General features: G+C 29.9%; 92 protein-coding genes and 1 tRNA gene (2 of these 93 only partly in view). 43 read left to right on the forward strand and 50 right to left on the reverse strand.

Annotation, left to right across the window (positions count from 1 at the left end; translation table 11 throughout):
• The 3 genes from P161_RS0111205 to P161_RS0111215 form a co-directional block, all read right to left on the reverse strand.
• A protein-coding gene (locus P161_RS0111205; protein WP_026777084.1) for a M28 family metallopeptidase crosses the window boundary here: on the reverse strand, positions 1-1,265 show its 5' portion. 61 nt of this gene lie to the left of the window's left edge; only the first 1,265 of its 1,326 coding nucleotides appear in the window; the start codon lies at positions 1,263-1,265; its stop codon lies beyond the left edge, outside the window.
• Positions 1,266-1,278: 13 nt separating this feature from the next.
• Complete coding sequence (locus P161_RS0111210) at positions 1,279-2,592, reverse strand: hypothetical protein (RefSeq protein ID WP_026777085.1); 1,314 nt, start codon at positions 2,590-2,592, stop codon at positions 1,279-1,281.
• A gap of 100 nt (positions 2,593-2,692) precedes the next feature.
• Positions 2,693-3,076: a DUF6249 domain-containing protein gene (locus P161_RS0111215; protein WP_026777086.1), complete on the reverse strand. Its 384-nt coding sequence runs from the start codon at positions 3,074-3,076 to the stop codon at positions 2,693-2,695.
• A 165-nt stretch (positions 3,077-3,241) separates the two neighbouring features.
• Between P161_RS0111215 and P161_RS0111220 the strand changes: the two genes are divergently transcribed.
• Entirely contained in the window at positions 3,242-3,826 is a 585-nt protein-coding gene (locus tag P161_RS0111220) for an RNA polymerase sigma factor (RefSeq protein ID WP_026777087.1), read from the forward strand.
• Positions 3,813-4,223, forward strand: a complete 411-nt coding sequence (locus P161_RS0111225; protein WP_026777088.1) for a hypothetical protein — start codon at positions 3,813-3,815, stop codon at positions 4,221-4,223. Before P161_RS0111220 ends, P161_RS0111225 begins: the two co-directional genes overlap by 14 nt.
• 2 nt (positions 4,224-4,225) lie before the next feature.
• Here P161_RS0111225 and P161_RS19735 read toward each other — a convergent pair whose 3' ends face one another.
• The gene (locus tag P161_RS19735) at positions 4,226-5,401 is read right to left on the reverse strand and encodes a nuclear transport factor 2 family protein (RefSeq protein WP_197026341.1); all 1,176 of its coding nucleotides are present in this window, start codon (positions 5,399-5,401) and stop codon (positions 4,226-4,228) included.
• A gap of 299 nt (positions 5,402-5,700) precedes the next feature.
• Between P161_RS19735 and P161_RS0111235 the strand changes: the two genes are divergently transcribed.
• From P161_RS0111235 to P161_RS0111250, 4 genes are all read left to right on the forward strand, one after another.
• The gene (locus tag P161_RS0111235) at positions 5,701-5,844 is read left to right on the forward strand and encodes a hypothetical protein (RefSeq protein WP_231494738.1); all 144 of its coding nucleotides are present in this window, start codon (positions 5,701-5,703) and stop codon (positions 5,842-5,844) included.
• Positions 5,845-6,129: 285 nt separating this feature from the next.
• On the forward strand, positions 6,130-6,723 hold the full coding sequence (locus P161_RS0111240; protein WP_231494739.1) for an ACP phosphodiesterase: 594 nt from the start codon (positions 6,130-6,132) through the stop codon (positions 6,721-6,723).
• 70 nt (positions 6,724-6,793) lie between these two features.
• Positions 6,794-8,479: a gamma-glutamyltransferase gene (gene ggt, locus P161_RS0111245; protein ID WP_026777092.1), complete on the forward strand. Its 1,686-nt coding sequence runs from the start codon at positions 6,794-6,796 to the stop codon at positions 8,477-8,479.
• Positions 8,480-8,545: 66 nt separating this feature from the next.
• Positions 8,546-8,944, forward strand: a complete 399-nt coding sequence (locus tag P161_RS0111250) for an NUDIX domain-containing protein (RefSeq protein ID WP_026777093.1) — start codon at positions 8,546-8,548, stop codon at positions 8,942-8,944.
• Between the two features lie 16 nt (positions 8,945-8,960).
• Here P161_RS0111250 and gldG read toward each other — a convergent pair whose 3' ends face one another.
• The 5 genes from gldG to P161_RS0111275 all read right to left on the reverse strand — a co-directional run bounded on the left by gldG (position 8,961) and on the right by P161_RS0111275 (position 13,349).
• Positions 8,961-10,601, reverse strand: a complete 1,641-nt coding sequence (gldG, locus tag P161_RS0111255; RefSeq protein ID WP_026777094.1) for a gliding motility-associated ABC transporter substrate-binding protein GldG — start codon at positions 10,599-10,601, stop codon at positions 8,961-8,963.
• Entirely contained in the window at positions 10,594-11,313 is a 720-nt protein-coding gene (gldF, locus tag P161_RS0111260; protein WP_026777095.1) for a gliding motility-associated ABC transporter permease subunit GldF, read from the reverse strand. Before gldF ends, gldG begins: the two co-directional genes overlap by 8 nt.
• Positions 11,314-11,634: 321 nt before the next feature.
• Positions 11,635-12,162: a GNAT family N-acetyltransferase gene (locus P161_RS0111265; RefSeq protein ID WP_026777096.1), complete on the reverse strand. Its 528-nt coding sequence runs from the start codon at positions 12,160-12,162 to the stop codon at positions 11,635-11,637.
• Positions 12,163-12,188: 26 nt separating this feature from the next.
• A complete protein-coding gene (locus P161_RS0111270) occupies positions 12,189-12,485 on the reverse strand; it encodes a putative quinol monooxygenase (protein WP_026777097.1) in 297 nt (98 codons plus the stop codon).
• 3 nt (positions 12,486-12,488) lie between these two features.
• Positions 12,489-13,349, reverse strand: a complete 861-nt coding sequence (locus P161_RS0111275) for an S-adenosyl-l-methionine hydroxide adenosyltransferase family protein (RefSeq protein ID WP_026777098.1) — start codon at positions 13,347-13,349, stop codon at positions 12,489-12,491.
• 129 nt (positions 13,350-13,478) lie between these two features.
• On the opposite strand from P161_RS0111275, the gene P161_RS0111280 reads away from it, so the two are divergent.
• The 7 genes from P161_RS0111280 (at position 13,479) to P161_RS0111310 (ending at position 18,781) form a co-directional block, all read left to right on the forward strand.
• On the forward strand, positions 13,479-14,432 hold the full coding sequence (locus tag P161_RS0111280; RefSeq protein WP_026777099.1) for a PhoH family protein: 954 nt from the start codon (positions 13,479-13,481) through the stop codon (positions 14,430-14,432).
• Positions 14,432-15,049: a hypothetical protein gene (locus tag P161_RS0111285; RefSeq protein WP_026777100.1), complete on the forward strand. Its 618-nt coding sequence runs from the start codon at positions 14,432-14,434 to the stop codon at positions 15,047-15,049. The genes P161_RS0111280 and P161_RS0111285 overlap by 1 nt, the downstream gene beginning before the upstream one ends.
• Before the next feature lie 47 nt (positions 15,050-15,096).
• A complete protein-coding gene (locus P161_RS0111290; protein WP_026777101.1) occupies positions 15,097-16,044 on the forward strand; it encodes a phosphoribosylaminoimidazolesuccinocarboxamide synthase in 948 nt (315 codons plus the stop codon).
• A complete protein-coding gene (locus P161_RS0111295; protein WP_026777102.1) occupies positions 16,045-16,608 on the forward strand; it encodes a hypothetical protein in 564 nt (187 codons plus the stop codon).
• A gap of 25 nt (positions 16,609-16,633) precedes the next feature.
• Positions 16,634-17,821 (forward strand): enoyl-ACP reductase FabV, encoded by a 1,188-nt coding sequence (gene fabV / locus P161_RS0111300; protein WP_026777103.1) that lies wholly within the window; start codon positions 16,634-16,636, stop codon positions 17,819-17,821.
• 128 nt (positions 17,822-17,949) lie between these two features.
• Positions 17,950-18,432 carry a hypothetical protein gene (locus P161_RS0111305; RefSeq protein ID WP_026777104.1) on the forward strand — a complete coding sequence of 161 codons (483 nt, stop codon included), beginning with the start codon at positions 17,950-17,952 and terminating at the stop codon, positions 18,430-18,432.
• On the forward strand, positions 18,425-18,781 hold the full coding sequence (locus P161_RS0111310; RefSeq protein ID WP_026777105.1) for a hypothetical protein: 357 nt from the start codon (positions 18,425-18,427) through the stop codon (positions 18,779-18,781). Before P161_RS0111305 ends, P161_RS0111310 begins: the two co-directional genes overlap by 8 nt.
• A 230-nt stretch (positions 18,782-19,011) precedes the next feature.
• Here P161_RS0111310 and P161_RS0111315 read toward each other — a convergent pair whose 3' ends face one another.
• The 3 genes from P161_RS0111315 to P161_RS0111325 form a co-directional block, all read right to left on the reverse strand.
• Positions 19,012-19,596, reverse strand: coding sequence for a fasciclin domain-containing protein (locus P161_RS0111315; RefSeq protein WP_026777106.1), 585 nt, complete (start codon positions 19,594-19,596; stop codon positions 19,012-19,014).
• 149 nt (positions 19,597-19,745) lie between these two features.
• Entirely contained in the window at positions 19,746-20,537 is a 792-nt protein-coding gene (locus P161_RS0111320) for a TerC family protein (RefSeq protein ID WP_026777107.1), read from the reverse strand.
• A 90-nt stretch (positions 20,538-20,627) separates the two neighbouring features.
• Entirely contained in the window at positions 20,628-21,395 is a 768-nt protein-coding gene (locus P161_RS0111325) for a sulfite exporter TauE/SafE family protein (protein WP_231494740.1), read from the reverse strand.
• A gap of 349 nt (positions 21,396-21,744) precedes the next feature.
• Between P161_RS0111325 and P161_RS0111330 the strand changes: the two genes are divergently transcribed.
• The 3 genes from P161_RS0111330 to P161_RS0111340 all read left to right on the forward strand — a co-directional run bounded on the left by P161_RS0111330 (position 21,745) and on the right by P161_RS0111340 (position 32,612).
• Complete coding sequence (locus P161_RS0111330; protein WP_026777109.1) at positions 21,745-23,511, forward strand: ABC transporter ATP-binding protein; 1,767 nt, start codon at positions 21,745-21,747, stop codon at positions 23,509-23,511.
• Between the two features lie 193 nt (positions 23,512-23,704).
• Entirely contained in the window at positions 23,705-24,481 is a 777-nt protein-coding gene (locus tag P161_RS0111335; protein ID WP_026777110.1) for a DUF6503 family protein, read from the forward strand.
• 616 nt (positions 24,482-25,097) lie between these two features.
• Positions 25,098-32,612 (forward strand): Ig-like domain-containing protein, encoded by a 7,515-nt coding sequence (locus P161_RS0111340; protein WP_026777111.1) that lies wholly within the window; start codon positions 25,098-25,100, stop codon positions 32,610-32,612.
• On the opposite strand, the gene P161_RS0111345 is transcribed toward P161_RS0111340, so the two are convergent.
• The 3 genes from P161_RS0111345 to P161_RS0111355 all read right to left on the reverse strand — a co-directional run bounded on the left by P161_RS0111345 (position 32,609) and on the right by P161_RS0111355 (position 34,156).
• The gene (locus tag P161_RS0111345; protein WP_026777112.1) at positions 32,609-33,163 is read right to left on the reverse strand and encodes an NUDIX domain-containing protein; all 555 of its coding nucleotides are present in this window, start codon (positions 33,161-33,163) and stop codon (positions 32,609-32,611) included. The two genes, P161_RS0111340 and P161_RS0111345, sit on opposite strands and share 4 nt — an antisense overlap.
• A 62-nt stretch (positions 33,164-33,225) precedes the next feature.
• A complete protein-coding gene (locus P161_RS0111350; protein ID WP_026777113.1) occupies positions 33,226-33,780 on the reverse strand; it encodes an acyl-CoA thioesterase in 555 nt (184 codons plus the stop codon).
• Positions 33,773-34,156 carry a hypothetical protein gene (locus P161_RS0111355; RefSeq protein WP_026777114.1) on the reverse strand — a complete coding sequence of 128 codons (384 nt, stop codon included), beginning with the start codon at positions 34,154-34,156 and terminating at the stop codon, positions 33,773-33,775. The genes P161_RS0111350 and P161_RS0111355 overlap by 8 nt, the downstream gene beginning before the upstream one ends.
• 228 nt (positions 34,157-34,384) lie before the next feature.
• Between P161_RS0111355 and P161_RS18405 the strand changes: the two genes are divergently transcribed.
• Entirely contained in the window at positions 34,385-35,005 is a 621-nt protein-coding gene (locus P161_RS18405; protein ID WP_081817021.1) for a T9SS type A sorting domain-containing protein, read from the forward strand.
• Positions 35,006-35,140: 135 nt separating this feature from the next.
• A complete protein-coding gene (locus P161_RS0111365) occupies positions 35,141-36,316 on the forward strand; it encodes a GlmU family protein (protein WP_026777115.1) in 1,176 nt (391 codons plus the stop codon).
• Positions 36,317-36,503: 187 nt separating this feature from the next.
• On the opposite strand, the gene P161_RS0111370 is transcribed toward P161_RS0111365, so the two are convergent.
• The 3 genes from P161_RS0111370 to P161_RS0111380 are packed head-to-tail and all read right to left on the reverse strand — an operon-like array spanning position 36,504 to position 38,348.
• Entirely contained in the window at positions 36,504-37,238 is a 735-nt protein-coding gene (locus P161_RS0111370; protein ID WP_036841423.1) for a head GIN domain-containing protein, read from the reverse strand.
• 29 nt (positions 37,239-37,267) lie between these two features.
• Positions 37,268-37,792, reverse strand: coding sequence for a hypothetical protein (locus tag P161_RS0111375; protein ID WP_026777117.1), 525 nt, complete (start codon positions 37,790-37,792; stop codon positions 37,268-37,270).
• Positions 37,782-38,348 (reverse strand): RNA polymerase sigma factor, encoded by a 567-nt coding sequence (locus P161_RS0111380; RefSeq protein WP_036841425.1) that lies wholly within the window; start codon positions 38,346-38,348, stop codon positions 37,782-37,784. The genes P161_RS0111375 and P161_RS0111380 overlap by 11 nt, the downstream gene beginning before the upstream one ends.
• 352 nt (positions 38,349-38,700) lie before the next feature.
• On the opposite strand from P161_RS0111380, the gene lon reads away from it, so the two are divergent.
• A complete protein-coding gene (lon, locus tag P161_RS0111390; protein WP_026777119.1) occupies positions 38,701-41,154 on the forward strand; it encodes an endopeptidase La in 2,454 nt (817 codons plus the stop codon).
• Between the two features lie 148 nt (positions 41,155-41,302).
• Here lon and P161_RS0111395 read toward each other — a convergent pair whose 3' ends face one another.
• The 5 genes from P161_RS0111395 to P161_RS0111415 all read right to left on the reverse strand — a co-directional run bounded on the left by P161_RS0111395 (position 41,303) and on the right by P161_RS0111415 (position 45,106).
• The gene (locus tag P161_RS0111395; protein WP_026777120.1) at positions 41,303-42,088 is read right to left on the reverse strand and encodes an SDR family oxidoreductase; all 786 of its coding nucleotides are present in this window, start codon (positions 42,086-42,088) and stop codon (positions 41,303-41,305) included.
• 82 nt (positions 42,089-42,170) lie between these two features.
• Positions 42,171-42,686: a GNAT family N-acetyltransferase gene (locus tag P161_RS0111400; protein WP_026777121.1), complete on the reverse strand. Its 516-nt coding sequence runs from the start codon at positions 42,684-42,686 to the stop codon at positions 42,171-42,173.
• Positions 42,687-42,695: 9 nt separating this feature from the next.
• Positions 42,696-43,592 (reverse strand): neutral zinc metallopeptidase, encoded by an 897-nt coding sequence (locus P161_RS0111405; protein WP_026777122.1) that lies wholly within the window; start codon positions 43,590-43,592, stop codon positions 42,696-42,698.
• A gap of 91 nt (positions 43,593-43,683) precedes the next feature.
• Positions 43,684-44,691, reverse strand: coding sequence for a transglutaminase domain-containing protein (locus tag P161_RS0111410; protein ID WP_026777123.1), 1,008 nt, complete (start codon positions 44,689-44,691; stop codon positions 43,684-43,686).
• Between the two features lie 4 nt (positions 44,692-44,695).
• A complete protein-coding gene (locus tag P161_RS0111415; RefSeq protein WP_026777124.1) occupies positions 44,696-45,106 on the reverse strand; it encodes a carboxypeptidase-like regulatory domain-containing protein in 411 nt (136 codons plus the stop codon).
• 220 nt (positions 45,107-45,326) lie between these two features.
• On the opposite strand from P161_RS0111415, the gene P161_RS0111420 reads away from it, so the two are divergent.
• Positions 45,327-46,061 carry a DUF6263 family protein gene (locus tag P161_RS0111420; RefSeq protein ID WP_026777125.1) on the forward strand — a complete coding sequence of 245 codons (735 nt, stop codon included), beginning with the start codon at positions 45,327-45,329 and terminating at the stop codon, positions 46,059-46,061.
• Between the two features lie 104 nt (positions 46,062-46,165).
• On the opposite strand, the gene P161_RS0111425 is transcribed toward P161_RS0111420, so the two are convergent.
• The 5 genes from P161_RS0111425 to P161_RS0111445 form a co-directional block, all read right to left on the reverse strand.
• On the reverse strand, positions 46,166-47,401 hold the full coding sequence (locus P161_RS0111425) for a DEAD/DEAH box helicase (RefSeq protein WP_026777126.1): 1,236 nt from the start codon (positions 47,399-47,401) through the stop codon (positions 46,166-46,168).
• 56 nt (positions 47,402-47,457) lie between these two features.
• Positions 47,458-48,264: an SDR family oxidoreductase gene (locus tag P161_RS0111430; RefSeq protein WP_026777127.1), complete on the reverse strand. Its 807-nt coding sequence runs from the start codon at positions 48,262-48,264 to the stop codon at positions 47,458-47,460.
• A 7-nt stretch (positions 48,265-48,271) separates the two neighbouring features.
• A complete protein-coding gene (locus P161_RS0111435) occupies positions 48,272-49,084 on the reverse strand; it encodes an amidohydrolase family protein (protein WP_026777128.1) in 813 nt (270 codons plus the stop codon).
• A 272-nt stretch (positions 49,085-49,356) separates the two neighbouring features.
• A complete protein-coding gene (gene htpG, locus P161_RS0111440; RefSeq protein ID WP_026777129.1) occupies positions 49,357-51,267 on the reverse strand; it encodes a molecular chaperone HtpG in 1,911 nt (636 codons plus the stop codon).
• Between the two features lie 90 nt (positions 51,268-51,357).
• A complete protein-coding gene (locus P161_RS0111445; RefSeq protein ID WP_026777130.1) occupies positions 51,358-52,506 on the reverse strand; it encodes a hypothetical protein in 1,149 nt (382 codons plus the stop codon).
• Between the two features lie 101 nt (positions 52,507-52,607).
• On the opposite strand from P161_RS0111445, the gene P161_RS0111450 reads away from it, so the two are divergent.
• Both P161_RS0111450 and P161_RS0111455 read left to right on the forward strand, forming a co-directional pair.
• Entirely contained in the window at positions 52,608-53,615 is a 1,008-nt protein-coding gene (locus P161_RS0111450) for a 3-oxoacyl-ACP synthase III family protein (protein ID WP_026777131.1), read from the forward strand.
• A gap of 525 nt (positions 53,616-54,140) precedes the next feature.
• Positions 54,141-54,962: a GLPGLI family protein gene (locus P161_RS0111455; protein ID WP_026777132.1), complete on the forward strand. Its 822-nt coding sequence runs from the start codon at positions 54,141-54,143 to the stop codon at positions 54,960-54,962.
• 47 nt (positions 54,963-55,009) lie between these two features.
• Here P161_RS0111455 and P161_RS0111460 read toward each other — a convergent pair whose 3' ends face one another.
• Positions 55,010-57,421, reverse strand: coding sequence for an outer membrane beta-barrel family protein (locus tag P161_RS0111460; RefSeq protein ID WP_026777133.1), 2,412 nt, complete (start codon positions 57,419-57,421; stop codon positions 55,010-55,012).
• Between the two features lie 166 nt (positions 57,422-57,587).
• Here P161_RS0111460 and P161_RS0111465 point away from each other — a divergent pair, with 166 nt between their 5' ends.
• Positions 57,588-57,950, forward strand: a complete 363-nt coding sequence (locus tag P161_RS0111465) for a CoA-binding protein (protein WP_026777134.1) — start codon at positions 57,588-57,590, stop codon at positions 57,948-57,950.
• Between the two features lie 5 nt (positions 57,951-57,955).
• On the opposite strand, the gene P161_RS0111470 is transcribed toward P161_RS0111465, so the two are convergent.
• The 5 genes from P161_RS0111470 to pyrR are packed head-to-tail and all read right to left on the reverse strand — an operon-like array spanning position 57,956 to position 61,029.
• Positions 57,956-58,873 (reverse strand): ribonuclease Z, encoded by a 918-nt coding sequence (locus P161_RS0111470; protein ID WP_036841429.1) that lies wholly within the window; start codon positions 58,871-58,873, stop codon positions 57,956-57,958.
• Positions 58,870-59,190, reverse strand: coding sequence for a T9SS type A sorting domain-containing protein (locus P161_RS0111475; protein WP_026777136.1), 321 nt, complete (start codon positions 59,188-59,190; stop codon positions 58,870-58,872). The genes P161_RS0111470 and P161_RS0111475 overlap by 4 nt, the downstream gene beginning before the upstream one ends.
• 13 nt (positions 59,191-59,203) lie before the next feature.
• A complete protein-coding gene (locus tag P161_RS0111480; RefSeq protein ID WP_026777137.1) occupies positions 59,204-59,536 on the reverse strand; it encodes a hypothetical protein in 333 nt (110 codons plus the stop codon).
• A 21-nt stretch (positions 59,537-59,557) separates the two neighbouring features.
• Positions 59,558-60,487: an aspartate carbamoyltransferase catalytic subunit gene (locus P161_RS0111485; protein WP_026777138.1), complete on the reverse strand. Its 930-nt coding sequence runs from the start codon at positions 60,485-60,487 to the stop codon at positions 59,558-59,560.
• A 2-nt stretch (positions 60,488-60,489) separates the two neighbouring features.
• Positions 60,490-61,029, reverse strand: coding sequence for a bifunctional pyr operon transcriptional regulator/uracil phosphoribosyltransferase PyrR (gene pyrR, locus P161_RS0111490; RefSeq protein WP_026777139.1), 540 nt, complete (start codon positions 61,027-61,029; stop codon positions 60,490-60,492).
• Between the two features lie 271 nt (positions 61,030-61,300).
• Here pyrR and P161_RS0111495 point away from each other — a divergent pair, with 271 nt between their 5' ends.
• The 3 genes from P161_RS0111495 to P161_RS19920 all read left to right on the forward strand — a co-directional run bounded on the left by P161_RS0111495 (position 61,301) and on the right by P161_RS19920 (position 65,604).
• Positions 61,301-62,671, forward strand: coding sequence for a lipopolysaccharide assembly protein LapB (locus P161_RS0111495; protein WP_026777140.1), 1,371 nt, complete (start codon positions 61,301-61,303; stop codon positions 62,669-62,671).
• Positions 62,672-62,810: 139 nt separating this feature from the next.
• A complete protein-coding gene (locus P161_RS0111500; RefSeq protein ID WP_026777141.1) occupies positions 62,811-64,094 on the forward strand; it encodes a GAF domain-containing sensor histidine kinase in 1,284 nt (427 codons plus the stop codon).
• Between the two features lie 154 nt (positions 64,095-64,248).
• Positions 64,249-65,604 carry a transposase gene (locus P161_RS19920; RefSeq protein ID WP_026775629.1) on the forward strand — a complete coding sequence of 452 codons (1,356 nt, stop codon included), beginning with the start codon at positions 64,249-64,251 and terminating at the stop codon, positions 65,602-65,604.
• 157 nt (positions 65,605-65,761) lie between these two features.
• Here P161_RS19920 and P161_RS0111510 read toward each other — a convergent pair whose 3' ends face one another.
• Complete coding sequence (locus P161_RS0111510; RefSeq protein WP_026777142.1) at positions 65,762-66,196, reverse strand: DUF6265 family protein; 435 nt, start codon at positions 66,194-66,196, stop codon at positions 65,762-65,764.
• 94 nt (positions 66,197-66,290) lie between these two features.
• Between P161_RS0111510 and prfA the strand changes: the two genes are divergently transcribed.
• On the forward strand, positions 66,291-67,367 hold the full coding sequence (gene prfA / locus P161_RS0111515; RefSeq protein ID WP_026777143.1) for a peptide chain release factor 1: 1,077 nt from the start codon (positions 66,291-66,293) through the stop codon (positions 67,365-67,367).
• An 80-nt stretch (positions 67,368-67,447) separates the two neighbouring features.
• Here prfA and P161_RS0111520 read toward each other — a convergent pair whose 3' ends face one another.
• From P161_RS0111520 to P161_RS18420, 11 genes are all read right to left on the reverse strand, one after another.
• Positions 67,448-69,094 (reverse strand): solute:sodium symporter family transporter, encoded by a 1,647-nt coding sequence (locus tag P161_RS0111520; protein ID WP_026777144.1) that lies wholly within the window; start codon positions 69,092-69,094, stop codon positions 67,448-67,450.
• Positions 69,095-69,378: 284 nt separating this feature from the next.
• On the reverse strand, positions 69,379-70,944 hold the full coding sequence (locus P161_RS18410) for a sulfatase (protein ID WP_036841892.1): 1,566 nt from the start codon (positions 70,942-70,944) through the stop codon (positions 69,379-69,381).
• Positions 70,934-74,092, reverse strand: coding sequence for a glycoside hydrolase family 2 TIM barrel-domain containing protein (locus P161_RS0111530; protein WP_026777145.1), 3,159 nt, complete (start codon positions 74,090-74,092; stop codon positions 70,934-70,936). Before P161_RS0111530 ends, P161_RS18410 begins: the two co-directional genes overlap by 11 nt.
• 15 nt (positions 74,093-74,107) lie before the next feature.
• Positions 74,108-75,034, reverse strand: coding sequence for an alpha/beta hydrolase (locus tag P161_RS0111535; protein ID WP_026777146.1), 927 nt, complete (start codon positions 75,032-75,034; stop codon positions 74,108-74,110).
• 7 nt (positions 75,035-75,041) lie between these two features.
• Entirely contained in the window at positions 75,042-76,640 is a 1,599-nt protein-coding gene (locus tag P161_RS0111540; protein ID WP_026777147.1) for a sulfatase, read from the reverse strand.
• 5 nt (positions 76,641-76,645) lie between these two features.
• Positions 76,646-78,043 carry an arylsulfatase gene (locus tag P161_RS0111545; protein WP_026777148.1) on the reverse strand — a complete coding sequence of 466 codons (1,398 nt, stop codon included), beginning with the start codon at positions 78,041-78,043 and terminating at the stop codon, positions 76,646-76,648.
• Positions 78,044-78,048: 5 nt separating this feature from the next.
• Positions 78,049-78,711, reverse strand: a complete 663-nt coding sequence (locus P161_RS0111550) for an SGNH/GDSL hydrolase family protein (RefSeq protein ID WP_026777149.1) — start codon at positions 78,709-78,711, stop codon at positions 78,049-78,051.
• The gene (locus P161_RS19115; RefSeq protein WP_051605721.1) at positions 78,712-81,009 is read right to left on the reverse strand and encodes a glycosyl hydrolase; all 2,298 of its coding nucleotides are present in this window, start codon (positions 81,007-81,009) and stop codon (positions 78,712-78,714) included.
• A 12-nt stretch (positions 81,010-81,021) separates the two neighbouring features.
• Positions 81,022-82,578 carry an arylsulfatase gene (locus P161_RS0111560; protein WP_026777150.1) on the reverse strand — a complete coding sequence of 519 codons (1,557 nt, stop codon included), beginning with the start codon at positions 82,576-82,578 and terminating at the stop codon, positions 81,022-81,024.
• Between the two features lie 18 nt (positions 82,579-82,596).
• Positions 82,597-84,012: a sulfatase-like hydrolase/transferase gene (locus P161_RS0111565; protein WP_026777151.1), complete on the reverse strand. Its 1,416-nt coding sequence runs from the start codon at positions 84,010-84,012 to the stop codon at positions 82,597-82,599.
• Positions 84,013-84,138: 126 nt separating this feature from the next.
• The gene (locus P161_RS18420; protein WP_081817022.1) at positions 84,139-85,155 is read right to left on the reverse strand and encodes a family 43 glycosylhydrolase; all 1,017 of its coding nucleotides are present in this window, start codon (positions 85,153-85,155) and stop codon (positions 84,139-84,141) included.
• Positions 85,156-85,517: 362 nt separating this feature from the next.
• Here P161_RS18420 and P161_RS0111580 point away from each other — a divergent pair, with 362 nt between their 5' ends.
• From P161_RS0111580 to P161_RS18445, 13 genes are all read left to right on the forward strand, one after another.
• Entirely contained in the window at positions 85,518-87,800 is a 2,283-nt protein-coding gene (locus tag P161_RS0111580) for a hypothetical protein (protein ID WP_051605722.1), read from the forward strand.
• Positions 87,801-87,922: 122 nt separating this feature from the next.
• On the forward strand, positions 87,923-89,329 hold the full coding sequence (locus P161_RS0111585) for an arylsulfatase (protein WP_051605723.1): 1,407 nt from the start codon (positions 87,923-87,925) through the stop codon (positions 89,327-89,329).
• 224 nt (positions 89,330-89,553) lie between these two features.
• Positions 89,554-90,546, forward strand: a complete 993-nt coding sequence (locus tag P161_RS18425; protein ID WP_081817074.1) for a sialidase family protein — start codon at positions 89,554-89,556, stop codon at positions 90,544-90,546.
• 88 nt (positions 90,547-90,634) lie between these two features.
• Entirely contained in the window at positions 90,635-91,843 is a 1,209-nt protein-coding gene (locus P161_RS18430) for a sialidase family protein (protein WP_051605725.1), read from the forward strand.
• Between the two features lie 160 nt (positions 91,844-92,003).
• Entirely contained in the window at positions 92,004-96,011 is a 4,008-nt protein-coding gene (locus tag P161_RS0111600) for an ATP-binding protein (protein WP_026777154.1), read from the forward strand.
• A 391-nt stretch (positions 96,012-96,402) separates the two neighbouring features.
• Positions 96,403-99,489, forward strand: coding sequence for a TonB-dependent receptor (locus tag P161_RS0111605; protein WP_026777155.1), 3,087 nt, complete (start codon positions 96,403-96,405; stop codon positions 99,487-99,489).
• Positions 99,490-99,612: 123 nt separating this feature from the next.
• The gene (locus P161_RS0111610) at positions 99,613-101,373 is read left to right on the forward strand and encodes a RagB/SusD family nutrient uptake outer membrane protein (protein ID WP_036841432.1); all 1,761 of its coding nucleotides are present in this window, start codon (positions 99,613-99,615) and stop codon (positions 101,371-101,373) included.
• 34 nt (positions 101,374-101,407) lie between these two features.
• A complete protein-coding gene (locus P161_RS0111615) occupies positions 101,408-104,497 on the forward strand; it encodes a SusC/RagA family TonB-linked outer membrane protein (RefSeq protein ID WP_051605727.1) in 3,090 nt (1,029 codons plus the stop codon).
• Between the two features lie 13 nt (positions 104,498-104,510).
• Positions 104,511-106,082 carry a RagB/SusD family nutrient uptake outer membrane protein gene (locus tag P161_RS18435; protein ID WP_197026342.1) on the forward strand — a complete coding sequence of 524 codons (1,572 nt, stop codon included), beginning with the start codon at positions 104,511-104,513 and terminating at the stop codon, positions 106,080-106,082.
• Between the two features lie 17 nt (positions 106,083-106,099).
• A complete protein-coding gene (locus tag P161_RS20050) occupies positions 106,100-106,171 on the forward strand; it encodes a RagB/SusD family nutrient uptake outer membrane protein (RefSeq protein ID WP_368086217.1) in 72 nt (23 codons plus the stop codon).
• A 131-nt stretch (positions 106,172-106,302) separates the two neighbouring features.
• Positions 106,303-107,115, forward strand: coding sequence for a T9SS type A sorting domain-containing protein (locus P161_RS0111625; RefSeq protein WP_026777158.1), 813 nt, complete (start codon positions 106,303-106,305; stop codon positions 107,113-107,115).
• 153 nt (positions 107,116-107,268) lie between these two features.
• The gene (locus tag P161_RS18440) at positions 107,269-108,708 is read left to right on the forward strand and encodes a sulfatase (RefSeq protein ID WP_051605728.1); all 1,440 of its coding nucleotides are present in this window, start codon (positions 107,269-107,271) and stop codon (positions 108,706-108,708) included.
• A gap of 57 nt (positions 108,709-108,765) precedes the next feature.
• Positions 108,766-110,439 (forward strand): right-handed parallel beta-helix repeat-containing protein, encoded by a 1,674-nt coding sequence (locus tag P161_RS18445; RefSeq protein WP_051605729.1) that lies wholly within the window; start codon positions 108,766-108,768, stop codon positions 110,437-110,439.
• A 184-nt stretch (positions 110,440-110,623) separates the two neighbouring features.
• Here P161_RS18445 and P161_RS0111640 read toward each other — a convergent pair.
• Positions 110,624-110,698, reverse strand: a tRNA-Pro gene (locus tag P161_RS0111640).
• A gap of 141 nt (positions 110,699-110,839) precedes the next feature.
• Here P161_RS0111640 and P161_RS0111645 point away from each other — a divergent pair.
• From P161_RS0111645 to trxB, 3 genes are all read left to right on the forward strand, one after another.
• Positions 110,840-111,937 carry a PQQ-dependent sugar dehydrogenase gene (locus P161_RS0111645; protein WP_026777159.1) on the forward strand — a complete coding sequence of 366 codons (1,098 nt, stop codon included), beginning with the start codon at positions 110,840-110,842 and terminating at the stop codon, positions 111,935-111,937.
• A gap of 1 nt (position 111,938) precedes the next feature.
• A complete protein-coding gene (locus P161_RS0111650; RefSeq protein WP_026777160.1) occupies positions 111,939-112,367 on the forward strand; it encodes a cytochrome c in 429 nt (142 codons plus the stop codon).
• Positions 112,368-112,478: 111 nt separating this feature from the next.
• Complete coding sequence (gene trxB, locus P161_RS0111655) at positions 112,479-113,426, forward strand: thioredoxin-disulfide reductase (RefSeq protein ID WP_026777161.1); 948 nt, start codon at positions 112,479-112,481, stop codon at positions 113,424-113,426.
• A gap of 61 nt (positions 113,427-113,487) precedes the next feature.
• Here trxB and P161_RS0111660 read toward each other — a convergent pair whose 3' ends face one another.
• The 3 genes from P161_RS0111660 to P161_RS0111670 form a co-directional block, all read right to left on the reverse strand.
• Positions 113,488-114,399, reverse strand: a complete 912-nt coding sequence (locus tag P161_RS0111660; protein ID WP_026777162.1) for a hypothetical protein — start codon at positions 114,397-114,399, stop codon at positions 113,488-113,490.
• Positions 114,400-114,540: 141 nt separating this feature from the next.
• Positions 114,541-114,987 (reverse strand): KTSC domain-containing protein, encoded by a 447-nt coding sequence (locus tag P161_RS0111665; protein WP_026777163.1) that lies wholly within the window; start codon positions 114,985-114,987, stop codon positions 114,541-114,543.
• A gap of 149 nt (positions 114,988-115,136) precedes the next feature.
• Positions 115,137-115,343 carry the final stretch of a M20/M25/M40 family metallo-hydrolase gene (locus P161_RS0111670; RefSeq protein ID WP_026777164.1) on the reverse strand. Its footprint extends 762 nt past the window's final position, so the window shows 207 of its 969 coding nt (coding positions 763-969); its start codon lies beyond the right edge, outside the window; its stop codon occupies positions 115,137-115,139.

Genomic DNA, 115,343 nt, shown 5'->3' on the forward strand with positions numbered 1-115,343 from the left:
GCAACTCCAAAAAAGAAATTATCAATTACAATACCCTCTAAAGTAAATTCTGTACTTTCTACATATCTTGAATTGTCCCAAGTTGGCGATGTTGTATCTCTCCAGTAAATTTTATAGCCTTTTGCACCATCAACTTTACTCCATTTTAATTTTGCAGATGGTTCAACAATTCCACCAATAGCAACTTCTTTTGGAGCTTCTGGAGCCCAAGCTAAACTAGCTAAATTTATAGCGTTTACAGCTGTTAATTTTTTAGCATAAGGAAAATTAACATGTTCAAAAGTATCACCATATTTTATATCATTTTCGGTTCTAATATCTTGATGTTGTTGGGTGTAATTTTCATGAGCTTCCATAATTCTAATTCCTGCAAACCCTAAATCGTTAAAAGGTCTATGATGTCCTCCTCGTCCAAATCTATCTAATCTATAAATCATCATTGGGTTCATTTCTGGCATATAGGTTTTTGTAGTTTTGTGCACATATCTTGCCAATTGTCTAGAGATTCCATCAACTTCACCACCATAAAAGCGTCTTGCATTTCTTTGTCTATCAGTTTCGTTTGCAGGTACAGGTTCAGAGAAAATTCTAAAGGCTCTATTATCAATTACGCCATCAACTCCAGTGATGTTTCCAATCATATCGTTATTTAAAATCCCGATAATTTCCCAATCTTTATCTTTTGCATATTTTGCCAAACCTGCACCACCAAAAAGTCCTTGTTCTTCTCCAGATAAACCTACATAAATAATACTACTTTCAAATTGGTATTTTGATAAAACTCTAGCAGCCTCAATTGTACCAGCCATTCCTGATGCATTATCGTTTGCACCTGGAGCATCTGTTGTAAAATCCATAGTATCACTTGCTCTCGAATCTATATCACCACTCATTATAATGTATTTGTTTGGGTATTTTGTGCCTTTTTGAATAGCAACAACATTTACAACATAGGCATCTTTTGGTACTCTTCTATTCCCTTCTTTAGTAACCAAATCTTTTTGATAAAATACGTTTAAACAATTGTTACAGTTGTTAGAAATATTGTCGAATTCGCCTTTTATCCATCTTCTTGCTGCACCTATTCCACGTGTTTCTGAAATAGTGTCAGAAAAAGTGTTTCTTGTGCCAAATTCCGTTAATGTTTTTACGTAGCTTTTTATGTTATCAGCAGAAACAGCATCAATAATATCGTAAATTTTTTGATCTGTTTGTGCAAACGTAATCGATGAGACTAGTAAAAATAAGAGAGTGATTTTTTTCATTTGTAATAATTATTTATTGTTTAAAATACCAAAAAGGAATGTCTATAATATATTCCTTTTCTAATTCTTTTGTTTCTTTTGATGTAATAAATCTATTAATATTAATAATATGTTTTCCTTTTGTAAATGTATCTAACGTAATAAAAGATTCAAAACCCAATTGATTATTTATTTGTGTAATGTTAAATTCAGGTTCAATTTTTGTTTCATCAATCTTAAAAATATACACTTTTTGAAAAGCTTTTAAGTAAATAGCTCTAAGACTATCTTGTTCTTTATAAGATGTTTTTGAAGAAAACAAATCGCTTCTATAGCCTCTTTTGTCTTCTAAAGGTTTTAAATTTTTATGCTGTTCAAAAATTAAATCTTCAATATTTTCTCTAAAAGGGATAAAAATATGGACGTAATTATCATTTACAATTTTAGAATGTATTGCTGCGCCTCTAATGTACTCGTTTTTTATGAGCGAATTTAAATAATTATTTTGATTTGTGTAATACGTTGATGAGTATCTATTTACAGAAACGTAATTAGATCTTACTGTTTGAAATGTTGTTAAGAAAAACGTTACAATATAAATTGGTGTTAAAATAAAAGTGAGTCTTCTGCTAAATTTATCATCTAAAATATTATAAACTAAAGGTCTGTATAAAAAAGAAAGTGTAATTACGCTAAATATCTTATAAATAGGAAAATATAAGAAAGATGTCCATTCTACTTTTTTTAAATAACCTTGTGTAATAAAATCGACAAAGACAATAAAGGCGATTAATAAAAAGAAAATACCAAAAAAACCTAGTAATGTATAACCTAAAAAATCAGGAAATAGTCCAGATTTTACAAAGAAAGCTCCTGCTAAAACTACAATTAAAATAACTGTAAAAAAGGAAATTATATAAAATAAATATAAAAATGTAAGTGCAAATAAAATGCTACAATAATTTTCTAAAGCACCAATAAATTTGTCAAAAGAACCTACTTTTTTCTTTAAATAAATTGTAAACCGCTTTTTATATTTTAAAGAATCATAATCGATTTCACCAGAAACATATCGCAAACCAATGGCACCAATCCATAATCCTCTTAAAATAACGTGTATAATTAAGTTGATAATTAGTACCCAGCAGGCTATATAAATAATTGGATATAAAAATTTACTATAGCTTTCAATAGCTATAGCTTCGTTCCATAAGTTTTTTACAAACCCTAATGAAGATACCAAACCAAAAATAGCAAAACCAGAAATTAGCAATTCTAATTGCCAGCTTTCTTGTTGTAGTTTGTCTAAAAGTTTTTTAAACTTACTATCTGTATATTCATTTTTCATGTAAAACACATATTTCGAATAAAGATAGTAACTTTATAAAACAGAAAAAAACCAGTTCATAAAAAAATGAAATGGTTTTTTAGTTTTTGGTTGATGATATTTATTCTTTATCTAAACTTTTGGTGACTTTAAAACCAATTAACAAAGAAGCTCCTGCACATAAAAAGATAGATGCTGCATATAAAGTTTCTGAACTTATATAATTAGTTGGTCTGTTTTGGTAACTGCCACTATAACCAAAATTATAGCTTAAAAGAGACCCTAATAAAATACCAACACCAATGCCCATGGCTAATAAACCTAAATTTAAGATTAAAATTTTCCAAAAAGGAGCTGCTTGTTTTTTTTGTGAAGATATAAAAATTGATGCATCTGCGCCTTTTTCTATCAATGCCATTCTTTCTTTATTTCTAGTTGAAAAATATAAATAAAATACTCCAAAAATTGCGGTTATTAAAATACTGAATACTAATGTAGGTCCCATATTAATGTTTTAGGTTTAAATGATTAATTTTATTTTGTTTGTAGCTTTGACGATTTATTGTAAGTTGAGGTTACAACAAAAACGATTTTTTTTATAAATTAATTTTTGCTAAAAAAAATCAACAAAAAGTGTAACCTATATATAACAAAAGGAGTCAAACTTAAAATGACCAACCAAACCGAACAGTTTTATATTGCAAAAGTTATCAATGGAGATACAAATGCGTTTGCATCTCTTGTTGATATGTATAAAAATATGGTGTTTAGTTTGGCTTTTAAAATGACAAAAAATAGGGAAGAAGCAGAGGAGATTAGTCAAGATGCATTTATAAAAGCCTATAAAAATTTACCTAAATTTAAAGGCGATTCAAAATTTTCTACTTGGTTGTATCGAATTGCATATCATACAAGTTTGGATGCTATCAAGAAGAATAAAAACAATAACAACACATTTGAAATTAATGAAATTACCTTTAATCAAATTAAAGCAACTGAAACTATTTTAGACGGAATTGAAAGAAAAGAACGTGCAAAAATCATGGAAATTTGTTTGCATAAATTACCAGATGAAGAACGTATTATTATTTGGATGTTTTATTATGATGAATTATCTTTAAAAGAAATTATGGAGATAACCTCTTTGTCTGAGGCGAATTTAAAAGTTAAATTACACAGAGCTAGAAAAAAATTATTGACGATTGTAAAAGAAAATGTATCACCAGAACTGATAGAAAATTATGGGAGAAAATAAACACATAAAAGAGTTAGATGCTTTTGCAAAAAAGTATGTAAAAGAAATTCCTTCACAGAAATTATCTCTAGATTTTACAACTTCTTTAATGAAGAAAATTGCTCTTGAAAATAATTCAGAAGTATTTAAAGCAAAACCGTTAATAGCTAAAAAAGGATGGATGCTAATTGCAGCCTCAATGATAGCATTAATATTTTCATCATTTTTTATAACAGAAGAAAGTGTTTTTAATCTGCCAAAAATAGAATTTGATTTTGTTGATACATTACAATTCACCAATTTATTTGAATCCTTATCAATTTCAAATATTACTCTATATGCAGTGTTGTTTTTTGGTTTGTTATTTTTTGCGCAAATTGTATTTTTAAAGAAACATTTTGATAAAAGGGTATATTAATTTCACATAAAAGTTACACTAACTATTTTGCCATTTTTAATTTCGTATACAGCAACTGCTTTAAAAGTATTGCCATTGGCAGTCACCAATTCATGATCGATTACTTTGTCTTTAAAAACAATTCTTTTTAAAATTTTACAGTGTAAATCTGGCGTGTTTTCAAAAAAAGAAGTGTAATTTTTTCTCATGTTTTCCAAACCTTCATACCTTAATGTGTTTGGAAAACGATACACTTTTACACCTTTGGCAAAAGGTTTTAAAAAAGCCTCAATATCTCTATTGTTATAACCAGCTAATTGCTCTTTTGCCAAGTATTCTGGAGAAACTTCTGCAACAATGGCTATTTTAGAACCATCATCATTTACAGCCATTCTAGAAATATTATTGATGTTTTCATCCATAAACCTAAAAAATAAACTTGGATTTTTGTCTTTCTTTGGATTAAATTTATAAATAGAATTTTCATTAGAAATTAGCAATGTTCCATTTGGCAACCAAGTAATATCTTCAGATTTTCCAAGACCAGTAATCGTTTTTATTTCTTGTGTTTTTGGATTAATAGATTTTAAAACCCAAGAACTTTTATTTTCTTTGCTGATAAAACTCATCAAATCTGAATTCGGAATTCTATGCACAGAACGTCCAACATTTTTAGTCATTGAAACGCTTGTTTTCTTTTTTATATCAGAAATAAACAGTTCTAAAGAATCATTTACAATGGAAACTGCTAACAATGTGTTTTTATCAAACCAATTAGGATATGCAACTTTTAAATCTGCAATAATTTCTTTGTCTTTTCCAGAAGTAAAATCGTATTCATAAAAACGTTGTAAACCATCAGCATCTAATCTTACAGCAGAAATAGTGTTAGAATTTGGAATTCTTTGAGGCGAGTATTCGCCACCATTTTCAGTGTTAGAAATAAAACGTTTTGAGTCATTTTGCAAATTATAAAGAACAATATCTGTAAAATTATAATGGGTTGATGCAAAAGTTATCTGTTCATCATCATAAAAAAAAGGCTGACTGTTATACCCTTGAGAATTCGAAATTTTTTTTTGATTTGTTAATTGATACGTTTCATTATGCTGCTCAATATCAAAAACATAAATTGCAGTATTTGTTTGACAAACAATAGTTGAACTCACTAAAAGAAATAATAAAAGTAGCTTTTTCATGATTAATTGATTTTCTCAAATATACTAAAAATGAAAACCTCTTAATAATTGATTAGAGAATTTATCTCCAGTTTTTAATATACTATAAATTGTGATTCAGAATTAAATATTTTTATACCTTTAGAACAATTTTATTTATGAATTTCCTAGCACATTTATATCTTTCACAAAACAACACCAATATTATGATTGGCAATTTTAACACAAATTTCTTATCTTTACTAAAATAAAAAGTTACGAGTACTTCAGAAATTCGCAACGAAATATTAGAATTTATAAAAAATGAAGATGAATCTTCATTGCAAAATTTATATAAAATTATAAAAAACTATAAGCACCAAAAACAATTAGATAAAATGATTGAAGAAGGTGAAGAAGATATAAAGGCAGGAAGAACTTTTACTATTGAAGAAGCTCAAAAAATGCTTAAAACTTGGGTTTAAAATTTCAATTGATATTTTAAATTAGTTTTCGATAAAAAAATCACAAACCATATTAATATTTCGCCCTTCTAGGGCTTAAAAAATTTTCAAAATACTTGCTATTAACATTTCATCCCTCTTGGATTTTTTAGCTCCAATAGGAGCGTAACATTAAAAGCAAAATAAAATATAAAATAAAATCAAAGCTCCATAGGAGCGAAATGTAACCGAACAAAAATTATTTTTGATTCTTAATAGTTTAAAACCACATCTTTTTAGTTGTGGTTTTTTGTTACATTTACTTCAATGAATTTCTTAGCACATTTATATCTTTCACAAAACAACACTAATATTATGATTGGCAATTTTATTGCAGATCATATTCGTGGGAATAATTACGAAGGCTTTTCAAAAGAAATTCAGCAAGGCATATTTTTACACAGAGAAATAGATACGTTTACAGACGCTCATAAAATTGTTAGGAAAAGTAAACGACGTTTGCACAAACGTTACAGACATTATGATGGAGTCATCATCGATATTTTTTACGATTATTTTTTAGCCAAAAACTGGGCAACTTATTCTGCAATTCCTTTGGATGTTTATACAAAATCTGTTTATCAATTATTTGATAAAATTTCATCAGAATTACCAGCAAAATCGCAACAATTTATAAAGTATATGATTGAGTATGATATTCTATTCAATTATCAGTATAAAGAAGGCATTGCCAAAGTTTTAAACGGAATGAATCATAGAACAAAAGGCAAGTCGCAAATGAATTTAGCCATCGAAGATTTATCACTTTTAGAAGCAGAATTACAAGAAGATTTTACAAGTTTCTTTCAAGATTTGTTAGATTTTACAAATCAGAAATTGAAAGTTTTAACGCCTTTATAACCTTATAAATACAGTTACTAGTGTTTACTAATTGAAACCTTATCAAAATAAATTCAAACAAAAATTATTTATGAAAATATATAAAATCCTTTTTCTGCTTACTTTTTTATCAATCTTAAATGCCTGTAAAAAAGAAAAAACAGTTGGTTTAATTACAGAAAAGGCAATGGTAGTTTCTGCAAGGGTTGAAGCCTCTAAAATTGGTTCGGCTATTTTACAAAAAGGAGGAAATGCTTATGATGCAATGGTTGCCACACATTTTGCGTTGGCAGTTGTATATCCTGTAGCTGGCAATATTGCTGGTGGAGGTTTTATGGTATACAGAGATAAAGATGGCACAAAAGGTGCTTTAGATTTTAGAGAAAAAGCACCAATTACTGCTCATAAGGACATGTATTTAGATTCGCTTGGAAACGTAATTAAAAATAAAAGTGTTTTAGGTGCTTTTGCAGTTGGTATTCCTGGTTCTGTTGCAGGTGTTTTTGAAGTGCATCAAAAATTCGGAACTTTACCAATTAAAGAGTTGATTCAGCCAGCAATTGATTTGGCTAGAAATGGAATTGTAGTCACCGAAAAGCAAGCTAATGATTTAAACAATGCTACAGAAAGGTTTAAAATCGTAAACAATTATAAAACTGTTTTCGAAAATAATTGGAAAGCAGGAGATGTTTTAAAGCAAGAAGAATTAGCACAAACTTTAGAGCGTATTCGTGATTTTGGAAAAGACGGATTTTATAAAGGCAAAACAGCAGATTTATTAGTGAATTACGTGTCAGAATTAGGAGGCATCATAACACACGAAGATTTAGAAAAATACGAGGCTGTTTGGCGTAAACCAATCGAATTTTCTTACAAAGATTACAACATAACTTCTATGACTTTGCCTGCAAGTGGTGGTATTTGTTTGGCGCAAATTTTAAAATCGATAGAGCCTTTTGATTTGTCAAAAATTGATCATAATTCAACAGAATATATTCAATTAATTGCAGAAGCTTCCAAAAGGAGTTATGCAGATAGAGCTCATTATTTGGGTGATATTGATTTTGTAAACGTACCCATTGATAGTTTAACAGATGCAAATTATATAAACAAGAGAATGCGTTCTTTTTCTTGGGACAAAGCAACACCTTCATCTGAAGTTTCTCATGGAAAAATTCTGGGGTATGAAAGTGACGAAACCACACATTATTCTATTGTAGATCAATTTGGCAATGCAGTTGCAGTCACAACAACTTTAAATACAGGGTATGGATCTAAAGTAGTTGTAAAAGGCGCAGGTTTTATTTTAAATAACGAAATGGACGATTTTTCTAGCAAAGCTGGTGTGCCAAATGTGTATGGTTTAGTAGGTTCTGAAGCCAATGCAATTGCATCAGAAAAAAGAATGCTAAGTTCTATGACACCAACTATTGTAGAGGAAGGTGGCAAGTTAAAAATGGTTGTGGGAACTCCTGGAGGTTCAACAATTATCACTTCTGTTTTGCAAAATATTTTAAATGTTGTAGAATATGATATGGGAATGCAAGAATCTGTGAATCAGCCACGTTTTCATCATCAATGGTTGCCAGATGTAATTAGAATGGAACCTAATGGTTTTGATGAAGTTTCTAAAAATAAATTAGAATCTTTAGGCTACAAAATCCTCGAAAGAAATTCTTTAATTATTGGTAGAGTAGATGCTATTTTAGTCTTGCCAAATGGAAAATTAGAAGCTGGTGCAGACAAAAGAGGAGATGATGCAGCTGTTGGTTTTTAATGATTTTGTTGATGAAATTTAGCAATACAAAAAAGAGTATTTGTAATTTATTAAAAGAACTACAGAATGAAAGAGGTTGATAAAATAGCATTTATCAAGATAAAAAACGGACAAATTTTAAGCACAAAGTCTAAAGGAAAATCGAAATATTATATTCCTGGTGGAAAAAGGGAATTTGGAGAAATTGACGAGCAAACGCTTGTGAGAGAAATATTGGAAGAATTGAGTGTAAAAATAAAGACAAATACAATAGAATATGTTGGAACTTTTAAAGCACAATCAGATGGAGCAAAAGAAGGTGTTTTAGTTAAAATGACTTGCTACAAAGCAGAATATGTAGGTATTTTAAAGGCTTCAAGTGAAATTGAGGAAATTAAGTGGCTCAATTATAAGGATTTGGAAATCGTATCTGAAGTTGATAAAATAATATTCGGATTTTTAAAAGAAAATGGGGAATTGAATTAAAAAACTCAAAACAACATTAACTATATTTCTTTTTTCTGAGATAATTAAAAACAAATCCAAAACTAAACAATAAAATTAGTGGAAATACAACATTTAAAAACTGCCAAAAAGTACGTTCTCTAAACGCTTTTTGTTTGTCTAGAATGTTGATTTTTAAAGTCTTGTTTCTTAACTCCATTAAGCCAGCATCGTCTAACAAATAATCTACAGCATTTAAAAGAAAATCTTTATTGCCAAACTGTTCGTTTGTCCATTTGTCAAAAGCTAAATCTGTAGGTTGTCCTTTTAAAATTTGATTTTTACCAACATCACCATCAGCAATTACAATCATTTTATTTTTGGTTGCATTTCCCTTATAAATGGCAGTTTCAAAAGGTTTTATTCGATTTTTATAACCAGAATTAAAATCACCCTCTAACAAAACAGCAAATAATTGATTTCCTGAAATATAGTTTTTCTCTTCAGGTTCCTCAGCAATAGATTGTAGTTCGATAATTGTCGGAGTTCCTACTTTTTGAGACAAAGGAGAACTGATTAATAAAGGTGTTTTTTTAATGTTGTTTGTAAGTGTATCAATCTGATTTGCAAACTGTAATCTTACTTGACTTACATTTTTAGTAATAGCATGATTTGGATTTCCAGAAACCAAAGGATGATAAAACCAATCTAAATTTTGAAACTGTGTTTGATTGCCAATGGTACCTGTTGCCAAAGGAATTTTTGCGGAATATAAATCCTTGATTAATGTTGTGTTGATTCTAATTCCGTAAGAAAATAACAAATCTGTCAAGTTTAAATCTCTTGGATAAGCCAACATTTTTCCTGTGGATAATAAACTGTCTTGATCTGCTTGCACATTGTCTAACATCCACAAAGTTTTACCTCCATTTGTTATGAATTGGTCGAGTGTAAATTTTTCTTCGGATGTGAATTTTTCAGTGGGTTTTGCAATAATTGCCAAATCGAAATTGGTAATATCTTGCAATGTTTGTTGTGGGTTTGTTGCAACAGAATCCAGCGTGAATTTTGCTAATTTATGTTTTTTAGCAACTTCACTTAAAAAACTATATTGATAAATATCTTGCAATTCGCCATTTCCAGTAATAATAGCAACAGATTTTTGTTGTTTTTGAGTGATGGAATTTATGGCGTTACTAAAACTATATTCTAAGTTTTCAATGGCTTTTTGTAGTTGCTCTTCTTGACTTGCAACAATGGCATTTGGCAATAATGAAACGTTGATTGTTTTTTCTTCAAACACAATTTCTGCCCAAGGAAAAATAATAGCTTCCGATAATTTACCATTTTCTTCTACTGTTAATTGACTTGGCATCATACCTCTTTTAATCAATTCTTCACGTTGATTATCTGGGTTTTCAAAATGTATTTTAATGTTGGAGTTTTCTGCAGCAAGTTCCTCTAAATATTGTTGCGTTTCAATTTGCAATCTTTTAAATTCTGATGGAAAATCGCCCTCCAAATAAACCGTAATAAAAAGTGGTTTTTTTAAGGTTGATAAAATCGATTTTGTGGTTTTAGAAAGAGTGTATCTTTTATCCGCAGTTAAATCGAAACGTTTGTAAAAAGATTGATTTATAATATTCAAAACGAATAACCCAATCAATAATAAACCAATATTTCTGATGTTTTTATTCATTTTCTAAACGTGTTTTAGTCATGAATAAAAAGAAAAAAGTAACACTTAAAAAATAAATAATATCTCTTGTGTCAATAACACCTCTAGATATACTTTTAAAATGTTCGTTAATACCTAATTGTTGAATGGTGAAACTGCTATCGCCAAAAGAAGTTGCAATAGCATCAAATCCATAGAATAAGAAAAACGTTATAAAAACGGCTAAAATAAAAGCAACAATTTGGTTTTTTGATAAAGTTGAGGTAAATAAACCAACAGATGTATAGGTTGAAGCTAAAAAAAGTAAACCAATATAAGAACCAATTGTGCTGCCAAAATCTATATTACCAACAGGATTACCTAATTGATACACTGAATACACGTAAATAAAAGTCGGAATTATGGCAACACAAACCAATAGGAGTGAAGCCCAGAATTTGCCTAAAACAATTTGCCAATCAGAAATTGGTTTTGTTTTTAAAAGCTCAATGGTTCCTGTGTTGAATTCATCAGCAAAACTTTTCATGGTAATTGCAGGAATCAAAAAAAGAAAAACCCAAGGAGCTAGATAAAAAAACGGAGTAACATCAGCAAAACCAGCGTTTAAAATATTAAAATCGTCATCAAAAATAAATAAGAACAATCCATTAATCAGCAAGAAAACTCCAATTACTAAATACGCAATTGGACTTGCAAAAAACGAGTTGAATTCTTTTTTTAAGATTGCTTTCAATTTATGTGTAATTGTTTAACTGTTGAAGTGTTTAATTGTTATCAAAATATTATTTGTTGATTTTTCACTTCGACAAGCTCAGTGTGACATTTTTGATTTTCAATGTTTTTAGTTATTGTATAAATCTTTCTAATTTTTATCAAAATAAAACTAAAACCCAATTCAGCAAACGAAAGTCAGTCTGAGCTTGTCGAAGACTTTCTCATAAAATTAATAATTTTCCGAAGTTTATTTTGAAATTATTATTAGTTTATCAATAGTTTAAAGCCTAAAAAATTTATTTTTCCTAACTCCTAACTCCTAACTCCTAACTCCTAACTCCTAACTCCTTAATATATAACTAATATTATTTTCAAAACCTTCGTCTTCTCTTTCAGGATCAAAAACAAAGTTAAGTTTTTCTAATAACGCAATTGAAGCTGTATTATTTTTGTGCGTAAAAGCTTCTATCGTTTTTAATTCAAGATTTTGAAAACCATAATTTAAAACTGGTTCAAAAGCTTCGCTCATATAACCTCTTTCTTGATAATCAGGATTTATTTCATACCCAATTTCTGCATAATCGTCTTCATCTTCAAAATTACGCAAGCCTATTGTACCCATTAATTCGTTGGTACCTTTTGATGCGATAACCCAAAAAATACCTTTACCATGTTCTGCTAAAGTTGAAATTCTATCAATAAAAGCTCTAGCTTCAGAAAGGTTTCTTGGTACTTTTCTATCAATATATTCATTTACTTCTTTATTGGTTCTTAAACCAAAAATAGCTTTTGCATCGTCTAAAGTTAATGCTCTTAAGGTTAATCGTTCTGTTTCTAAAACAGGGAAGGGTGTAAAATTGTAATCCATTTATCGTATTTAATTTTGCTTACTGCTTATGTTAAACTTACTTTTTTGTCAACACTCCAAGCTTGTGGTTTGTCATTAAAATAAGTTTTGGTTTGTTTCCAAGTTTCTATAAATAATTTAGAGTTTCTGTAGTTTTCTAAATCACTTTCTTGTTCCCAATAAGAATAGGTGAAAAATATTTCAGGGTTATTTTTATCTTGATATAATTCTAATAATTTATTTCCATCAGCATTGCGAATTAATTGTTTTTTTCCTTCAAACATTTTTTGAAATGCTGCAATATGTTTTGAGTGAAAACTCATTTTTACGATTCTAACAAACATAGTTTAATTTAAAGAAGTATATTCTGGTTTCGATTCCATAAAAAACTCAACAATTACAGGATCTCTATATTCCATTCCTAATAATGTAGATGCACCACCAACAGTTTTTAAATTGCTTCTATATACAGCAATTTCTAAAAAACCAGCAGAATTAAAAATAGCTAGTTTACTACCATCAAATTGCAACGTATCTGTGGAATTGTTTCCTGTAATTTCGTTGTATTTATTATATATTTTTGTAAAAGTATAACGTGAAGCATTTATTTTATAAGTGCGTCCTTTGCCAATATCGTTAAACATTTTTTTGCTGATGTTGGTTATTACGTTTCCATAATTATCAATGTATAAAACACCGCCAATTAATTGATTTTTAGCTTGATTTACTTTTGGCTGAATTTCAATAAGCTTTTTATATTCTTTTATTTCTTTGCCTATCACTGTTAAATTTCCACCACGTGCAATAAAACACGCAACTTTTACAAAAACATCTAATACAGGAAAACTACTTTCTACTCTGTCATGAATATTAATTTCAACAATTTTTGTTGGTTGAATTTCTGAAGCAATCATAGAGATTAAGCCATTATCTGGACATACAAAAAAATGATCATCTAAAGAGATTGCAATGTGTTTATTATCTGAACTTAATTCTGAATCTACACCTACAATGTGGATCGTTCCTTTTGGAAAACTTTTGTAAGAATTTTTTAAAATATAAGCAGTTTCAGTAATGTTAAAAGGTGATATTTCATGTGTAATATCTACAATTTTAGCATCCGCTAATTCAGAATAAATTGCTCCTTTTACAGCTCCAACAAAATGGTCTTTAGTCCCGAAATCTGATGTTAAAGTGATAAAAGACATTAATTTTTTGGCTGTTAATTAGTTGTGTAAAAGTTGTTGATTATTTTAAGCAAATCTAATCATTTTAGAAATTTTTATGCCTATTTTTATTTTAATAATTCAAACTAATATTTTAATAAACCTAATAATTTGAACGAACGCATTATAGAATTAACGGAAATAAACCCAAAAGATTTCTTTGGCACACAAAACAGTACAATAGAGCAATTAAAAAGATATTTTCCAAAAATAAAAATTGTTGCTCGCGGATCTAAATTAAAAATTTATGGAGAAGCAGCTCTTTTAGATGAATTTGTAATCCGTTTTGAACGTTTGGTAAAGTATTTTGATCGTTATAATAAATTAGATGAAAATAGTATTGAACGTATTTTAACATCTAATGGAAATGAAGAAAAATCCATATCCAAAAAAAATGCAAAAGATATTTTGGTACATGGTGTGAATGGAAAAATGATCAAGCCACAAACTGAAAATCAGCGTAAAATGGTAACAGAAATGGCTAAGAATGATATGCTTTTTGCTGTTGGGCCTGCAGGAACTGGTAAAACATATACAGCAGTGGCTTTAGCTGTAAAAGCATTAAAAGAAAAAGAAGTTAGGCGAATTATTTTAACAAGGCCAGCAGTAGAATCTGGTGAAAATTTAGGTTTTTTACCTGGCGATTTAAAGGAAAAATTAGATCCTTATATGCAACCTTTATATGATGCTTTAAGAGATATGATTCCTCATGAAAGGTTAGAATCTCACTTAGAAAAAGGGATCATACAAATTGCACCTTTGGCATTTATGAGAGGTAGAACTTTAGACAATGCTTTTGTAATTTTAGATGAAGCTCAAAATACAACTCATAATCAAATGAAAATGTTTTTGACAAGAATGGGGATGCATGCAAAATTTATTATTACTGGTGATCCTGGTCAAATAGATTTACCAAGAAAACAAGTTTCTGGTTTAAAGGAATCTTTGTTAGCGTTAAAAGATATTAGCGGAATTGCGCAAGTTTATTTAGATGATAAAGATGTAGTTAGACACAGATTGGTGAGAAAAATAATTACAGCGTATAAACGTATAGAAACAGTATAATGAAAATTAAACAGAAAAAATTAGACTTACAAGACGTTTTTTATATTGGGTATTTATACCTAATTATTTTAGGAATTGTAAGTGATGCCATTTTTTATGGAATTTTTGGAGTTTCTTATTTAAATTATACCACAATTTTAGATGCATTAATATCGCCAATTAGTTTGCTAATTAATAACTGGAAAATATCGCTATTTTTAGGATTGATGTTTTTTATAATGTATTTATATTTTACAAGATGGATGTTTAAAGTATACGCTTTTTTTAGAGTAAAAAAATGGTATCAAAAAATGTATAATATCGAAAAATGGGATAAGAAATATGAAGAGTTAGCTAAGAAAAAAACTATCATTCCAGGTATGATGTTTATCTTTTTCTTATTATTTATATCCATGAGAACAGGAATGGGAATTGGTATGAAACAAAAATATAATAGTAAAGAAATTATACCTAATTATACCTTAGTTTTTAAAGATAATTCAAAGTTAGATGTTAGGAAAGTAGGACAAAACTCTGCTTATTTTTTCTATTTTATTCCTGGTGAAAAAGTAATTACAGCAACACCCATTGCAGATAATTTAAAGCAGATAAAAGTGCTTGAAAAAGAAAAGAAATAAATTTGGATAGTTTATTTTTGCACTCACAACAACACAACCATAAAATAATGAATACAATTAACGAAACAAATTTTAAGTTTCCTAATCAGAAATCTGTTTACAAAGGAAAAGTAAGAGAAGTTTACAATATAAATGATGACCTTTTGGTAATGATTGCAACAGACAGATTATCTGCTTTTGATGTTGTTTTGCCAAGACAAATTCCGTTTAAAGGACAAATTTTGAATCAGATTGCCACAAAAATGATGAATGATACAGCTGATATTGTTCCCAATTGGTTAATTGCAAATCCTGATGAAAATGTGGCTGTTGGTCAGTTATGTGAACCTTTTAAAGTAGAAATGGTAATTCGTGGTTATGTTTCAGGGCATGCTGCTCGTGAATATAAATTAGGAAAAAGAGTTTTATGTGGTGTTGAAATGCCTGAAGGTTTAAAGGAAAATGATAAATTTCCCAATCCAATAATTACACCATCTACTAAAGCAGCAAATGGTGAGCATGATGAAGATATATCTAGAGAAGCAATTTTATCACAAGGAATTGTAAGTAAAGAGGATTATTTAATTTTAGAAGATTATACCAGAAAACTGTTTCAAAGAGGTACAGAAATCGCTGCACAAAGAGGTTTAATTTTGGTAGATACAAAATACGAATTTGGTAAAACGAAAGAAGGTAAAATTGTATTGATTGATGAAATTCACACGCCAGATTCTTCTCGTTATTTTTATGCTGATGGTTACCAAGAAAGACAAGATAAAGGAGAGCATCAAAAACAATTATCAAAAGAATTTGTACGTCAATGGTTAATTGAAAACGGATTTCAAGGAAAAGAAAATCAGCAAATACCAACAATGAACGATGAGAAAATCATTGAAATTTCTAACAGGTATATAGAGTTGTACGAACAAATTACTGGAGAAACTTTTGTAAAAGCATCCACAGAAAATGTGTTAGAAAGAATTGAAAAGAATGTAATTAATTTCTTAAATGGATAAATGAATTCTAAAAAACAGGCTAAAAAAGAAAAGAAAAAAGCAAGAAAAAAAAATAAGCTCTTTTATAAGATATTTTTTATCTTAGGTTTGTTTGCTTTTGCTATTCAAGTCTATTTTTATAGAAAAACTATAATAGATATATATTATTTGTTATCAATAATTTTACTTTTTGGAATATTAGTAGCTTTTTTAGATCGAAAAAAATATGACTACACTTTCGGATTAGAAGGTTGGTTAGATTATGTTTTTTTATTTATGCAAAACCTCGCTTCTTGGGGTGGTTTATTAGGACTGTTTTTTTTGAGTTTAAATTTTTATTTTCCAAAATCATCAATTAGTAAAAATAATTTCAAAATTATAGATACTTTCACAATGACAGGAAGTAAATATAGAAGAAGTGAAAGAAAACCTGTTTTTGTTATAAATTATCTAAATGAAAAAAAAGAATTAGTATACCCACATAAATACCTAAATGATATAAATGAGTTTAAAACAGTTACAATTGAAACTCAAATAGGATTATTTGGTTTTGATATAATATCTAATAGAGTTTTAAATAAATAATTTTTAAAAAATAAAACAAACAACAATGATCATAGAACCAAGAACAAGAGGCTTTATTTGTTTAACATCACATCCTATAGGTTGTGAGCAAAATGTTATCAACCAAATAGAGTATGTAAAATCTAAAGGAAAAATTGAAGGTGCAAAAAAAGTATTAGTTTTAGGAGCATCAACAGGTTTTGGCTTGGCATCAAGAATTACAAGTGCTTTTGGCTCTGATGCTGCAACCATTGGTGTTTTTTTCGATAAAGCACCAACAGAAGGAAGACCAGGTTCTCCAGGTTATTACAATACAGCAGCTTTTGAAAAGCAGGCTCATGCAGCAGGCTTATATGCAAAAAGTATCAATGGAGATGCTTTTTCAAACGAAATAAAACAAGAGGTTGTAAATCTAATTAAAGAAGATTTAGGACAAATTGATTTGGTAATTTACAGTTTAGCATCACCTGTTAGAACACATCCAGAAACAGGAAAACGTTACAAATCAGTTTTAAAACCTATTGGCGAAGTTTTTACTAATAAAACTGTCGATTTCCATACAGGAGTTGTGTCAGAAATATCTATAAATCCTGCTGAAGGAGATGATATAGAAAATACAGTTACAGTAATGGGAGGTGAAGATTGGAAAATGTGGATAGACGCTTTACAAGCCGAAAATTTACTTGCAGAAGGAGCAACAACAGTTGCCTATTCTTACATTGGGCCAGATGTTACAAAACCTGTGTACAGAAATGGAACAATTGGCGCAGCAAAAGATCATTTAGAAGCAACTGCTTTTAAAATTACAGACGATTTAAAATCAATTGGAGGAAAAGCCTATGTTTCCGTTAATAAAGCTTTGGTAACACAAGCTAGTTCTGCAATTCCTGTAATTCCATTATATATTTCATTACTTTTTAAAGTGATGAAAGAGAAGGAAATTCACGAAGGTTGTATTGAGCAAATTCAACGATTGTATAGTCAACGTTTGTTTGGTGGCGATTTAGCTTTGGATGATAAAGGAAGAATTAGAGTTGATGACTGGGAAATGTATGATGATGTGCAAGCAGAAGTTGCTGAACTTTGGAAAAAAGCTACCACAGAAAATTTACCAGAAATAGGAGATTTAGAAGGCTATAGTGATGAGTTTTTTAACCTATTTGGGTTTAAAGTTCCTGGCGTAGATTATGATGCTGATGTAAATGAGGTTGTTAAAATACCTAGCGAAAAATAAGTTTCAATTTTCCTGCAAGGTTTCCAAAACCTTGTAGGTATTTTTAATATCAATACATAATTTATATTAAAACCTACAAGGTTAAAAAAGAGACCTTGCAGGTTTTTAATTTTTTTGAATATAAAAATTTGAAAGCATCAACAATTAAACAGCTTAAAGACGAATTAACTCATAAAACTGCCAATGAGTTAAAAGAATTATGCTTACAATTGGCAAGATTTAAAGTTGAAAATAAAGAGTTACTCACTTATTTGTTGTTTGAAGCACATGATGAAGAGCAATATGTAATTAATATTAAACTTTATATAGATGCTGAATTTGATGATATTGATACCAAAAATGGGTATTATGTTAGGAAAAAAATCAGAAAAATTTTAACTTCTTGCAAAAAGTTTATTCGTTTTTCTAAGAAAAAAGAAACGGAAGCTGAAATATTATTACATTTTTCAAAAAAGCTAAAAAATTACAATCCTTATTTTAAAAGGAGTAATCGTTTGCAAAATATATTTGCAACACAAATAAAAATGGCAAAAAATGCTATTGATAAATTGCATGAAGATTTGCAATACGATTATCAATTAGAACTTGATACAATTTTAGACAATGACTAAAGAAAGACCTGTAATAAAGAAGATTATCAAAGAAAATATGTCAGATTTTGAATTGTTTCAGAACACAACAATTCGTCCGATTATTAAAATGCAACATGAATTATTGTTAGCTTTTTTAAATAGTTATTTGAAAAAAAGAAAAATAGATTTTTCAAGTATTTCCGAAGAAAAAAAGAAGCTAAAAATTAAATCTATTTTAGAAAAAGATATTCAATTTAGAAATATGGTTTTAGGGAGTATTCTTGGACATTTTTCTGTAGATGAATATAAAGAATATTACACAAACGCTTCTGAAATGAATAGAAGAATTATAAAGATTACCATTCAGAGATATCAAGATAGTTTTTAAAATATAAGAAACCACTACAGTTAAGTAGTGGTTTCCAATCAATCAACCAAAAAACTTCTTTTCATTGTTTTCGTATGTACTACGAAAAAAACTTTAGAGAAGTAAACTATTTATTTTACAATAACTAACTTCATTACAAAGATAATTATTATTTGTTTAATATTATGTTAAAATAAGTAAACACTAAATAAGATTAATTTATTGATTACATAATATTTATTTATGCTTTTTTATTCTGGCATTACAACTGTGTCAATAGCATGTATAATTCCATTTGAAGCTTCAACATCTGTCATTACAACTGTAGATGTATTTCCTTTAGCATCTGTTAAAATTACTTTTCCATCCATTAATGATGCTGTCAACATTTCACCTTGAACAGTTTTTACTTCAAACTTTCCATTGTTATCGTTAATTGCTCCTATAACAGCTTCTGCATTAAATTTTCCAGAAACAACGTGATAAGTTAATATCGATGTCAACGTTTCTTTGTTTTCTGGTTTTAATAAACTTTCAACAGTTCCTTCTGGTAATTTACCAAATGCATCATTTACTGGTGCAAAGACTGTAAAAGGACCTTCGCTACTTAAAGTACCAACTAAATCAGCTGCTTTTACTGCTGCTACTAATGTTGTAAAGTTATCGTTTGAAACTGCAACATCTACGATAGTACCCACTGTTTCAATTTCTTCCTCATCTTGAGATTCCATTTCAGTTTCAACTTCTGCTTCTTTTTTCTCTTTAGAGTCTACACAACTATAAGTAGTTATTAATGATACCATCAATAATAATGTAATAAATTTTTTAATTTTCATTTCGATTAGTTTTTAAATTCTCTACAAAGTTAAATGAGTTTTAAGGATAATTTGTTTAATAAAATGTTAAAAAAAATAAACATCTATATCTATATCAAAAAAAAACCACTTTTTCAAAAAAAGTGGTTTATCATTTAAAGGTAAAATTTTTATTTTTTTGCTAATAATTTTTTCTGATATTTTCCTTGTACAACATCCGTAATTATTAAAATAACAATTACAAAGTAGAATGTAGTTTTGCTCATTGGTACAATCTCATTTCCGAATATTTTAATGTGTGCTAAATGGCCACCTTCCGTAATTAACATAATACCCACTATAAAAAGAATAAACAATCCTAACACTTCATACATTCTGTTTTTTGCTAAAAATGATGATACTCTATCTGCTAAAAACAACATCAATAAACCACTAACAATAATAGCAATGGCCATAATTATAAAAGCGGTTGTAGCGTTTTCAATTTCACTTGTTAAACCAATAGCTGCTAAAATGGAATCGAAAGAAAAAACTAAATTCATAATTATAATGCTTACTATAGCTGCATTTGCTGTCTTTTTACTTCTTGTGTCTACCATTTCTGAATTCTCTAAATCAGGCGTTCCAATCATGTGCCAAATTTCTTTAATGGCTGTGTAAATTATAAATCCACCACCTAAAAGTACAATAATGCTATGCCCATTAAACGCAAATTTTAAAACATTTTCAATTTCACCCGTTAAAAAGGAAAAAGGTTCTTTAAAATAATCGATAATAGAAACTAATAAGAATAACAAAATGATTCTTAAAACAATAGCAACTAAAATACCAACTTTACGAACTCTTTTTTGCTCAATTTCTGGTGCTTTTTTAGACTCTAATGATATGTACAGTAAGTTATCGAAACCAAGAACGGCTTGTAATAACACTAACATTAATAAGGTAAAAATATTTTCTAACATATTTTATTTTTTTGGTTGATAGGTTCAAAGATATTTTTTCATTCTTTAGTAAACAATTTTTATTGCTCTAAATTTAAACTCATTTCAGTTTTACAAAAGAACTTTCCATAAAATGCGAATACTTACAAAAGCAATTAAAATAGCAGTTGCTTTTTTTAGTTGAATAGGAGTTAAAAATTTATGACTAATTCTACTTCCTATTTGTCCGCCAATTAATACGCTAATTAATAAAGTTGATGTTAAGCTCCAATCTATTATAAAATCAGGATTTGAATATTGACCAATAAGGCCTGCTATAGAATTTACTAAAATAAAAAAACTGGCAGTTGCAGCAATTTTTTTAGGAGTATCCCAATTAGCAAGATGTAAAAGAGGTGCTAAAAAAATGCCTCCACCAATTCCAACCATTCCAGAAATAAAGCCAATGATGCCTCCATAACTTGCGTTTTTTATAGGATTGATATTGATGTTTTTTTCATCCGAAGAAATAATACGTTTGGAAAGCCACATAGTGATTGCAGCAAATAAAAGGGTAAAACCTAAAAGAATAAAGAAAAATTGCTGACTTATTTTTAAATAGCCGCCTAAAAAAGCCAAAGGAATACTTAAGAATACTAAAGGGATTATTTTTTTAAAATCAATTTCTTTTTGTTGGTAAAACAGCAGAACATTTCCTGTAACCACAACAATATTACAAAGTAAAGAAGTTGCTCTTATTTGTGTAAAAGCAATTCCTGTTAGCGCTAAAATGGCTAAATAACTTGAGCCACCTCCAAAACCAACAGAAGAATATAAAATGGCAACTGTAAAAAAAAGAATGATAATGTGCCAGTTTTGTAATAATATATCTAAAATCAAGAAAATAGAATTATAATTTTTTTTAAGTTTTGAGTCTTTTGATTAAGTTCTGAATTCAAAATGTTTAAACTAAGAGATAAAAATATGCTATTTAATTTAATTTGCTGATTATATAAACTAATCTTTTCAATCCCTTATTTTTTGATTGTTTTTACTGTCTTGTATTTGCTCGCTTAAAATCAACTAGACATTAAAAAAACCTTTTCATATCTTAAACGGATTTAAAATGAATTGGATATTTAAAACCTGACAGGTCTTTTACATTTGATTACTTTTGTTAATATGTCACACTTCTTTTCATTGGCATGTATATTGACATTACCATATATACAAAACACAAACAATTTAAATGCAACATCTAAAAGAATCAACATCAAATAAATCAAAACCAAAAGTAACTTTAAAACAGGCTTTTAAGACCATTATTTGGCCAAGAAGAGGTATTGTTTTTGTTGGGTTAATTTTAATAATCATAAGAAGTTTGGCTGGTTTTGTACTTCCATTACAAAGTAAAGTTTTGTTAGACGAAGTTGTGCCAAATAACGATATTAATCAATTATATACGTTAATATTAATTGTAATTGGTGCAATTTTGGTGCAAGCAATCACATCATTTTTATTGACAAAAGTATTGAGTATTCAAGCACAATATTTAATATCAGAATTAAGAGCGCAAGTGCAAAAGAAAGTGTTGTCTTTACCCATCAGTTTTTTTGATAGCACAAAATCTGGAGCATTAGTTTCTAGAATTATGAGCGATGTTGAAGGTGTAAGAAACTTAATTGGTACAGGTTTAGTACAATTAATTGGAGGTTCGTTCACAGCAATTTTAACGCTGGTTATTTTATTAAGAATGAATGTCTGGATGACACTTTTCACCTTTGTTCCTTTATCAATCTTTGGTTTAATTGCTTTAAAATCATTTAAATATATAAGACCAATTTTTAGAGCAAGAGGAAAAATAAATGCAGAAGTTAAAGGACGTTTAACAGAAACTTTAGGTGGAATTAGAGTTATAAAAGCTTTTAATGCAGAAGAGCAAGAAACTAAAATATTTGAAGAAGGTGTAGAAAATATTTATCAGAATGTAAAAAAGAGCATGACTGCAACTGCAATAATGACGAGTTCATCAACATTTCTGATTGGGTTGGCAACAACTGGAGTTATGGGAATTGGTGGTTATTATATGATGCAAGGCACCTTAACTTTCGGAGATTTTATTCAATTTACATTTCTATTAGCTTTTATGGTGGCTCCAATTGTGCAAATGAGCAATATTGGAAGTCAACTTACAGAAGCTTTAGCTGGTTTGGACAGAACAGAAGAGTTAATGAATATGACTGCTGAAGAAGATAATGAAAACAGAACAATAGAGTTAGATAAGATCGATGGAGAAATTATTTTTGATGATGTTTCATTTGCATACGAAGAAAATAAAGAAGTTTTACACAACATTAATTTTCAAGTTCCTGCAGGTTCTGTAACAGCTTTGGTTGGGAGTTCTGGTTCTGGGAAATCTACAATAGCAGGGTTGTCAGCCACTTTTTTGAATCCGAAATCGGGTACAATTACCATTGACAATCAAGATATGTCTAAAGTAAAACTGTCTAGTTATCGTAAATATTTAGGTGTGGTTTTACAAGATGAGTTTTTGTTCGAAGGCACAATTAGAGCAAATATTATGTTCCCAAGACCAAATGCTACAGAAGAAGAATTACAAAATGCAGTAAACGCTTCTTATGTAAACGAATTTACAGACAGATTTGACAAAGGTTTAGATACGTTAATTGGTGAAAGAGGCGTAAAATTATCTGGAGGACAAAGACAACGTTTGGCAATTGCAAGAGCAATTTTGGCAGATCCAAAAATTATTATTTTAGATGAAGCAACTTCTAGTTTAGATACCGAAAGTGAATCATTAATTCAAAAAAGTTTATCAGAATTGGTAAAAGATAGAACTACAATTGTAATTGCTCACAGGTTAAGTACCATTAAAAAAGCAGATCAAATTTTGGTAATTGAAGCTGGTAAAATTGCAGAAAGAGGAACGCATGATGAGCTAATCGAAGCAAAAGGCAGGTATTTTGATTTGTATACCTATCAATCTAAAATCTAAAAATAAATATTTTTTTTGGGCGTTTTAACGGGCTTTCAGCACTCGCTTTTTTTCTGAAAAAGAAAAAAGAGCTCAAACAAATGCTTCAATCCCTAACGCAATCACTCAATATAAATATTCACATTTTATTTTTGTAATATTTATAGACTAAAACCGACTTTGTCATCAAATAAAAATCAAATTAAACCAAAAAATGAAAAAATTCATCTTATTAGTAATTACAATTACCATAGTTTCTTGTAAAAACGATCCTAAAAAAAAATCTTCTAACAAAGAAGAAGTTAAAGACACCAAAGAAGTAAAAAAAGAAAATTTTCCAAAAGAATTAGGAAAAGTTTTTCAAGCTCATGGAGGTATAAATGCTTGGAGAAAAGCACAAGTTTTATCTTTTAATAAAGGAGAAGAAGTACACACAACAGATTTAAAATCAAGAAAAATAGTCGTAAATCACCCAAAATATTCTTTAGGTTTCGATGGCAAAGTAATTTGGTTAAGTGAAGACGAAAAAGGAGTTTTTAAAGGAAATCCTGAGTTTTATTACAACTTGTATTTCTACTTTTATGCAATGCCTTTTGTATTGGCAGATGATGGAATTATTTACGAAAAAGTAAACGCAATTTCTTTTGAAGGAACAGATTTTCCTGGTTACAAAATATCTTACCAAGCCAATGTTGGGACTTCTCCTGATGATAATTATATTGTGTATTACAATCCAAAAAGTTATCAAATGGAATGGTTGGCCTACACTGTTACTTTTAACTCAAAAGAGCCAAGTGAAAACTACAATCTAATTAAATACAACAAGTGGGAAAACGTAAACGGATTAGTTTTACCAAAAGAAATTACTTGGTATAAAAAAGACGATGCTGGAAACCCAACTGAACCTGCAAGACCTGCAACCGAATTTACGTTGCCATTAATTAGTCAAGCAAAATTAGCAGATTCTTTTTATGAAAAGCCTAGTGAATAAGTTGACAGTTTTCAGTTGCAGTAAAACAGTTAGTTTGTTTGTGGTAAAATAAGTTGGTAGTTTTTTGCAGTAAATCAGTCCAGAAGTTTCTATTTATAATTGAAAATTTCACATGTCTCCTTGAGCGCAGTCGAAAGGTTTTTTAACTTTACAAATTTGTATTAAATTCTCTATTCTATCCAGTTTGATAAATACTCAAAAATTTTATTATATACAGAAACATAATATTCATGAAACCTTGAAAGCAATACGTTTTCAAGGTTTTTTGTGTCTTTTAAAATTGATAAATCAAAGAGTTTAATAGCATCAACTTCTTCAACTTGAATTTTTAATGTTGAAACATCAACTTTTAATTCTGCAATAAAAACATGATGATGTTCATTATCTTGAATTCCGTTTTACCATTTTCTTTTCCGATTTTCAGTTTTTTTTATTTTGCTTTTTAAATCAAAATTAATTAATTTTTATTTTTTTTAAAATTGTAGATGAGGATAAATTAACTAATAAAACCTTTGTTTAAGATAACAAGGCTGTAAAATTGCAGTAATTAATTTGTCGCATATTTACAGTTTTATCCTTTTTAGTTATCTTATTTTTGGTTTTAAAATTTACAATTATGAAAAAAATAATTACATTTCTAATTTTATTTTTGTCTATTCTTTGTTTAAACGCTCAAAATTGGCAATCTGTTGGTGATTTAAATACAGGTATAATACCACCTTTTTCCTCTTATGCTAACCCAAATTTAGTAATTGATAAAACAGGAACAAACTATGTTGTTTACAATGAGTTTGGTAAGACTATTATTAAAAAATTTAATGGAGAGTTTTGGGAGAATGTAGATGGTTTTAATAATAATGGATCTAGACCTAAAATAGCAACTGATAACGATGGTAATTTATATGTTTCCTATTTTTTAAATGGACAGATAAATGTAGAAAAATTTGACGGCACAAATTGGTACAATCTAAATTTTTCAAACACTAATACTAATTCTCAATATGATTTTGAGGTTACCAAATATGGTGTGCCTTATTTATTGACAGGTTTAAATGTTTACAGATATTATAATAATGTTTGGACTTTGGTGGGGCGTCCAATCTATAATAGGGATAGCCAGCCTTTAGGAATAGATGTTGATATGAAACTTATTTCATATGCTGAAACTTCAACTGGTATTTTGGTAGTAACAGTTGAAAACGAAAAAATTCTCTATAGGACTGTAGGAGATTCTTTTGATAACTCAATTTTTAATGCTTTTAGGTATCAAGAATTTGACTTTGGTTTAGAAGGTTCTAAAAGGAAACCAACATTAGTTACCATTAATTCACAATCAAGTTATATAGCTTTTGAGCACACACCTTCGGAGGTTGGTTTTGGTCATTTAAGATATGTTTATGTAGGTAAAACTGCTGATAATAAAATAATTGAGAATAATTTTTCGTCTAAAGGAAGAACTTCAAACTTTGACTTAATAATTGATGAAAGTAATGATTTGTATTTTTGTATGTCTAGAGCATTCCTCTCACCTATAATTTTTAAGTCCAATCTTCAAAAGACAAAATTTGAGGTATTTTCTGGTATACCAAATAGTGAACCCGAGGATGCTATCGACCTTTTTCCTAAGATTAGATTAAATCCACAGAATGAACTTTATTTATTATTTTCTGATAAATCAAAAGAAGGTAGGTTGTCAATACTTAAAAATGAAGAAAATATCAAACCAACGATAATTGATTTTTTTCCAAAGAATAATCAAAAAGAGGTATTGCTGCCTCAAGCTCTGCAATTAAAATTTAATGAAACTGTACTTAAGAATTCTGGAAACATAACAATAACTGATACCGAAAATAACTCTGTTTTTGAAACTATAAACGTAAATTCAAATAATGTGAGTGTTACCAATGGTATTGTTACTATTAAATCTTCACAAAATTTCGAATTTAATAAAACTTATTCTGTAACGATAGATGAAAATACTTTTAAGGATGCACAAGGGTTAAGTTACGATGGAATCTCAAACTTATCAATGTGGAATTTTTCAACTATAGTGGTATCTCCTTCTGGAAATTCAACAGATTTAAAACTATGGCTTAAAGCAGATAAAGGTTTAAGCCTGTCAAACGAAAACACAGTTATTAGTTGGCAAGATCAATCTTTTAATAATTTTTTTGCAGAGGCTTTGGTGCCACCGCTAAAAATGGAAAATTCTATCAATAATAATCCTACAGTTAAGTTTAATGGAGAATCTTCCGTATTGAAAATAGGAGCAAGTGTATTAGGAACAAAAACATATTCTGATGTTTGGGTTTATGCTTTAGTTAAAAATGATAATAAAGATGAATCTAATACATTATTTAGTGAAATGATGGAAGAAAATGAACAGTTTTCTTCCAAACTGCCTCATAGTGATGGTAAAGTTTATTTCGATTTTGCCAAACCTGCGTTAGGAGGTATTTTTTCTAATGATACATTGATAAAATTGAACCAGCCTACCTTGTGGACATTGTCTACAAGTACTTCTAAAGATACACCTTCTGGTTTTAGAAGAGAGATTTCTAAAAATGGAGAACGCATAGCTAATGATGATATTAATATTTCTTCTAACTTTAAGACCGGAAGTAATGGAAATTTTTATCTAGGAGCTCAAAATGAGGTGGATTTTACTACTAATTATTTTGGGGGAGAAATTGCAGAACTAATAATATATGGTGTAAAACCAACTGCGATTGAACAACAAAAAATTCAAAGCTACTTGGCCATAAAGTATGGATTAACATTAGATGCTAAAGATAATTCTTCAAAATATATTGAAGGTAACTATTTGGACAGTGAAGGTAATTTGATTTGGAACTCTGAAGAAAACAGTCAATTTCATAATGATATAACAGTTATTGCTAAAGATGATGCATCAGAATTATATCAACATAAATCTAAAAGTATAAACAAAGATGCTGTATTAACTATAGAAAGCACAACAGATATAGAACAAGATAAAAGTAGTTTAGCTATTGGCAGTAATGGTCTTGATTTAGTTTTAACTAGAGAAAACTCTATAAAAGGCTATAAGACTTCTGATAGAATTTGGAAATTTCAAAAAAAGGGTATAGTAAATGAAATTAATTTGAGTTTTAATATTTTAGATAATTCTGGTTTGTTAAATGATTATGAGTTGATCATTAATAGTAATGAACCTATATTTTCTTTATCAAATCAAACAGCTATTTTAGCTTCTAGTATTTCAGAAACTGAAATATCATTTACAAACGTAATGTTGCCAAATAGTGGTTATTTTGTGATAAGAGAATATCAAAATCCTCCAAATATTTTAGAGCTATTACCTAGTAATAACAAAATAGAAGTTTCTTTAGAAAAAAATTTAGAAATTTTATTTAGTAAAAACGTGTTTAAAAATAATGGGAATATAACTATTTATAATTCAGAGGATGATAGCGTTTTTGAAGAGATAAATGTAAACTCTAATAATATTACAATAGAAGGAAATAAGGTTGTAATCAACCCAGTTTTAAATTTTGAATATAGTAAGACTTATTATTTACTTTTAGATGAAGGCGTTTTTATAGATAGTAATAACGAGAACTTTCAAGGTGTTTTAGAATCTGATTTTTGGAGTTTTAGCAGTAAAATTTTTGCACCATCTGGTAATAACAATGGCTTGCTACTTTGGTTAAAGGCAAATGATGGTATAGATAAGAATTCTAATAACGAAGTTTTAAGTTGGTCAGACAAATCTGTAAATAAAAGCAAAGCAACACCAGTTGGCCTTCCAAAAATCATAGAGAATGATGTTAACTTTAATCCGTCATTGGTCATAAACACTAATAATGCAGTAGAAATTTTGGAGGGTATTTTTAAAACAAATAATTATTCAGATATTTGGATTTACACTGTTGCGAATCCAAAAACGATTAAAGCAGCGACTTTATTTAATGAAAATCTTTTAGAAAATGAAAACTTATTTTTAGAATTTCCTACAAGCGAAGGTAGTATAAACTTTAATTATGGTAGCGATTCTAGTATTGCTAGTAACAGTGGTTCTGTACCTATAAATGAGCCTTCTATATGGACAATTTCTTCTACAACAAATACAAACACACCAAGTAAATTTAGAAAAAGTATTTCTAGAAATGGGTTTTATATAGCTTTTAGTAATAATGATAATTCTACTAATTTTAAAACAGGAAATAATAATGATTTTTCTATTGGTTTTAAGAGGGAAGAGGATGTTTTAGAACAATTTTTTGATGGAACTCTATCAGAATTAATTATTTATACACAAAAGCCTTCTGCTCAAGAACAACAAAAAATAGAAACCTATTTAGCCATTAAATATGGTATTACATTGCAAATTCTAGATTCTAATAATAGTATTGTTGAGGGTAATTATGTAAATAGTGATAATGAAGTTATTTGGGATTATGAGTTAAATAAAGAATATCACAATGATATATTAGCCGTTACTAAAGACACTGTTTCTAATTTTAACCAATTTAAATCCAAAAGTATAAATACAAGCGCAATTTTAACGTTAGAAACTTATTCTAAAATAAAAAATGATAAAAGTGCTGTGGTGATAGGTAATAATAATAAGCCAGTATTTTTTTCTTCTAATAATTCTAAATTAAGTTACAAAACTTTAGATAGAATATGGAAAACACAAACGATTGGAAGTGTAGGAGATGTAGAGCTAAGTTTTAATATACCAAATAATTCTGGAGTTTTAAGTGATTATAAACTTTTGGTTAATAAAGAAAATACAAATTTTGCTATAGATTTAGTTAGTTATGAAGCAGTAGATATATCTGATAATAAAGTCTCATTTTCTGTTACTCTTGATAGCGAAACCTATTTTACCTTAGAAGAGTTTCAAAACCCACCAACTGTTGTTTCTATTTCACCAGAATCATCTTCTAATGATGTTGCGCCTAATAGTAGCTTTAACATTCTTTTTAATGAAGAAGTAAAGAAAGGAGACGGATTTATCTCTATATTTAATTCAAAGGATGAATTTTTAATAGAAGAAATAGATGTTTTATCTTCTAATGTTAGTGTACTTGGTAAATCTGTAAATATTAAACCTAAAAAAATATTAGATTACAATAAAAACTATTACGTGGTAGTAGATAGAGGTAGTTTTAAAGATTTAAATGATGTAGACTTTGAGGGTTTATTAAAAGAGTTTGATTGGAATTTTTCTACAGAATTAAATATAGCACCAAGCTTTGTTTCTGAGCCTTTAATATCTATCGAAGAAAATAGAGAATATGTTTACAATATCAAAGTAAATGATGAAGATTTTGATTTTGTAGGTGTCTCAGCAGAAGCCCTACCAACATGGTTGTCTTTAGAAAAAGATTTTAATCTTACAACTCTTGCAGGTTATGCTCCAGGTTTTGAAAATGACATAGGTGCAAATGCAAAGTTTTTATCTCCTAAATCTATTGCCATATCAAGAGATGGTAACATATTTGTAGTAGATAATAATAATTCAATAAGAAGAATTGATGCTAATGCTAATGTAACTACTTATGCAGGTAAAAATTCACCAGGTTTTAAAGATGGTAATGCTAATGATGCACAATTTAATTCTCCTCAAGCTATAACAGTTGGCAGAGATGGCTCAATTTATATTGCAGACACCAATAATCATCTTATTAGAAAAGTAACTAAAGATAAAAAAGTAATTACATTAACAGAAAATAACAACCCAAATGAATCAATTTTTAACTTTCCAAAAGGAATAGCTGTTGATTCAGATAATAATGTTTATGTCTCAGATACAGGAAATCATAGTATAAAAAAAATAACTACAGACGGTAATGTAATTACTATCGCAGGATCTGGTTCTTCTGGAAGTATAGATGGTGAAGGAACTAATGCAGAGTTTAACTCTCCTGGTGGAATAGCAATAGATTTTTTTGGTAATATTTATGTAGCAGATACAGGTAACAATAAAATTAGAAAAATAGATAAAAACAATAATGTAATTACTATTGCAGGTTCTGTAGAATCTGGATATAAAGATGATGAAGGTATTAATGCTAGTTTTAATAGACCTAACTCATTAATTGTGAATTTAAATAATGAAGTTTACGTTGTAGATAGTGGTAATAATAAAATTAGAAAAATAGATAATAATAATAATAATAACGTAACTACCATGTCTTTAAATATAACTTTTTTAGAAGAAGACTTGTCTAATCCTTCGAGTATAGCTATTGGAGTTAATGGTGCTTTTTTTGTTGCAGATTCAAATAATCATACTATTCGTAGTATTTCTGAAAATTATTTTTTAGAAGGAATTCCTGACAGTACTAGTTCCTTAAACAACAATATTACTTTATTAGCAACAGATTATAAAGGAGAATCAATTGCTCAGAATTTCTCTATTGAGGTAATTAAAGATGAAACTGAACCGCTAGTTGAATTTTTGTCTCCAACTATTAATGATAAGAATGTTATTAGTACTAACGAATTAATTATAGGTTTTAATGAAAATGTTATAAAGCAAAATGGAAACATAACTTTGTTTGAAATAACGGAATCAAAAAATATTGAAGTAGAGAAAATTGCAGTAAGTGCAGCTAACGTAAAAATAACGGGAATGTTTGTGAATATAAAATTAACAAATAAGTTAAAGTTAGATACAGAGTATTTTATCACTATAGACCCTAATACGTTTACCAATTTAAGTAAAATTTCTTTTCCTGGTATTGAAAGTGATGTTTGGAAATTTAAGACGCAAACCTTAATAAGTCCAACTTTTATATCCACACCAAAATTAAGTGCGTTAGTAGATGAAGAATATTTATATGAGGTAGATCTAGAACATCCAGTAAAAGGTTTAGTAAGTGTTACTAGTAATAATTTACCAGATTGGTTGTCAATAGAAAATAATTATAAAGCACAAACTATTGCAGAAGCAGGGAGTAGTGGTTCAATAAATAGTACTTCAGCCAATGCTACATTTATTTTACCATCAGGTATAGCAATAGATAAAAATGGAATTATTTATGTTATGGACACTTATGCAAGGAATATTAGAAGAATTTATACAAACGAGACAGTAGATGTTTTTGTTGGTGATGGTCTTTTTGGAGATAAAGATGGTATAGGTATAGAAGCATCGTTTTCTTTTCCATTAGATATTGGTTTTGGTGTAGATAATATATTATATTGTGTAGACTTTTTTACAGGTAAATTAAAGAAAATTTCTTTAGAGGGTAAGGTAACAACTTTTGTGGAAGGTTTAGACAGGCCTGGTGCAATTACAATTGCGAATGATGGTGTAATTTATATTGCAGAGTTTGATAAAATAACTAAAATATATTTAGATGGTTCTAAGGAGATATTGGTAAGCAATATTACTGATATAGAAGATTTAGCTGTAGATAGTAATGGTTTAATCTATGCAATTGATAGACTTAATGATAGAATTTTAAAAATTACTGCTGATGGTCAAGTGTCTGTCTTTGCTGGTAGAGGTACTTTTGGAGACGAGGATGGTAAAGGTATAGAGGCTGCTTTCTCTTCTCCAAAATCTATATTTATAACATCAGATAATACTATATATGTAGCTGATACAGGTAATCAAAAAATAAAAACCATTACAACTGATGGGGTTGTAAGTTCATTAACAAATAGTCTTTCTACAGATTTTATTAGAGACTTTACTCTAAATAGTAAAGGAGATTTTTTATTTATTGATAATAAAATTATAAAAAAATTAGAAAGAAAAATAATCTTAAAGGGTTTACCATCAGTAGATAATATAGGAAGTTATGATATAGTTCTTAATGCCAAGGGATTGAATGGGGGAGAGAGCAATCAAGAATTTGTAATAAATGTAGAAGAGGTTTTAAGTTTAAATGATGAGTTTTTAAAAGATGTTTTAATATACCCAAATCCAACAAAAGATCAATTAAACGTCATAATTCCTAACTCTATAGAATTAAATTCTACTTTACTTTTTGATATAAATGGTAGGCTCGTAAAATCTTTTAAGAGCGTTTATAAACATATTAGTTTAGCTGATGTTAAAGCTGGTATATACTTACTTAAGATTGAGACATCTAAAGGAATTCTGATTAAAAAAATAACTAAAATTTAAAACTTTTGTAAATTTAATAATTCAATAATTTTATTATACACAGAAACATAATATTCATTAAACCTTGAAAGCAAAACGTTTTCAAGGTTTTTTGTGTCTTTTAAAATTGATAGATCAAAGAGTTTAATAGCATCAACTTCTTCAACTTGAATTTTTAAGGTTGATATAGGAACTTTTAATTCAGCAATAAAAACATGATGATGTTCATTGTCTTGAATTCCGTTTTTGTGTTTTACTTGATGAATTCTTGTTCCTATTTTGATGAGGTCTTTTTCTTCTAATTCCAAACCAATTTCTTCAAAAACTTCTCTTTTTGCTGAGGTTAAAATTGCTTCTCCAGCTCCAATATGTCCTGCTACAGAAATATCCCACAAGCCAGGAAACACTTTTTTAGTGAGTGCTCTTTTTTGAAGCAATATTTTTTTATCCGAAGTAAAAAGCCAAATATGCACAGTTGCATGAAACCAACCATTTTTATGAGCTTCAGATTTTAAAGCTGTTTTTCCTGTAAATTCTCCTTTAGGAGTTAAAATATCGATTAGTTCGTCCAAAAATAAATGAGAATAAAATTTTAAAGTTGTTTATGATTCTTCAACCTTAAAAATAACTAAGTTTAGTTGTCTTTTAAGTCGATTTTAGAATTGCTAGTTTCAAAAAGATGCAAATAATCATCTACTTTAAACGTTTTACTATGAAAACGAGAGGTTCTGTTTTTACCTTCTTGCTGTCTTGTAATACTTCTTGCAAAACGTCTTATTTCTTGTTTTGACGTTAAAATAATGCCAGGAATTGGTGCGCTTTTTCCATGTTCATCTTTGGCTACCATTGTAAAATAAGAGGAATTACAATGTTTTTTAGTTCCTGTTCTTATGTTTTCAGATTCTACTCGTAAACCTACAACCATAGAAGTTCGTCCTGTAAAATTAATGGATGCTTTTAAAGTAACAAGTTCACCAACTTCAATCGGGTTTAAAAAATCTACTTTATTTACAGAGGCAGTTACACAATAATTTCCTGAATGTTTTGAGGCGCAAGCAAATGCAATTTGATCCATTAAATTTAAAATATGTCCTCCATGAATTTTACCACTAAAGTTAGAATGTGAAGGTAACATTAGCTGTGTGATGCTAACTTGAGATTCGCTAATTTGTTTAAAATCTTTAATCATTTGTTTCGTTTTTAGCCCTAAAATGTGGTGAATTTTCTTGTTCTACTTTTGTAATGAAGTATTTTGTATCACCTAACCAAAAGAAAGTTGTATAACGTTCCTTGTAAGATAATTTTACATACCTACCTTGATATTTTTGCAAATTTTCAATTACTTGTTCATTTTTATCCTCAACAGAAAATGTAAAAATTTGGGCACCAGAAATTCCTTGGCTAATTTCTCCTTCCCAAGTTTTTACAATAACTCCTTTTCTACTTATTTTTATCAATTCTCCAGATCTAACACCTGTACTGTAAGTAACAAAATAGATAAAAAGATAGTAGAGAATTGTAATAATAATTGCAGTACTAATTAAAACTCCAACAATTTTTTTCATTTGTCAAAAATACAAATCTTTTTTACCGAAAATATTCTTATCATTTAAAAATGTAGTGTTTTCAACTAAAAATATTCTTATGTAAGAGCTATTTTAACACTTCTCCATTATTTTATTGTCATCAAATGCATAGTACCTTTCATTTGTAGAAATTTTTATTTTGTGTTTTTTGAAATTTTATAAATTTAATTACGACTATAATGTAATAACCATTTAAATTTAAAAATTATGATTAAAAAATTACCTTTTATTTTATGTATGTTAATTGCTATTAGTTTGTCAGCGCAAACAAATACAATTACCATCGATTGGACTTTTGGGTCAAACCCAAATGCAAGTGGAAATGCAAATACCATCAGAACTATAGAGGTTGGTGACACTGTTACATGGAATTGGACAGCAACTGGAACTCATAATGTAAATAGTTTAGATTCTTCAAACGAAACTTTTGAAAGTACGTTTATGACAACTGGAGGTTCGTTTTCTTATACTTTTACATCAGTAGGAGTCAACAGTTTTCAATGTGATCCTCATTTAGGTTCTATGTTTGGAACAATAACTGTTGTGGCAGAAGGCGCCTTAAGCACGCAGTCTTTTGATGCTTTAAGTACAATTTCTATGTATCCAAACCCAACAGAAGCCAATCTTAATTTCGATTTTCAAATTCAAAATATCGAGAAATTAGATGTTAAAATATTTAATTTATTGGGTAAAGAAGTTTTGACGAAGCAAATATCTAAAAATGATGCTTCAATAATAGTTTCAAATTTAAATAGTGGAATTTACGTTGTAAGAATTACCTCTTTAAATGGTGAAAATTCTATAACAAAACGTTTTGTGAAAAGATAAGTAAAACGTCTTTTAAAAATAGTTAGTATTTTATTTACAAAGCTTATCATAAATCTTTGTGTTTTTTAATTGGATTTTTTTAGAAAAATACCTTTTAAAATTCGCAAAGATTTATATTTGTAAAAAGCTTTTTTTATGAATTATATTCTTTTTGATGGCGATGTTAGAAAATCGCTATTACCTTTTACATATACAAGACCAGTTGCAGATATTAGAATAGGTATTTTAACCATTAGAGAAAAATGGGAAAAATATTTAAATATAACAACGACAACAATTACAGAGGAGTATTTGGAGGAAAAATATCCGATGGTTGAGTTGGAAGAAAATATTTTGATAAATGCCTCTTTTTGTCCAACAAAAAGCTTGGTTAAAAAAGTAAAAAACTTATCTAAAAACGAAGCTATTTTTAAAGGTGATGATGTCATTGCTTTTTTTACTTCAGACTCTCAAGAAGAAGTAAATTTTGAGGATTACAAACATATTGAGTTCGACGAAGAAATTATCCAAATAAAAAATACTTGGGATATTTTTTCCTTTAATTACGAAGCCATTCAGCAAGATTTTGACTTGCTTACAGAAGACAGAACATCGCAATCAATTCCTGAAGGAACAAGGTATATTAACAAAGAAAATATTTTTATTGAAGAGGGAGCTAAAATTACTTTTGCAACTTTAAACGCTTCTGAAGGACCAATTTATATTGGTAAAGATGCAGTTATTATGGAAAATACTACTGTTAGAGGTCCGTTTGCAATGTGTGAGCATGCTGAATTAAAAATCGGTGCAAAAATTTATGGAGGAACAACATTAGGCCCTTACTGTAAAGTTGGTGGCGAAGTTGGTAACTCAGTTTTAATGGGATATTCAAGCAAAGGTCATGATGGTTATTTAGGGAATTCAGTTTTAGGCGAATGGTGTAATTTAGGTGCAGATACAAACACATCTAACTTAAAAAATAATTATGCAGAAGTAAAATTATGGGATTATGAAACTGGCAGATTTGCAAAAACAGGTTTGCAGTTTTGTGGTTTAATGATGGGCGATCACTCAAAATGTGGCATCAATACTATGTTTAATACAGGAACTGTAGTTGGAGTTTCTGCAAACATTTTTGGAAGTGGATTTCCACGAAATTTTATTCCGTCTTTTAGTTGGGGAGGAGCTGCTGGTTTTACAGAATATAAAACCAATAAAGTTTATGAAGTTGCCACTGTTGTTATGCAACGTAGAAAAATAGTTTTTGGTGAAGTTGATCAACGAATTTTAGAACATGTTTTTAACGAAACTGCTCAATATAGAAATTATTAGGTTTTTTAGAAACAAGAAACAAGAAACAAGAGAAAAGAATCAGGAAACAGGAGAAAAGAGAAAAAAAAGCCTAAAATGAATTTTCATTTTAGGCTTTTTTTATCAGCAAACAAACTAAAAGCATCGTTTACATTTCCAAGTCTTCCCATTGGGAAGATTTAGATGGGTCTTTGGCTTTTTACTTTTCTTAATTCTTATCAACAACTTCTCCAGAACCCACAGATTTTGAATCAACACTGCTTGGGTTTCCTTTATAATAAATACTACCTGAACCTACAACTTTCGCTTTTATTTTTGTTGAAACTGTAATTTTAATACTTCCAGAACCAGCAATTGAGGCATTTAAAGTATCTGTACTTAAATCGTAGGCTTTAATACTTCCAGAACCAGCAATAGAGCAAGATAAATCATCAGAATTCCCCGTTAATTTTACGTTTCCAGAACCCCCAATGTTTACGCTTAAATCATCAGCATCTACCTTTAATGTTATGTTTCCAGAACCTCCTAAAGAAATCGATAAATCGTTACTTTTTATAACATCTTCGCTAGTAATATTTCCAGAACCACCTATCGATATTTTTTCAAGATCATTATAAGTAACAGTAATTGTTAATCTTTTAGTGGTGCTAATATTGGTGTTTTTCTGATACTTTATTTGTAGGGTATTTCCATTAACTTCAGTTTCTATCAAAGGGATAATATTTTCTTCACCTTCAATGCTAATGGTGCCTTCTTTTCCTTTGATTAATACAACATCAAAAGAACCACCAACAGCAATGCCATCGTAATCAGAAGTTGTTCTTTTTACGGTAATCACATTTCCATTTCCTTTAATTTTTTTACTGTTTCCCCACCAATTCTGTGCGTTTGCGCCAAAACTAGCAGTTATAAAAAGTACAATAAGGGTTGCTTTTTTAATCATAATATTTGTTTTACTTAATTGATTATTTGTTAGATAAATGTATTGTCTTCTATGAAAGAAGGATTTTTAATTTGTTCGATTTGTTTTAATAAACTTTCTAGAATTACTAAACGTTGTTGGTAATTTTTAATCATTAATAATAATGATTTTGTCTGTTCACCTTCTATATTTAATTCAGTAAGAGAAACAATATAGCTTTCTTCTAAATCTTCTAATTCATTCAAAGCTTGTTCTATAATCATCTCTGTTTCTAAACTTCTATTACCTTCAACTTTTTTTAATTTTTGATTAATAGTTGCCACAAAAAAATCTTGAACTTTCTCAATTTTAGGAGTTGTATCTGCTAATTTGACCTGCTTTTTTTGATGCGTATTTCCCAACCAAAACCCAAGTACTAAAAAAACAGAAGCTGCAACAGAAAGCCATTTCCAAGAAACTTTAGTTGTTTTTTTAGATTGATTCAATTTTTGTTCAAATCGATTTTTATGACCAGCTTGTGGTTCTTGAAAATCGAAATCTGTCTCAGAAAAGAAGTTGTTAAAGTTATCTTCCATATTCTTGTATGTGTGTATTATCTGCAAGAATTACTTGCTTTAATTTTTTCTTTGCTCTAGAAATTGTGGTTCTCACATTTTCGTTTGAATAGTTTAATATTTGTGCAATTTCTTCATAATCAAAACCTTCAATTAAATTCAAAGTCAACACAATTCTATAATTATCTTTTAAGTTTTGTAAACAATTTAAAACATTTTTTGGACACAAACCTCTGTAATCTATTACTTCAACTTCTACTTCATTCGTTGGAACTACGTCCATTTTTACTCCTTGATAACGACCATTCTTTTTTAGTTGTGTTAAGCTTTTATTGATGACAATTCGTTTTAACCAAGCTCCAAAAGTAACTTCACCTTTATACGTATGTAATTTTGTAAAAGCTATTAAAAAAGCTTCTTGCATAATATCTTCAGCTTCAAAACTGTCTTTTAAAATTCGGTAAGCAGCATTATACATGGCTTTATAATAGCCATTATAAATTTCTAACTGCGCGTTTTTATCCGACGATTTACAGCGTTCTAAAAGTTTGGTTATATGTGGTTGATTTGCTTTCAAATTAAACTTCTATACTAAAGACAAAATTGTTTTTGAGTTGTGACAGTTTTTGGGAAATAAAAAAGTAAATAATTAACAAAAGTCATTTTTGGAGTTAATTTTAAAGTTGTACGTAATTTGTACCCTGTTACACCTGAAAATACCATTTGTTAATTTAAAAAAATGTGATAAAGATAATCATTTCATGTATAAGAAGATATTTACATTCCTTTGGCATAACAATTGTCTTATTAATAAAAGACAATCATTATTTGCATTTTAAATAATTAATTGTCAGTATTTTAGTTTTATAAAAACGATGTTGTTTTTCTATCTAAAGAAAATCAATGTCAGAATGACAGATATATAGCACATGAGCAAAACAAAAGTTATAAAAATAGACAACTTGTCTTTTCAGGAAATGATGAATGAAGATTCAGAATTAATTCCTTTAATGACGCCAGAAGATGAGGAAATCATCAATAAAGAAAGCGTTCCGAAAACATTACCAATTTTACCTTTAAGAAATACAGTGTTATTTCCAGGAGTTGTAATTCCTATTACAGCTGGTAGAGATAAATCGATTCAATTAATTAAAGATGCTAATAAAGGCGATAAAATAATTGGAGTTGTTGCGCAACGTAATGAAGATGAGGAAGATCCTACTTTAAAGGACATCAATACAACAGGAGTTGTAGCACAAATTTTACGTGTTTTAAAAATGCCTGATGGTAATACAACAGTAATCATCCAAGGAAAAAAACGTTTTGAAATTGAAGAAATAATTCAAGATGAACCGTATTTAAAAGCCACTGTAAAAGAAGCTGTAGAAGATAAAAAAGTTGAGAATAAAAAAGAATTTGAGGCTATTATAGATGCTATCAAAGAACAAGCTTTAGCCGTAATTAAGGAAAACCCGATGTTACCAAGTGAAGCTTCTTTTGCCATTAAAAATATTCAATCAAATTCGTTTTTGGTCAATTTTATTGCTTCCAATATGGATTTGTCTGTAATGCAAAAACAAATTATTTTAGAAAAAGATAGTTTAAAAGAACGTGCATTATTAACGCTGAAAAATTTAAACAAAGAGCTTCAAAAATTAAAGTTGAAGAATGATATTCAGTCTAAAACTCGTGAAGATTTAGATCAGCAACAGCGTGAATATTATTTAAATCAGCAATTAAAAACCATTCAAGAAGAATTGGGAGGTGTTTCTAACGATCAAGAATTGGAGGAAATGCGCAAAAAAGCCAAAACTAAAAAGTGGACGAAAGAAGTAGGTAAAACTTTTGAAAAAGAGTTGAATCGTTTAAAAAGAATGAATCCACAAGCTGCTGATTATGGTGTGCAAAGAAGCTATTTAGAGTTGCTATTAGAATTGCCTTGGGGAATTTTCTCTAAAGATAAATTCGATTTAAAGCATGCAACCAAAGTTTTAGATAGAGATCATTTTGGGTTAGAAAAAGTAAAAGAAAGAATTATAGAACATTTGGCAGTTTTAAAGTTGAGAAACGATATGAAATCGCCAATCATCTGTTTATATGGGCCTCCAGGAGTTGGTAAAACTTCGTTAGGAAAATCGATTGCAGAAGCTTTAGGACGTAAATATGTTCGTATGTCTTTAGGTGGTTTGCGAGATGAAGCAGAAATTAGAGGTCACAGAAAAACTTATATTGGTGCAATGCCAGGAAGATTAATCCAAAACCTTAAAAAAGCAGGTACTTCAAATCCAGTTTTTGTGTTAGATGAAATTGATAAATTAGGACAAAGTCATCAAGGAGATCCATCTTCTGCAATGTTAGAGGTGTTAGATCCTGAACAAAATGAAGCTTTTTACGATAATTATTTAGAAGTTGGTTACGATTTATCGAAAGTACTTTTTATTGCAACAGCCAATAATTTAGGTCAAATTCCTTGGGCTTTAAGAGATAGAATGGAAATTATTAATGTTACAGGTTATACAATTGAAGAAAAAACGGAAATTGCTAAAAGACATTTATTACCAAAACAATTAAAAGAACATGGTTTAACAACCAAAGATTTAAAGTTAGGTAAAAAACAAATAGAGCAAATTGTAGAAGGTTATACTCGTGAATCTGGTGTTCGTGGTTTAGAAAAACAAGTCGCAAAAGTGGTACGTTTTGCAGCAAAAAGTATTGCTTTAGAGGAGGAATATGATATTTCATTATCATCAGAAAAAGTAGAAGCTATTTTAGGAACACCAAGAAACAGAGATAAGTTCGAAAATAACGATGTTGCAGGTGTTGTTACTGGTTTGGCTTGGACAAGAGTTGGTGGTGATATTTTATTCATAGAATCTATTTTATCTAAAGGAAAAGGAGCACTTTCCATTACTGGTAACTTAGGAAATGTAATGAAAGAGTCTGCAACAATAGCATTACAATACATAAAATCGAATGCAGAAGAATTTGGTATAAAACCAGAAATTCTTGAGAAATATAATGTACATGTGCATGTGCCTGAAGGTGCAACTCCAAAAGATGGACCAAGTGCAGGTATTACCATGTTAACTTCATTAGTTTCTTCTTATACACAACGTAAAGTAAAAAACAAACTAGCCATGACTGGTGAAATTACCTTACGTGGAAAAGTGTTACCAGTTGGTGGAATTAAAGAAAAAATTCTGGCTGCAAAAAGAGCAAACATTAAAGAAATTATTTTGTGTGAAGACAATAGAAAGGACATTCTTGAAATAAAAGAAAGCTATTTAAAAGGCTTAACTTTTCATTACGTTTCAGATATGAAACAAGTCATTGAAATTGCGCTTACAAAGCAAAAAGTTACAAATGCTAAGAAATTAGTTTAGATGTATAAGCCTCCTATTTGGAGGCTTTTTATATAGATTTAATAAAAGTACAAATATTATAATTAAAGTGCTTTTATTTTTTTTAAACAAAAAACAAAACCCTCTTTGCAACTGCAAAGAGGGTTTCTACAAGTTTTCAAAAATCGTTCTAACTATTATTTGGTTCTTGCATTTTTCTTACTTGTTTTAATAATACACTTTTAGGTGTAACAGGTATTGCTTTCATCATTATTTTTTGTGCGAAAGAAACACCAGAAATAATTTCTAAATCGCCATTTATCATAGCATTATAACCATCTTCTGCAACTTTTTTAGGGTCTGCTGTGCTTTTAAATAAATCAGTTTTATCCATTCCAGAAGTTTTACCAAAGTCAGTTTCTGTTGCACCTGGCATTAGAGCAGTTACTGTAATATTTGTGTCATGTAATTCTTCTGAAATAGCATTACTAAAAGAAGTTACATACGCTTTTGTAGCAAAATATACAGCTTGCATAGGGCCAGCCATTAAACTTGCAGTAGAGGAAACATTCAAAATTTTTCCACTATTTTTTGTAACAAAATCTGGTAAAAATTTACGTGTTAAATCGGTTAAACCAATAATATTTAGTTGAATCATGGATAAATCTTTGTCCCAAGGTCTTTCATAAAATTTACCAATACCACCAAAGCCAGCGTTGTTAATTAAGTAATCAACATCAATTTTACTGAATTTTACAAAATTATAAACGTCAAGTGCTGCATTTGGTTCGGTTAAATCTTTTTCTATAACACTAACATGCACTTTATATTTTTTTTCTAACTCTTCTTTTAAAGCAACTAATTTGTCTTTGCTTCTGGCTACAATTACTAAATCTCCCCCTTTTTTAGCATGAATTTTTGCAAATTCTTTTCCTAAACCACTACTTGCACCTGTAATTAAAGCTGTTTTTTTCATTTGTTTTTTGTGTTGATTGAGCATCAAAAGTAATTGTACTTTGTAAAATTTTTTAACGCAAAACCATAAACTTTTAACGGAATCAGAATTCTAAATATAAAACATCATTAATTCTTGTTTCTGTTTCAGAAATAGGAAAATAGTAATCAGCAATTTTTTTAAAACCAACTTTTTTATAAAAATCAATGGCTCTATAATTCTTAATCCAAACATATAACCAAATTCCTTTTTGGTTTTGTTGTTTTGCTAATTTTAAAATGTAATCAAATAATTGTTGTCCTAAGCCAGTTCCATAAAATTCTTCCAAGAGATATAAACGTTCCATTTTGGTAACGTTTTCTTCTTTTATGTGTATATTTTTAGAGTTGATAATTATTTTTGAAAAGCCTGCTAAAACATCGTTTTTATAAAGTAAATAATATTGAAATTCAGGATTCGAAATTTCTTTTAGTAAGTTTTCTTCGTTAAAATTAGTACGAATGTAATTGTCCATAATATCCTTAGGAATTACATCTTTATGGGGTACATAAAAAGCTTTGCTGCTAACTATCGATAAAGTTTTTATATCTTTATCAGTTGCTTTTTTAATTTCAATCATTTGTTAAATTTATAAGGAATTTGCGTTAAAAGTATCACCTTGGTTAATATCGCCAGTTTCAAAACCTTTTTTAAACCAACGCATTCTTTGAACAGAAGTACCATGTGTAAAAGAATCTGGCACCACAGTTCCAGAAGATTGTTTTTGCAAACGATCATCACCAATGGCAAAAGCTGCATCTAATGCTTCTTGTAAATCGCCAGTTTCTAAAATCAAGTCCATATTTTGAGCATGGTGTGCCCAAACTCCAGCTAAAAAGTCGGCTTGTAATTCTAATTTTACAGAGTAACTATTGTATTCTTTTTGGCTTACTTTGCCACGAAGTTGTTGCATTTTATCTGTTGTACCCATTAATTTTTGAATGTGATGCCCAACTTCATGAGCAATTACATAGGCTTGTGCAAAATCTCCAGGCGCATTTAGTCTGGTTGCCATTTCTTCAAAAAAACTTAAATCGATATATAATTTTTGATCTCCAGGACAATAAAAAGGGCCAGTTGCACTTGATGCAGAACCACAAGCAGAAGAAACCGAATTGGTAAAAAGCACTAAAGTTGGTTCTTTATAATTAGGAATAATTTTGTTCCAAACATCTTCTGTACTTTTTAAAACTAATGTGCTCATTTCTGCCAATTCATTTTCAGATGCAGAACCTTTGTAATTTGTGTTTTGTATTTGATTTGAGGTTCCTCCAGATAAAAATTGCAGTGGATTAAAACCTGTAAAGTACATGATACCAACAATTGCAACAATAAGAATTAACCCTTTTTTTGTAGTAACTAATTTTAGGATTAAAGGCAATAAAAGTTTAATCAAACCAGAAGAATTGCCACTTCCAGATCTTCCTGAAGACATGCCTCTTCTATCATCAACATTGCTACTTTTACGATTACTTCTCCACTTCATATCTATGTGTTTTGGAGTGATAAAATTACTCTTTATTTATAAGTTTTAAGAGTGCTTTTGAAAAAAAACAACTTTTTTGATTTATGAAACATTAATCAGTAACATTAAAAGTATAAGTCGCAATTATTTTTTTTTGATGATATAAATGCACATCGTAGAAACCTTTATGTTTAAATTGATAGGTTATTGCCAACTTTTTATTCTGTAAATTTATTTCAGGTTTTAGAGTTCTATCATTATTTCCAGTTGAACTAATAAGTTTTAAGTCATTAATAATAATATTTTTTTTCAGTTGATATTCAAAAGTAAAAACATCATTTTGTTTGATTTCTTGATACATTTTATTTGGAGAAATATGGCTTTCCAAAAAATTATAAGCTTCACCATACAAAAGTGGCATTTCTATAAATTCCTGTAGAGTAGGGGTTTTGCCTTTTAACAAAGAAAATTCTTTTACCATCGGAAAATGATTTTTAAAAAATAGTTGAGGTGTTGTTAAAAAATAGCCTTCATTAAATTGAAAATCAAATCTACCTTCTTCAGGAAAAGAGATTCCTGTTGCCCAAGTAGGATCGCATACATACCACTTTTCATCAATTTTTACCATATTCCAAGAATGGTTAGCTTCTGTAAGTGTAGAAAAATCAACAGTACTAGTTCTGCCAAAACCATTGACTATTTTGGCCTCAATCCCCACAATTTTACACATTTCTTTGAGTAAATATGCATAGCCTGTACAGATGGTTTTCTTCTTTTTTAGTAATCTTTTAAATAAAAGTGTTTTAAATTCAGAATTCCATTCGTGTAAACGAATGGAATCTTTTTGAAATCGTTCTCTTTTTCGCTTATTCTTTGTGTATAAGCCAAAGTCATTGGCAATATTATTACAAATCCAAACGTATATAGCACGTAATTTTTCTAGGTCCGTTTCTAAATCTTTGGTAATATTAAAAGTAATTTCATTTAGGTTTAATAAATTTTTGCTTCGATATGATTTTGCAATATCATCTGCTTTAGAAAAATTGATGTGGTTAAAATCAGCAATTTGAGCAACACAAATATTCACAAAGAAAATACACACAAAAAGAGCTTTTTGCATATTTTTATTTGTTTTTAGTTTTTTTAGAAGAATAACGTTTGTTGCTATTTAAAGCGCCAAAAATTTGACTATCATCTTCTATTAAAGTGATGTTTAAAACAGAGGAATTTTCCTTGATTTTTACATTTTGAGTTGCTAAGCCCAAATAAGAAAAAACTAAAATATCACCAACTTTTAATTTTTTGGGAAATGTAAATGCTCCTTTTTTGTTGGTTGTAGTGCCAGTTCTTGTTCCTTTTAAAAGGATGTTTACACCATCTAAAAGTGTTGTTTTGTCATAAGTTTTTCCTTTTACGGTTCCTGAAACTTGAACTTCTTGTGCTTGTAAAGTAGCCGTGAAAAAGAAAAAGGAAATGCAAAAAGCGATACAAGTAAATTTCGATTTGTTAACTGAAATTGTTTTAAATGTTTTCATAATAGTATGTTTTTAAATTCATTTCAAACTTATAGTTTTAAAGATGTTTTTTAAAACGATATTGAGTAACTGCTTCGTTTATAAAGGTTAAAGTTACTTTTTATTTAGGGAACTCGAAAATGAGAAATGTAGTTTTTTTGATATTTTTACATCAATCTAAAAAAGCATTTATAAATAAAGTATATTCGCAAAAAAAATAATTCTAAACTACAATTTAAAGATGAAAAAATTAATTCTTTTACTATTCGTTATTACTGCAAATATTTCTTTAGCGCAAGAAACTGCTTTACTTCGATTAAATTATGAAAAAGGTGCTGCTTATGATGTTTCTATGAATGTTTCTCAAGAAATGGGTGCAATAATGTCTATGGGAATGAATATTAACATGACATCGAAGATTACAGATGTAGAAGGTGATACGTATGATAGTGAAATGAAATTTACCAAATTGACAATGGATATGTTGCAAGGAGGAAATGCAATGAGTTTCGATTCTACAAAAAGTGACGAAGAGTTGGATGCAGTTGGAAAACAAATGAAAACACAGATGCAACCAATGTTGGAAGCTTTAATGTTTGCTAAAGGAAATAATTTAGGTGAAATTATAGACATAAAAATTGAGCCAAATGTTATGGGAATGGAAGATATTGTTAAGCAATCTAGCAGTGTAGTTTATCCAAAGGAGGCTGTGAAAGTAGGTGATAGTTGGACAATGACCAAAGAAGAAAAAGGCATGAAAATGGATTTTGTTTATACAGTAAAATCTATTGATAAGGACAATGTAAATTTAGTTATATCTGGTGATGTTTCTGGAATGGCTACTGGTAAAATAGCTGGAAACATGCAAATTGATGCAGTATCAGGGGTTCCTATGAGTTCAATAGTTACTATGTTAATGAATATAAATGGACAAGAAATGACGACTAAAGTAACTATGGAAACAACTAAAAAATAGGTTCTAAAAACTCATTAATACTTGTAAAAAGTAAAAAAGTTTCATCATTTTAAAATGATGAAACTTTTTTTTATGCGATTAATTTAAAGAATATCTTAAATATTTTAATACCAACGTTTTTTGTTTTTCTTAGAATTTTCAGATTTTCGGCCTTTTTTATTTTCGCTGATGGTATTGGGTTGTAATTTCTTTTTCTTTGGTTTGTTAATTACAAAAGGATGATCTGTAATAATCTTAATTGGTTTTTCAATTAAAGCTTCTATAGATTTGATGTATCCATTTTCATCTGGTGAACAGAAAGAAAATGCAATACCAGATTTACCAGCTCTACCAGTTCTACCAATTCTATGAATGTAGGTTTCTGGCACATTAGGAATATCAAAATTGATAATGGCATCTACATTGGTAATATCAATTCCTCTTGCTGCAACATCTGTAGCAATTAAAATATTGGCTTTTTTATTTTTGAAATCGACAATGGCTTTATTTCTAACAATTTGAGATTTATCACCATGAATACTTGTTACTTTGTAATCGTTTTTTAAAAGTGTTTGCTCCAATTTATCAACACCCATTTTGGTGCGTCTAAAAATGATGATTTTTCCGTTAATTGTATAGCGTAACAAATTTAAACACAATTCTGTTTTGTGCTTTTTTGGTAGATAATACAATAACTGACCAATATTTTTCGCAGTCGTTTCTTCAGGATTTATATCAATTTTAACTGCGTTTTTAATCACAGATTTTGCTAATTCGTCAATTTTTTCTGGAATGGTTGCAGAAAATAAAAGTGTTTGTTTTTTTCTTGGAGTAAGTTTTTCAATTCTTTTTACATCATTGATAAAACCCATGTCTAGCATTAAATCTGCTTCATCTAAAACAAAAATTTCAACTTCGCTTAAATCGATATAACCTTGCAAATGCAAATCAATTAATCTTCCTGGAGTTGCTACTAAAATATCAATTCCTTTTGCTAATTCTTCTTTTTGAGGTTCTAAAGAAACGCCTCCAAAAACAGCAGTAGTTGTTAAATCTGTATATTTGCTATAACTTTTAAAGTTCTCTAAAATTTGAATTGCCAACTCACGAGTTGGTGTAACTATTAAAGATTTTATCTTTTTAGTTTCATTTTCATCAACTTGTTTATCCAACAATAATTGAATAATTGGCAAAGCAAAAGCAGCTGTTTTTCCAGTTCCAGTTTGCGCAGAAACAATTACATTTTTTTTTGATAAAACGAATGGAATTGCTTGTTCTTGTACTAAAGTTGGTGTGTGAAAACGCTCTTCAGCAACTGCTTTTAAGATTGATGTATGGAAAGGAAACTCAGTAAACTGCATTGATTTTTTTTTTACAAAGGTAGTTTAATTGCTACAATCGTTTTTTATAAATTTCACTACTTTTTTCGCCCTGTAAAAGCTTCCATAGTTTTGTAAATTCCTAATGCAGAACCTGCAAACCAATCAAAAAAGTTGATAGACATTGTTGCTTGTCCGATTTTTACAAATCTGTATAAATAACCAGGAATTGTAACCATTTTTTTGTTTTTTTCAATCGCTTTTATAATGGTTAAAGAAGCAGCTTCAGGTTCTAAAATTTTTATTTTGGATGATTTTACGCCATCAAACATACCTGTATTGATGTAATAAGGCATAATTGTAGTAACGTTTATGTTCTTTTTAAGCTGTTTCATTTCCACGCGTAAGCTATCAGAAAAACCAATTAAAGACCATTTACTGGCCACATAAACTGCCATTTTTGGATTGGAAATTAAACCTCCAGAGGAAGCAATATTACAAATATGACCGGTGTTTTTCTGCAACATATCACCTAAAAAAGCTTTGGTAATGTACATTGGAGCAGAGGAATTGATTGCCATAGTATTGTCAATTTCTTCATTGGAATGCTCGTAAAAATATTTACCCACGATAATTCCAGCGTTATTGATAATTACATCAACAAAACCAATTTCTTGTTTTACTTTTTTGGCAGTTACTTCTATTTGTGTTGGGTTTGAAACATCTACTTTATAACCAGAAATTTCTCCAAGATTTTTAAATTCGGCAATTGTATTATCAATTCCTGTTTGGTTGATGTCCCAAATAATCACTTTTGCTTTTCGTTCTAAAGACAAACGAACCATTATTTTACCAATTCCAGAAGCGCCACCTGTTATTAAAACTGTTTTGTTTGTTAGTTGCATATTTTTACTATTTCAAATCATTTACATCAATCTTATACAATTCAGCAGCATTTTTCCAGAGAATTAATTCTTTTTTATCATCAGGTAAATCTAATTGATCCATAAATTTTAAATAGGATTTCATATTAGAAATGGGCCAATCTGTTCCATATAATAAGTATTTTGGGTTTCCAGCATAAATAATCATTTCCTCAATTTCTTGTTTCATGTAGCGTTCGAATTTGTAAGAAAAATCGCCTAAAACCAACCCAGAAATATCTGCATACACGTTTTTGTTTTTATACACAACTTCCATACAATCTTTAATCCAAGGATTCCCAACGTGACAAATTACAATTTTTAATTCTGGATAATCTACAGCCAAATCATCAATATGCAAAGGATGCGAATATTTTACTTTTCCATTGGGTGCATAGGTATCTCCAGAATGAAACATTACTGGCACATCATACTCAATTGCCATTTCATAAACCAGTTTAAAACGAATGTCATTTGGATAAAAAGGTTCATAACCAGGATAAAATTTTAATGCTTTTATGTGGCCTTCTGCTAAATATTTGCTGATTTCAATAACGTCTTTATAATTATAATGCAAATAACTAATGCCTGCAACAACACCCAGATTTTTATAACCTTTTACAGCTTCAACCACTTGTTTTGTGCTTGGTCTGTGTTCATTTACTTTGTAAGATGATAAAATAAGCGCGTAATCTACATTGTTATCTTTCATAGTGTTAGATAGTAAATCTAAACTTTCTGTAATCGAGGTTACTTTATCTTCATGATAGTTATTAAGGTGTGTGTGTACGTCTATAATCATTTTTTTTGTTGAATTTTGTATGATACTAAATTACTGTTTTTTTTTGATTTATTCGTCTTTGCGAGGTACGAAGCAATCTGCTTTTTAAATTCGAATTGTTATTTTGTACTAACAGATTACTTCGCTATCGCTCGTAACGACGTTATAAATTATTAAGTTACGCTTTTATCAAAATTAATTTTGAAACACTAAAAAACCTCCGAGTTTTCACAAGGAGGTTTAAAATATTTATGAGATGCTGAAATAAATTCAGCATGACAAATTTTTATTTTCTATTTTATTAACTCATAAGAACGTTTAATAAAACTCGTTAACTCTTTACCATGTAAAAGGTTTTGAGATAATTTTGCTAAATCAAAAGCTTGAGAAATTAAGTGTTTTTGAGCAGCTTCATCTTTTTCATTTAAGATGTTTGCAACTAATGGACTGTTAGTATTTACCACTAAATTGTACATATCAGGAAAATTACCCATTCCCATCATTCCACCACCACCAGAAGCTTGCATTTCTTTCATTCTACGCATAAATTCTGGAACTGTAATTAAGAAAGGAGAAGCGTCAGAATCCATTGCCTCTAATTGAACTGTGTAAGCTTCAGAAGCAATTCCACCTTCAATAATTGGCTTTAACGTTTCTTTTTCTTCGTCAGATAATTTAGAAATTGCAGTTTCTTCTTTCTTTATTAAATTATCAATAAAATCTGAATCTACTCTTGTAAACTTCACTTTTGCATCTCCACCTTCTAATTTCTGCATTAAATGCGCAATAATTGGCGAATCTAATACTAAAACTTCATACCCTTTTGCAGTGGCAGCTTCAATATAACTGTGTTGTGCTTCTTTATTTGAGGTATATAAAACTATATGATTCCCATCTTTATCAGTTTGAGCATCTTTTGTTTTTTCAATTAATTCATCAAACGTAAAATACGTATCTGCAACTGTTGGATATAGTGCAAACTTCTTTGCTTTGTCAAAGAATTTATCTTCAGACAACATTCCATACTCAATGATTACTTTAATATCATTCCATTTTTTCTCAAAATCTGGTCTGTCTTTTTTGAATAAAGAAGATAATTTATCAGCAACCTTTTTAGTAATATATCCTGAAATCTTTTTTACAGCACCATCTGCTTGTAGATAAGAACGAGAAACATTTAAAGGAATGTCTGGAGAATCAATAACACCTTTTAACATTTGTAAAAAGTCTGGTACAATTCCCTCTACATTATCAGTTACATACACTTGATTTTGATACAATTGGATTTTGTCCTTTTGCATATCCATAGAAGTACTCAACTTTGGGAAAAATAAAATTCCTGTTAAGTTAAAAGGATAATCAACATTTAAATGAATGTGGAATAAAGACTCTTCAAATTGTGTTGGATACAATTCTCTGTAAAAATTCGTGTAATCTTCTTCATTTAAATCTGCTGGCGCTTTTGTCCAAGCAGGTTCAGTATTGTTGATGATATTATCAACCTCAATTTGTTTGTGAGGTTCAGTCGTTTCTTTTCCGTCTTTATCTTTTGTAGTTGCAGGTGTAAAATCTGGATCGTTTACTTTTTTAGTTCCAAATTTAATTGGCACTTGGTTAAAACGATTGTATTTATTTAATAATCCTTTAATTTTAGCTTCTTTTAAAAACTCTGTAGAATCTTCTGCAATATGTAAAACGATTTCTGTTCCTCTGTCAGATTTGTCGTGTTCAACTAATGTGTATTCAGGAGAACCATCACAAGACCAGTGAGCTGCAGGTTCATCTTTGAAAGATTTTGTAAAAATATCTACTTTTTCAGCAACCATAAAAGCTGAGTAAAAACCTAAACCAAAATGTCCGATAACACCAGTTTCGTTTTTATCATCTTTATATTTTTCTAAAAATTCTTCAGCACCAGAAAATGCAATTTGGTTGATGTATTTTTCAACTTCATCCATTGTCATTCCTAAACCTTGATCTTTAATTGTTAAGGTTTTTGCTTTTTCATCAATAGAAATTTCAATTTTTGCATCCCCTAATTCTGTTTTAGCTTCGCCAATTGCAATTAAGTGTTTTAGTTTTGTAGTTGCATCTGTTCCGTTAGAAATTAATTCACGTAAAAAGATTTCGTGATCAGAATACAAGAATTTTTTTATCAGTGGAAAAATATTTTCTACAGATACATTAATATTTCCTTTTGCCATTTTATAAGTATTTAATTTGACTTTTTTTATTTGTGATTACAAGTAGTCAAAAAAAATACCAAATATTATATAATGACAAGATGACAGTGGCTAAAAAGGTTTTATAATTTCTTTAATTCTTAATGGGAATTCAAACTCTAAATCTTTTCTATTATAACTAAACTGTTTTTCGTTTATATTTTTATAATCTATATCTGTAGAATCTCTGTAAGTTGTTCCTAAAAGTTCGTTATTAACAAAATCAAGTTCAGTCATCAATTCTAAATAATCTTTAAAAAGGATTTTTGAATTAATTTCTAATTGAATTTGAGAATTTAATCTTGTAGTTCTATTTTGTTTTAGAAATCTAACAGTATGATTTCTTAACTGAAAAAAATCTGTCATTTTATCATTTACTATACAAGAATCCATATCAAAAACAGTAAATTTAACAATAGAATCAATTTTTTGAATTGGATGTTTTTCACAATATTCGCAAGAATTAAGTACATAAGAATTATCTTTTTGATCAATATTTACAATTGATTTTTCTAAAATTCTTACTTGTTCATTATTTTCTAATCTTTCTTTCGATGTAAAGAAAATTGAATATCCTTTTTGGTGAATTTCTTTTAAAATAGGTGTGACTTCATTTAGTTTTATTTTTTCATCAATATGAATCCATAATTCGTTTTTATCTTTGGATTTTTTTAAATCGAAACTTTCAGTTTTTGAATTAAAATTAAGAACTTTATCATTAAAAATATAAACTACTTTTTCTGCGGATTTTCCAATGATTAACTCATTCTTATAATTTTTTGGTAAAACTGATTTACCATACATCATAGAGTTAGATAGCAAATTAAAATTGTTTAGTCGATTCTTTGTTTTTTGATTAAAATAACCATCGTAAGTTAAACAGTTTTCTTTAGGAAAAAGCCTTAAAGTATCGTAATCGTTATCATAATTAGTAGTCATTAAAATAGTTCCGTTTTTATCAATTTGATATTTTGATCTATGAATATAATCAACCCAAGGCACAAAAATAGAATCGCCCTTAAACTTTACTGGCATTCCATAACATCTTTTTTCTCTATCATCACAAACAGAATCATTTATTCTCATTCTATTATTTTTGATATTCCAAGTTTGGAAGCTACTTCTATTTCCCCAATCTAAATGATAATGTGCGTTTAAATTTGGTTTGTTACAAGAAACCAAAACAAGTAGTAGAATTAGACAAGAAATTACTTTTTTCATTTTAATTTGATTTTTAAATAGCTCTTTTTGTGAAGATATTAAATTATCACTAATTTAGCTCTCTACAAAAAGACAAATAATAAAATACAGCGCAATAAATTATGTATAATTCAAAAATCACTGGTTTAGGATATTATGTTCCAGAAAATGTTGTAACCAACAACGACTTAAAAGAGTTTATGGATACTTCAGATGAATGGATTCAGGAACGAACAGGAATCAAAGAAAGAAGATGGATAGATCCAAAAACCGATGACAATACTTCGTCAATGGGTGCAAAAGCTGCAAGAATTGCCATTGAAAGAGCAGGTTTAACAAAAGATGATATCGATTTTATCGTGTTTGCAACATTAAGCCCAGATATGTATTTTCCTGGAGGTGGAGTGCGCGTGCAAGATATGTTAGATATGCCAACCATTGGTGCTTTAGATGTTAGAAACCAATGTTCTGGATTTATTTATGCAATGTCTGTGGCAGACCAGTTTATAAAAACTGGCATGTATAAAAACATTTTGGTAATTGGTGCAGAAAATCATTCTGGAGGTTTAGAAAGATCTACAAGAGGAAGAGGAGTTACTGTAATTTTTGGAGATGGAGCAGGAGCTGCAATTTTATCGAGAAGTGAAGAAAAAGGAAAAGGAATTTTATCATCACATTTACATTCAGAAGGTTCTCATGCAAGAGAATTAATGTTAGATGGCCCAGCAACAGGAAGATGGGTTCCAGAAATTATTGCAGAAAATGATCCTGAAGATCAATCGTATTTTCCTTATATGAATGGCCAATTTGTCTTTAAACATGCAGTTGTTCGTTTTTCGGAAGCGATTGTAGAAGGCTTACAAGCCAACAATTTGCAGAAAGAAGATATTGATATGTTGATTCCTCATCAAGCGAATTTGAGAATTGCACAATTTATCCAGAAGAAATTTGGTTTGAGTGATGATAAAGTGCACAACAACATTCAAAAATATGGAAATACAACAGCAGCTTCTGTAATAATTGCTTTAACTGAAGCTTGGGAAATGGGTAAAATTAAAGACAACGATTTAGTTGTTTTAGCTGCTTTTGGTAGTGGTTTTACTTGGGGTTCTGTTGTAATTCGTTGGTAAGTTTTTCGGATATTTAAAAAGATGAAGAAAAAATATAAAGTATTTTTATTAATCTCAAATATTGGCTTAATTGTAATTGGGATGAATATCTTTCTAAATTTTATTCCTTTTGGAAGCTCGAAGATAAATCCGATTTTAATTTTCTTTTTTTGTGTAATAAACATCTCCCTAGCTCTAAAAGCTTCTTTTGATGCTACTAACGAAAAATAATTTTCATTAATAAATCTTTTGATTTTTATTGAGCTATTTTCTGTAAGGTTCTAGCAAACAAAATATAAAGGAAGAAATAATAAGTCATTCATAATTTTTATGAGTGACTTATTTTTTGATGAAATTCATGATTTTTGATGTTTTGTTAAACAAAATATTTTGATGAAATTTTTATTTCATTTTCATGTCATTGTTAAGTAACTGATAGTTATTAGTTTAATTTTTTGTAAAGTATTGTTAAAATTTGCTGTATTAAGATTTATTTGTTTGTTTAATGTTTACTTTCGTTCAACAAAACCAAAAACATACAGCATTATGAAATCAATATTCATCAAAAGCACATTATTTATTGCATTCGCTTTTTTTACTTTAAACAGTGTAGCTCAAAAATTTAGTGGTCAAGCAACTTATATTTCCAAATCTAAAATGGAGCTTGGTAATTGGGGAGCAAGAATGAGTGAAGCTCAAAAAAAACAAGTTGCTGAACGTCTAAAAAATAGATTAGAGAAAACGTATGTTTTAAAATTTAACAATCAAGAATCTAGTTTTTTAGAAGAAGAAAAAATTGATGCAATTTCTGGTGCTACAGATTCTTGGGGAGGTTATTTTACAAGAGGAGATCATTATAAAAATGTAAAAGATGCAAAATTAGTTCAAAGTCAAGAGTTTTATGGAAAACGTTTTTTAGTAAAGGACGATTTGTATAAAATAGAATGGAAAATGGGAACTGAAACTAAAAAAATAGGTCAATATACTTGCTATAAAGCAAAAGCATTTGTGCCATCTAAAGAATTAAGTTGGTATGAATTTTCTTGGAGCGATTTAAGAACAAATAATGATGAAAAAACGGAGGAGGGAAAACCTCAAGAAAATTTAACAGTTGTTGAGGCTTGGTATACTCCACAAATTCCAGTTACACAAGGGCCTGCAGAATATTGGGGCTTACCTGGTTTAATTTTAGAAGTAAATGTAAACAATACTACTTTATTGTGCACTGAAATAGCATTGAGTAAAGATCCTGATATAGAAATTGAAGCGCCAGAAAAAGGAAAAGAAATTACCAAAACAGAGTATACTGCTACAGTTCGTGAAAAAATGGTTGAAATGAGAAGTAATAGAATGGGTAGAAGAGGGTAGACCAGTAGTTGGAAGAGGTGTTTTGTAAGCTATTTTAAAACTATAATTTATAAAACGCCTCCACTTCCTTGTGTTTCGTTTTCTTCTCTATATTTTCTTTCTCTTTCTCTATTTTTACCTTTTCCAAAACTATAACTAAAGCCTAGATAGATACTCCTATATTCTAAAGTATATTGACCATTTTGTTGAAACGGATTCGTAGTTAAAAAATCTATTTTATAACCATTAAATATATCTGTTCCTCTTAAACTGATGGATCCATTACCTTTTAAAACTGAATATCTGGCAGCAATATTCACTAAAAAATAATCATTAATTGTAGCTAAAACAGTTTCGTTATTTCCTCTATAAGACGTGGACAAACTAAAACGAAGTTTATTTGTAGCTTTAAAGTTATTACTAATTCTTGCTGTAAACAATGTGTTGTTGGCTATTTCTAAATTGTTATTTACAAAACCTTGATTATCCTGAAAATACAAATTTGCACTAGGTCTTAAAGTCCACCAAGAAAAAGGCTTAAAGTTTGATGAAAACTCAAAGCCATAACTTTCTGCACTATCAAAATTAGCATACGTTATTATCTGTCTATCTTCATTTGTTGCGTCTTTATTAAAAACTCTACCAATTATATTGGATGTTTTTCTATAAAAAGCTCCTAAATTTATAGAACCTTTTTCAAGAGTTCTTGTGTAATTTAGTTCGAAAGAATTGGTAAATTGTGGTACTAAATTTCTGTTTCCAACAGCAATTGATAATGGTGAATTCCATTCTTGAATTGGCGTAACTTGCTCAATACTAGGTCTGTCAACTCTTCTGCTATATCCAATTTGAAATTGATTTTTTTCTGATGGATTATAGGTTACAAATGTTGATGGATAAATGCTAAATATATCATCTTTTATAGCTTCTAAACTGGTTTGTTGTGTGTTGGAAAATTCGGCATTTAACGTAAATTGTTCAAAACGCATACCAGCTTGCCAGCTAATTTTTGTATATTCTTTAGATAAGTTTATGTAGCCTGAATATATTTCTCTATCATAATTTAGTGCAGAATTTCCTTTGGGAATTAAGGATTGATTCGTGTTAGTTTGAATTTCTTGATTTGTTTCTATCGAATTAAAAACATTTTGAATTCTTGTTTCTAATCCCAATTCTAATAAACCGTTTTTTACAGGTTTCGTATAATCTAAATTTGCTAAAAAAATGGAATTATCATTTGCAATAGTATTTGTAAAATTAAATTCTTTATTGTTTCTATTTAAATTTTCGGTAATAATATCTTCCTGTGGGTTTTTGCTTTTGATATAATTAATTTCCAATTCTACATATTCACCATCATCTTTTAGGTCTACTTTATAATCTAAATTATAAGCAGTTTCTCTATTTTTAAAAATTGACAAATTTTCTGAATCAAAAATTAAATTTGTTTCAAAAACTGTTTTTGTATCTACAAAAAAGTCTGTATTTGTATTGCTCTGGGTCGTGTAAAAAGAAAGTGTATTTTTTGGGTTGATGTAAAAATCGACACCTAATTTAGTATAATTTGTTACTGAATTATCTAAAAAACGAATGTCTTGTTTTAATTCTTTATCCAATCTTTCTAAAAAAGAATTGGTTTCAAACTTTCCAAAATCTAATCCATAATTTCCATAAAAATTGAATTTATCAACACTATAATTAAAATCAAAAGAACCACTTGGTCTTGTATTGATACTTTGCTCAACGCCTAAAGTTGCACTTCCATTAAAGCCAATAAAAGTATTTTTTTTAAGAATAATATTGATAATACCACTCATGCCTTCAGGGCTATATTTTGCTGAAGGATTTGTAATAATTTCGACACTTTTTACAGAAGATGCAGGAATTTGATTTAACAATTGAGCAGATGATAAATTAGAAGGTTTCCCATCAACCAAAACCCTAACATTGCTATTGCCCCTTAAATTAATTGCTCCGTTTTGAAAATCTACTTGTACAGATGGAATGTTCTCTAATAATTCTAAAGAGTTTGTGCCAGCTGCATTTAAATCTTCGCCAACATTGTAAATTTTTCGATCAATTTTTTGTTCTACAGCTGAAACCTTTGAGTCAACAATTACTTCCTCTAAAATGTCTGTTACTTCTTCTAGGTAAATTTTATTTAAATTTAAATTTGGCGTTTTTGTACTTAGCAAAACCTTTTTATAAAAATTTTTATAACCAATAAATTGTACATTTATAATAATGGAATCTAGAGGAAGTTTTGCTATTTTAAACTCACCTTTTTTGTTTGTAATACTTCCATTTATAATAGTATGCTTTTTGTCTTTACAAATTATTGTTGCGTAAGCAAGACTTTTATTAGATTTAGCAGATAATATAATGCCAGATAAAGAGCCTAAATTTTTCTTATTATTTTGAGAAAATACAGCGATTGTAGTTACAAAACAAATCAAGAAGCTAATCTTTTTTATTCCCATATATAAATTTAGCAACGCTAAAAAGTAAACGTAGTTAACAATTTTTTAACAAAAATATCATTTTTTATTTAAGAATAAATAATTTTTTTACAATAAAATCATCCATTTTTATAATTGATTTTAATTTAAATTATGATTTTAATTTTGTTTAACGTATTTTAGAATTATGAAAAATAAAACATTAGTAATTGGTGCTTCTACAAATCCTAATAGATATTCAAATATTGCTATTAAAAGGTTGTTAGACAAAAATATAGCAGTAGTAGCTTTGGGTTTAAGAAAAGGAAAAGTTTTAGATGTTGCCATTGATAACGAAAAAGTGGATTATAAAAATATAGATACTGTTACTTTATATTTAAATCCTAAAAGACAGGAAGAATATTACAACTACATTATTAGTTTGCAACCAAGAAGGGTTATATTTAATCCAGGAACAGAAAATATGGAGTTTGTAAAGCTTTTGAAAAATAATCAGATTGAATCAGAAATAGCGTGTACGTTGGTTTTGTTATCTACGAATCAGTATTAATTTTTTTATTGAATATTAAAAACCTTTCCAGGAACTGCTAATTCTGAATTCTTAAAAATTTCTTGTGCTTCTTCTTTAAATAAGGAAATATCTTTATATCTACCTGAATAATGCCCAACAACCAATTGTCCAACAGTGGCATCTTTAGCAATTTGCGCAGCTTCTTTAGAGGTAGAATGTTTCGTTTTTTTTGCCAATTCTTGTTTTTCAGCTAAAAAAGTAGCTTCATGATATAACAAATCTGCATTTTTGATAATTGGAATAATGTCTGGTTTATAGACTGTATCACTACAAAAAGCAAAACTCAACGCTTTTTTTGGAGGTAACGTTAATTCGGCATTTGGTATAATTTCTCCTGTGGATAAAACAACATCTTTACCCGCTTTTATATTATTATAATCAGCTCTATCAATTTCATTATAATTGCTGATATTATCCATGTGTAGTTTTAATGGTTTTTCCTTTTCAGTAAACAAGTAACCATTGGTATACACTCTGTGTTTTAAAGGAATTGTATGTACAGAAATTTTATCATCTTCAAAAATAAGTTCGCTTTCTTTGGATGATAATTCATGAAATATCATTGGATATTTTGCATGACTTTCAGAAATTTTTAATTGTAAAAGTGTTACTTTTTTAATGCCTTTAGGACCGTAAATATGCAATTCTTTTTCTCTGCCTAAAATACCATAAGTTGATAATAAACCGACTAAACCATAAAAATGATCTCCATGCAAATGAGAAATAAAAATGTGGTTAATTTTTGTAAAACCAACTTTGTATTTACGCATTTGACGCTGAGTGCCTTCTCCACAATCAATTAAAAAATGACGATTATTAATTTCTAAATATTGTGCAGTAGGAAAAGCATTTGCTCTTGGTGTAGCTGAATGACAACCTAAAATAGTAAGGCTTATACTCATTGAATTACAAAACGTTTAGAAGTGATACTTTCTTCGTTTTGAATACTGTATATGTACATGCCAGCAGCTAAATCATTTTTGTAAAAAGTAATGGTGTTTTTACCGATTTCAGTTTCATATTCCTTTTTAAAAACAGTTTTACCTAAAACATTTTTTACTTTTAAAGTAATTTTAGAATTATTAGTTGTTTGGAATGTAATTTTTGTGCTGATTTTAAATGGGTTTGGTGCTGTAGAAATATCATCAATTGTTTTTTCTTGAGAAAACCCAAGAAGAGAAACAAATAAGAATAAAGTAAAAAGTATTTTTTTTATCATGATTTTTGGGGGTTTAAAAGCCTAGCTCTCTTTCCATATTTTCCATTTCTAATACATCTTCAGCCTCAATTAAAGTCGGCACAATGTTAAAATTTTCAGGAAAATCGTCCATATTAAAAGCATTAGCAATTATTATAAAAGATGTTTTATCTTCCTTTTTTTGGTTTGCAATATCTAAAAATAATAAAAAATCTTCTTTAGTAGCTTTTGTTTTGTCAGAAATTTGAACAATTATATGATTTTCTTTATAATCAGCAACTTTTTCTAAAAATAATGCATAGAATTCTGAAAATGTATTTTCATCCGAAGAAATAAGTATATAAGATTCTTTATTTTCTATGTTCATTCTTTTAAATTTTTATTCCAACTACCTTTTAATCTGCTGTGCTAATAAATAAATTACAGCCATTCTAATAGCAACTCCGTTTTCAACCTGATTTAATATAATAGATTGATCAGAATCTGCAACATCACTTGTAATTTCTACACCTCTATTAATAGGTCCTGGATGCATTATAACAATTTTCTTGCCAAGATTGTCTAGAATTTCTTTATTGATACCAAAAAGTTGTGTGTATTCTCTAGTGGATGGAAAATATTTAATGTCCATTCTTTCATGTTGCACACGTAAAACATTGGCAACATCACACCATTCTAAAGCTTTTTTAAGGTTGGTTTCTACTTCTACACCCAAACTTGTAATATATTTAGGTATTAAGGTTGTTGGGCCACAAACTTTAACCTGAGCACCTTGCAATTGCAAAGCAAATATGTTAGATAATGCCACTCTTGAGTGTAAAATATCACCAACAATTACAATTTTTTTTCCTTTTACAGAGCCTAATTTTTCTCTTATAGAATACGAATCTAATAAAGCTTGCGTTGGGTGTTCGTGAGCACCATCACCAGCATTTATAATCTTTGCATTTACATGGTTTGATAAAAAAACGCCAGCACCCACATTTCCATGACGCATTACAACAATATCTACTTTCATAGCTAAAATATTGTTTACAGTATCAATTAAGGTTTCTCCTTTTTTTACAGAAGATTGCCCCGCAGAAAAATTAATAACATCTGCAGAAAGTCTTTTTTCTGCTAGTTCAAAAGAAAGTTTGGTTCTTGTACTATTTTCGAAAAATAAATTGGCAATAGTAATATCTCTTAAAGAAGGTACTTTTTTAATAGGTCTGTTAATTACTTCTTTAAAATGATCAGCTGTTCTAAAAATAAGCTTAATATCATTTTCATTCAGATATTTTATGCCTAATAAATGTTCTACGCTTAATGTATCCATATTTATGTTTGCTCAATATATACAGCATCTTTTTTATGTGTTTCTTTCCAAGAAACTAGTACTTTTTCTTCATTAATGGCATCTACTTGCCTACCTCTATAATTTGGTTGAATTGGCAAATGTCTGCTAAATCGTCTGTCAATCAAAACTAATAACTCAATGTTATCTGGTCTTCCAAAAGATTGAATTGCAGTTAAAGCTGCTCTTATACTTCTTCCAGAAAACAACACATCATCAATAATAACCACTTTTTTATTTTCAATTAAAAAATCGATTTTCGTAGTTTCAGCAGCTAAAGGTGTGTCTTTTCTTCTAAAATCGTCTCTGTAAAACGTAATATCTAGCAAGCCTAATTTTAAATCTTTAATATTGTATGCAGTCTTTAACAAATTTGCTAATCTGTTTGCCAAAAAAGTTCCTCTAGGTTGCAAGCCAATTAATACAGTATTCGAAAAGTCGTTATGATTTTCAATTAGCTGGCAAGCCAATCTATGAAGGATAATTTCAATATCTTTTGAGTTTAATAAAGTTTTTTTGCTCATAAGAAAGCTATCAAATTTAAGAGGATAGTTGTTAAAATCAAAATTAAGGTAAATAAACGTATGCACAAAATATAAGAACATGCGAATTTTATAAAATATTACAGATTTTTTTAAATTTCTTAATTAATTTTCAGTAACTTTTATCCCTATAAAATTTTTAAAAACTCAAAGTAGTTTTCTTGTTAATTAAATTGTTGACAACAAAAAAGCCATCTTTATGTCTTTTAAAAGAGTTGTGTTAACTTAGATTAATAATTCGAATCTAGTAAATATGTCTTTAACAAAATTTGAATCGATGCTCAAAACCAACAAAATCTATTTTTTTGATTTAGATGAGTTTGAGGAAATTATTATTCATTATTTAGATGAAGGTAAACACGCGCTCGCCAAAAAAGCCTTAAAGCTAGGGTTAGAACAGCATCCAGAATCTATTGATTTAAAATTTTTTCAGGTAGAGCTGTATCTTTTTGATAATGAAGTTGATAAAGCCTTTTTTATTTTAACTAAGATAGAAGAATCAGATCCTGAAAACTACGAAGTTTTTACACAAAGAGCAATTATATATTCTAAATCTGGTAATCATGAAGAAGCAATAATCAACCTAAAAAAAGCTTTAACCTTTACAAATTATAAGACACTCGTTTGGAGCTTAATGGGTATGGAATATTTGTATTTAAACGATTTTGAAAATGCGCTTAAAAACTTTGTAAATTGTATAGATGTAGATTTTGAAGATTATGCTGCACTTTATAATATTATATATTGCTTTGATATGGAAAAAGAGCATACAAAAGCCATTACTTATTTAAATAATTATCTGAATAAAAATCCATATTGTGAAGTTGCTTGGCATCAATTAGGAAGACAATTTTTTATTTTAGATGATTTTGAACAGGCTTTAATTGCTTTTGATTACGCTGTTTTAATTGATGAACATTTTATTGGTGGTTATTTAGAAAAAGCAAAAACTTTAGAAGCTTTGGGTAAATATCAAGAAGCGATAGATAATTATTTAGTAACGCTTAATTTAGATGATCCTACAGCTTTTGCTTTTGTTAGAGTAGGGGAGTGTTATGAAAAGTTGCACAAATACGATGCTGCAATTTCTTATTATAAAAAAGCAGTTCATGAAGATCCTTTATTAGATAGAGGTTGGTTTTTATTAGCCAATATATATTATGATGATAAAAATTACAACAAAGCAGCTTATTATACTGCAGAAGCTTTAAAGATTGATGAAGATAATGCTGTTTTTTGGAGACGTTATGCAGAAATTAAAATGAAACTTAATTTTTATGAAGAAGCAGTTACTGGCTTCGAAAAATGTTTAATGCTTGGTGATAATGCTATAGAAATTTATATTGCATTAGTAGACGTTTTATCTTTTTTAGGCGAATTTAATGACGCAATAACTGTTTTGATTGATGCCCAAAAAACCTATAAAAACTTTGCTGAAATTGAATATAGATTAGCAGGTTTATTTTTTACTTTAAACAAAAAAAAATATGGTTTTAATCATTTAATTATAGGATTAAATTTAGACTACGAATACCACACAATATTAAAAGAAATTTTTCCGACAGTTTTAGATGATAAAAAAGTTCAAAAACTAATTATCGATTTTAAAAAGACTTTGGAGTAATTTTCAAGATCTTTAATTACTTTAGCATATGGTTTTATTTTTATATTCCTTAAAAAATAAATTCACTAAAATATATCTGGACTTTTTTAAGGTTCAAAATTTATAAAAAATAATTATTTTAAAGGAAAAGTTTAAAAATATGAGTAAAGTAAGCATTAAAAAAAGCGAAAAAGATAAAATAATCGATTATCAATTACGCTTTCAAGACTTATTAATTAGTATTTCTACGAACTATATTAATGCTGATTTATCTACAATTGATGAACTCATAGAAAAATCTTTAAAGCAAATTGGTGAATTTGTGGGTGCAGATAGAAGCTATATTTTTTCTTACGATTTTGATAAAAATACAACGAAAAACACTTACGAATGGTGTAATGAAGGTATTGAACCAGAAATAGAGAATCTTCAAGAAGTACCCCTAGATTATTTAGATTTTTGGTTATCATCTCATAAAAAAGGTGAAGCATTTTATGTAGAAGATGTTAGTGTTTTACCAAAAGAAGACGAATTAGGGTTGTATAATATTTTAGAGCCTCAAGGAATTAAAAGTTTAATAGCAATTCCCAAAATTAAAAATGGCGATCTTATAGGTTTTGTTGGGTTTGACTCAGTTAAAAAGATTCATAAATATACAGAAAACGAAAAAAATATTCTTTTCGTTTTTGCAAACATGCTTGTAAATATTATTCAAAGAAAAGAGCAAGAAGATTTAATTAAAAAACAAGAAGAAAAGAAAGAAGAATTATTAAAAAGTTTATCTCTTCAAAACGAGCAATTAAATGATTATGCTCAAATGGTTTCTCACGATTTAAAAGCACCATTAATAAATATTCATACACTAATTACTTGGTTTAAAGAAGATAATGAGGCAATTTTAGACAAGAGTTCTATAGAGCCGTTAAATGAAGTTTTGTTTAATGTAGAAAGGTTAGATTTTTTAGTAAAGGGTATTTTAGATTACTCTACAATAGATAATCAAAACTCCGAAAATCAAAATATAAACTTAAATTCACTTATTCAAGATGTGTTAAAATTAATTTTAATTCCTGTAAACACATCCATTAAGGTTCAAGATAATTTTCCGATTTTAAAAGGTAATATTTGGAAGTTTAGCCAGCTTTTTCAGAATCTAATACAAAATGCAATTAAATATAATAATAAAAAAGAGAAGCATATTGAAATTGGTTTTACTGAAAAAGAAAATCATTATCAGTTCTTTGTAAAAGATAATGGTATTGGTATTAAATCAGCTTATTTTTCTAAGATTTTTAAGGCATTTACCAAATTAGAAAGTACAGGTTCTTCTTCAGGTATAGGATTATCTATCGTTAAAAAGATTGTAACTTTTTACAATGGTGAAATTTGGCTTGAAAGTAAAGAGGAGGAAGGAAGCACTTTTTATTTTACAATTTTGAAATAGAAATAGGTTAACAATTTAATTTTTGTGTCTTATTTAGGCACTTTCAGAATTAAATAAACACTTGTTTATCAGTTAAATAAGTTGTATTTTAGATAAACCAAACCCCGTAAATAGGCAAAAAGCCTAAAAAACGGGGTTTTTCTTTTTTACAAATATGAAAATACGAAGAATTTCTGACTTCCAGTACTCTTTTTCTTTTTTATCCTCTACAGAGGAATTAGAAAAATTCAAAGCACGTTTTTTAATGTCTGATTTAGGTAAAATTTACAGTGCAATTCCTTGGAAAAATTTAGTCAAATCATTTAAAATTACAGAAGCTATCAAAGGACCAGACTGTATTTTTAGCCCTCAAGGAAAATTAGGTTTAATGTTTTTAAAACATTATGCTTGTTGTTCTGATAAGCGTTTGATTGAGCAGTTGAATTCCAATTATAATTATCAGTTTTTTTGTGGTATTTATTTAGGATTTGATACCCTTGAAAACTATAAAATAGTGAGTCAAATACGTTGCGAATTAGCTGCTGATTTAAACATTAGTTCAACAGAAAAAATACTATTTAATTATTGGAGTAAATATATTGATGAACAAGAAAAAGCAACAACAGATGCCACTTGTTATGAGAGTGAAGTTCGCTATCCAACAGATCAAAAACTATTGAAAGAATCTGTTGACTGGTGCTATAAACAAATGAAGATAATTTGTAAATCTTTATGTGTAAAACTTCCTAGAACCAAATACTTGAAATGGTCAAAAAGATATGTTGGTTATAGTAAAATGCGAAGAAAAACAACAAAGAAAAGAACCTCCATAACAAGAGCTTTTTTAAAACTATTACGCAAATTATTAGCGGAGATTAAAACTCTTGAAAAACAACATTATTTTACAATGCCAAATCGTTTTTATAAAACACTAAATACAGTAAAAAAAATATTCTCACAACAGTATTTACTGTTTGAGAAAGGAGAAAAACCAAAGAATAGAATCGTAAGCATAAGCAAAGATTACTTACGTCCAATAGTGAGAGGAAAAGAGATAAAAAAAGTAGAATTTGGGGCAAAAGTAAACAAACTTCAAATTGATGGAATTAACTTTATACAGAAAATAAGTTTTGATAACTTTAATGAAGGGACACAATTTAAAAATACAGTTTATAAGGCACAAGGATTAACCAATAGGAAAATTAAAATACTTGGTGCAGATGCTATTTATGCAACGAATAAGAACAGAGTTTTTGCAACTTCAAACCATATACAAACAGACTTCAAACCTAAAGGAAGACCTTCAAAGCATCATAAAGAGCAAAAAAAGCTCAAAAAAATGATTACCAAAGAAAGAGCTTCTAGATTAGAGGGGGGTTTTGGTAAAGAAAAGGAACATTATCATCTAAAAAAGATAAAAGCGAAAACCAAACCAACAGAAATACTTTGGATATTCTTTGGTATTCATACTGCAAATTGCCTTGAAATTGGCAGAAGAATGCAAAATCAAATTTTACAAAAAGTAGCCTAAATTTTTAAAATAAAAATTAAAAACACAGGATAACTATGCAATAAGGTTACTGCGAAACATAAAAAAGGTATATAAATTAAAAAAGTGATAGAAAATTATAATTTTCTATCACTTTTTTAAAATAATTTTCAAAAAATTAAACTACTTCTGAAAGTGCCTATTTAATTTTATCAAAAACAAAATCAATTCTAAAATCATCACTAGAAACTATGGCTTTTAGTTGTTTATTTTCTAAAAAATAGGTTATTTTTTTAGGGAATTCATTTTGCTGATTTTCACAAACAAAAGAAGAATCTGTTTGTTCCGTAAACTTAAAAAGTGTTGGTTTTTCATTTACACCTCTAACTTCTAAATATAAAGTATCTTTAATCGTAATTATAGCCAGTGTTTCTTGAAAAGACTTTTTTGCATCTGTTATAGTATAACCCATTCCTGCTAAATTGGAGTTCCACGTTTCATAAGTTTGGTTGCCAGGTTTATCATCAAGACGCTTCCATTCACCAATTAAAAAGGTAGGTTTTTGTGTAATGTTACTGTTTTCGTTACAAGATAACATCAAAATAAAACAACCAAATAGAAGCAATTTTTTCATTTTAAAAATAATTTATACCAAATATAGTTAAATGAAAATAAAAAATAATTACGAATAAAATTTGTAAATTCGCACCACAAGAAAAGAGTAGAAGATGTTAGATAAATTAAGAATTGTTAAGCAACGTTATGATGAGGTTTCGGATTTAATTATTCAGCCAGAAATTATCATGGATCAAAAGCGTTATGCGCAATTGATGAAAGAATATAAAGATTTAGGTGATGTTAATAAAAAAGGAGAAGAATACCGAGAATTAACAAACAATATAGAAGAAGCAAAAGAAATAATTGCAGATGGCTCTGATGCAGAAATGACAGAAATGGCCAAAATGCAATTAGAAGAAGCCAACACTAGAATTCCTGAATTAGAAGACGAAATTAAGGTTTTATTAATACCAAAAGATCCAGAAGATTCTAAAAATGCAGTTGTAGAATTAAGAGCAGGAACAGGTGGAGATGAAGCAAGTATTTTTGCTGGAGATTTGTTTAGAATGTATTCTAAATATTGCGAAAGTAAAGGCTGGAAAGTTTCTACAGTAGACTATTCTGAAGGGACAAATGGTGGTTTTAAAGAAATACAATTCGAAGTTACAGGAAACGATGTGTATGGAATTTTAAAGTTTGAAGCTGGTGTGCATCGTGTACAAAGAGTTCCACAAACTGAAACACAAGGTAGAGTGCATACATCAGCAGCTACGTGTATGGTTTTTCCTGAAGCAGAAGAATTTGATGTTGAGATTAATCCAAAAGATGTAAGAATCGATTTTTTCTGTTCCTCAGGTCCAGGAGGTCAATCAGTAAACACAACGTACTCTGCTGTTCGTTTAACACATATTCCAACAGGTTTGGTTGCACAATGTCAAGATCAAAAAAGTCAGCATAAAAACAAAGAAAAAGCTTTTAAAGTATTACGTTCTCGTTTATATGATATGGAGTTAGCGAAGAAAAATGCAGAAGATGCATTAAAACGTGGTTCCATGGTTTCTTCTGGAGATAGAAGTGCAAAAATTAGAACCTACAATTATGCTCAAGGTAGAGTTACAGATCATAGAATTGGGTTGTCTTTATACGATTTGCCAAATATTATGAATGGCGATATTCAAAAAATAATTGATGAATTGATGCTAGCCGAAAACACTGAAAAACTAAAAAGTTTAGGAGACGGAATTTAAACGTATATAATTCCTTATTATTTTAAAGTAAATAGAGCCTCAAAATTATATTTTGAGGCTCTTATTTTTATGTATCTTAATTATGCAAAATATATGTAGACACCTATTACAATTACACAAATAATAATACTTACCTGATTTACGTATTTCCAAGGAGAAATATCTACCTGTTTTGTATACTCTTGATTAAAAGCTGTTTTCATTGGTTTTAATTTCCCAATGATCAACATAATTAGTATGTTTAAAACAAATAGTATTGCCATAACATCTAAAAAATGCGGATATGCTTGAGATTCAATTAAAGCTAATTCTGATGCTTCTGTGATTCCTGATAATTTAGCATTTTCTAATGCTGAATTGATAAAATAGGGTTGTAGAAAAAATTGACTGATGATATATAATAAACAACCAGACACTAAACCGATTTTAGCAGCAATAGCAGGCACTTTTTTAGTGGTAAAACCAACAACAATAATGGTTAAAATTGGAATACTGTAAATACCGTTAATTTCTTGTAAATAATCGAATAAACTCCCAGCATTGGCAATTAAAGGAGCAATACACATGGCAGCTATTGCTAAGATGACTCCAAAAGCTTTACCGTATTTTACAACTGTTTTTTCATCTGCTTCTTTGTTGATATGTTGCTTGTAAACGTCAATTCCAAATAAAGTTACAGAGCTGTTTAAAACACTATTAAAAGAACTTAAAATAGCTCCAAATAATACTGCTGCAAAAAAACCAACCCATTCTGCAGGAAGTACTTTTTTAACTAACATTGGGTATGCACTGTCTGCAGTTTCTAAATTTCCTTCAAAAATATGGTAGGCAATTAATCCTGGTAAAACAACGATTAAAGGCCCTAAAATTTTAATGAATGAAGCTAATAATAATCCTTTTTGACCTTCTTTTAAATCTTTTGCACCCAATGCTCTTTGTATAATTTGTTGGTTTGTTCCCCAATAAAATAGCTGTACCAACATCATTCCTGTAAAAATGGTATAAAAAGGAACAGGATCTGTAGCGCCACCAATCGAATTAAATTTATCAGGATTTTCTGTCACTAAAATATTTAATCCATCTGATAAACTTCCATCACCAATCAATAATAATCCAAAAACAGGAATTAATAAACCTCCAATTAATAAGCCAATAGCGTTAATAGAATCTGAAACGGCTACAGCTTTTAATCCCCCAAAAACTGCATAGATAGAGCCAATAATTCCAATTCCCCAAACACAAATCCATATGGATTGTGTATGAGTTACGCCTAACAAAGTTGGCACATCAAACATTCCGCTTATTGCTAAAGATCCAGAATATAAAATTACTGGTAATAGCACAACTACATAACCTGTTAAGAATAATATGGAAGTAAGTGTCTTTGTACTTACATCAAAACGTTTTTCTAAAAAACCAGGAACGGTTGTCAATCCACTTTTTAAATATCTAGGTAACAAAAAAACAGCGGTAACAATCATGGCAATAGCTGCTAAGGTTTCCCAAACCATTACAGATAAACCACTTGTATAGGCAGATCCGTTTAAACCTACAATTTGTTCTGTAGATAAATTAGTCAATAATAATGAACCCGCAATTACGCCAGCAGTTAAACTTCTGCCACCTAAAAAATAGCCATCAGAAGAATCTTCTGAATTTTTTCTTGTTGCCAAATATGATATTACTGCTACCAATATTGTAAAGCCTAAAAATGTAAGTATTTGCATCTGTTTCTATTTATAAATTATTATTTGACTAGTTAAAATTGTTTTTAAAACCACTATTTTTTAAAAAAATAGGATTTAAAAAGTTATGTGTTCTAAATTAATTTTCCTGTTTTTTGGTGAAATTCATCATCAATTTTGGTATTAATAATTTTCATGTACTTTATAAAATAATTAATATTTACAAAATCTTTAATGCTATTTTTATAAACGCATCAATTTATTAATTTTTAAATGATCAGCTAATAAAGATTGGTTTTATTTTCTGAATACTAATATTATTATCTCTATTTTTTATTAATGATAGCATTTACTTCGTTGATCAATTTCTTTTTAATATCTAAATATTTTGATTCTGAAGCAACATTATTTGTTTCATATCCATCTATTTGATGATTGTAAAGCTCTTCTTGACCATTACTATATTTGATATATCTCCAGTTTTTTGTGCGATATGAGAAATTTTGTTTTTCTGTGGGTATTTTAATTCCGAAATTTCCAACAACTGTTAACGCTCCATTTGGTCCTTTCCAGTTGTTTTGATTGTTCTCTAATAATGGTTTAAGGCTATAACCTCCTAAATTGCCACCTTTCGGATTCATTTTGTTATCTCCTTCTAAATCACACAAATCTACAAACGTTGGAAATAAATCGATTAGAGAAACTGGTTGTTCAATTTTTAAACCGGGTTTTGCTCCGGGTGCTTTTATGATCATTGGAATTCTGGCACTTTCTTCCCAAGGTGAGTTTTTAAACAAATATTCTTTTTCACCCATTTGCCAACCATGATCGCTGGTAAAAACTACAATGGTATTGTCTTTAAATGCACTTTCATTTAAAGCCTCCATTACTTTACCAACTTGTTCATCAACAAAAGCAACACACGCCAAATAGGCTTGTAAAAAATGTTTTAACGCCAATTCTCGATCACCATTATAAGATTTTAATAGTGTACGAAAATATCGAGATCCTTTTTGTTTACGATCAAAATTAGCATTCCAATACGTATCTTTTATATCATCCTTTTGCCAATAATCTAATTTTAAATCTTCTATTGGAAACATATCAAAATATTTATCAGGAGCATGCAATGGAGTATGTGGTCTTACAAAACCAATACCCATAAAAAAGGGTTGTTGTTGCTCTCTTTTTTCTAGTTCTTTAATTTTTTCCACAGCCCATTGTGCATGCAATTCATCTTGCATTAAATCTCTATCATTATCATTTACATAACGCATGGGTTCATTGTTCCAACCATAAACCAATCCTTTTGTATCTTTCTTGCCTTCAGAGATTCCTGCATCCGATAATCGTCCAAAAGAACCGTCTACATGACCTATATTTCTATAAGGTGCTGGTACAGTGGGTAATGCTTTTTTATTTTTTCCATCAAAATAAAACGGACCATAATTATTTTTTAAAGACAAGCCCCATTCATCCCAATCTTTTTCCATATTACCATGGGTAATTTTGCCTGTTCCTAAAGTTACATAACCATTTTCTTTAAAATAACGCATTATGGTTTTGTTATTCTTTAAAACGGGTTGCTTTTTTAGGTCTGTCCATCCATAGTCTTTAGATTCATGAGGATAAACACCTGTAATAAGACTGTTTCTTGATGGTGAGCATACAGGAACATTGGTTTGTGCATTTACAAACTGAACACCCATGGATGCCAATTTATCAATATTGGGTGTTTTTGCTTGTGGATGGCCCCCAAAAACACCTTGATAATCATTTAAATCATCACAAATAATAAATAAGACATTGGGTTTTACTTTAGTATTTTGCGCAAATGTAGTCAGACAGAAAAGTCCGCATACAAAAATTATGAAAGCCTTCTTATTTTTCATTTGTACTTATATTTGAAATTGTGTAGCTAAAACTTAAGTTAGTTGGTTTAATGCGATATTCTTTATGTGGCATTGCACCCCAACTGGTATCACCACCAACACCCATTTGTGCCATATCTATATTTATATTGACAAAATCTCTTTTTATAATATCTGTAGTGTGGCGTTGTTGCTTTGTTTCGCCTGCGTCAAAATCGCTGTTGTATTGATGGTGTGCACTAAAACCGATATAATTTTGTGCGGTAACTTGAATGCCTTTTCCACTTTCATTTGTGAATTGTACCCAACGTGTATCTGTTTTATAGCCATTTTCTTGCGGACGAATATAAGGAAAGTACAAATCTGAAACGCTAGCCGTGTATTGCCCCACTAATGCAGCCGTATTTCTATCTTGATAATTTTCATGCGGTCCTCTACCAAACCATGAAACAGCATTATAGCTTTCATCAATTATAAAATTTGTACCAAATCTAGGTAGCATAGGAAGGCTAGAAGCTACATTTTTAAGTTCTGTTTGTACTTTTATTGTACCATCTGAAGTAATGTTATAGGTCATCACAACCTTGGCATCTTTTGCAGCAGGCAAATTATACGTTGATTTTACTGTTACAGTATTCCCTATGTTGTTTTCTTCAAAAGCAATTAAATCTTGATTGTTTGAAGCTTCTTTCCATTCACCTAGTTTTTTAGGCATTTTAAAACCAAAATCATTATCTGTTGTGGCACGCCAAAAGTTTGGTTTGATTCCATTTTCTAATAAGTTACCATCTCCATAATCTAACGTTTTTAATGCTCCTGTTGTAGTATTAAACTCAATTTTGAAATTAGCATTAGAGATGCTATACATGGAATCTTTTTTATTGCTTACAATATCACTTTTAGAAATAACAGAATTCTTACTAAAATTTCCTTTTTGAAGCTGAAACTGCTCATATGCCACTGTATGATTTTTAGGAACTAATGGGCTAGACGTAGCAGTTTTAGCGTATATATTTAAATGATAATCGCTATCGTTATTTGCTAAAGTAGGTAAGTTCATTTTTATTTTTGTAGTTTGATAAGGAGCCACATCAATTACAGGTAAAATCCTTTCAGCAACTTCAACACCATTTTCTAAAAGTTTCCAGGAAAACTCTAATGTATTTAAGTTTGTAAAATCATACATATTTTTAATTTCAAATTCTCCAGAGCTTAGATTTGTCTGTTTAAATTTTACATATTGATACACTTTTTTAGTTTCAAACAATGCAGGGTGAGGAGTTCTATCAGGATTTACAATTCCGTTCAAACAGAAATTATTATCGTTTTGTAAATGTGCACCTCCTAAATCACCTCCATAAGCCCAGAATTCTTCATTTTTGTCATTTGTAGTCAGTAAACCTTGGTCTACCCAATCCCAAATAAAGCCACCTTGCATGGTTGGGTAAGCTTCAATAACATCCCAATAATCCTGAAAATTACCAAGGCTATTTCCCATTGCATGCGCATATTCGCATTGTATTAAAGGTCTTGAACCGTCTTCTTTTACGTATTGAATCATTTTTTGTATTGGCCAATACATAGGTGCTTGTATGTCTGTGTTTTCATAACCTGTAGCCCCTTCATATTGAGTTGGTCTAGTAGCATCGTGCTCTTTTAACCAAGCGTAGGTTGCATAAAAATTATCGCCATTACCAGCTTCGTTCCCCAAAGACCATGTTACAATGCTTGCGTGATTTTTGTCGCGTTCAAACATTCTAATTGTTCTGTCTAAATGAGCCCCTTTCCAAGAAGGTAAATACGCTGGGTGTTTTGCTTGTTTCTCTAAATCATTGTCTAAACCTTGATTTGTTGTTCCCATTCCATGCGTTTCTATATTGGCTTCATTAACAACATAAAATCCATATTTATCTGCTAACCTATAAAAGAAAGGATCTTTAGGATAATGACTACAGCGAATGGCATTGATATTGTTTTGTTTCATTAACTCCATATCTTTAATAGTTAATGATTCTGTTATTCTATGACCTGTTTTTTCATCATGATCGTGAAGATTAACACCTTTGATTAGAATAGGTTGTCCATTGACTAAAAACTGACTATTTTCAATTTTTATGTTTCTAAATCCGACTTTTACAGCTGTAGATTCACCGTTTACAGAAATAAGAAGTGTATATAAATTTGGGTGTTCTGCATTCCAAGATTTAATATTTGCAATGGTTTTACTAAAATCAATACTATTGCTGCCTTCTTTGAGTGTTACAGGTTTCGTTTCTGAGTAAATTGTTTGATCTTCATCTAATAATTGTATAGCAACTTCTTTTTCAATGGCATTTGCTGAATTTTTATCAACTTTTAGGTTTAGATTGAATTTACCATCTTGATAGTCATTTTCTAAATCAGCGATTACTGTAAAATCTTTTAAGCTAATTTTATTGGACGCATACACATACACATCACGTTCTATACCAGACAGACGCCAAAAATCTTGATCTTCCATATAACTAGCATCAGACCATCGTAAAACTTGAACTGAAACACTATTTGTTCCTGGTTTTGTGAATTTGGTAATATTAAATTCAGCTGCTGTTTTACTACCTTCATTATAGCCCACAAATTCACCATTAATCCAAACATACATGGCGCCACTTACGCCTTCGAAATGTAGATAGTGGTCTTTACCATCCCAAGCTTTTGGCATTTCAAAATTACGTTTATAACTTCCGTTATTGTTAATATTATGAGGAATGAAAGGCGGATTTGCTGGAAACATGTATTTGATATTGGTATAGACTGGGATTCCAAAACCTTTCATTTCCCAATTTGAAGGTACAGAAATGGTATCCCATCCACCTAAATCAAAGCCATTTTTATAGAATTCTGTTGGTCTAGCTTGTACACTATCTGCATAATAAAAGTTCCAAGTTCCATTTAAGGATTGGTATAATTCGGAATTTTGCCAACTTTCATTTTTTAAAGAAGCCTCTTTGTTTTTATACCTATAAAAAGTAGCAGTAGGTTGCTCTCTATTAATTTGAAAAATTTCTGGATTTTCCCATTCTGGATTTTCCCATTTTTCTGCAGTATAAATTGGTTTTTCAACAATTTGTTTTTGACATGAAAAAACAAATGATAATGTTATTAATAAGGCTAGGTAATTTATTTTCATAATAATAGGTGTTTTTTAATTGATATAATTATTTAAGAAAAGCCAATTTTTACATTGATTCCTCCAATATTGGCTAGTGGTATTTTCTCTGCCTAAAAAAAAGGCATGTTTTCCATGCTGATATGCATGAAGCTCTGCAGGTATGTTATTTTCTTGTAAAGCCAGGTAATAAGCAATACTATTTTTTACAGAAACAGATTGATCATCTGATGCGTGTGCAATAAAAGTTGGCGATGTATGAGCATTGACATGCAATTGATTAGAAAACTTTTCTATCTCTTCTTTAGATGGTTTGTTTCCTAATAATCGATTTCTTGAGCCTTTGTGTGTTATGTCATGCTGCATCGAAATCACAGGATATACCAAAACTGTAAAATTTGGTTTTGCACTGGTGGTATCTTTAGTTTTATAAGTAACATCTTTATAGTGTGTTGCTAATGTTGATGCTAAATGCCCACCAGCAGAAAAGCCTATGATACCAATTTTATTTGGATTTAGTTGCCATTTTTTAGCATTACGTCTTACATATCGTATGGATTCTTGAGTGTCTTGAAGTGGACCAATCGATTTGTCTTCCATAATTACATCACTTGGTAATCTGTATTTTAAAACAAATGCAGTTATGCCTAATTTGTTAAGCCATTTGGCAACATCATAACCTGATCTTTTGATGGCTAACAGCGCATAACCTCCACCTGGACAAATAATCATTGCTGTTCCGTTTGGATTTTCTGGTACAAATATTTTGAGTGTAGGAATTTTTACATTTCTTACTTGATCTAAATTTATATCATACGATTCCATATACGTTTCAGCTGCTATTGCCCCAGGAATTTCAGTACTCCATAAAGCTAACTCTTGATTTTGAGCAGCAATAGAACCTGTTATACTGATGATGATAACAAAAGTGGTTACCCAGATTTTATGAAGTATTTTTTTCATTATTATCTTAGTCTTTTGTTTGTTTACTTCCCCACCAATTTGGGTTGGGTTGAAAATCTTTCTTCAGCATTTTTATGCGTTCTTTTTCTAATTTTGGTAACAGTTTGGTTACTATTCTAGTTTCGTATAACCTTCTTTTTTCAATATTAAATTGATAGTCTTTTTTTGGATATTTTGCATTAACACTCACCAACCAATTGTGTAATTTTTGATTGAGCTTTGTTGTAATTTCGGGAAATTTATTGGCTACGTTATGTTGTTCAGATGCATCCTCTTTTAAATTGTACAATTCATTACTATTATTTTCATAATAATGAATAAGTTTCCAATCGCCTTCTCTAATCATAGAAGAAGGATCACCACCTTGATTTCCATAATGTGGATAATGCCAAAACAAAGGCCTTTTATTTGGGATTTTATTTTCTTCAATAATGGGTTTTAAACTGATGCCATCTTTATGCTGATTTGGTAAGAACTTGATATTTGTATAGTCTAAAATTGTTGGATAAAAATCGGCACCTGTTACTGGATAATCAATTATTATGTATTCAGATGTATTCCAAGGAACATATACCAAATAAGGCTCTCTAATGCCACCTTCCCATTGATATCCTTTACCACCTTTATAAGGCAAATTTGAGGTTGAAAACGCATCTCCAGATGCAACACCACCATTGTCTGAAGTGAAAATAACAATCGTATTTTTATCTAAGTGATGTTCTTTAAGTGCGTTTAAAACGATGCCAACAGCATCATCCATACTTTCAACTAAACCAGCATAAATAGGATTGTCTTGAGTTTTACGAATTGGCAATTTGCGTTCCATCTTAAAACCGTTTTCTTTAATGCCTATATTTTTTGCTTTATTTCGATATTTCTGCCATTTTTCTTGATTGGTTTGTATTGGACCATGAACAGCATAAAAGGACAAAAAAGCAAAAAAAGGTGTCTCTTTATGTTGTTTGATAAAGTTAGAAGTTTCGTTTGCCAAACGTATAGATAAATTTTCACCATCTTTTTTATTCTCTAATTTTGGGTTTTTAAAAGGTGAAAAATAACCTCCTTTTGGACTCCCACTTTCCCAACCCCCAATATTGATGTCAAAGCCATGATTTTCTGGATATGAACCTTCTTTTCCTAAATGCCATTTGCCAGCAAAAAACGTTTTATAACCATTCGATTGCATCGTTTCTGCAAGTGTAATTTCTTCTTTTGGTAAATTAAGTACGTAATTTGCGGGTAACAATTGATCTTCTCTATTGTTTTTTCGCCAATCCTCTCCTGATTTTGCTCCAATCCAATCTGTTATACCATGTCTTGCTGTAAATTTCCCTGTCATGATGGTTGCTCTAGAAGGACTGCAAACTCTACTACCAGCATAACCCTGTGTAAAAATAGTGCTTTTAGCAGCTAAAGCATCTATGTTGGGAGTTTCATAAAATGTACTACCCGTAAAACCTAAATCTTTAACTCCTAAATCGTCAACCAAAATAAAAAGTATGTTTGGTTTTTTTACTTCTTTAAATAACGTTACTTGTTCTGAATCTTTCTTTTTACAAGAAAAAAGATTCAAAATTATTACTATTATTAGCAAAAGGTTCTTCATGCATTTTAGAATTTAAAATTTTCAGATGCTGTTCTAGCATTTGCCATTATTGTTTTTAATTCTTCAAATTTTGCTGTACTGGTTTCTTTTAAATCGTTTTTTTCTTCAATATCGTTTTGTAAATCAAATAAAAAATATTTAGGTTTGGTTTTTACATTGTATTTCACCAACTTCCAATGGTCTTTTAATACAGCTTGTCTTCCATTTAATTCATGAAATTCCCAGTATAAGTAATCGTGTTTTTTTTGATTTTCTTGCTGCAGTAATGTTGGTAAAAAAGAAATTCCGTCTGTTTTAAAAGTAGTATCAACCTTTAATACATCTGCAAAAGTTGGTAAAACATCCCAGAAAGCAGAAGGATGATTTGTAGTTGTTCCTGCTTCAATTTTACCTTTCCATTTAGCAATCATAGGTACTCTTATGCCACCTTCGTATAAATCACGTTTATATCCTCTTAGGCCACCATTGCTATTAAAATAATCTGGATCAGCTCCTGCTTCTTTGTGTGGTCCATTATCCGAAGTAAAAATAAAAATAGTATTTTCTTCCAATCCTAAATCCTTTACTTTTTGAACAATTTCTCCAACTTGGTCATCTAATAATGTAATCATTGCAACAAAAGCTGCGTGACTATTTGGTTGAGAACCATACCTACCTTTTTTATAAAGTTCACCATCATCTGTTCCTTTAAAGTTTTTTTCAGGGTTAAATTTTCCTTTAAATTTGTTTAAATATTCTTTAGGAGCAAATAATTCTGCATGTGGAATTATTGAAGGATAGTATAAAAAGAACGGTTCTGCTTTATGATCATCAATAAAAGAAAGTGCTTTTTTATGGATTAGGTTGGGTGCATATTGCTCTTTGTTGAGTCCTTGATTTCCTTTTAAGATTACTTTTTTATCATTTTCCCATAAATAATCTGGGTAATAATGATGTGCTAGCATCTGACTATAATATCCAAAAAAAGAGTCAAATCCTTGATGTAAAGCAGAGCCTTCTGCGTTGGCAGAACCTAATCCCCATTTTCCAAAACCTCCTGTTTTGTAACCATTATCTTTTAAAAACTCGGCTAATGTTTTTGCTTCACTAGGCAATTCTAGAGCTTTATTACCGCGAATTGGCGTGTTACCTGTATGTAATCCTGTCATTAATGAAGATCTTGATGGTGCACAAACTGTAGCACCAGCATAATGTTGGGTAAACAAAATACCTTCTTCTGCGAGTTGATCTATATTGGGTGTAGAAAATTTTGTTTGTCCGTAAGAACTTAAATCTCCATAACCCAGATCGTCTGCTAAAATATAAATGATATTGGGTTTGTTAGTTCCTGCTGATTTATTGTTTTTGTTTACAGAGCAAGATGTTGCAAGTATTATAATTAATGATATAAATAAGTGTTTCATAGTCATTATTTTATTTCGGTTTCAAGAAATTCGATAATAAGTTCGCTAAGTTTTTGGTAACCAGTGGTTGTATAGTGCACATCTTTAGCGCCTTTTCCATATGTATTGTGAATATTAATAGATTGCTCATAAATATCATTCACAGGGATGTTATGTTTTTTCATCACTAATTTTGCAGCATCGTTATATTTTTGAACATCACTTTCATGTCTGCCAGTTTCATCTTTAGGCACGTACGTAGTTGTTACAAAAATTAATTTTGCATTTGATTTTTTCTTTATAATAGCAACAAGTGCGTCTAAATTTGTAGCATATTCATCAATTGTAAATTCAGGAGTACCATGTATTTTATCTCTATTTCCATATGCTTTTGAATCTGGATGACGATAACATAAATCCCATAATCCCCAATTAAATTGAATTAGATCCCAATGTTTATCTCCTAGCCATTTTTCAATGTTTTTTAGGCCAGTTCCAGTATGCTGTGCATTACCAGTATTATGAAACACGGTTGCCTTACCTAAAAAATGTTTTTTTACAAATGGAGTATATCCTATGGAAATAGAATCACCTATAATTAAAATATCAGGTGTTTTACTCGTAAAAGAGCATTCAACTATAATAGCTAAAAATAGAATTCCACGTAAAAAGGCTTGCTTTTTAATCATTTAATTTAAAATTAATTTATTAGATGACTGCTTACCATTATGATCTTCTATTGATATAATGTATACTCCTTTAGTTTTGTTGGTTAAGTTGATAGCTAGTTTTAAAAGATTCAAATTTGCTGCTTTCTCTATTAATTGCCCTTGCAAATTATATATGGCATAGGAGTGTATAGGCGTTTTTGTTTTTATAGTAGATACTCCTGATGTAGGATTTGGATACATATTAAATGCATTTACATCAAAATTTGATATAGCTAGCGATTCAGATTTTATTAATAAGGCATTGTCTATAAACCAGCCAGGAGTTCCTGTTTTTTTATCAACAGAAAACTTAATGGATGTTACACCAGCAGGAACCGTAAAACTTAAATTTATCAAATTCCAATTGGTATTAGTCGTCATTAATTTACTAGCAATTATTTCATTAGTACTAGCGTTAAGGATTTGAACCGAAATTGGTCCTTCTGAGGGAGAAACAAACCATTTTGTATAAAAGGATAAATCGTAGGTAGCTAGAGGTGCTACATATACAGTTTGTTGAAGGTTTCCAGCACCTGCAAGAATTCTTCCAGAGGTAGTTCCTTCATACGTATTTGCATTTGATAAAATCCCTATGTTAGTCCCTGTCCAACCTGTTAAATCTTCAGTTTCAAAAAAACCGTTCACTAATAAATTTTCAGATGAACCCATTAGGTTGTAATAAATGTCTAAATTATTATCCTCTGAAAGTGTTGCCTTGGCAACAGATGGTGTAGAAAGTTGATTTTTATAAAAGTTTCCAACATTGGTTAAATTTGTATTTGAAGCATCATAGTAATCTGCTGTGCCTGAATTTGGTTGAAACCAAGCGTAACGTTCTACATACTCTAACGTTTCTAAATATGGTAAAGCCAATTGCATGAATTCATAATTGGTGGCATTGCTTCTGTTTGGATTCGCGTTAAATTCAGTAATCCAAATAGGCAATCCGTACAAATCATAAACCCTTTGTAAATAATTTTTAAATCGATTAAAAACCAAGTTAGGATCTGCATTCGGGCTATTTTCAGGACTCGAAGCCCAGTCATACCAATGAACTCCAATAACATCTATTCTGATATCTTGTGCATTGGCTTTGTCATAAAATTCTTTTAACCAGCCAAAAGGTGCATTTTCTCTACCACTTGGTGAAACTAAACGCAAGCCTGTTTTCATTAAATTTTTATACGTAGAAACTGCAACATCTGTGTCGCATAAATTATTATATTGCCCTGATTGATCTTCACAGTTGTCAGATTCATTGAAAGCCAATACATGAGTTGCTTTGTACTTGGATTTGTAGAGTTCAATATCATTATCATCATTGGCACCTCCAAAACCCCAAGACATGGGTACGTACTCAATATCTATTGAAGACGCGCCATTATTGTTCCATCTGTAAAACCATCCGTTGTCTAACCCTGCAGTATTGCCTCCAATACCTTTTTTGGTCACCCAATTCCATGGAATAACTCGTATAAAAGAGATTTTATTTAATAAATAAGAAGGCAGTTCATTAATTATTAAGTCTTCTGTAGAGGCAATGTAATTTTTACTTTTATTGGTGCCATCTTCATCGATTGCAAACGTTGCCATAAATCCTTTTTTAAGCATGAAGGATTCCGTTTTATTATTCATATTGTTGGAAATCGCTTGTCCAGAATGAACAATATCTACGGATATATTTCCAGATGTGCCCTGTAAATTTGAATCATCATAAATAATTAACGGTACTGTTGATAAATCATTACTCCTTATTACTGTACCTTCTAAATAGTAATTATCTAAGCGAAGATTTGTTTGATAAATAGCTGTGGCGCTATTTACTTTTATTTGTGATAAATAATTATTTAGAACAATATCCCCTTTTAAATTTATTGTTCTTAGCCAACTAATACCTGATGTAAAATTGATGGATACATTATTTTGAAGTGGATTAGTGTCACTTAAATCAACATATCCTTCATTACTAATTGAAACATTACCAGAAGAAAAAGCAGTGGCTTCTAAACTTGAATCCGTAATTGATAAGCTTCCTGTTCCTAAATTGATGACTCCATTAGCAATGACTAATGCACTAGCATTATGCAATTGCAAGGCTATATTGATGGGCTGTTCAGCATCTATACTTCCAGAAGTAGGAGCAAGGTTTGTACTGCTGTGTTCCCAATTGTTTTCATCAAAAAAATCATTAGTAGATGCGTTACCTGTCCAAATTAGTTCTTGAGAATATCCCAAAAAAGAGAACATCAAAGCAACAAGTATTATAATTTTTTTCATAGCTTTTTATGGTTATTTAAAAACAGGCTCTTGGGTATCGTTATAAGATGTTCCTCTAATTGCTTCAAACTTGTTTATCATTTCTTGCAATTTTGTAGGATTGGTTTTTGCTAAATTAGTTTCTTGCCCAATATCTTCTTTTAAGTTGTAGAGTTGGAACTCTTTTGAATTTCCAGTTTCTATTTTTTTGATTTTATTTACTGCAGGACCTTTATAAGGTGGAATTAAAACCCAATTTCCTTGCCTAAAAGCGGTACGTGATGTAGCTTCAATAATTAAGTTTTCTCTACCATTGTTTGTTTTTCCTAAAAATACATCCATTAAGTTTTGACTATCTGTGTTCGGAACATCAGCGTCAACTAATTCTGATAAAGAGGCTAACAAATCTACTTGAGAAACCAATGCATTTGAAACTTGAGGTTCTATAGTGCCTTTCCAGTACGTTACAAAAGGTACACGCGTTCCAGCTTCCAAAAGGCTATATTTTCCACCTCTAAGTTCGCCCCAAGGTTTATGTTTTCCAAGTTTTTCAACGGCATTATCTGCATATCCATCATCCAATACAGGACCATTATCACTAGATAAAACAATGAGTGTGTTTTCTAGAAGTCCTTCTGTTTCTAATGTTTTTAATAGTTCTCCAATACACCAATCAGCTTCGATTATAACATCTCCTCTTGGTCCCATACCAGAAGTTCCAACAAATCTAGAATGTGGTGTTCTTGGTACATGAGGTTGTTGTAAGGCATAATACAAGAAAAATGGATTGTTTTTTTGTTCCTTAATATAGTTTTGAGCTTTTACTAAAAAAGTATCGGCCATGTCTTCATCAATCCATTTTGCAGAAGTACCTCCTTTCATATATCCAATACGTGGTACACCATTATTAATACTATTGCTATGCTGTGGGTCGCCAATCATTTTTAAAAGTTCTGGATTCTTTGTTCCTGTTGGTTCACCCTCAAAATTTTTAGAGTAGCTTACTTCTATAGGATCATTTGGATCTAAATTTTCTACAAAACCATTTTTTATATAAACTGTTGGAACTCTATCTTGGGTTGCTGCCATGATATAACTATAGTCAAATCCTACTTCGTTTGGACCTGGAGAAATATGACCGTTCCAATTTACATCTCCATCGCCTAAACCAAGATGCCATTTACCAACAATACCTGTTTTGTACCCTTGACTCTTCAGTATTTTAGGAAGTGTTTTTTGTTCTGTATCGATAATTAAAGGAGCTGAGCCTTCCAAAATTTTGGCTTTTTTATTGCGCCAAGGATACATACCAGTTAACAATGCATATCTACTTGGAGAACATGTTGCTGAAGTTGCATAGCCATTCGTGAATTTTACACCACCATTTGCTAATTTATCCATATTTGGTGTAGAGAATTCAGTAGCTCCATAGGCACTTACATCTCCATAACCTAAATCGTCTGCATAAATAAAGATGATGTTTGGCTGTTTGTTCACTTCTTGTGTGGTTGCGTTATTTGCTTTTTCTTTATTTTTACACGAAGTGAAAACTGTGAAAATGACAAGAACTAGGTACATTGATTTTTTCATTAAGGCTAGTTTATTAGTTTATTTTAATTTTTTATATCTATTTGGATTTGATTTCGTATATTTTGAATCTTGAAGGAGCCCCAAAAAAATAGGGTTTAACATTTTGGAATTCCAATTTTGATAGGTTTCCTCCAGCTGCTTAAAAAGTTCTTTTTGTGAATGAATTAAATTAGTAGTTTCAGAAATATCTTTATCAAGATTAAATAACAAGGATTTTTCTTTAATCATGACTACTTTTTCTCCCTTATTGTTTCGAATTGCATGGTTGTCAGCGTCAAATTTTCTCCAAAATAAATAATCATGAGGAGATGTTTTATGAACTCCAGTGATGTAAGGAATAAGATCAACACCATCTAATTCATTTTTGGTTTTTATTGGTTTTGCTACATTGCCAATAGCTGTAGCAAAAATATCAAATGAGATAATAGCAGATTCATAAATACTACCTGACGGAATTTTACCAGGCCATTTCATTGCAAAAGGTACGTGTATACCACCTTCAAAAAGCTGACCTTTTCCTGCTCTTAGTGCTCCATTATCTGAACCGTTGTTTTTTTCTGGACCACCATTATCAGATAAAAATAAAACTATTGTATTTTCTGAAAGACCTAATGCCTCAAGTTTGTTCATCACCTTTCCTACACCATCATCCATGGCACTAACCATAGCAGCATACGTTTTTCGTTTTTTATCTTTAATGTTAGGAAATCTCTTTAAATAGGTATCTGTAGCCTGCATAGGTGCATGTGGTGCGTTATAGGCTAGATACATAAAAAATGGTTCTTCTTTGTATTTTTCAATGTAATTAACAGCTTCTCTAGAAAGCGCATCTGTTAAGTATTCATTTTCTTCTATTCTTGTATTATTTCTTAAGAGTTTTGTTTTGTACGCATCAAATTGAGCTTTTACTTCATATTCATCTTTTAAAGTCCATAATTCTGGAAAGTATTGATGCCCACCGCTTAAAAATCCAAAAAAATCATTAAATCCTCTTTGTAAAGGTCGTTGACTCTCGTGAGCACCTAAATGCCATTTGCCTAAAGCAACAGATTTATAATCGGCTTTCTTAAGTGCAGCAGCCAGTGTTTCTTCACTTAGTGGTAAGCCCATTTCTGGATCATTAGGAGCAAACAAAGGGTTTCTTCCAAACCCAAATCGATCTTGATAACGTCCTGTAATCAATCCTGCTCTACTTGGACCGCAAACTGCATAACTTACATAGGCATTGGTAAACTTTACTCCATTAGCTGCAATTTTATCGATGTTAGGAGTTGGAATGTCTTTACATCCATTGAATCCTACATCGTTATAACCCAAATCATCTGCTAAAATGATGATGATGTTTGGAGATTGTTTTTTGATTTCATCAGTTTTTTGCGCTTGTACAACATTGAATGATATTAAAAGGAAAAAAAGTAACGTTGTGCTTTTCATTTATTTTAGTTTTGATACTATTTTTTGTAAAAATCAAATCTAATGCTTCATTAAGAATCAAGCATGGTTCATTAATTCAATGAGATGGTGAATACAGTCATTATACTATATATCTCAACAATATATTTATTTTTCTGGGGTAAATAAGCTTAAATCCCATTCTTTATGCCAATGGATTTCCATGTTACCTTCGGATGTAATTGTAATCGGTAAAAAAACATATTCTGATTCGGGACTAGCTTTACCATTCCATCTGTCTCCCATATATAGGTATGCATCTTTATAACCTGGAATTTTAAAAATATAACAAGGTTGCGAATTAAAGGAGTTATTACCAACATCTCCTATAAACGGGTTTCCTTGATTTTTATAAGGCCCCATGATATTTGAAGCGGTATAATAAGTACCTTGATTTGGAGTCCAACCGGAACATTCACTAGTCAATAAGTAATAAATACCGTTTTTTTTCAGAATACCTGGTCCTTCACAATGGGCATCAATATCGACATCATTAGTGGTTGTGCTTTGGTAGTCTTTAGATAATTCTACCATTCGAATTGTTTTGTTGATATGCCCAGCAGCATAACCAATATATGCTTTTTGCGTTTCAGGATCTAGGTACATACCAATATCTCTAGATTCATTGCCATTTGGTCTGTAATGATCTTTTATGATAAAAGGGCCTGTGGGTTCTTTACTAACAGCAACTCCAAGTTCGGCAATCCGATAATTTTTGCCATTCAAAAAGCCATCATAATGAAACCACATTACGTATTGTTTTTTGATTTTATCATACATTACTTTAGGGCGTTCAAAAACTTTAATAGCACATTTTTCTAGAACAGTTCCCTCGTTTTTCCAATTGTATAAATCTTTAGAAGAGTAACAGGATGCACCTCTAGGTTCTCCACGACGCTCACCATACCAATAATAGGTTTTTTGATGTTCAACATAAATAATATTACCACCATGACTATCAATATGAACACCATCTGTATCTAGCCATTTTTCTCCTGGAGTAAAAGAATTGTATTTTGGTGGTTGTTGGGCAAATACAGATAAATTGAGGAATATCAGTATAAAGAAAGGGTGAAATATTTTTTTTGTAGCGGAATCTTTTGTTTTTTGTTTGATTTTTCTCATGGAATTTAATAAAAGAATAAGTACTTCTTCAAAACTACATAAATATGAATTTCTATATGGGAACATATAGTTCAAAAACATAGTCCATTTGACTAAAATCGTAAATCAATTTATTACATGATTTTTAAGGCAATTTGTCTTAACTGAAAAAAAAGGCAAATTAAGAGTCTTAGAAAGCTTAGTAAAAAATGAATTTTCATTATGGTTATAAATCGCGATTCTATTTAGATGAATTCGTGCTTCTTTATAGTTTGTTTAGTTTATAAGATGACGATTTAACCATATTGACCATTTAATTGACCTTAAACCCCAATAATTTCATGCATTTATGAATTAATTTTACGAGTCTAAACGTAAAATTAATGTTTAAACAAACAGCTTTATTTTTATTACTTGTTGTAAGTTTTTGTGCTCAAACACAAAATACCTATTATTTTAGTAATTCTACAGGAAATGACACAAACACTGGTAATGAGACAAGTCCTTTTCAAACCATTTCAAAATTAAATAGTTTATCTCTTAGTCCTGGAGATAAAATCTTGTTTAAAAGAGGAGATGTTTTTACAGGTCAAATAGTAGTTTCTTATTCAGGGTCTATTGATGCTCCAATTGTTTATGATAGTTATGGAACAGGAAATCTCCCTATTTTACAGGGAAGCAATGGAGATAATGGAGTAGCAGACCCCAGAAGTACCATACGAATAATTGGCAAAGAATATTTAGAGTTCCATAACCTACATATTGAAAACGAACGTTTTGATACGGATGGAAATGCTTCTAATGATGATAAATCTTATGGAATTTATTTTCAAAGCTTTTTAACGTTACCAGCATCTAGAAATTTTGAAGATAGAAACTTATTTAAACATTTTAGGTTCAGCAATCTTCGTTTTCAAAATATTTATTCTTTAGGTAGTGCCAATACTTCTTTTAATAGTATTAGAACTTCTGGTTTGCATTTTTTTGACGCCTTTGTGAATGATGTGATCATAGAAAACTGTTTTTTTACTGATATTGAAAGAACAGGTGTTTGGTTAAGAAGATATGGATCTGACATTGTAATTAGAAATAATTCTTTTATTGATATTGGTGGCTCTGCAACCATTTTATCACAAACAAAAAGAGTTTTGTACGAAAATAATGTAATGCGATTTACGGGATCTAAATCCGACTCTAGAATGGTAGGCAGGGGCAGTGGAATGTGGGTTTTTGCATCAGATGATGTAGTGGCTCAATATAACATTTCTCAACATTCAAGAGGTGCTGGAGATTCTTCTGGGATGCACGTAGATTATGGGAATACCAATATCCTATATCAATACAATTATTTAGAAGATTCAGCAGGTGGTTTTTGTGAAACTTTAGGAGACAATGATAACATTATTTGGAGATATAATATTAGCGTAAACGAAGGAACAGAAGAAGGTGGTGGAAAAAATAATTTACTTTGGGTGAATGATTATGCTGGCACTAACAGAAAAATAAAGAGTAAAAATATATTTATTTATAACAACACGATTTACCAAGGTAGAGATTATAAAAATGTATTGGGTGATTCTAAAATTTTGCTTGTTGCAGAAGATATTAGCTTTTTAAATAATATTATTTATTTAGAACCGAATGCAAAATTAGGCATCAAAGATTACGAGTTTAATGTTGGGACCTCAAATTTTAAAAATAATTTGCTTTATGGGGGTACAATTTCAGCAGCATTTAAAAATTTGGATGCTACCAAGTTAGAGTCAAATCCTCAATTGAGTATGCCTAATCTTAATCACTTTTCAGGTTATAGTATACAATCTTCTAGCCCTGTTATTGCGAAAGCGCATCGTTTTACGGAACCTGTATTTCCTTTAGCAGGTACTGGTATTTTTAAAGAGATTACATCAAAAGCAACCAAAGATATTTTTGGAAATCCAGTAAATCTATTAGAAAACACAAATATAGGTGCTGATAATGGTGAAGGTACACCTGCTGTAAATGTAGCGACTTTTGAGGCTGAATCTGGAAATTTTGAAGGAGGAGCAAATGAAATTAACTGTCCAAATGCCTCTGGTGCTAGAGCCATTAATTTTCAAGACACTGGCGAATCGTTAACATTTAATACTATTGATGCTACTGAAAGTGGCGACTATCTGATTACAGTGTATTATTTAAATGCTGTTAAAAGTTCATTAAAAATAGCTGTAAATAATAACGAGCAAGAAACGATTATTTTACCAGCTTCAGATGCTTTTTGTTTCCAATCTGGAAATCCTACTTCTTTTTCTTTTGTACAAAAATTAAATAAAGGTCTGAATTCAATCCGATTTGAAAATGGTATTTTAGACAAAATAGAAATTTTAGATGTTACTAAAACAACCCTGAGTTTAGCCTCTCAATTATCGAACACTAAAAAAGAACTAGTTTACTTAAATAAAACCATTTTTAAAAGTTCAGACCAAATTGAAATAAGGTATTTTGATCCAAATAACGTTGAAAAAACAAAAGTTTCCGTCTACAATACCAATGGGAGTTTATTGTTTAAAGAAATATTTTCAGACGATTCTATACTATTTAATGCTCATAAACTTGGTAAAGGTGTAAAAATTATTACTGCAGAAATACTCGGAACTATTTTTGTGATGAAAATTATTATCTATTAGTGTAAAATTTTTAGCTATAACTTTTTTCTAATCCGACTATAAAAAAATTGAAACATTTTTGACATATTATTATTTTAGGAAACAGTTTTTTATGTAGTCGATCAATTTAAAATCACTGAATTATGTTATTCAAAGAACAAAATAGGAAACCTATTAAAATGAATAAAAGCAAACTACTTTTTTTGTTGGTTATCATTTTTACGATAGGTGATTTCAATAGTCAAACAAAAAACCAAAGCCATAAAAAAAATCAAAAACCCAATGTTATTTTAATAATGGCAGATGATATGGGAATTGGTGATTTAGCCTCTTTAAATAATGGATTAAACAATACCCCATCATTAAATAGATTAAAAAATGAAAGTCTTTTTTTTAAAAATGCTTATTCTTCTTCCACTGTATGTGCACCTGCAAGAGCTGCTTTATTAACGGGAATGTATCCTCATAGAACAGGTGTGGTATCTTTAAATTCAGAAAAATTTCCTAAGCTTACCAGAATAAAAAAACAAATTCCAACTTTGGCAAATGCTTTTAAACAAAATGGTTATACAACTGGGTTAATAGGTAAGTGGCACTCAGGAGTTGGAGAAGATTACCATCCGCTAAAAAGAGGTTTTGATATTTTTGAAGGTTTTGTACAGGCAAAACAAATACCCACTTATTTTGATTATACTTTAGAATCAAACGGTTCTGTAGTGCATCAAACAAATAAATATTTAACTAGAGATTTATCTGAACGTGCCATAAATTTTATCCAAAAGAATAAAGAACATCCTTTCTTTTTGCATTTGGCACATTATGCTCCTCACAGGCCAATTGGTGCACCCGAAGCTTATGTAGAAAAATATAAACAGAAAGGATTCGATACAGAAACTGCAACAGTGTATGCGATGATTGAAATTATAGACGAGACTGTTGGAGAACTTTTATTGGAGTTAAAGAGGTTACACCTTGAGGAAAATACCATTGTAATTTTTACGAGCGATAATGGTCCAGATCCTATGGTTCAGAAAAGATTTAATTTAAACCTTAAAGGTTCTAAATACACGGTTTATGAAGGGGGTATTCAGGTACCTTTTATGATGAAATGGAAAAATCATTTAGCTCCTAAAGAGACTGATAAAATTATCACGTTTATAGACGTGCTACCTACTTTAGTGAACATGTGTGATTTAAAATTCAGCACACCTTTTGGTTTAGATGGAAGTAGCTTTTTAAATCAAAAGCTCAATTTAAACTCTACAAAAAAACATAAAGAGTTTTATTGGCAATGGAATCGTTATTTGCCTAATTATGAATTTAATGCAGCAGTACAATTAGATGAATGGAAATTAGTAAGACCGTTTACAACCAAAGAAATTCCAAAACCAAATACAGCATTACCTGCAGTTTTATATCATTTAAAAACAGATCCAAAAGAACAATTTAATGTAGCTGAAAAATATCCTAAAAAAGTAAAGAAGCTCACAAAATTACTGGATCGTTGGACGCAAAAAATTGAAAAAGATCGTATACATCTTAAAGATTAAACATCCATTAAAATATGAACACTCAAAAGAAATACTACATAAAACACGTTTTTATACTACTCTTACTAAGTTTTAGCTTGTGTGAATCACAGATGCTAGCCCAAAATAAAATTGAAGATATAGGAGTAGAAATTAATCATTCAAAAGCAAGCTCCAAAATTTATTTAGGGAGTCCATCTATAATCATACTAAAAAATGGGCATTACCTAAGTTATCACTGTGAAATGGGACCAAATTCAAATAATACTTCACATCCCAAAGCGCATATTTATTTTTCAAAAGATAAAGGAGTTACTTGGCAAAAAAGAACAACAATCAATAACATAGTTTGGGCTAATTTGTTTCTACATAATGATGTTATTTATTTAATGGGAACCTCTAAAGTGTATGGAGATTTGGTCATTAGAAAAAGCATCGATAATGGAAAAACTTGGACGGAAGCTAAAGATAATAACTCAGGACTTTTAAGAAACGATTTTGAATATCATACTGCTCCAGTTCCTGTGGTTACTTATAAAGATAGGCTATACAGAGCTGTAGAGGTTAGAAATCCTGGCTATGGATGGGGTTTTAATTTTGAAACATTACTTATTTCTGCACCCATAAATGCAGATTTATTACAAGCCGAAAATTGGGTCGTATCTAATAGACTGCATTTTGATCAGCGATGGTTAGGAACTGCTTGGTTAGAAGGTAATGTTGTTGTAACTCCTGATGATAAATTAGTTAACATATTAAGAGTGCACTATTTAGAGCATGGAGGAAAGGTTGCCAAGGTACATTATGATGCCGATAAAAACAAAATCAGTTTTAATCCTGATAAAGATTTTTTAAATTTTCCAGGAGGAAGCAAAAAATTCACCATACGTTATGATGAAAAAACAAAACGATATTGGACACTTTCTAACCATATAAAAGACATAGGTTATAATCCAGAAAGAACGCGAAATTGTTTAACCCTTTCTTCTTCTAAAGATTTAATGAACTGGGAAGTACATGAAGAAATTATATATCAACCAGATTTAGAAAAACATGGATTTCAGTATGCAGATTGGCAGTTTGAAGGTAATGACATCATTACTGTAATCAGAACAGCTTATGATGATGAGTTTGGAGGTGCAGACAGTCAGCATAATAATAACTATATGATTTTTAAAAGGATAGAAAATTACAATGAGCTTTCTAAAAATAAAATAGCAAGCTATTATAATTTTTAAAGTGATCACAAAAAGTAGTTTAAAATTTTTTCTTTGATAAAGATTTTAAACAGCATAAATAATAGAATAGTATTAAAAAAGTAATTACATGAATTTAAATAAGAAAACAATTTTAATGCAAGTTTTTCTAATTTGTTTCTTAAGCCTAAACATATCTGTTTTAAAAAGCCATGGCCAGCATAAAATAGAAGAAATTGGTACTGTAATCGCTCATTCTAAAGCTAGTTCTAAGGTGTACTTGGGGAGCCCATCTATACTTATATTAAATAATGGGAGCTACCTTGCTTCTTATGACGAATTTGGGCCTAACTCAAACAACAAAACAACACCAATAACACATATTGCAATCTCTAAAGATAAAGGCAGAACTTGGCTGAAAACTATATCTTTGGACAACATAATGTGGGGCAATCTTTTTAGTCATGATGGTATTATTTATTTAATGGGAACCTCTAAAGTATATGGAGATTTAGTCATTAGAAAAAGCATCGATAATGGAAAAACTTGGACGGAAGTCAGAGATAATAACTCAGGACTTTTAAGAAACGATTTTGAATATCATACAGCTCCAGTTCCTGTAGTTACTTACAAAGATAGAATCTATAGAGCCTTAGAGGTTAGAAACCCTGGTTATGGATGGGGTTTTAATTTGGAAGTCTTACTTATTTCTGCACCCATAAATGCAGATTTACTAAAAGCGGAAAATTGGGTTGTATCTAATAGACTGCATTTTGATCAGCGATGGCTTGGAACTGCTTGGTTAGAAGGCAATGTATTGGTAACACCCGAAAATAAATTAGTGAACATTCTAAGAGTTCATTATTTAGAAAATGGTGGAAAGGTGGCCAAGGTACATTATGATGCCGAAAAAAATAAAATCAGTTTTAATCCTGATAAAGATTTTTTAAATTTTCCAGGAGGAAGTAAAAAATTTACCATTCGATTTGATGAAAAAACAAAACGATATTGGACACTTTCTAATCATATAAAGGATATTGGTTATAATCCAGAAAGAACACGAAATTGTTTAACCCTATCTTCTTCCAAAGATTTAATGAATTGGGAAGTCCATGAAGAAATTCTATATCATCCAGATTTAGAAAAGCATGGATTTCAGTATGTAGATTGGCAGTTTGATGGTAGAGATATCATTGCAATTATCAGAACAGCTTATGATGATACGTTTGGAGGTGCAGACAATCAGCATAATAGTAATTACATAGTTTTTAAAAGAATAAATAATTACAATGAGCTTTCTAAAAACAAAAAAGCAACGTATTATAATTTTTTAAAATAAATGAAGAATTTGTAAATTATAGAAGTGTTTTTTACTAATAATATAATATTTTTAATTTTTTTTAGAATTTATATTTTTATTTAGATTTAAAATTAGTTGAATGTTTTTTTGAACACTTTAGAAAAATTTTGTGTTTTTTAAATTGATACCTATTAAAATGATGAAACATACAGTTTTTGTACTCCTTTTTTTATATAACACATTCATTTTAGCTCAAAAGAATGATTTTAACTATGTCATAGATTTTATAACCACAGAACAGGGTTTATCACACAATTATACTACCAGTATTTTAAGTGATAATTTAAACATCAAATGGATTGGTACAGAAAACGGGATCACCAAATTTAACGGATACGATTTTGAGTATATAAAACCCAGCTCAGTTTATAGTGGACTGTTAAATGAAAATATAGAAGTCCTTTTTAAAGATTCAGCATCTAACATTTGGATTGGAACAAAAACTGGAGGTTTGTCAGTTTTGAATATGAAAAACAACCATATTGAAAACTATAATAATTTAATTGATTCAAATTATGGAGATAATTTAAGAATTACAGCATTATCTGAAGACAAAGAAGGCAATATATGGGTTGGTACCTGGGAAAATGGTGTGTTTGTTATTGATACTAATCATAAAAAATTACTCAGACACTATGAGAGTAACAGAATCGCAAATAGTATTTCTAAAGATTTTAAAAATAACATGTGGTTTTGTAATGGTAATAATTTGCATTTTTTCAATGCTACAGACAATAGCATACGTACTTTTAAAATTCAAGGACAAATTACAGATATACTTGCAGATGCTGAGCGAAATAAAGTTTGGATTTCATCATCTGTAAGAAACTCGAAAATTTATGCTTATAATTATGAAACAGATTCCATAGAATCTTTAGAAACTGGAGTAATTAGTGATTTTTCGAAAAAACTTTCTTTAGATAAACACAATAGATTATGGATTGGTACTTGGGGCAATGGCATTTACAGAAGTAACGACAGTCTAACTAAATTCATGGAAATTGATTTGGTTTCCAAAAATCCAGAAAAAATAAAAGACAACTATAAAACCATACTAGATATACATCATGACATCAATAATATTACTTGGCTTGCAACAGCAAATGGTGGTATTGTTAAATTAGTGGAAGGGAATGGTTTTAAAAATGCCAATAAATTTATAAAAAATAAAGAATTAAAAGAACACTTAAATTTTACTTCTATTTACAAAGACAAAAACAATATTTTTCTAGGAACACTTTTTACAGGTGTTTATTATGGTAAAGATTTTTCCAATTTAAAACAAATTAAGGATATTGGAAACACAAAAGTATATACTTTATATGAACATAATGGAAAACTATATATAGGCGTCTCAGAAGGGTTTTATATTTATGATCTCACATTAGAAAAAGTTACTTTTTTTTCTAAAAGAATCAGCAAAGTGACCGCTTTTTTAATTAAAAAAGATACTATTTTAATAGGCAGTCAACAACAAGGTGTTGCAATGGTTCATTTAGAGAACATTGACAAGCCTAAAACCTATCAATTTTACTCTAAATACCACGAAAATAAAAATACAATCAAAAGTAATCGTATAACTTCAATACAAAAAGACGAAGAGAATACGATATGGATGAGTACATATAATGGATTGCATTTGTTTGATAACAAAAAAAAGGAATTTATACATGAATCTTTATTACTCAAAGAAAAATCAACAAGTAGCATCATCAATTCCTTTGCAATAAAAGGTCGTTTAATTTGGTTGGCGACCCCAAATGGATTAATAAAGTTAAAATATCAGAATGGTATACTGACTAAAGAAAGCACTTTAACCAAAAAAGATGGCCTTAATAATGATTTTATTAGCTCAATAACCTTTGATGACAGTTATAATTTATGGTTAACTACACATACAGGTATTGTAAAATATAACGAAGCAGATACCACTATTACAAATTATGATGCTGTAAATGGTATTAGAACAACCTCGTTTAATAATAGAAGTTTTTATAATTATAAGGATGAATCTATATACTTTGGAGGTATAGATAATATTACTTTTTTTGAGCCTTCAACAATTAAAGATTTTAAAAACACACCAGAAATCATATTTTCTGGATTGCGAGTTAACAATCAGATAATTGATTACAACACTCATAAAACAATTTTGGATAAAAGTTTTAATTATGCTGAAAAAGTGCAACTAACACATCAGGATAATTATTTTTCAGTTCGATTTGTTGCAAACGATTTTCTTGGGCCGTTAAATATTCAGTACAGATATTTATTGGAGGGTTACCATGATGAATGGATTGATTTACAAAACAGAAATGAAATAAATTTTGCGGGTTTAAATCCAAAATCATATGCACTCAAAGTGCAAGGAACTAGAGATGGGCAAAATTGGAGTGAGCCCAAAATACTGGAAATTTTTATAGCAGGTTCACCTTGGAAAAGTCCTTGGGCTATAGTTGTATACTGTCTTCTATTAGGAAGTATTGTTGTTTATTTAATTCGATCAAATAATTACAAACTAAAATTAAAAAATAGTTTAGAAATAGCCAGAATAGATAAAGAAAAGGAGATGGAGTTAAGCGAAGCAAAACTCAACTTTTTTACAAATATATCTCATGAATTCAGAACACCCTTAACGTTAATAATAACACCTTTAAAAGAATTATTAGAAAGTAAGAATTTATCAAACAAAGTTTTCAAAAATCTTGCAATCATAGATAGAAACTCAAACCGATTGTTAAACCTAATCAATCAATTGTTAGATTTTAGGAAAGCAGATAACGGATTGCAGGCCATACAAGTTTCCCATGGAAATTTTGTAAGATTTTCAAAAGAAGTACACCTTTATTTTAAGCAACTAGCAAAATCCAAAGGCATTAAATACAAATTTGTATCTGATGAAGAAGAAATATTTTTTCCTTTTGACAGAAATAAAATGGAAATTGTTCTGTGCAATTTACTTTCCAATGCGATTAAGTATTCTAACTCTGGAGACAAAATACGAATGTCCATAAAACGTGAAGAAGGATTTTGTGTAATAGCTATAAAAGACAATGGTATTGGCATGGATGAAGAGAATCTAGATAAGATTTTCGATCGCTTTTTTCAAATTAAATCAGCAAATACAACCAGTATGATTGGAAGTGGTATTGGTTTAGCTTTTTCTAAAAAAATTATAGAACAACATCATGGAACGATTAAGGTAAAAAGTAAAAAAAATGTAGGTACAGAATTTACAATAAAATTAACATTAAACGCTAGTCTTTACAAAGGTGAGATTAATGAAAGCCATGTAAATACTGATAATATTAAAGCATACGATATTCTGCCAAATGCAGACTCAAGCCTAAATATTAAAAACAACACAAAAGAGCATAGTGTTCTTATTATTGATGACAATCTGGAAATCCTAAATTATTTAGATGATATTCTGAATGATACCTATCAAATATTAAAAGCAAGTAATGGTAATGAAGGATTTAAAACTGCTTCAGAGGAAATTCCTGATTTGATCATTAGCGATGTAATGATGCCTGAAAAAGACGGGATTACACTTTGCAAAGAATTAAAATCTAAAATAACTACTTCACACATCCCTATTATACTTTTAACGGCCAGAACTTCTTCGGTTTTTGAAATTCAAGGTTTACAAACAGGTGCCAATGATTATATTACAAAGCCTTTTAATGCAAGTATCGTAAAAGCAAGAATAGCCAGTTTATTAGATAATAGAGAAAAAGTACGCGAGCATTTGCAAAACAAAATTCGGTTTGAGCCTACTGCTGTTGAAAATACAGACACAGATATCGAAAATACTTTTATACACAAAGCTATTTTACTAGTAGAAGAAAATATGGAAAACTCCAACTTTGGTATCAATGATATGGTAGATAAATTGCATATGAGCCAATCTACATTATATCGTAAAATAAAATCGCTTACAGGTTTGTCATTAACCGCCTTTATAAAATCTATTCGTCTAAAAAAAGCAGCCTACCTAATTTTAGCTTCAGAAGATATGAATTTAACTCAAATAGCAAATGAAGTTGGTTTTAATGATTATAAATATTTTAATGTATCATTTAAAAAACAGTTTAGCTGTTTGCCTTCTCAATACAAAGAAAAAAACTCAAAAAACCTTCACTAGGTCAGTGTTTTCAGTAAATTAAACGATTCCACCAATTCTTTGACTTATTTAACCAATGCTTTTTTTTATGTTTTTTAGATTTTTGAATCAGGAATAAAACAATTTTTTATTCAGTAAATTTTTTAAAACTAAAAAAGAGATTTTGAATATATATTAGAAATGAATTTTTTAAAAATTAAGATTCAAAAAAAGGATTTTAATTCATGATGATAAATTCTTCTTTTATATACATAGCTAAGTTTAAAAATTACAAGATTAACGGTAAACGGTTTTGTGTTTTTAAATTAATATAATTTTAATAGTTAAGCTTAAAAATTGATAAATCTTGCTAAAAAATAATGAGGTATAATATTCCAACTACTGATTCGCCATGCGAAAAAAACTAAAAACAATGAGAGTTAAACAAAAAAGATTTTATTTATTCCTAATACTATTAGCTTCATTAAGCATAAGTCATACTACATGGTCTCAGGATATTAAGATTACAGGAAAGGTGTCGGATAATGAAGGAAATCTACTTCCTGGTGTTTCAATTATAGAAAAAGGAACCACAAAAGGTACTACAACAGATTTTGATGGAGTATACAATATTTTGGCTTCACCTCAAGGTACATTAGTGTTTAATTATCTTGGCTTTGAAATAAAGGAAGTTGTAATTAATGATAAAAATAATATTGATGTTATTTTAAATCCTAGTACAACAGATTTAGATGAAATTACAATTGTAGCTTATGGAGAACAAAAAGAGGTTACTGTTACAGGTGCAATAAGTACCATAAAAACAGAGCAACTTGTGGAGTCTCCTTCTCCAAACGTGGCTAATTCTTTAGCAGGTAGAGTTACAGGACTTTCTACAGTTCAATTTTCTGGGCAACCTGGAGCAGATAATCCTAATATTTATTTACGTGGAATCGCATCATTATCAGAAGGTAGGTCACAACCTTTAATGATTGTTGATGGTGTAGAGCGTTCTTTTATGTCTTTAGATCCTAACGAAATAGAGAGTATATCTGTACTTAAAGATGCTTCTGCTACAGCTGTTTATGGTGTTCGTGGAGCTAATGGTGTAATTTTAGTAACTACAAAAAGAGGTAAATTTGGAAAATCAAAAATATCAACTAGTTTTTCAACGGGAATTCAACAACCAACAAGATTACTAGAGTTTGCTGATAGCTATACGTATGCTCAACGTTATAACGAAGCCCAATTGAATGATGAACCTAATATAGACCCAGTTAATCTTCGATTTACACCTGAGGCTTTAGAAGCATTTAGAACGGGTTCAAACCCGATACTTTACCCAAATACAGATTGGATGGATTATCTTTTAAAACCTACTACGCAACAATCTCAAGCAAACGTTAATATTTCAGGAGGTTCAGAAAAAGTAAAGTATTTTGTGTCTCTTGGTGTTTTAAGTCAAGATGGTTTATTTAAAACATTTGATGCGGAATACGATTCTAATTTTTCTTTTCAAAGGTATAATTACAGATCTAACGTAGATATTAATGTAACCAATACTACAAAATTAGCCGTTACAATTGGAGGACAAACTCGTGTTACGAATCGTCCTAACACAAAAGGAAATTTTAATGAACTTTTTAGAGATATTTATTGGTCTGTACCTTTTTCTAGTCCAGGAATCGTAGATGGTAGGTATATTGTTAGTGGTGATTTATATATTTCAGATCAAAAAGTTGATGGTTTAGACAGGTATTATGGTCAAGGTTTTTCGAATATATTAAACAACCAATTAAATATGGATATTGGTTTAGAGCAAGATTTAAACTTTATCAAAGGCTTAAAATTTAGAACTAAATTTGCTTATAACACCGACTATAATCATGCTAAAAACCGAAATTCATCAGTAGCTAGCTATACACCAATTTATTTAAGAGATATAGATCCAAATGCAGATCCTAATAGTGAAGAAATAGTGTATCAAAGAAATGGTCAAGATGGCAATTTAACATATGGCGAAACTTATGGAACCAGTAGAGATTGGTATTTGGAAGGAGGTCTTAGTTATAAAAATAAATTTGGGGGTCATAATGTAAGTGGTTTATTACTTTACAATCAACAAAAAAGATATTACCCAGGTCAGTTTTCAGAGATTCCTCTTGGTTTAGTGGGTATTGTAGGTCGTGCAACTTATGATTATAAAAATAGGTATCTAGCAAATTTAAGTGTTGGTTATAATGGTTCAGAAAATTTTGCCAGAGATAAGCGTTTTGGTCTTTTTCCAGCTATTTCAACAGGTTGGGTGATTACAAATGAATCTTTCATGGAAAATCAATCGTTTTTTGACTTTTTAAAAATACGTGCATCTTATGGACTTGTAGGAAATGATAGAATTGGAGGGAATCGTTTTCTTTATTTACCAGATAGTTTTGATCCAAGAAGTGGTAATTATAACTTTGGTATAGACACACCATTTAATCAACCAGCAGCAAGAGAAGGTCAAATAGGAAATCCGAATGTAACCTGGGAAACTTCTGAAAAACAAAATTACGCTGTAGAACTCAAAATACTTGACAATAAACTAGGTTTAAAAGTAGATTATTTTATTGAAAACCGTTCCGATATTTTAACGTTTAGAGGTACTGTACCAGCTTTTGTTGCTTACAATCTTCCTGCAGTTAATATTGGTAAAGTTCAAAATAAAGGTTTTGAAGTAGAACTTAATTGGGATCATCAAATAAATGACAATTTTAGCTATTGGGTAAATGCAAATGTTTCTCATGCCAAAAATAAAATTGTATTTCAAGATGAAGTTCCACAAAACGAAGAGTATTTGTTTAGAACAGGAAACCCTGTAGGTCAGCCATTTGGATACATATTCGATAAGTTTTATAATGATACAGACACAGGCAACGATGCACTTCCAGATCATTTATATGATTTAAAGCCAGGTGATATGGTTTATAAAGATTTAAATGGTGATGGTGTAATAAATCAAGATGATCAAAAAGCAATTGGCTTTCCAGTTTATCCAATGTATAATTTTGGTCTTAACTATGGTTTTAAATACAAGAACTTTAGTTTAACAATGTCTTGGGCAGGAGCAACAAATACATCAAGACTTTTAGGAGATACATACAGAACCGCTTTTGGTGCCACTGCAAACCGTTCTTTACTTCAATATATGGCAGATGGCAGATGGACACCAGAAACAGCTGAAACAGCTACGTATCCAAGAATGACACTTACAGGACGCCAAAATAATAATAAGAACTCAGATTTTTGGTTACGTGACGCTTCCTATATAAGATTAAAAACTCTAGAAATGGGGTACAATTTTAAAGGTAATTTCTTAAAAAATATGGGTATTAGCAATTTAAGAGCTTTCTTAAATGGAACAAATCTAATAACAATAACCGAGTTAGATATCACTGATCCAGAATCAAGAACAGCTGCAGATTCTGATTATCCGCTTACTAAATTATACAACTTTGGTATCCGAATAAATTTTCTTTAAAAATCAGAATTAAAAAAAATGAAATTAAGTATACATAAAAATGAAACAAAACGTAACAAATAGTTCGATGTATAAGAATCAAAATTACAGGATTGTGACAAATGAAAATAAAAAATGTAAAAAATGAAAGCAAAAAAAATAATTTACATATTCGCAATGTTAGTTCTAATTGTAACTAGCTGTGAAAAAGTTGAATTTGGTAACGAGTTTCTTGATAAACCACCAAGTGTAGATGTTACAAAAGATACGATATTTAACTCTTTAGAGCTAGCTCAGCGTTACTTATGGCAAGGTTACAGTACGCTTCCTTATGGTTTAAATTTAAATTTTTCTGCAAAAGGGAATAAATTAGGGATGGATATTTTAGAGTCTTTAACTGACCTTAGTCATACGTTTATGCCTTGGGGAGGTGTAAATCAACTTTATTATAATGGCCAATATAACGCAGCTGTTGCAGATAATAGCAGAGTTAAATATAGTTATACAGGAGAAGAGAGTTGGGATGGTATTAGAATTGGTTGGGTTTTTATAGAAAATGCAGATCGTATTCCAGATGCATCCCCAGAATATATTGCACAATTAAAAGCAGAAGCTAAAATGCTTATTGCACTGCATTATACAGATATGTTTCGTCATTATGGAGGAATGCCATGGGTAGATCATGCATATACTCCAACAGAAAATACAGATTTACCAAGATCAACATCTAAAGAAACTATGAATAATATCGTTGCACTTTTAGATGAAGCTATTGCTGATTTACCTTGGCTTACTGATGATCCAGCTAACTGGGATGGACGTTTTAACAAAGCTGCAGCTATGGGTTTAAAAGCAAGAGTACTCTTGTTTGGAGCAAGTCCTTTGTTTAATGATAACCAACCCTATCTTTCAGGAGAAGCTTCTGATAAAAATTATACATGGCATGGTAATTACGATCCTGATTTATGGGCTCAGGCAGCACAAGCAGCAAAAGATCTATTGGATAGAGTTGCTTTAGAAGGAGGTTATGGGCTTAAAAACACCGGAAATCCAAGACAAGATTTTCAAGATGCTTATTATGATAGAGGTAATGGAGAGGTTTTAATTAGTACACGAGTTAGATATAGATCAGGTTTTCGTTTTGATGGGCAGTATTATTTTTATCAAAGTGCTGCGGGTTATGGCACAGCTTGTCCTACAAAAGAATACGTAGATATGTTTCCTATGGCAGATGGTACTCCAATTGATGCTACTGGATCTGGATGGGATCCAAATGATCCTTGGGCTAATCGTGATCCAAGGTTATATGAAACTGTACTTGTAAACGGTGATGACTTTAAAGGGAGAAAAGCTGAACTATGGATTAACGGTCGTGAACGAAGAAATATTAATTTTAATGGAACCAAATCAGGCTTTGGTATAAAGAAATTTTTATTAGACCAAAATGGAGCTACGTCATTTCAATCCGTTGTTCATTGGCCTTACATGCGTTTAGCTGAAGTGTACTTAACCTATGCAGAAGCATTAAATGAAGCAAATGGAGGACCAACAGCTGAAGCTTATGCAGCAGTCAATTTAATTCGTAATCGTGTAGGATTAAATAATTTAACACCAGGCTTGTCTCAAGATGCATTTAGAGAGGCTGTCTTGTTAGAACGAGCGCTTGAGTTTGGTTATGAAGAAGTAAGATGGTTTGATATTATTCGTTGGAAAAATGAAGATGCTTTTAAAACAAAACTTCATGGTGTAAACACAAGAAAAGTAGGCAATACATTTTCTTATGAAGTTTTTGAACTTCCAGAACGTTTCTGGCAAGATAATTTTTCTCCAAAATGGTATCTAAGTGCATTTCCTCCAGATGAAATAAACAAAGGGTATGGCTTAGTCCAAAACCCAGGATGGTAATAGAGACAATTTTGAATTTACTAATCAATATCAAATGAAAAATAACAAACTAGAACAATTAAATGACAGCGATTCGAATTACAGCTATATGTATAGTTCTAATGTTTCCCGTTTTCAAAATTTATTAAAATCAACAAATTTTAAAGCTATTAAAATTCTCTTTTTTATGCTACTAATGATGTCTTATCAGGTAGTTTTAGGACAATCTCAAGAGACGAAAATAATAGTTTTAAATGATAATGGGAAACCTTTTAAATCTGTTATTGTTGAGTCTGTTGAAAATAAAAATGAATCTGGAATTACAGATAAAGATGGTGTTGCAATTTTAAATTTAAGTTTAAACACTTTTATTAGACTTTCTTTTAGCGACATGCAAAAATTGGTTGAAGTAAAATCACAAACGATAAACGTAAAATTAGGGCTATCAGATAAAAAGATAAATCTTGGATTCGGACTTTCTAAGTCTACTGAAGAAATTACTTCATCAATAGATGTTGTATATTTTGACAAGCTAGAAAAGAGTTCTTTAAACAATCCTTCTGAAAGCCTTTATGGTCAACTTTCTGGACTTATGGTGCTTCAAAATACTGGAGAACCATGGAGTAGAAATGCCACAATTAATGTTAGAGGAAGAGGTACTTTAGGCAATAATGCACCTTTGGTTATGGTTGATGGTTTCGAGAGAGATTTATCTTCTTTAGCACTGCTAGATATTGAAAGTGTTTCGGTTTTAAAAGACGGTACAGCTTTAGCAAGATTTGGACAAAGAGGAGCGAATGGTGTACTATTAATTACTACAAAAAAGGGTGAGTACGATTCTTTTAAAGTAGAGGTTAGTTACGATCAAGGTTGGAATTTTCCATTACGTGAACCTGAGTTTTTAAATTCTTATGATTATGCGAATGCAGTAAATCAAGCAAGTATTCTTGATGGGAATGCAGCTGTATATTCAAATCAAGATTTGATAGGATTTCAATCAGGAGAAAATCCATCATTGTTTCCGAATGTAAACTGGTTTGATGAAACATTTAGAGATTTTGGGACAACAACAAATATGAATGTTAGTTTTACGGGTGGAGGTACAAGTGTTAAATATTTTGCCTCCCTTAATTATCAAAATGAACGAGGTTTATTTGATAACACAACATTGGACGATCGTTACGATAGTCAATTAAAATATGATCGATTAAATTTTAGAACAAACCTTGATATCGATTTGACAAACACTACAAAATTTATTGTGAATGTTTCTGGAAATATTGATGGTAGAACAGAACCAGGAGCAAGGGTTAGTGGTGTAATGGATGCGCTTTACAGTATACCTTCTGCTGCATTTCCTGTGAGAACACCTAATGGAGAGTGGGGAGGAACAGAATTTTATGACAACAACCCTGTAGCTTTGGTATCATCTACGGGTATTCGTCAACCCAATGGAAGACAAATAGCAGCAAACGGACAAATTATTCAAGATTTAAATGGTTTCGTTAAAGGTTTATCTGCTGAAATTGCCTTAGGATATGATAATGAAGTAAATTATTTTGAAAATAGATTGCGTGGTTTTTTATATGAAAGTTTATCTTTTACCAGAGATCCTGCAACTGGAGAAATCAACAATACCACTTCTACCGTTTTTGGGAATGAAACAGATTTAGGTTTTAATAATAGTTTTGGTAATCAATTACGTCATACCACGTTGTATGGAAAATTAAATTACGATAAGTCATTCCAAGAAAGTGAGTTAAATACTAGTTTAATGTTCCATCAGGACAAAAGAGTTAGAGATGGTCAATACAATACTTTTCTACGTCAAAATATAATGGCAACTGCCAGTTATTCCTATAAAAACAAATATTTTGTTGATGGTGTATTATCTTATGCAGGAAGCAGTGTTTTGCCTAATGGAGACAAATTTGGTTTATTTCCTGCTATTTCTGCAGCATGGGTATTAAATCGCGAAAAGTTCCTTAAAGATAGCAAAACTATTAATTATCTAAAACTACGTGCTTCTTGGGGTATGAGTGGTAATGATATTATGGCTCCTAATTTAGATGAGCAGGCTTTTGCAAATGGAGGTGGGTATTTATTTACAGATAATAATGGAAGTTTAGGAGGTATTAGAGAAAATCGATTGGCTACTCAAGGCCTTACTTATGAAAATTCAATCAAAACAAACGTAGGTATAGATATGGAGTTATTGGGGAGTCTTTCTTTAAAAGTAGATGCCTTTTATGATCAACGTAAAAACATATTAGTAAATACTAATGGAGCAATTCCATCATTAATAGGGGTTGCAACTCCAATTGAAAATTCAGGTGAAGTTATCAATAGAGGAATTGAAACTGCTCTTCGATGGAAAGAAGATATAGGAGGTTTTAAATACTTTATTGGAGGGAACTTTATGTTTGCAAAAAACGAAATTATTGAAATGAACGAAGAGTTTCAGCCTTTTGATTATTTAAGAGAAACTGGAAATTCGATTGGGCAACAATTTGGTTTACAAAGTTTAGGTTTCTTTAGAGATCAAAACGATATAAATAATAGTCCACAACAATTATTTTCTGTAGTAAGACCAGGAGATATTAAATATAAAGATCAGAATAATGATGGTGTAATCGATAATTTCGACATTGTACCTATTGGATATGCTGATAGTACTCCAGAAATGTATTATTCGTTTGACTTTGGTTTTGAAATGAGAGGAGTAGGGGTTAACTTATTGTTTCAAGGAATAGCCAATAAGACTGTGTATTTAAATACAAAGAGTGTATTTATTCCTTTAAGAGGTAATAGTACTATTTCTGATTTTTCAGCAAATAGTTGGACTCCAGAAACTGCAAACACTGCTACATTACCAAGATTATCATTACTTGAAAATGAAAATAATTATCGTAAAAACGATATTTGGTTGGCTAAAGCAGATTATCTAAAATTAAGACGTTTTGAAGTATACTACAATTTTCCAGAAAATGTAGCAAGTAAACTAAAAATGAATAACGCCAAAATATATGGACGTGGTATGAATGTGTTTTCCATAGATTCTATTAAAGAAACAGATCCAGAAGCAACAGGTGTTGGCTACCCATCACTTGCATCATATCACCTAGGAATTAAATTTGAATTTTAATAAATAAGTACTTATGAAGTCACTAAAACATATACATTATTTCTTACTTACTTTACTAATACTTACCGTAAGTAGTTGTAATTATTTAGAATATGACGAAACATCATTCAACCGAAAAGATGATGTGTTTTCAGATTTTAATCGATCAAAAAATTTTTTAACAGGAATCTATAATTATCTGCCTACAGATTTTAATAGTATTGATGGTGCCATGCGTGCATCTGCATCTGACGAAGCAGAACATGTATTGGACTTATCTAATATCCAAAGATTTAATCAAGGTCGATACAGCGCATTACAACCTATAGATAATGTTTGGGGTGAGATGTATTCTGGGATAAGAGCTGCAAATATGTTTCTTAAAGAAACGGAAGGACAGGAGTTTTTAGAAGATCAATTTAATTTAGATTATGCGCAAATGATTGAACAATTCAATAATTATGCCTATGAAGCTAGATTTTTAAGAGCTTTTTTCTATTTCGAACTGGTAAAAAGATATAAAAACATACCACTAATTACTGAAGTATTAACAACAGAAGAAGCTATAAACGCAAATCAAAATACCTTTGATGAGGTTGTTAATTTTATCATAAGCGAATGTGATGCAATTGCATTAGAATTACCAGACGATTATTCTAATTTCTCTGATGTTGCTGAAACTGGGAGAGCTACTAAAGGAGCTGCATTAACGCTAAAATCGAGAATGTTGTTGTATGCAGCTAGTCCTTTGCACAATACAAATAATGATATTTCTATATGGGTAGACGCTGCTAGTGCTGCTAAATCTGTTATTGATTTAAATGTATATACCTTGGAAAACAACTATTCAAACGTTGTGAATAATTTTACTAGTAATGAGTTAATTTTTGAAAGACGTCAAGGTAATACTAATGATTTTGAAAGAAGAAATTTTCCTGTCGGGTATGAAGGTGGAAATACAGGAACTTGCCCTACTCAAAACTTAGTAGATACCTACGAAATGCAAAGTAATGGACTTGCTATTACAGATCCTGCATCTGGTTACGATCCACAAGCTCCTTATTCAGGCAGAGATCCTCGTTTACAGCAAACAATTATAGTAAATGGCTCTAACTGGAAAGGGCAAACTGTAGAAAGTTTTATTGGAGGTGCAAATGGAAGGCCTATAACCAATGCAACCAAAACAGGTTACTACCTTAAAAAATACGTTATCGAAGCCATAAATCTTTCGCCTACCAATACAACAAGTAGAGAGCACACATGGGTATTATTTAGATATGGTGAAGTATTGTTGAACTATGCAGAAGCAATGAACGAAGCTTATGGCCCTGAAAATGGAGCAGCTTTTGGATTAACTGCACTTGATGCTGTAAATCAAGTTAGACAAAGAGCAAATATGCCAAACTTTCCAGCAGGTTTAAGTCAAAGTGAATTTAGAGATAAATTGCGCAATGAACGAATGGTGGAATTGGCTTTTGAAGACCACCGTTTTTGGGACATTCGTCGTTGGAAAATTGGACAACAAACTACCAATATTTTTCAAATGGAAATAACACAAAATAATGGGGGAATGGTTTTGTTTTTGAAAAAAAATTGCTGGAGGTAAGACCCTATGAAGAAAGGATGAACATTTACCCTATTCCACAGGCTGAACTTTTTAAAAATGAAAATTTAACTCAAAACACTGGTTGGTAATAGTTTTACTATTTAAAATTGAATTGATTACAAGGAGATTTTACCACCAATAAAAAAAACATCTTTAGGAAATAAAAAAAATGAAGGATGTAAAACAGAAAATTAATTATTAATATTTAAAATCACAAATTATGAAAAAAGTTACTTTATTATTTACATTATTAACAATCTCGATAAGCTTTGGTCAAGCTTTACCCATTACCAATGGAGGTTTCGAATCTGGAGATTTAACAGACTGGGATGGCTATGGAACAGCTGTGGTTGAAGCTGCCGATGTTGTTGGGGCTGGCACAACAAAAAGTGGAACTTTTGCAGGTAGAGTGAACAATTGGGATTCTGCTTCTTTGGCAAGAACATTTGACGTGGAGCCAGGAAAAACATATATTGTTAATTTTTGGATCACAAACCAGTTCTTTTATATATCTACAAATTCTAGAGTTAGAAATTATACAGGTGGTTCAAATGGAGATTTCTTAGAATTAACTCCTATTGTACCTGATGGTGGTAAAAACGCAGGTGACGCAACAATTTATGAGTGTACAATTGTAGATCAAAACCCTTCTTTTGAATGGAAAGAAGTTAAGTATTCTTTTGTTGTACCTGCTGGTGTAACAAAGGTAAGACATCTTTATTTTAGTAATGTTACTGCGTTTAAGTATGTAGATGATTTTTCAGTGGTTGAGGCTTCTACAGCATCTGTTGACGATTTACAACAATTCGATTTTGAATTGTATCCAAACCCTGCAAGTGATTTTATTAAAGTTTCAGCAGTCGAAAATTTCGATAAGGTAGAGATATATAATTTACTTGGAAAGTTAATTTATGAAGAAACTGTTTCAAATAATACTAAAGAAATCAATGTTTCTAATCTTTCTGATGGTATCTATTTTATAAAAACTTCTAAAGGTAAATCAGTCGGAACTTATAAGTTTATTAAACAATAGTAATATTACTTATTCTAGTTTTTAATTGTAAATGACAGAGAATATTCTTTTAAAAAATGAAAAGATATCTCTGTCATTTTTCAGTAAACTATTTAAATAAATAATTTTCCTTTTTGCAACCTATTTTTTATTAACAAACCAATAATACCTATAATGGTTAAAAATTTTTTCTTATTTAGTTTTATTGTTTTCTTAGCTGCCTGTGGCAACCAAAAAAAAGACAATAACCTAGCAGATTCTAAAAACGAAAAAGAAAATAACCAGCCAAATGTTATTGTTATTTTAGTTGATGATGCAGGCTATGTTGATTTCGGTTTTATGGGTAGTGAAGATTTAGAAACACCACATATAGATAGTTTAGCAAAAGAAGGAGTAGTGTTTACAGATGCTCATGTAAGTGCAACAGTTTGTGCGCCATCAAGAGCAGGTTTAATTACAGGAAAATACCAACAACGTTTTGGTTTTGAGGCAAATGGAACAGGTTATGGAAATTCTGGCGACATTGGGCTATCAGATGATGTGGTTACAATGGCTGATGTTTTCAAAAAAAATAATTATAAAACGATTGCATTAGGAAAATGGCACTTAGGAAGCGATATTTCAGATCATCCTAATCAAAGAGGTTTTGACGAGTTTTACGGGTTTTTAGCAGGTAGTAGATCTTATTTTTCAATGAAAAACCCATCAAAAAATCACATGCTTCAGCAAAATGGAAAACAGGTCGTTTTTGATGGTTATCTAACAGATGTTTTGGGAGATCAATCTGTGCGTTTTGTAGAGGAAAATAAAAATCAACCTTTTTTTATGTATTTGGCATATAATGCAGTTCATACACCTATTGAAGCTAAAGAAGAGGATTTATTGAAATTTAAAAATCATCCAAGGCAAAAATTAGCGGCTATGACTTGGTCTCTAGATGAAAATGTTGGTAAACTTCGCAATAAACTGATAGAGTTAGGTTTACTTGAAAATACATTGATATTTTTTTTAAGCGATAATGGTGGTGCTCATAACAATTCATCAAAAATGGGACCTTTAAAAGGTTGGAAAGGAAATAAGTTTGAAGGTGGACATCGTGTTCCGTTTATTGTAAGTTGGCCTAAAAAAATTACTGATCACAAAAAATTCAATGGCTTAACCTCTTCCTTAGATGTTTTTAGTACTTCTTTGGCTGCAGCAGGAATTGAAAAAGATAAAGATTTAATTTTAGACGGAGTCGATTTACTACCTTATTTATCAGGTGATAAGAAAGGGAATCCTCATGATAAGCTCTTTTGGCGAAAATTAGATGAAGCAGGAGCTAGAAATGGGGAATACAAATTAATACGTTTAAAAAATTATGGAAGTGTTCTTTATAATCTGACTAATGATCTTGGGGAAACAAATAATTTAATATCAAAAGAAAGTAGCACTGCCAATGAAATGTTAGAAAGTTTATCTGATTGGGAGTCAAATTTGATAGCTCCTCTTTGGAGAGAAGGAAAAGCTTGGGAGGATGTAACGTATCACATCCACCAAAAGTTAATGAAAAATGAAGAGGTCTTATATAAAGATCCAAAGGGTAAAAAAAATATTTCAAATCCTAAGAATTAAAAAGATTAACAAAGTTTGATGTTATAAATATCGATTAATTTAAAAATAGAATTCATTATGTTACATACCTCTCTTAAATTAAAAATAGCCACTTTAATATTGTTTATTTCTTGTCATTTTTCTTTAAATGCCAAAGATTATTATGTACATCCTACATTAGGAAACGATGCTAATTCAGGTATGTCCATCAACGATTCATTTAAAACATTAAGTCATTTAAATAATATTAAATTCCTTCCTGGAGACAGAATCTTTCTAGCATCAAACCAAACCTATGAAGGAAGCATCAATTTAAAAAATCAACAAGGAACCAAAGAAAAACCAATAACTATCAATACTATTTCATGGAACTCTACTAACGCTATAATTCCTGCAATTATTAATTTTAAAGGAGCACCAAATGGAATTCTAATTGAAGATTCTAGTTTTATCAATATTTCCAATTTACAGTTAACAGCAAATGGGTATTATAATAATGATGAAAAAGTTTCCAAAATGCGATGTGGTATTTTGATTACGAATAAACTGTCAAAACAGATGTCGAATATTACCATCAATAAAGTTTCTATTTTTGATGTTTATTATGAAAATGAAGGTTTTACAAGAGGGAAAGGCGAAGTTAAAACAGCTAATGGTACTCAAAAATATGGATGGGGAATTCGAGTTATTAATTCAAATCCCAAAGCACTTATAGAGGATGTTTATATTGAAAATTCACATATAAAAAGTGTATCTCATACAGGAATAAAGTTAACTGGAAAAAAATATAATATTACGAATGTTTTTATATCCGACAATAAAGTGGAAGCAACTGGTGGTCCTGGTATTCAAATGTCAGGAGTAAAAAATGTTACCGTTAAAAACAATACAGTTACGCACTCTGGAAGTACTGATGATACTAGAAAATGGGGACGTGGAAGTGGCTTGTGGACATGGAGTGCTTCTCATATTCTTATTGAAAAAAATAAGTTTTTATATGCTAATGGTCCAGGCGATTCTGCAGGTGCTCATATAGATTTTAATTGCGATAATGTAGTATTGCAATACAATTTAAGTGCGTATAATGCAGGTGGTTTTTGTGAAATATTAGGCAATAACTATAATTGCGCTTATCGTTACAATATTAGCATTAATGATGGGCATAGAGTTAAAGGCGTTAACGGAGCGTTTCAAGAAGGTAAGATTTTTTGGCTGAGTGGTTATCAAGGCACCAATAAAAAAAGAAAAGGCCCTGTTAACTCTTATTTTTATAACAATACAATCTACTCTGATTCTACGATAGTTTCTAAAATTGCAATAGATAATACAAGTAAAGGTATCTTGATTGCAAATAATATTTTTTATTTAAAAGGAGCGTCCAAAGCTGTTTTAGGAGACCAATATAGACCTGATAAATCAAGTGATAAAGGAGTAGAAAATGTATTTTTTAAAAATAATTTATTTCTTAATCAGAAAAATTGGCCTAAAGAAATTGGTATTCATGATTCTAATCCAATTTATGGAGATCCTTTATTTTTAAATGCAGGGGGAATAGAATTACAGGATTATTTTCCTAGAAATAAAAGTTTAGTTGAAAATAAAGGTATTGAAATTACATTTTTGCCTGGAGATACAGAGGGATTATTACAAGACTTTAAACTAAACAAAGATATATTAGGAAACACCATTAAAAATAAGCCTACTCTCGGAGCTATTTTATATAAGGAAAAATATTACAGACAAAACAAGTAAATATTATTGTTTCTATCCAATAAAGTTTTCTAAAAAGAAATTTCTGCAATAAAAATAATCAAAAGAGCTATTGAAATAAAAATAAAGGAAATCCAAGAGATCCTTATAATTATCTATAAACCACAAAACCTTGTAAATCTTAAGATTTACAAGGTTTTGTGGTTTTTATTGGTATTCATTTTAGTCGGGGTGGCAGGATTCGAACCTGCGACCTCCTCGTCCCAAACGAGGCGCGATGACCGGGCTACGCTACACCCCGAAAATATGAAAAATTGCAGTGCAGTTTATATCGAGCAAAGTCGAGATACTACACCCCGAAATTTTATTTTTCGGACTGCAAATATATAGTATTTTTTGTATATTTATACTCTTTTAATCTATTTTTTAAATTCTTAATTTAATGAAAAAATTATCACTTTTTTTAATGCTGATTCTACTATTTTCTTGCAAAATAAAATCTCAAAATAATATTCAAAATTCTATTGATTATGAGGTTGTTGTTAAAGATTTAAACATTCCTTGGGGATTTACTTTTTTACCAGATAATTCTATTTTGATAACAGAAAAAGAAGGCCAACTGATTCACTTTAAAAATGGAAAAAAGATAACTGTTTCTGGAATGCCTGAAGTTACGCTTCGTGGTCAAGGAGGTTTAATGGATATTGAAAAACATCCAAATTTTAAAGAAAATAGATTAATTTATTTTACATACGCTTCTGCAGAAGGTGAAGGAAGTGGTGCAAATACTACATTAATGAGCGCTAAGTTTGAAAATAATACATTAACCAATCAGAAAGTTTTATATAAAGCCGAGCCTAATAGTAGAAAAGGACAGCATTTTGGTTCTAGAATTGTTTTTGATAAAGATAATCACGTTTATTTTAGTGTTGGAGATCGAGGAAATAGAGATGAAAATCCACAGAATATTACCAGAGATTGTGGTAAAGTGTATCGTTTAAATGATGATGGAACAATTCCAGATGATAATCCTTTTGTGGATGTTGACAATGCTAAAAAAGCTATTTTTAGTTACGGACATAGAAATCCTCAAGGAATGGAAATCAATCCATTTACGAATGAAATTTGGAGTCATGAACATGGTCCAAAAGGTGGAGATGAAATTAATATTGTTCAAAAAGGAAAAAATTATGGTTGGCCAATAATCAGTTATGGTGTAAATTATTCAGGTACAAAATTTACAGAAATTACAGAAAAAGAAGGCATGGAGCAACCTTTACATTATTGGACACCTTCAATTGCACCAAGTGGTATGGCTTTTGTAAATTCTGATAATTATCCCAATTGGAAAGGAAATTTATTAGTAGGTTCCTTAAAATTTGAATACATTGCTAATTGTACATTAGAAAACGGAAAAGTTATCAAAGAAGAAAAAATATTAGAAGGTTTAGGAAGAGTACGTTCTATTGAGCAAGGAAATGATGGATTTATGTATGTTGGAATTGAAGGTCTAGGAATCGTTAAAATCGTTTTAAAATAATATGAAAAAATTTTTATTGATGATAATTTTGGGCTTGTTCTTATTTTCTTTTTCAAAAAAAGAGGATAGCTACACAGCAATAAATCAAGATACTAAATTTGCAGAAAGTATAAAAAGGGGTGAGGAAATTTATATAGACATGTGTACTTCTTGTCATATGACAAATGGAGAAGGTAAGCTTAATGTATATCCTCCTTTAGCAAAATCGGATTATCTAATGCAAAAAAGAGAAGCTAGCATCAGAGCAATAAAATATGGGTTACGTGGAAAAATTGTTGTTAATGGAGTAACTTATAAAAAAATGATGTCTAGATTAGGTTTATTAGATGACGAAGTTGCAGATGTTATGAATTATATTACCAACTCTTGGGGGAATAAAAACCCAAAAATGATTACTGTAGAAGAAGTAAAGGCCGTTTCTAAAAAATAGTTTTTATATTTTCTATAGTTTTTTATTATAAATCTATTGTAATTTTTCATCCTAAAAAGTAACTCAAATAAATCTAAAAATTTAGATTTGTGAATCAATTTTAAAAAGAATATGTCAGAAAATATAGAAAGAATAAAATGTTTAATTATCGGTTCAGGACCTGCAGGATATTCAGCAGCAATTTACGCAGCAAGAGCAGACATGAAACCAGTAATGTACACAGGAATGCAAATGGGGGGGCAATTAACAACCACTACTGAAGTTGATAATTATCCTGGTTATAAAAATGGAACTGATGGAACAGCGATGATGGAAGATTTGAAACATCAAGCAGAACGTTTTGGAACAGAAGTTCGTTTTGGAATGGTTACTAAAGTTGATTTGAGTGATAAAGTTGGTGGAATTCATAAAATAATTGTTGATGAAGAAAAGCATATTGAAGCTGAAACAGTTATTATATCTACAGGTGCAACTGCAAAATATTTAGGAATTGAAAGCGAGCAACGTTTAATTGGTGGAGGTGTTTCTGCTTGTGCAACTTGTGATGGTTTCTTTTATAAAGGACAAGATGTTGTGGTAGTTGGAGCAGGAGATACTGCTGCAGAAGAGGCAACTTATTTAGCTAATATTTGTAAAAAAGTTACAGTTTTAGTTCGTAAAGATTATATGAAAGCGTCAAAAGCGATGCAACATAGAGTTAACAAAACTAAAAATATCGAAGTTTTATACAATACTGAGATTGATGAAGTATTGGGCGCAAATGTTGTAGAAGGTGTTAGAGCAATCAACAATCAAACAAAAGAAACACATGTTATTGATGTAACTGGTGTTTTTATTGCTATTGGGCATACACCAAATTCAGACTTGTTTAAAGGTGTTTTAGATATGGATGAAGTTGGCTATTTAATCACAAAAGGAAAGACGACCAAAACAAATTTACCAGGCGTTTTTGCTGCTGGAGACATTCAAGATAAAGAATACAGACAAGCAATAACTGCTGCAGGTACTGGTTGTATGGCTGCTTTAGATGCTGAACGTTATTTAGGCGCTTTAGAGTAAAAAATGTTGTTATTTTAAAAAAACAAAAAAGAGATTTCAAAACTGAAATCTCTTTTATGTTTTAGTTTAATCCCAATTCTTTTCGTTCTTCAGTATCTGCAACACCATTTTTACTCCAATAAGCAGATTGTATTGTTTTAATTTTCTCCGCTTTTGTAGTTAATATTTTTCCTCGGCTAACAAATGTTTCTTCCCAAGATTCAATTGTATGTGGAAAATCTTTAGATGCTTTAATAGAAAGCGTTCTTTCTAACTTCGGATAATTGATAGTGTAAATTAAAAAATTTTCTTTCTCTTCTATTGAAGCAATCGCATCAAAAGCTTTAAACTCTTTGTGATGTAAACCTAAAAATTCAAAAGAAGGTATTATTTGTAACTCGCCAATTGGCAGATTTTCTGGAGATATTCTAAGCTGACTCCAAAGTTCGTTTTCTAAAATTTCTTTCTTCAGGTTGATTTTTCTATCAGCATTACTTTCAAAATAAGAGTAAAATTGAATTTGATAGTCTTCTCTATTATTCAACTGAACAAAAGTGTTTCCACACCATTCTTGCGCAGAAAAAGAAATTTTTATAGCATTTTGATTGATGTCAATAGGAGAGAAGGTACTGGTCATTAATGTGTAAGGATATATACCTGTCGTAAAATTTTTAGTACTATTCAACTTTAAAATAGAAACATTTTTTTTATTAGGATCATCTGCTTTTACTTGTTTTTCAGGTAAAAAGTCTTCTGTTACAAAAATATTTACAGCTGTACCTCCATGAATTTCGCCATATCTTACTTGCGATAATTTGTAGGAAGTTATTTCTGCTTTTCCTGAATACCAGTAGTTTTTAAATGCTGGATTTTTGTCATTTTTTTTTAATTGATTTTTGTCGGTTTTAATATCTTTTTTAAGTTCAGGGTTTGAACAAAAAAATAATAAAAAGCTCAAAATAATGGGTGTATATATTTGTAACATGCGTTTCATCTTAAGTATTTTAATTAGATACTAATTTACGATAAATAAAAACGTTTTAGAAATTTGTTTTATAATCTAAAATAATAAGGCAAATAAAAAGAGATTACTCGTAAAAGTAATCTCTTAAAAAATATAATATTTAATTTTAGCTTACGCCATTACTGAAGCTTTTTTCGATTTTCTATACAAGAAGGAGTTGAAAATATTTCTTTTTCCGAAATTATTCATAGATCTAGCATTTACGAATTTTCCAAAAAGAATTTTACTTACACCAAAATACTCATAGGTATTTCCATCTGTAAAAGTAACTTCTAATAACATTCCTTTATGATGCCAATCTGCTACTTGAAAATCTGTTATTGTAGTTTTGTAAGCATCTAAATTAGCTTCTTTAGTTTCAGGGGCAATACTCACCAAAAAATGATAACCATCAATAATTTTTGTACTTACAGTTTCAGCTTCTTCCTTCTTTTCTTCGTCTGTAAATTTATCTGGATGCCATTCTTTTACAAGGTTCCTATACGTTTTTTTTAATTCCTTTAAGTCAATCTTTCCTTCAACTTCGAATAATTTTTTATACTCTTTAATACGTTTCATTTTATTTTTTCTAAATTGGGTGCAAAAGTATTGATAAAAAAGAGATTAACTATTTTTATTTTGCAATGTTTTTAATTAAAATTAGGTTTTAGTGAAAAATAATTGAAAAAAAAAAAGAGATTCCAAATTTGGAATCTCTTTTAATATCGTTAGTCAGCTAAATGCTCATCTAGGTTTTCTACAGCCTGTATAATTATTTTTACAGCTTCAATATAAAATTCTTGGTTAATAGACCCAAAAGTATCAGAGTCTCTATGATAATCTTTATGATCAGGAACGCCAAAATAAATAAAAGGAATTTTCTGTCTATGAAAAACTCTATGGTCAGAAGAAAAAGTCCAATCTGATTGTTCTGT

This window comes from Polaribacter sp. Hel_I_88 (genome assembly GCF_000687935.1).
Taxonomy (GTDB): Bacteria; Bacteroidota; Bacteroidia; order Flavobacteriales; family Flavobacteriaceae; genus Polaribacter.

Excerpts from the sequence above, each read along its gene's own strand:
- P161_RS18425 (WP_081817074.1), top strand. The coding sequence starts at position 89,554 with ATGGGACCAAATTCAAATAATACTTCACATCCCAAAGCGCATATTTAT.
- P161_RS0111625 (WP_026777158.1), top strand. The coding sequence starts at position 106,303 with ATGAAAAAAGTTACTTTATTATTTACATTATTAACAATCTCGATAAGC.
- P161_RS0111545 (WP_026777148.1), bottom strand. The coding sequence starts at position 78,043 with ATGAAACACTTATTTATATCATTAATTATAATACTTGCAACATCTTGC.
- P161_RS0111240 (WP_231494739.1), top strand. The coding sequence starts at position 6,130 with ATGAATTTCTTAGCACATTTATATCTTTCACAAAACAACACTAATATT.
- P161_RS0111450 (WP_026777131.1), top strand. The coding sequence starts at position 52,608 with ATGTATAATTCAAAAATCACTGGTTTAGGATATTATGTTCCAGAAAAT.
- P161_RS0111510 (WP_026777142.1), bottom strand. The coding sequence starts at position 66,196 with ATGAAAAAATTGCTTCTATTTGGTTGTTTTATTTTGATGTTATCTTGT.
- P161_RS0111265 (WP_026777096.1), bottom strand. The coding sequence starts at position 12,162 with ATGGATTACAATTTTACACCCTTCCCTGTTTTAGAAACAGAACGATTA.
- P161_RS0111560 (WP_026777150.1), bottom strand. The coding sequence starts at position 82,578 with ATGAAAAAATCAATGTACCTAGTTCTTGTCATTTTCACAGTTTTCACT.
- P161_RS19115 (WP_051605721.1), bottom strand. The coding sequence starts at position 81,009 with ATGAAAAAAATTATAATACTTGTTGCTTTGATGTTCTCTTTTTTGGGA.
- P161_RS0111605 (WP_026777155.1), top strand. The coding sequence starts at position 96,403 with ATGAGAGTTAAACAAAAAAGATTTTATTTATTCCTAATACTATTAGCT.
- P161_RS0111315 (WP_026777106.1), bottom strand. The coding sequence starts at position 19,596 with ATGAAAATTAAAAAATTTATTACATTATTATTGATGGTATCATTAATA.
- P161_RS18410 (WP_036841892.1), bottom strand. The coding sequence starts at position 70,944 with ATGAAAAATAAGAAGGCTTTCATAATTTTTGTATGCGGACTTTTCTGT.
- P161_RS0111425 (WP_026777126.1), bottom strand. The coding sequence starts at position 47,401 with ATGCAGTTTACTGAGTTTCCTTTCCATACATCAATCTTAAAAGCAGTT.
- gldG (WP_026777094.1), bottom strand. The coding sequence starts at position 10,601 with ATGAATAAAAACATCAGAAATATTGGTTTATTATTGATTGGGTTATTC.
- P161_RS0111310 (WP_026777105.1), top strand. The coding sequence starts at position 18,425 with ATGACTAAAGAAAGACCTGTAATAAAGAAGATTATCAAAGAAAATATG.
- P161_RS0111540 (WP_026777147.1), bottom strand. The coding sequence starts at position 76,640 with ATGAAGAACCTTTTGCTAATAATAGTAATAATTTTGAATCTTTTTTCT.
- P161_RS0111225 (WP_026777088.1), top strand. The coding sequence starts at position 3,813 with ATGGGAGAAAATAAACACATAAAAGAGTTAGATGCTTTTGCAAAAAAG.
- P161_RS0111485 (WP_026777138.1), bottom strand. The coding sequence starts at position 60,487 with ATGGATACATTAAGCGTAGAACATTTATTAGGCATAAAATATCTGAAT.
- P161_RS0111295 (WP_026777102.1), top strand. The coding sequence starts at position 16,045 with ATGAATTCTAAAAAACAGGCTAAAAAAGAAAAGAAAAAAGCAAGAAAA.
- P161_RS0111405 (WP_026777122.1), bottom strand. The coding sequence starts at position 43,592 with ATGAAGTGGAGAAGTAATCGTAAAAGTAGCAATGTTGATGATAGAAGA.
- P161_RS0111400 (WP_026777121.1), bottom strand. The coding sequence starts at position 42,686 with ATGATTGAAATTAAAAAAGCAACTGATAAAGATATAAAAACTTTATCG.
- P161_RS0111435 (WP_026777128.1), bottom strand. The coding sequence starts at position 49,084 with ATGATTATAGACGTACACACACACCTTAATAACTATCATGAAGATAAA.
- P161_RS18445 (WP_051605729.1), top strand. The coding sequence starts at position 108,766 with ATGTTACATACCTCTCTTAAATTAAAAATAGCCACTTTAATATTGTTT.
- P161_RS0111210 (WP_026777085.1), bottom strand. The coding sequence starts at position 2,592 with ATGAAAAATGAATATACAGATAGTAAGTTTAAAAAACTTTTAGACAAA.
- P161_RS0111270 (WP_026777097.1), bottom strand. The coding sequence starts at position 12,485 with ATGTTTGTTAGAATCGTAAAAATGAGTTTTCACTCAAAACATATTGCA.
- P161_RS0111420 (WP_026777125.1), top strand. The coding sequence starts at position 45,327 with ATGAAAAAATTAATTCTTTTACTATTCGTTATTACTGCAAATATTTCT.
- P161_RS0111350 (WP_026777113.1), bottom strand. The coding sequence starts at position 33,780 with ATGATTAAAGATTTTAAACAAATTAGCGAATCTCAAGTTAGCATCACA.
- P161_RS18405 (WP_081817021.1), top strand. The coding sequence starts at position 34,385 with ATGATTAAAAAATTACCTTTTATTTTATGTATGTTAATTGCTATTAGT.
- P161_RS0111445 (WP_026777130.1), bottom strand. The coding sequence starts at position 52,506 with ATGAAAAAAGTAATTTCTTGTCTAATTCTACTACTTGTTTTGGTTTCT.
- P161_RS18440 (WP_051605728.1), top strand. The coding sequence starts at position 107,269 with ATGGTTAAAAATTTTTTCTTATTTAGTTTTATTGTTTTCTTAGCTGCC.
- P161_RS0111355 (WP_026777114.1), bottom strand. The coding sequence starts at position 34,156 with ATGAAAAAAATTGTTGGAGTTTTAATTAGTACTGCAATTATTATTACA.
- P161_RS0111340 (WP_026777111.1), top strand. The coding sequence starts at position 25,098 with ATGAAAAAAATAATTACATTTCTAATTTTATTTTTGTCTATTCTTTGT.
- P161_RS0111565 (WP_026777151.1), bottom strand. The coding sequence starts at position 84,012 with ATGAAAAGCACAACGTTACTTTTTTTCCTTTTAATATCATTCAATGTT.
- P161_RS0111475 (WP_026777136.1), bottom strand. The coding sequence starts at position 59,190 with ATGATAAAAAAAATACTTTTTACTTTATTCTTATTTGTTTCTCTTCTT.
- P161_RS0111335 (WP_026777110.1), top strand. The coding sequence starts at position 23,705 with ATGAAAAAATTCATCTTATTAGTAATTACAATTACCATAGTTTCTTGT.
- P161_RS0111395 (WP_026777120.1), bottom strand. The coding sequence starts at position 42,088 with ATGAAAAAAACAGCTTTAATTACAGGTGCAAGTAGTGGTTTAGGAAAA.
- P161_RS0111285 (WP_026777100.1), top strand. The coding sequence starts at position 14,432 with ATGAAAATTAAACAGAAAAAATTAGACTTACAAGACGTTTTTTATATT.
- P161_RS0111660 (WP_026777162.1), bottom strand. The coding sequence starts at position 114,399 with ATGAAACGCATGTTACAAATATATACACCCATTATTTTGAGCTTTTTA.
- P161_RS0111415 (WP_026777124.1), bottom strand. The coding sequence starts at position 45,106 with ATGAAAACATTTAAAACAATTTCAGTTAACAAATCGAAATTTACTTGT.
- P161_RS0111495 (WP_026777140.1), top strand. The coding sequence starts at position 61,301 with ATGTCTTTAACAAAATTTGAATCGATGCTCAAAACCAACAAAATCTAT.
- lon (WP_026777119.1), top strand. The coding sequence starts at position 38,701 with ATGAGCAAAACAAAAGTTATAAAAATAGACAACTTGTCTTTTCAGGAA.
- P161_RS0111610 (WP_036841432.1), top strand. The coding sequence starts at position 99,613 with ATGAAAGCAAAAAAAATAATTTACATATTCGCAATGTTAGTTCTAATT.
- P161_RS19735 (WP_197026341.1), bottom strand. The coding sequence starts at position 5,401 with ATGAAAAAGCTACTTTTATTATTTCTTTTAGTGAGTTCAACTATTGTT.
- P161_RS18420 (WP_081817022.1), bottom strand. The coding sequence starts at position 85,155 with ATGAGAAAAATCAAACAAAAAACAAAAGATTCCGCTACAAAAAAAATA.
- P161_RS18435 (WP_197026342.1), top strand. The coding sequence starts at position 104,511 with ATGAAGTCACTAAAACATATACATTATTTCTTACTTACTTTACTAATA.
- P161_RS0111370 (WP_036841423.1), bottom strand. The coding sequence starts at position 37,238 with ATGATTAAAAAAGCAACCCTTATTGTACTTTTTATAACTGCTAGTTTT.
- P161_RS0111275 (WP_026777098.1), bottom strand. The coding sequence starts at position 13,349 with ATGTCTTTTATCACTTTAACATCAGATTTCGGGACTAAAGACCATTTT.
- P161_RS0111250 (WP_026777093.1), top strand. The coding sequence starts at position 8,546 with ATGAAAGAGGTTGATAAAATAGCATTTATCAAGATAAAAAACGGACAA.
- P161_RS0111615 (WP_051605727.1), top strand. The coding sequence starts at position 101,408 with ATGAAAAATAACAAACTAGAACAATTAAATGACAGCGATTCGAATTAC.
- P161_RS0111470 (WP_036841429.1), bottom strand. The coding sequence starts at position 58,873 with ATGAGTATAAGCCTTACTATTTTAGGTTGTCATTCAGCTACACCAAGA.
- prfA (WP_026777143.1), top strand. The coding sequence starts at position 66,291 with ATGTTAGATAAATTAAGAATTGTTAAGCAACGTTATGATGAGGTTTCG.
- ggt (WP_026777092.1), top strand. The coding sequence starts at position 6,794 with ATGAAAATATATAAAATCCTTTTTCTGCTTACTTTTTTATCAATCTTA.
- P161_RS0111645 (WP_026777159.1), top strand. The coding sequence starts at position 110,840 with ATGAAAAAATTATCACTTTTTTTAATGCTGATTCTACTATTTTCTTGC.
- P161_RS0111580 (WP_051605722.1), top strand. The coding sequence starts at position 85,518 with ATGTTTAAACAAACAGCTTTATTTTTATTACTTGTTGTAAGTTTTTGT.
- P161_RS0111365 (WP_026777115.1), top strand. The coding sequence starts at position 35,141 with ATGAATTATATTCTTTTTGATGGCGATGTTAGAAAATCGCTATTACCT.
- P161_RS0111290 (WP_026777101.1), top strand. The coding sequence starts at position 15,097 with ATGAATACAATTAACGAAACAAATTTTAAGTTTCCTAATCAGAAATCT.
- P161_RS0111215 (WP_026777086.1), bottom strand. The coding sequence starts at position 3,076 with ATGGGACCTACATTAGTATTCAGTATTTTAATAACCGCAATTTTTGGA.
- trxB (WP_026777161.1), top strand. The coding sequence starts at position 112,479 with ATGTCAGAAAATATAGAAAGAATAAAATGTTTAATTATCGGTTCAGGA.
- P161_RS0111410 (WP_026777123.1), bottom strand. The coding sequence starts at position 44,691 with ATGCAAAAAGCTCTTTTTGTGTGTATTTTCTTTGTGAATATTTGTGTT.
- P161_RS0111665 (WP_026777163.1), bottom strand. The coding sequence starts at position 114,987 with ATGAAACGTATTAAAGAGTATAAAAAATTATTCGAAGTTGAAGGAAAG.
- P161_RS0111535 (WP_026777146.1), bottom strand. The coding sequence starts at position 75,034 with ATGAAAAAAATACTTCATAAAATCTGGGTAACCACTTTTGTTATCATC.
- P161_RS0111375 (WP_026777117.1), bottom strand. The coding sequence starts at position 37,792 with ATGGAAGATAACTTTAACAACTTCTTTTCTGAGACAGATTTCGATTTT.
- P161_RS0111455 (WP_026777132.1), top strand. The coding sequence starts at position 54,141 with ATGAAATCAATATTCATCAAAAGCACATTATTTATTGCATTCGCTTTT.
- fabV (WP_026777103.1), top strand. The coding sequence starts at position 16,634 with ATGATCATAGAACCAAGAACAAGAGGCTTTATTTGTTTAACATCACAT.
- P161_RS0111430 (WP_026777127.1), bottom strand. The coding sequence starts at position 48,264 with ATGCAACTAACAAACAAAACAGTTTTAATAACAGGTGGCGCTTCTGGA.
- htpG (WP_026777129.1), bottom strand. The coding sequence starts at position 51,267 with ATGGCAAAAGGAAATATTAATGTATCTGTAGAAAATATTTTTCCACTG.
- P161_RS0111480 (WP_026777137.1), bottom strand. The coding sequence starts at position 59,536 with ATGAACATAGAAAATAAAGAATCTTATATACTTATTTCTTCGGATGAA.
- P161_RS0111530 (WP_026777145.1), bottom strand. The coding sequence starts at position 74,092 with ATGAAAATAAATTACCTAGCCTTATTAATAACATTATCATTTGTTTTT.
- P161_RS0111650 (WP_026777160.1), top strand. The coding sequence starts at position 111,939 with ATGAAAAAATTTTTATTGATGATAATTTTGGGCTTGTTCTTATTTTCT.
- P161_RS0111220 (WP_026777087.1), top strand. The coding sequence starts at position 3,242 with ATGACCAACCAAACCGAACAGTTTTATATTGCAAAAGTTATCAATGGA.
- P161_RS0111600 (WP_026777154.1), top strand. The coding sequence starts at position 92,004 with ATGAAACATACAGTTTTTGTACTCCTTTTTTTATATAACACATTCATT.
- P161_RS0111330 (WP_026777109.1), top strand. The coding sequence starts at position 21,745 with ATGCAACATCTAAAAGAATCAACATCAAATAAATCAAAACCAAAAGTA.
- P161_RS0111500 (WP_026777141.1), top strand. The coding sequence starts at position 62,811 with ATGAGTAAAGTAAGCATTAAAAAAAGCGAAAAAGATAAAATAATCGAT.
- P161_RS0111520 (WP_026777144.1), bottom strand. The coding sequence starts at position 69,094 with ATGCAAATACTTACATTTTTAGGCTTTACAATATTGGTAGCAGTAATA.
- P161_RS0111465 (WP_026777134.1), top strand. The coding sequence starts at position 57,588 with ATGAAAAATAAAACATTAGTAATTGGTGCTTCTACAAATCCTAATAGA.
- P161_RS0111585 (WP_051605723.1), top strand. The coding sequence starts at position 87,923 with ATGTTATTCAAAGAACAAAATAGGAAACCTATTAAAATGAATAAAAGC.
- P161_RS0111460 (WP_026777133.1), bottom strand. The coding sequence starts at position 57,421 with ATGGGAATAAAAAAGATTAGCTTCTTGATTTGTTTTGTAACTACAATC.
- P161_RS18430 (WP_051605725.1), top strand. The coding sequence starts at position 90,635 with ATGAATTTAAATAAGAAAACAATTTTAATGCAAGTTTTTCTAATTTGT.
- pyrR (WP_026777139.1), bottom strand. The coding sequence starts at position 61,029 with ATGAGCAAAAAAACTTTATTAAACTCAAAAGATATTGAAATTATCCTT.
- P161_RS0111550 (WP_026777149.1), bottom strand. The coding sequence starts at position 78,711 with ATGATTAAAAAGCAAGCCTTTTTACGTGGAATTCTATTTTTAGCTATT.
- P161_RS0111320 (WP_026777107.1), bottom strand. The coding sequence starts at position 20,537 with ATGTTAGAAAATATTTTTACCTTATTAATGTTAGTGTTATTACAAGCC.
- P161_RS19920 (WP_026775629.1), top strand. The coding sequence starts at position 64,249 with ATGAAAATACGAAGAATTTCTGACTTCCAGTACTCTTTTTCTTTTTTA.